Below are 115,343 nucleotides of genomic sequence, written 5' to 3' on the forward strand. Positions count from 1 at the left end.
TACTGCTGGAATTATCATTTTCTTTTCTTATCCGTTTAAAATTGGAGATAAAATTAAAATACACGACAAAGATTTTCCTGTAGAAGGAGAAATTGTTGATATCAAAGCCTTTTATGTAATTTTAAAATCTACAGATGGCGAAATGATAACCTATCCCAACAATTTATTAATGCAGAAAGGAATTTCAGTAGTGTATAGAATCACTGAAGAAAAAGAATTTTTTGATTAAATCAATTAATAAAATAGTGTTAAAAAGGAAGCAATTAAAACTTCCTTTTTTTTATTTCCTTATTTTTGAATCAAAACCATAGCAATGAACAGAAACATTACTTTACTCCTTTTTGTATTTACAAGCCTCACAACATTTGCACAAGCGCCTCAAAAACTGAGTTCGGTGGAAATATACGAACAAGTACAAAAACTAAATTTTTTAGGCAAAGTATTGTATGTAGCAGCTCATCCAGATGATGAGAACACCAAATTGATAACCTATTTTTCGAATTATTATCATGCGCAAACGGCTTATTTATCGTTAACTCGTGGTGATGGCGGACAAAATTTAATTGGAACCGAATTAAGAGAAAAATTAGGCGCTATTAGAACACAAGAATTATTAGCCGCAAGAAGAATTGATGGCGGTGAACAATTTTTTACCCGTGCCAATGATTTTGGCTTTTCAAAAGAACCGAATGAAACCTTTGCCATTTGGAATAAAAATGAAGTATTAGAAGACGTTGTACAAGTCATTGAAACGTTTCAACCCGATATTATTATTAATCGTTTTAATCACAGTACGCCTGGAACAACACACGGACATCATACTGCATCAGCAATGTTAAGTTTGGAAGCGTATGATTTGGTAAAATACAAACCCAAACGAATCTTTTTCAATACTTCATGGTGGTTTTACGGAAGTCAGGAAGCATTTGATGCCGCTGACAAATCAAAATTATTGGCTATAAACTCCAATGTTTATTATCCGTTAAAAGGAAAAAGTAACAATGAAATAGCAGCTTTGAGTCGCAGTCAGCACAAATGCCAAGGTTTTGGAACCATTGGAAGCCGTGGTGATGAAACCGAATATTTAGAACTCTTAAAAGGTGATTTACCCAATAATGCAAACCTATTTGAAGGAATTGACACGTCTTGGAATCGCGTAAAAGGCGGTACAGAAATCGGTGCAATATTAAATGAGATGGAGCAAAATTTCAACTTCGAAAACCCGTCTGTTCATATCCCTAATTTGATAAAAGCATATGATTTGATTCAGAAATTAGAAGATGCGCATTGGAAATCCATCAAATCCAAACAAATCATTAAAATAATGGAAGCTTGTAGTGGCTTATTTATGGAAGCAGTTGCAGATACAGAAACCACAACAAAAGATAGCCCATTCAACATCAATATTGAAGTCATTAATCGAAGTCAATCGAATGCTAAATTAATATCCGTGAAAGCTTTAGAAGTTCCAACTGATACGAAAAATATTGCCTTAAAAAACAATGAAAAGATAAGCTTTCAACTAAAAAATGTACAGGTTGGTGAAGTTATTGATTATTCGAACTTATTTTGGTTAAAAGAACCTAAGACAGAAGGAATGTATCATGTATCAGATAAATCCATTCGTATTCTTCCTGAAGTTACGGTACAATTCCCAGTTGTTTTTACCATCGAAATAGAAGGTAAAACGATAGAATTTGTAAAAAACATTTGTTATAAATTCAACAATCCAGACGATGGAGAAACTTATGTTCCGTTTACTGTTTTGCCTGCTGTTACTACTAAAATTGAACCTGAAGTAATTATTTTCAACGGTACACAATCTAAAGAAATAATTGTAGCGATTAAAGCACATAAACCCAATGTTAAAGGTATAGTAAGTGTTGTAATTCCGGCAGATTGGAAAGTAAGTCCTAAAGAGATTCCGTTTGAAATTACCTCAAAAAATGAAGAAAAGAAATATACATTTACACTATACCCAACAAAACCAGAAATTGCTACCACACTAAAAACAAAGGTTCAAATTGAAAACACCATTTTAGATCAAAAGCTGGTTAGTATTCAATATCCACACATTCCTAAGCAAACCATTTTAGTCCCATCGGAATCAAAATTAGTGAAATTGGACATTGAAACGAAAGGTAAAAACATAGGATATATTATGGGAGCAGGAGACGAAGTACACAAAAACTTAGAAAATCTAGGTTTTAAAGTTACTACCATTCATCCAAGTGAAATTACGGAAACAACTATTCAACAATTTGATGCGGTAATTTTAGGAATTAGAGCTTTTAATGTAGTGGATGAATTAAAATATAAGAATAAAATATTATTTGATTATGTGGCTAACGGAGGTAATCTAATAGTTCAATACAACACAACTAATAATTTAATTACCAAAGAAATAGCGCCCTTTGAATTAAAATTATCCAACGAAAGAGTTACGGATGAAAACGCGAAAGTTACTTTCTTAGCACCAAATCATAAAGTACTGAATCAACCTAATAAAATTACTGAAAAAGACTTTTTAGGTTGGGTACAAGAACAAGGGTTATATTATCCAAACAAATGGAGTACTGAATTTATTCCTATTATTGCATCCAATGACGAAGGTGAAACTCCAAAACAAGGCGGATTACTTATTGCAAAATATGGAAAAGGAAACTACATTTACACAGGTCTTAGTTTTTTTAGAGAATTACCCGAAGGTGTTTGTGGTGCTTACAGATTATTAGCAAATATGATTGCCTTGGATTGATGATGGATAATGAGCTAAACTTTGTTTAGCAGTTACCTAGGGTTAGGAGATTCCTTGCAAGCTCGGAATGACAGAATCAGAAAACTTGAAACTTGAAACAAAAAAACTTTATGGAACCAAAATACAAATGGAAAAAAAGCTATAGTGTCGTGCTGATACTAAATGCGCTTTATATTTTGATTTTCTATTTACTAATGGAAATATACAACTAATATGGAAATCTTAGATTGGATTGTATTATCCACAACCCTATTCTTTATTGTAGTTTATGGCGCTTTAAAAACCAAAGGAAGCGCAACCGTGAAAGATTATTTGTTAGACAACAACGAAACACCTTGGTTTACGGTTGGTATTTCGGTCATGGCAACACAAGCCAGTGCTATTACTTTTTTATCCACACCCGGACAAGCCTATCATGACGGGATGGGATTTGTGCAGTTCTATTTTGGATTGCCTTTAGCCATGATTGTGATTGCTTATACCTTCATTCCTATTTATCATAAATTAAAAGTATTCACTGCCTACGAATATTTAGAACAACGTTTTAATGTAGAAACCAGAACCTTAGCATCTGTGTTATTTTTAATTCAAAGAGGTTTAGGAACCGGAATCACTATCTATGCCCCTTCTATTATTTTATCGGCGCTTTTGGGTTGGAATTTGACAATGTTGAATATCATAATTGGAGTTTTAGTCATCATCTACACCGTTTCTGGAGGTACAAAAGCTGTTAATGTCACGCAAAAACAACAGATGTTTGTGATTATGTCGGGCATGTTTATTACTTTTTTTGTAATTCTAGCACATTTACCACAAGATGTAGACTTTTCAAATGTTTTGCATATTGCGGGTGCTAATGGCAAAATGGATATTTTGGATTTTTCATATAATCCAGAAACACGCTACACCTTTTGGAGTGGTATAACTGGTGGATTCTTCTTAATGCTGTCTTATTTCGGTACTGATCAATCGCAAGTAGGTCGTTATCTTTCAGGAAAATCAATCAAAGAAAGCCAAATGGGATTAATTATGAATGGTATTTTAAAAGTACCTATGCAGTTTTTCATACTATTAACTGGTGTATTGGTTTTTGTGTTTTTTCAGTTCAACGACGCGCCTTTGCACTTTAATCCTATCAATGTAGAAAAAGTATCCAGTTCCTCACAAAAAGAAGCCTATCACGATTTAGAAAAACAACTGAATCAAGTCAATATTGATAAAAAAGTAGTTAATCAAATTTATATTGAACAATTAAAACACAACGAATACGACAACCCTACGTTGCGCAAAAAAATGATTGCTTTGTCTTTGGAAGAAAAAGAACTAAGAGACGATGCCAAAACCTTAATTTCAAAAGCAGATAAAAGTGCAGAAACCAATGATAAAGATTATGTGTTCTTATACTTTATCATGAATTATTTACCCAAAGGACTGCTAGGATTGTTGTTAGCTGTGATTATCAGTGCAGCGATGTCGTCAAGTGCTTCTGGATTAAATTCGCTAGCTGCAACCACCGCGATTGACTTATACAAACGAAATGTTCCTCATAAATCAGATAAACATTATGTTTATACCACACAATATTTTACTTTGTTTTGGGGAATTGTAGCGATAGGCTTTGCTTGTGTAAGTTCGTTATTTGAAAATCTAATTCAATTGGTAAATATTATCGGTTCTATATTTTATGGTACTGTTTTAGGGATTTTCTTAATCGGTTTTTATATTAAATACATCAAAGGGAAAGCTGTTTTTTATGGAGGAATCATCAGTCAAACTATTGTAATTTTAATTTTTCTACAGTATATTTTCTTTGAATCAAATGAGAGTGAAAAATTAGGCTATCTATGGTTAAATTTAATCGGTGTAGTGCTCACCTTAGGAATTTCATTTGTATTGCAACAATTTTTCAATAAAAAAGAAGCATAAAAAAAGTCCAGTTATAAACTGGACTTTTACATTTTGAATTAACACTTAACTATTATTTTGACCATTCAGCAATACTGTCTTTATTCATTTTTTCATAATCAGCATTTCCTTCTTTGATTGCACCTTCAAGTGATAATTTAGCCGTTTGTATAGCTCCTTTTTTATCACCTAATTTAGCCTGAATCAATGATTTTAATCGCAAATACCAATATGGAACATCTTTATCTTTTGGAGACAAACTAACCGCAGAGTTTACCCATGAAAGAGCTTTATTCAAATCACCGTTAGTTTGATAAAAATATTGAGCCGCAGCAAAATAATCTCCAGCAGATGGACCTGCTAATGTTTTTTCAATACTCTTCATAGCTGCTTCTTGCGTAGGAACTGTAAAAGGCACAGAAACAATTGTTCTCTCCCAAGACAATTCTAATACCCCAGAATCGTTTGATAAATTATTTAAAAAAATAGAAAACGATTCAACCGATTTCGATAAAGTTTCTGGCTTAACAGTAACTCTTAAAGCAACTTTAACTTCATCCCATACTTCTGGTAATCCCCAATTATTAGTATCTGTATAAAAAATAATATCCCAACTATCAGCTTTTGGTGTAGTATATAATGCATATTTTCCTTTTGCAAGATCTTTACCACATACTTTTACATTTTCACTAAAAGAAATAGTCGTATTGGCATTGGCACCTGTTCTCCAGTTTTTTCCAAATGGAACTAAATCACCATAAACAGTTCTCCCTTTTGCACTAGGTCTTGAATAATCAATTTGAATATTAGTTAAACCTACCACCTGCTCTACCTTAGCGGCTGGACTAGCTTGAGGTGTTTTTACCTGTGCTTCAACAAAAAAATTGGCAAGCATTACCGCCAATATCACAATAACTTTTCTCATAGATTTGATTTTTAGTTTTCCAAAATTACAAATTGTTAGCGATTCAAATGTTAAGAATAACTTAAATGAAATATTATTGTTTAATCATTTTCAATATATGTTAAACAAATTTGTAACTTTACAAAAAAAATAAGATGAAAATATATCGCTTACATACCAAACAAAATTTACCAATCAGCATTGACAAAGCATGGGAATTACTATCTGACCCTAAAAACCTACAACTTATTACACCTGATTACATGGGATTTAAAATCCTTTCAGGAGCAGACCGACCAATGTTTCCTGGACAAATTATACAATATATAGTAACCCCAGTTTTAGGCATTCCTGCAAAATGGGTTACAGAAATCACACACGTTGTTGATAAAAAGTATTTTGTTGACGAGCAACGTTTTGGCCCATACGCACTGTGGCATCACAAACATTTCATCAAAGAAATTCCTGGTGGTGTTGAAATGGAAGATATTGTAGATTATAAAGTGCCGTTTGGTATTATAGGTCAACTAGTTCATCCCATATTGGTTAAACCGAAATTGGATGAAATATTTGACTACAGAAGAAAAAAACTAATCGAATTATTTGGCGAATTTAAAGGATAACATCATGAAAAACATACTGTTAATTGGCGGTTCGTATGGAATTGGATTAGCCATAGCAAAAGAACTACAATTTGAAAATAACGTTTATATCGCTTCAAGAAGCAATGAAAACATAGCCGATGTTAAAGCAATTCATATTCCATTCGATGCAACCACAGATACTCTTGATACTGCTCAACTACCTGCTGTGATTGATGGATTAGTATATTGTCCAGGAAGCATTAATTTAAGACCATTTAAAGGATTAAAACCAGAAGCTTTTGAAGCCGATTTACAAATTAATTTCATAAGTTTGGTAAAAGTAATTCAATCCGTTTTGCCTAATTTATTAGCATCGGAACAAGCTAGTATTGTTACTTTTAGTAGTGTTGCAGCTACTATGGGAATGCCATTTCACACGAGTGTTGCGGCTTCTAAAGGTGCTATCGAAGGGTTTGCAAAAGCATTAGCCGCAGAATATGCTCCAAAAATTAGAGTTAACGTAATTGCGCCATCATTAACAGACACACCTTTAGCCGATAAATTCTTGAATAACGAAAGTAAACAAGAAAAATCTGCCGAACGTCATCCTTTAAAACGATTTGGAAAACCAGAAGACAGTGCACAAATGGCAACCTTTTTATTAAGTGATAAAAGCAGTTGGATTTCGGGACAAATTTTCCACGTAGATGGCGGAATGTCAACTTTATTAGTAAATGGATAACGAAATTTTCGCTTCGCTAAAATGTAAGCCTATTTCATAGGAGATTCCTACTTTCGGCGGAATGACAATAAAACTTGAAACCTGAAACTTGAAACTTGAAACAAAAACAACAAATAAACATGAACATCTTTTGGTTTAGACGCGATTTAAGAGTAGACGACAACGTTGGATTTTTTCATGCTTTAAATAGCGATGAAGAAGTGTTACCTATTTTTATTTTTGATGAAAACATTCTGTCGCAATTACCAAAAAATGATGCTCGCGTTACTTTTATTCATGAACAATTAGAGAAAATTCAATCGGAATTGAAGAAACACGGAAAATCATTGGCTGTTTTTCATGGAAACCCAATTGAAGTTTTTGAAAAACTAATTGCTGAAAACAGCGTTTCATCGGTTTACACTAATCACGATTACGAACCTTATGCTCGCAAACGTGATAAGGAAATGAATCAGTTGTTCGTAAGTAAAGGAATTTCGTTTTTAACCTCAAAAGACCAGGTTATTTTCGAAAAAAGTGAAGTGGTAAAAGACGATGGAAGTCCGTATGTGGTGTATACGCCATACTCAAAAAAATGGAAGGAAAATTTCAAGAAAATTAAATTAGTTCATTATCCATCGGAAGAGAAATTGGCTAAAATTGCAAAGCACTTCTACCCTTTTTTATCGTTGGCCGATATTGGTTTTGAAAAATCTAAAATTCAAGTAACTCCTTATGATGTTTCGAAAAATTTAATTCAGAATTACGAAGCTACGCGAAATTTTCCTGCTTTAAATAAAACTTCTTATTTGGGAATTTATCTGCGATTTGGAACGATTTCTATTCGAAAAATGATTGGAAAAGCTATCACTGAAAAGAACGAAACCTTTTGGAACGAATTGATTTGGCGAGAATTCTTCATGCAAATCTTATGGCATTTCCCACATACAAAAAATGCAAGTTTCCGACCAAAATATGATGCTATTATTTGGGAAAACAATGAAGATTTATTTCAAAAATGGTGTCAAGGAAAAACAGGTTATCCATTTGTTGATGCGGGAATGCGCGAATTGAATAAAACTGGTCACATGCACAATCGTGTGCGTATGATTGTGGCTAGTTTTTTGTGCAAACATCTCCTAATTGATTGGCGTTGGGGCGAAGCTTATTTCGCTCAAAACCTTTTAGATTACGAAATGGCGAGTAACGTTGGAAATTGGCAATGGGCTGCAGGTTCTGGAGTTGATGCCGCACCTTATTTCCGAATTTTCAACCCAACAGAACAAATCAAGAAGTTTGATAAAAACTTAAAATACATCAAAAAATGGGTTCCTGAATTGGAAACCCAATATTACCCAAAACCTATTGTAGACCACAAAGAAGCTCGAGAAAAATGCCTTAAAGTTTACAAAGAAGCGGTTGGATAAAATAGCGTTGCTCTAAACACTATAAAACGTAAAAAATGAAAATTGTTTGGTTCAAGAGAGATTTGCGTTTGCACGATCATGAAGCCTTACATGAAGCTTTATCGACTTCTGGGAAAACTTTATTGCTTTACATTTTCGAACCTTCGTTGATGAACGATTATCACTATAGTCGACGTCATTTTGATTTTATAAAACAATCATTAGAAGCACTACAAAAAGAGCTTTTAAAATATCATACCCAAATTTTAATTGTTCAAGGCGAAGCCGTTGCTGTTTTTGAAAAACTATCGAAACTCATTTCAATTCGAGAAATATATTCTCATCAAGAAACAGGAATAAAATTAACTTACGAAAGAGATTTAGCAGTAGCTGATTTACTGGAAGAGAAAGGAATCATTTGGAAAGAACACATCACAAATGGCGTTATTCGCGGCATCAAAAACCGAAATACATGGAAAGAAGATTGGTATGATTACATGGATAAAGACTGCTTACCTTTCAATCCAACGTCAAGAAGTTTTGTAAAATATATCGAAATTGAAGAGTTGGAAAATACTTTTGATATTCCTTCCATAAAAACCACTCACAATGCTAATTTTCAAAAAGGTGGTGTTCCAACAGCCATTCGCTATATGAATTCATTTTTTGAAGAACGCGTTCAAAATTATAGCAATCACATTTCAAAACCTGAATTGGCTAGAAAAGGTTGTAGCCGATTATCGCCTTATATTGCATGGGGAAATTTATCAATTCGACAAGTGTACACCAAAGCTTGGGAAATTCATCGGCAAGGAAAATTCAAACGTCAGATTTCTAATTTTGCTTCACGTTTACGTTGGCAAGCACATTTCATTCAGAAATTTGAGATGGAATGTTCAATGGAATTCATTGCCGTTAATAAAGGCTATCGCAATTTGAATCAAAGAGTTAATGAAAAATATCACAAGGCTTGGATTACTGGAAAAACAGGTGTTCCGTTGGTTGATGCTTGTATGCGTTGTTTGAATACGACTGGTTATTTGAATTTTAGAATGCGTGCTTTGGTAGTGTCGTTTTATACACATCATTTATTCCAACCTTGGCAAAATTGTAGTCCACATTTGGCTCAACAATTTTTAGATTTTGAACCTGGAATACACTATCCGCAAATTCAAATGCAAGCTGGCGTTACAGGAATTAATACGTTACGCGTTTATAATCCTGTGAAAAATTCGTACGAACATGATGAAGATGGAAATTTTATTAAGAAATGGGTTCCTGAATTAGCAAATATACCGGCTGAATTTATTCACGAACCATGGAAATTAACTCCAATTGAACAAATGTTGTATGGCTTTCAAATTGGAAAAGATTATCCATTTCCGATTGTGAATTTGGAAGAAGCTAGAAAGTTTTCCAGTGATTTCTTTTGGTCGATGCGAAAAGACGAGTCCGTTAAAAAAGATAGCAAACGAATAGTTGAAAAACACACGTTTCAAGATAGAGAAATGAGTTAGTTTAAATCACGAACTTTCTCAAAATTCAGTTCATTAAAGTGCTGAATGACTACGTTTGCTTTTGATAAATCTTGATTTTTGGAATGAAAACTATTGTAACCCACGCAAAAAATTCCTGCTGAAACTGCTGCTTGAATTCCGTTGGTACTATCTTCAATTACGATGCAATTTTCTTTTGGAGCAACCGATAAACTCGCAGCATGTTCAAATATTGCAGGATGCGGTTTCGACTTTGGAAAATCTTCACCTGAAACGATATGTGTAAAATATTGATGCAAGTTAAAACGAGTAAACACTCTATTAATCGTCACCTTTGAAGCTGAAGAAGCTACAATTAGTTGTATTCCGTTTGCATGTAAATCTTTGATTAAATCTTCCACACCCTCAATCAAATATAAATCTTCTTTGGAATCAAAAGCATCGTTGAAGAGATTTCGTTTGGTTAAAATCAACTCTTCGACCTCTTCCACTAAACTGAATCGCTCTTTTAGTTTTTGAAAAATATTTCGAGTCGAATTTCCAGTAAATGAAGCATATAACTCATCTGAAACTTCTATATTTAATTGTTTAAAGTGTTTGTGATACGCATAATGATGTACCGGTTCGGTATCAACAATTACACCATCCATATCAAAAATTACTGTTTGTATCATTTCATTTCTTTAAGAAATACAAAAGTGCAAATGTTTTTTGCGTAAAAAAAACAATTTGTATTAAACCTTTTTGAATATCTTTAGTCTTATGAAAATAATTGATTGACTTTGCAAGACGAGAAAGCATTTGTATTAGAATTACTAAACCCTAAAACGCAAAATGAAGCGTTTAGAAAACTCTTGCAATTATATCAAAAACCTTTATACAATCATGTCAGAGGAATGGTTTTGAATCATGATGATGCTGATGATGTATTACAAAATACGTTTATTAAAGTATTTGCCAATTTAAAGAGTTTTAAAGGCGATAGTAAACTTTTCTCATGGATGTACCGAATAGCAACCAATGAAGCAATTACTTTTATGCAGCAAAGAGCCAAAAAACAAGGTATCAGCAGCGAAGAAGCCCAACAAAAAGCATTGAATAAGTTAGAAAGTGATGTGTTTTTTGATGGAAATGAAATTCAATTAAAACTTCAAAAAGCGATTGCTACTTTACCCGAAAAACAACAACTTGTCTTTAAAATGAAATATTTTGAAGAATTAAAATATGAAGAAATGTCTGAAATTTTAACTACTTCGGTAGGCGCTTTAAAAGCGAGTTATCATATAGCTGTAAAGAAAATTGAAGAATTTTTACATACCAATTAAACCTTTTAGTACTATTTTTGTCTAATAAATATGAAACGATTTGATTTAGAAAATAACGATAAAATTAACTCTGGATTTAAAACTCCAGAGCGCTACTTTGAGCAATTTGAAGCCAAAATAATGCAACAAATTACTACTGAAAAACCAGTCAAAGAAGTGAAAGTAGTATCCTTATTTTACCGTAAGCAAGTATGGATTAGTAGTATTGCTGCATTATTTTTATTGGCAATCGCTATTCCAGTATATTTTAATATGGCGAGTGAAAGTAATTTAGAATCTACTACTATTGAAAGTTATTTAGCACAACAGCAAAGTGTAAACACCAACGAATTGATTCAGCATTTATCAGACGAAGATATTACCGAGTTAGAATCTACACTTGGCGTTTCTACCACAGAAAGTGATGAAATTGAAGCCTATTTATCGGAAACTGAAAACCTAGACTATATTTTAAACGAATAAAAATATGAAAACGAAAATTATATTGCCTTTTATATTGTTGTTAGTAACTTCAATTTCCTTTGCACAAGGATTTAAGGATAAAAAAGAAAAAGTAAAAGCTTTAAAAGTAGCATACATTACAGAACAACTGGATTTAACTACTGAAGAAGCACAAAAATTTTGGCCTATCTATAATGCGTTTGATGACAAACAAGCCGAGTTGCGTCATGAAAAAATGAAAGCTATTTTAGATCGATTTGAGCCTGGAAGTGTTGAAAAATTATCAGAAAAAGAAGCTTCTGCTCTACTGACTCAAATGGAAACTATTGAAGAAAGTTTGTTTACGCTTCGTAAAAAATTCATTAAAGACTTGCAAGGCGTTATCAGTGCTAAAAAAATCATTAAGCTTAAAAAAGCTGAAGAAGATTTCAATCGTCATTTATTAAAACAAATTCGAGAAAAAAGAAAAGGATAAAAAAAAACGCTCAATTAATAGTTGAGCGTTTTTTTTACTTTATTTCAAACCGAACTAATTTATTTCTACCTGTGGCATAAAACACTTTTTCTGATTCAAATCTAAAGGTGTAATAATCTTTATCCTCAGAAAATTGCGTCCAACTCTTACCAAAATCAGAAGAATAAAACATTCCTGTTCCACCAACAGAAATTAGCTTTTTCCCATTACTATTCGGCACAAATTGAACACAAGAAGCATAACCAAAAGCTTTATTTTCAGAAATTAGTTGCCATGTTTTTCCACTATTAGTTGTAATAGCTTTGTTTGACCAATTTTGAGTTTGTTTTAGGTAATTTCCACCTGCAATAATTCCAATTTTATCATTGTAAAAATCGGCTGTAAAAATTCCGGTCATTTCTTCACCTTGTACAATAGGTGTTTCATACACTTGCCAAGAAGTTCCAAAATCGTGCGAAACAAAAACACGCGATTTCTTGCCGCCAGAAACCATAAAAATCGATTTCCCTTTTACGATTAAATTGGTGTTACTTGTTGCAAAAGCAGCTTCACCTTCGCTAACTTTTGGAAAATTTGCACAAGAAACTTTTTCCCAAGAATTACCACCATCAGTTGTTTTAATAAACGACAAACAATCTTCTATTGGGTCACCCATTGCAAAACCGTTTAAATCATCAACAAATTGCATGCTATCATAAAATACTTTCTCGTTTTCTTCTTGGTAAACTATGGTTTCTTGCAACGATTTTTTATCAATTTTAATCAATTTGGCAGGATTTCCAACAGCTAAAATAAAAACAGACTCTCTTGTAGTCGCAATACTTCTAAATTCTGTAGTATTGGAAACACTTTGAATTGTTTTTATTACTAACGTATCTTTTTTCTTATCATAAAAACCATATCTGCCTTTATCCATTCCTAACCACACTTTATCAGCATCAACAAAAATGGCTCTACAACTCAGTTTTTCGGTAGAAACAATTTTAGATTCAAATGTAGGAGCAACAATTTCTTTTTTTGAAGCACAGCCTAAGCAAATTAAAAGGATAAATAAATAGTTTTTCATGTGGTAGAATTATATTCTCAAATATAAGTGAATAAAATTTAATCATTGAAAATATTTTATAAACTATTAAAAATCAATACATTAAATAATTAAATATTTTTTGGCACAGAAATTGGTTAATATAAAACATGAAATTAGTGTTTAACCAAAATACAGAAATTATGAAAACGAAATTACTTTCTATAAGTGCATTAGCAATGTTGTCTTTGACATCATTATTTGCTCAGGAAAAAACTACCGTTACAGCTTCAAGTGCTGATATTAGTGATAACTTAGATTTAAGAGCCATTGCTTCTGTATTTGGTGACGCATCTAATTTAGAAGACTTTGAAAATAGAATTAACGATCCAAAAGCACAACTTTCAAATTTAGATTTAAATAACGATAATTATGTAGATTATCTTCGTGTGATTGAATCGGTAGAAGGCAATGTACACTTGGTTATTGTGCAAGCTGTTTTAGACAAAGACGTTTATCAAGATGTAGCAACAATTGAAATTGAACGCGATAGAAACAATAGAGTTCAGGTTCAAGTTGTGGGCGACGTTTATATGTATGGTGAAAACTATATCTACGAACCCGTTTATGTACATACACCGGTAATTTATACCACTTTTTGGGTAACTAATTATCGTCCATATTGTTCTTCTTGGTACTGGAACTACTATCCGAGCTATTATTACTATTGGAATCCGTTTCCAGTATTTAGATATAGAAATCATATTCATGTACATATTAACTTTGGTCATTCTTATCATTATGTAAGCCACAGAAGATGCCATGCTGCTTATTCATCTTATTATGGAAGAAGAGGAAATGGCTATGAATCAAGACACACAAATCGTTCTTTTGCACATAGAAATGCAGGATACACTAATCGACATGAATTAGACAACAATAGAACTATAAAATCTCCTAGAACAAGAGGTGAAATGACATCAGAACCAAGAGCTAATAGTGGAACTAGAGCAACAACAGCAACTCCTAGAACAAGAGATAATGAAGTTGGAACTCCAAGAAATAGTTCTTCTCCAAGAGCAACCACTCCAAGAGGAAACGAAGTAAATGATGAACCTAGAACAAGTTCTCCAAGAAATAACGGTCCAAAAACTGAAAATCCGAGAACATATTCAGAACCAAAAAATAATGCTCCAAAAGCAAGTACGCCAAGAGCCGAAAACCCAAGAACATATTCAGAACCAAGAACAAGTTCACCAAAAACAGAAAGTCCTAGAGGATACTCTGAGCCAAGAACACAATCTTCACCTAAAATGAGTGCGCCGAGAGGCGATTCAGGACAACGCAATAGTGCTCCAAGAGGCAATTCAGGCTCAAGAAGTTCGGGTTCAAGAAACACTGGAAGAGGATAAAAGATAAAGCTGCCAATTTAGGCAGCTTTTTTTATTTTTATTCCTATCTTTGCAGGCTGATTTAAAATAAAAATGAGATTACATAGAAATTTAGTATTTACCACTATTGATTCGCTAATGGCGATTTTTAACGAAGGTGAATACGCTGATAAAGTTGTTGCGAGAGCGCTAAAAAAAGACAAACGTTGGGGAAGTCACGATAGAAAGTTCGTGGCAGAAACCATATATGAAATCGTAAGATGGAAACGTTTATATACTGAAATTGCAGAAGTAAAAGAACCTTTTGATAGAGATAAAATTTGGAGAATATTTGCCGTTTGGGCAGTATTAAGAGGTTATACCCTACCCGATTGGAAATATTTTGAAGAAACCCCTGTAAGACGAATTAAAGGGAAATTTGATGAATTAAGTAAAACTAGAAAATTCAAAGAGTCAATTCCTGATTGGATGGATGAATTAGGTGTTAAAGAATTAGGTGAAGAAAAATGGACTAAAGAAATTGCGGCTCAAAACGAACAAGCAAAAGTAATTTTAAGAGTAAACAAACTTAAAACTACAAAAGAAAAGTTAAGAGCTATTTTAATGGATTTGGATATTGCAACCGAATTTCATACTGATTATCCAGATGCTTTAATATTAACCGAAAGAGCAAATGTGTTTTTAACAGATGCTTTTAAAGATGGATTGTTTGAAGTACAAGATGCTTCTTCACAATTGGTAGCTTACTTTTTAGATGTTCAGCCAGGAATGCGTGTTGTGGATACTTGTGCAGGTGCTGGTGGAAAAACCTTGCATTTGGCTTCATTAATGGAAAATAAAGGACAATTAATTGCAATGGATTTATACGAAAGTAAGTTAAAGCAATTAAAAATTAGAGCCAAAAGAAACGGTGCTTTCAACATCGAACCAAGAGTTATTGAGAGTACAAAAACAATAAAAAAATTACACGAAAAAGCAGACAGAGTTTTAATTGATGCACCTTGTAGTGGATTAGGCGTCTTAAAAAGAAACCCAGATAGTAAATGGAAACTACAACCTGAATTTATTGACAACATTCGTAAAGTTCAAGCTGAAGTTTTAGAAAATTATTCAAAAATTGTAAAACCAGGCGGAAAATTAGTGTATGCAACTTGTTCAGTTTTACCATCTGAAAATCAAGAACAAATTAAGCATTTCTTAAGTACTGAAATTGGAAAAGAATTTACCTTTGTTGAAGATAAAAAAGTACTGGCTCATGAAAGTGGTTTTGACGGATTTTACATGGCCTTATTAGAAAGAAAAAATAAATAGATATGAAAAAAAACATTACCCTAATAACGTTTTTATTGTGTTCATTAATTAGTTGGGCACAAATTCCTGCTGGATATTATACTACAGCAACGGGTACAGGTTTAACCTTGAAAACAAACCTTAAAAAAATAATTGATAATGTAAGTGATGGGATTCCTTCTGAACATTTACATGCTGACCAAGGATATGCAGCACTTTGGACACTTTATACACACACTGCATTTAGAGATAACTACTATGAAAATGATGGAAGTCTTTTAGATTTATATTCTGAAAACCCATCTGGATCAGATCCATACACTTATTCAACAACAACGCAACAATGTGGCTCTTATAGTAGTGAAGGCGATTGTTATAACAGAGAACATTTAATTCCTCAATCTTATTTTGATGGATATGCTACTAACCCGATGAAAAATGACCCATTTTTTGTAGTTCCATCAGATGGAAAAGTAAATGGTGATAGAAACAATTTGCCTTTTGGAAAAGTGGGTACAGCAACCTATACTTCTCAGAATGGTTCTAAAAGAGGAAATGGCATAAATTCAGGATATGCATTAGGATATTCTGATGTAGTATTTGAGCCTATTGATGACTTTAAAGGTGATGTTGCCAGAGCATTTTTCTATTTTGCTACCCGCTATGAAGATAATATGGATGAGTTTTATAGTTCAGCAAATGCTGCAACATGTGAAGCTAAAAATATGTTTGACGGATCAATCGGTAGGGTTTTTACAAATCCTTTTTTAGATATTTTATATGAATGGCATACTGATGACCCTGTAAGTGCAAAAGAAATTGCGATTAATAATGACGTTTACTATAATCACCAAAGTAATAGAAATCCATATATAGACCATCCAGAATATGTTGGTATTATTTGGAATAGCTATTTAGCAAGTGATTCATTTGCATTTGAAAACTCAATTTCTGTTTATCCAAATCCTGCTATTAATAATGAGGTTTATGTTTCAACAGCAAACGATTTAAAATCAATTGTTTTATTCAACATCAACGGACAAATTATTCAAGAAATTAAAAATCCATCTAAAGTCGAGAATGATACTTACAAGTTATCTAACTTACCAAAAGGATTTTATTTATTACAATTGTCATCTGAAAATGCAACAACAACTAAAAAAGTTCTTGTAAACTAAGACCATTAAAATATAAAAGAAAAGCCTCTTCAAATGAAGAGGCTTTTCTTTTATATAAATTAATTTTAATTACTAATGACAATTGGCTTCAGACTGCACAAATAAACTCATATTACTTGGTGATAAATATGGAATATCTAAACCTAATCCTCTAATAATAAATAACATTCCTATTACTACAGCTACCACAGGTATCATTTTTTGCAACGTTCCTCTAAAAGAAAATGACAAAAGATTTGAAACATAAATCACGGCGGTTAACATTGGAATTGTTCCAATACCAAAAAGAATCATATACAAAACCCCTAATGAAACACTTTGCATAGCAATAGCTCCAAAAATAGCTACATATACCATTCCACAAGGTAAAAACCCATTCAATAAACCAATTGTAAATAAGGATTTATAACTTTTGTTTTTAAATTGTTGACCTAAGCTCGATTTAACTTTTGTGATGACCTTATAAATAGGTTTAGAAAAGTTGTATTTAGCAAATATTTTTTCAGGAACTAATGCAACAACAATCATCAAAACACCTACTATTATTGACAATTGCTGTTGCATACCTGCCAAATAAAAACTTCTGCCTAATAACCCAAAAACTAGACCTAAAATTCCATAAGCAGTCAATTTCCCAATATGATACGTAATAATTTGTGTTATTTTTTTGGCTTCATTATTTCTATCAACAGGTAACATCATAGCAATCGGTCCGCACATTCCTACGCAGTGAAAACTACTAATTAAACCAAATATCAAAGCCGAATAAAGCATTTATAACTTTTTAATAATATATTGTTTCCTTATTCAAATAATCTTTTCCTTCATAACTCCAATCAATAGTAATGTCCCAAAGACCGCCAGTCAAATTACTTTTAGGTATGAGCAAATGTGGACTAGAAAGTGAAAGTTTAATTTCAAAATCAAGTTTCTGACTGGACGGTCTATAAAAGGACACTTTTCCATTTATTTTTGAATAATCAAAATCTGAAGGAAAATCAATTGAAATTCCCTCATCGACTTCTTTAATTACAACTAAATTTTTTAAAGCATTTGCATTTTGCTTTTTTTCAATATCTGCTTGAACTGTTGCTTCTTTTTTATAATATTCATCAGTAACTAATTCATTGTCATATTTTTGATTTGATTGTACTTTATACACAAATGACAATATAAAAATCATAAACAAAGCAAAAGCAATTACTATTCCTGTTCCCCAATTAATTTTCATAGCTATTTTTTTAATTTATTTAGAAAGTTCTTGGCCCCATAAAATTAGCGGTAGCCGTTTCTATTAGTTTATCACCACTGTAAACTTCTATTTCAATTTCCATTTTATCTCCTTCTAACAAAGCTTGGTTAATCTCAACAAACATTGTTCCTTGTGCTAAACCTTGTTGTTTTACGTCAAAATTTTCTTTACCTACAACTTTAATCGTTCCTTTTGTATCTTTCAATTTAAAGTGAATATCTTTTAAATCTTCAACTGTTTTATTCACAATTTTATAAGTAAATACATTACTGATGTTTTCGCCTTTATGTTCAAACATTTGACCATTCATTCTTAATACTGTCGCTTCAACTTCATTTCTTAAAAATAACATAGAAATTAAAACACCTATTAAAATGGCCAAAACAACAATATAACCTTTCATTCGAGTTGTTAATTTGAATTTTTCTTTTTTAACAATCTCATCTTCACTTGCATAACGGATCAATCCTTTTGGTAAACCAACTTTTTCCATAATGGTATCACACTCGTCTATACAAGCTGTGCAGTTTACACATTCTAACTGAGTTCCATTACGAATATCTATTCCGGTAGGGCAAACTACAACACATTGGTTACAATCGATACAATCTCCATAACCAGCTGTAGTTCTATCTTCACCATTTCTCCATTTTTTTCTTCCATTTTCACCTTCACCTCTTACATGGTCATAGGCAACATTAATAGATTTGTTATCTAGTAACACACCTTGCATTCTACCGTATGGACAAGCAATTATACAAACTTGTTCTCTAAACCAAGCAAAAACAAAATAAAAAACACCTGTAAAAATTAAGAGTGGTATAAGTGTACTTAAATTGCTCTGAGGACCGTGAGTTACTAATTGAATCAATTTATCACTTCCAATTAAATAAGCTAAAAAAACATTTGCGATAAAAAATGAAAAAATAAAAAAGATAGTTAGTTTTAAAACTCTTTTTCTTATTTTATCAGCATTCCACTCTTGTTTTGCTAGACGAATTTGTGCTCCTCTATCTCCATCAATCCAATATTCAATTCTTCTAAATACCATTTCCATAAAAATGGTTTGCGGACAAAACCATCCACAAAAAATTCTTCCAAACGCCACTGTAAATAAGGTTAATCCCACGACACCAACAATCATAGACATTACAAATAAATGAAAATCCTGTGGCCAAAATGGAAAACCGAAGATATTAAACCTACGTTCTAAAACGTTAAACATTAAAAACTGGTTTCCATTAATTTTAATAAATGGCCCTGAAATTAAAAACGCTAAAAGGAAATAACTTAAAAGTTTTCTTTTTTCATAAAATGGCCCAGAAGGTTTTTTTGGATGAATATAATTTCTTTTTCCTTCTTCATTAATAGTAGCTATAGTGTCTCTAAAACTTTCTTCAGGCAAATTTGGTTGACTAGACATAATAATTTTATTTAATCAATAGTGAAACTCACTTAAGTTTAAAAAAGGTTTTGAGCGAACCCAAAACCTTTTTACTTTTTTTATTTTGTTGCAGGTGCAACTATTTCTGTTTTTGTTGAATCCACTGGTGTTGTAGTAGCTGGTTTAGCAGCTCCTTCTTCAACCCATGGTTTAGCTTCAGGCTCAGTTGCTTTAGGTTCCTTTGGATTTGACCCTTGCAAAGAAAGAACATAACTTGCAACTTTTTGAATCTCAGTAGGTTTTATAGATTCTTTCCATGCTACCATTCCTTTTCCTGGTCTACCACCTTCCATTACTGTATTAAATACATTTTTAATACCTCCTCCTAAAATCCAATTTTCATCAGTTAAATTTGGTCCAATTGCTCCCCCTGCATCAGCTCTATGACAAGCAACACAATTAGATTCAAATATTTTTTTACCTTCTGCCAAAGCTGCTGCATCAGTTAATAAAGTTACTTTGTCTTTATTCATTTGATCTGGAGCAGTTTTTTTCCATTCTTCAACTTCTTTATCTTTTTCTGCCATTTCAGTTAAAAATTCTTCAGCTTGTGTGTAATCTCCAACTACATGGAAACGTACTAAATAAATAATTGCGAAAACAACACATGCCCAAAACAAACCAACCCACCATGGAGGTAATACGTTGTCTAACTCTTTAATACCATCGTAATCATGATCAAGCATTACATCTTTTTCTTGTTCAATATCTTTTGAACGAGTAAGTTTTTGCATAATACCTTGATAGAATTTACTTTCAGTAAAAGGTAAAGATTGTGCTTCTGCTAATTGTTTTTTTTGCTCATCAGTTAATAAATGATAAGTAACTTTATCAACCGCACTAATAACAATTTCGATGGCAATTAATAAAAATAGAAATACTCCTAAAAATAAAGAAACCATTGGAAACTTTATAAATGCAGGTTTATCTCCGGAGTCAATAAAATATTCCAATGCTGCAAATACAATTGCAAACAGTAAAGGAACTCTTACATATGCTGGAATTAATTTTTTCATTTGATTAATATTTTAAATTGGTAATGATAACCTTTTATAAACTTCCTCTCGCATGGTAAAAGAGAGGAAGTTATTTATTTAATTTTCTTCTTTGAATGGTAATTCACTCAACTCTTTGATTTTATCTTTACTGTAAGTCATTGCCCATATAAAGAAAGACACAAATACAACAAAGAAAATACTTAATGAAATAATAGGATAGATATCTACTCCATCAATAGTTTCTAAATTATGTTTAATAAATTTTAACATTATTCAGCTTTTTTAACTTTGATATCTGTACCCATACGTTGTAAGTAAGCTATAAGCGCTACGATTTCTCTATCTTTCATTGATACGAAAGTTTCGCCTTTTGCTGCAGCTTTTTTCTTACTGTCTTCATAAGATTTTACAAAATCTGGATCATTATGCAAGCTTTTTTCAATTTTTGCAGATTGCTCTTCAATACTTTTTTTAGCATTTGCAATATCAGCTTCAGTATAAGGAACACCTAAAGTTACCATTACGCTCATTTTTTTCTCAATATAAGAATGATCCATTGCTTTGTTATCAAATAACCATTTATAAGCAGGCATTACCGATTTTTCATCCATACGTTGCGGGCTCCACATGTGGTTAAAATGCCAATTATCATTATATTTTCCACCTATTCTCATTAAATCTGGACCTGTTCTTTTAGAACCCCATAAGAATGGATGATCATATACATATTCTCCAGATTTTGAATATTCTCCATAACGTTTAACTTCAGAACGGAATGGGCGAATCATTTGAGAGTGACAGTTATTACATCCTTCTCTAATATAAATATCTCTACCTTCTAACTCTAGAGGAGTGTATGGTTTCACACTTGAAATTGTAGGAATATTAGATTTTACAACAATCATTGGAACGATTTGAACAATTCCTCCAATAGCAACAGCAATAGTAGTTAATATTGTAAATTGAACTGGTTTTCTTTCTAACCATGAATGCCATTTCTCACCTTTCAATTGACCAGAACTTATTTTTGCTAATGCTGGTGCTTCAGCTAATTCATTTTCAACAGCAGAACCTTGTTTTACAGTTTTAACAATGTTGTAAACTAAAGTTAAAATACCTACAAAGAATAATGTTCCTCCAACTGCTCTCATCATGTACATTGGCATAATTTGAGTTACAGTTTCTAAGAAGTTTCCATACATTAACGTTCCATCAGGATTAAATTGTTTCCACATAGATGCTTGTGTAAATCCTGCAACATACATTGGTAACACATATAAAATGATACCTAAAGTTCCAATCCAGAAATGGAAATTAGCTAATTTTTGAGAATATAACGTAGTTTTAGTAATTCTTGGTATAATCCAATAAATCATACCAAAAGTTAAGAAACCATTCCAAGCTAAAGCTCCAACGTGAACGTGCGCTACAATCCAATCAGTGAAGTGAGCAATCGCATTAACATTTTTTAATGATAACATTGGTCCTTCAAAAGTTGACATACCATATCCTGTAATAGCAACTACAAAGAATTTAAGAACTGGTTCTTCTCTTACTCTATCCCAAACACCTCTTAAAGTTAATAAACCATTAATCATACCTCCCCAAGATGGTGCAATCAACATTACAGAAAATACTACTCCTAAGTTTTGTGCCCAATCTGGTAAAGCAGAATATAATAAGTGGTGAGGACCAGCCCAAATGTAAATGAAGATTAACGACCAAAAGTGAATAATTGACAACCTATAAGAATATACAGGACGATTAGCCGCTTTAGGCACAAAATAATACATCAATCCTAAAAACGGCGTTGTCAAAAAGAATGCTACTGCATTATGACCATACCACCATTGTACTAATGCATCTTGAACTCCAGCATATACAGAATAAGATTTTAATGCTGATACTGGTAATTCTAAACTATTAAAAATGTGAAGCAAAGCAACCGCAATAAATGTGGCAATGTAAAACCAAATAGCTACATATATATGACGTTCTCTTCTTTTGATAATAGTTCCAATCATATTTACTCCAAAAGCAACCCATACTAAAGCAATAGCAATATCAAATGGCCATTCTAATTCTGCGTATTCTTTTGATGTTGTAAATCCTAAAGGTAAAGTAATTGCAGCTCCTAAAATAATTAACTGCCATCCCCAAAAATTTACTTTACTTAAAAAATCACTAAACATTCTTGTTTTTAACAAGCGTTGTAATGAATAATAAGCCCCCGCAAATACTGCATTTCCAACGAAAGCGAAAATTACCGCATTAGTATGCAAAGGTCTTAATCTTCCATAACTTAACCACGGAATTCCGTCAGTCAAATTTGGAAACAAATATAAGAAGGCTACTAAAAGCCCTACAAGCATTCCTATAACTCCAAAAGCTATGGAAGCGTATAGAAAGTTTCTTACAATTTTGTTGTCGTAATAAAATTGTTGCTTCTCCATAATTAGATTGATTTTTGTTTTTCTGTTTGTGTTTGTATTAATTTGTTTGGATTCTCTTTTACAATTTCATCGTCAAATAACATTCTGACTGATGGTGTATAATCATCATCATACTGACCACTTTTGACTGCTTTAATGAAAGCGCCTAAAAATAGTATTGCTACGAAGATGCTTACTGTGATTAATATATAAATGACACTCATACCTTAAATTTGTGTTAACAAAGTTACTTCTGCTCCTATTTATAAAATATGATATTTATCATATCTTTATTTTTTGTTAAAATTACTTGCTTCTAGCAAATACATTTGTCATAATTGTTACAAAACTTACTATTGTAATTGTGCTCAATGGCATAATTATAGCTGCAACAATTGGATCTAGCTTACCTATAACCGCAAAACTCAGTCCTACAACATTATACAACAAAGACAATCCAAAACTCATGTAAATCGTTTTCATAGCATTTTTAGAATATTTCATAAAAAAAGCTATTTTATCAAACTGACTTGCATCTAAAATTCCATCACATGCTGGCGAAAAAACATTAACATTTTCAGAAATAGAAATTCCGATGTTACTTTGAGCTAAAGCTCCAGCATCATTCAATCCATCTCCAATCATCATTACATTTTTTCCGCTGCTTTGTAATTGTTCAATATAATTTAATTTTTGTTCTGGTTTTTGATTGAAAACTAACAAAGTACTTTTAGGAAGCATTTTCTCTAAAATTTTGCGTTCTCCATCATTATCTCCCGATAATACAATTAATTGATATTTGGGGGTTAATTGCTCAAATAATTGTTCTAAACCTTTTCGATATTGGTTGTTAAATACATAACTACCTTTGTATACGCCATTAATTTCGACATGCACTTTTGTCTTCTTGTGCGTATTTTCACTCATATGCTCTAAAAATTGAGAGGAACCCAATTTTATACTACCTTCTTCAAATTTAGCAAAAATTCCTTTACCAATTACTTCTTCAAAACTAATTGTTTCAATTTTTTGTTGATTTGGTATAAAATCATACAATCTTCTACTCAAAGGATGGTTTGATCCCCTTAGTGCATTTTTTAACAATTTTAACTCAAAATCGTTTAAAATTTGACCTTCATAAGTAATTGAAGTTTTTTTATTGGTAGTAATTGTTCCTGTTTTATCAAACACTATGGTGTCAACTTTTGCCAGTTGTTCTACAACTAAAGCATTTTTTAAATAGAATTTACGATTACCCAAAATTCGCAAAACATTACCCAATGTAAATGGCGCAGTTAATGCCAAGGCACAAGGACAAGCAACAATTAAAATCGCAGTGAAAACATTAAAAGCAGTTTGCACATCAATAAATATCCAATAAATAAAGGAAACTACTGCCAACGCTAATAAAGCTGGTGTAAAATAGCGACTGATTCTATCTGTTATAGTTTTATGTTGCTGTTCTACACGCTTTTGAAAAACATCGTTGCTCCATAATTGCGTTAAATAACTCTGAGAAACCGAAAAAAGCACTTCCATTTCAATTACTTTTCCTAATTGCTTTCCACCAGCAAAAATTTTATCTCCTGATTTTTTTTCAATTTGAACGGCTTCACCAGTAACAAAACTGTAATCTATTGCAGCTTTCTCTGAAATTAAAATACCATCAACAGGAATCAATTCTTGATTTCGAATCAATAATCTATCTCCTTTTTCAATGTCATATACTTGAACCGATTCTTCTGTTCCATTTGGTAATACTTTTGTAATTGCTATTGGAAAATAAGATTTATAATCCCGCTCAAACGAAAGAAAATCATACGTTTTTTGTTGAAATAATTTTCCAAGTAACATAAAGAAGACCAAACCACACATACTGTCAAAAAAACCTTGACCATAATCAAAAACGATATCGACAGTACTTCTAACAAACATTACTATAATTCCTAAAGCTATAGGGATATCAATGTTTAACATCCTAGACTTAATACTTTTCCATGCAGAAACATAATAACCCGAAGCGGAATAAATAAAAGAAGGTAATGATAAACCAAAAATTAACCATCTAAAAAAACCTCTGTATTGGTTAATCCAATATTCTTCAACTTCAAAATATTCCGGAAATGATAATAGCATGATGTTTCCAAAACAGAAAAAAGCCACACCTATTTTATAGATTAAACTTCTATCTACTTTCTTTTTACCTTCGTCAAAGTTTTCTAAACTTATATAAGGTTCATATCCGATAGAACTTAATAGATAAACAATATCTTTTAAAGAAGTCTTTTCAGGGTTGTATGTAACACGTACTTTCTTTTCCCCAAAATTAACCTGAGAGGTACTTATTCCTGGTTGAAGTTTTTGTAAATTTTCCAAAATCCAAATACACGAACTACAGTGTATATGAGGAATGTAGAGTGAAACAATATGTGTTGTATTCTCTTGGAATTCGAGAAGTTTTGTAACAATTTCTTCATTGTCTAAAAAGTCGTACTTACCTTGTATATCCTGTGGAGTAGCGCCAGGGGCAGCCTGAAAATCATAATAACACGACAAATCATTTTGACTAAAAATTTCGTAAACAGCCTTACAACCATTGCAACAAAATTTCTTATCATCAAATAAAATCTCGTCTTTTTTTATTATTTCATTACCACAATGGAAACAATTTTCTGTGTCCATAAATTTGCTCATTTTACCTTTGACAAAGTTCTTTTATAAATATAGTACAAAATATGATATTTGTCATACATTTTTGTAATTTTGTAATCGCAATAAATAAAATTTATTTATGGAAAAATGTGAACAGTGTATCGTAAGGCAGTTTAGTTCTTTAAAAGCTTTGAACAAAGAAGAACTTTTAAAAATGGCTGAATGTAAAACTTCTTATACCATCAAAAAGGGTGAACCTATTTTTGAAGAAGGTGAAGTGACTAATGGTATTTATTGTGTTAAAGACGGTGTTTGTAAATTGTCAAAACTAAGTGATAATGGTAAAGACCAAATTGTAAAATTGGTAAAACCTGGCGAATTATTAGGACAACGTTCTATGATAAGTGATGAACCAGCAAATTTAAGTGCTGTCGCATTAGAAGACATGGAAGTTTGTTTTATTCCAAAGAGTGAAGTAATGCAATTTTTTACGGATAATAATCAATTTTCAATGAATGTTATGCGTACGATATGTGATGATTTGAAAGATGCCGACGATCATATGGTAAACATGGCTCAAAAAACTGTTCGCCAAAGACTTGTAGAAACACTTATTTATTTAGAAGAAACTTTTGGAAAAAATGATGATGATTCATTACGTATTCAACTTTCAAGAGAAGAGTTAGCAGGAATGATTGGTACAGCCACTGAAAGCTGTATTAGATTATTATCAGAACTTAATAAAAGTGGTTTTGTTGAACTTACTGGAAAGAAGATTACAATTCTCGATAAAAACAAATTGAAAAGATTTGCTTAATAAAAAATCCGCTTAGTAGCGGATTTTTTATTTATTACTTCGTTGGTCCTTCCCAATTCGAAAAACCACCTAATAAATTATAAGTGTTTTCAAAACCAAGTTGTTGCATAACACCACACGCTTGGCTACTTCTTGCTCCTGCCGCACAGTACACATAATAATTTTTTGATTTGTCTAACTCCTCTATTTTATATATAAAGCCTTGTCCTTTATAAATATCAATATTAATAGCATTTGGTATTGAACCATCGTTGTATTCATCTTCTGTGCGCACATCTAATAGTACTCCATTTTCATCAGCTAAAAACTGACTCCACCATTCTTTTTGTCCTAAATTCATTGTCTAAATATTTTAGTCAAAAATACTATCTAAAATTTAATTTCAAAACTTTAATAAAAAATTAACAAACATTTGTACATACAAATAATTTTTTTACTACATTTGTACATACAAATTTTACAAACTCAAATGAGAATAGAAGAAATCATAAAACCGACCTATCCAATGGCAATAGAAAAGAAAACATTACTCAATGTAATGTATACTCAAAATGTCATTTCTGAAAAGTTTAATGAAATATTAAAACCATTTGACTTATCACCCGAACAATTTAATGTGTTACGCATTTTAAGAGGGCAAAAAGGAAACCCTGTAAATATGTGCACTATACAGGAAAGAATGATTGCCAAAACTAGTAATACAACAAGACTTGTAGATAAATTGCTTCTAAAAGACTTGGTAATCCGAGAAATCTGCCCAGAAAACAGAAGAAAAATGGAAATTACTATTACCGAAAAAGGATTACAACTCTTGTCTCAATTAGATCCAATCGTAAATGAGCACGAAGAAACTTTTGCAAAAAATTTATCTATATCGGAACTTGAATTGCTAAACGAACTATTGGAAAAATTTAGAAATTAATATAAAAAACGCTATGAGTAATAATTTTATTGAAAATCAAAACTGGCGCTATGCCACTAAAAAATTTGATGCTTCTAAAAAAGTCTCTGAACAAGATTTAGAAACATTGAAAGAAGCTATCAGATTAAGCGCTTCATCTTATGGATTACAATTATACAAAGTATTGATTGTAGAAAATCCTGAAGTTAGAGCAAAATTACAACCTGCATCTTGGGGGCAATCACAAATTGTTGATGCTTCTCACCTATTTGTTTTTGCTAATATAACGGATGTGCAAGAATCTCATATCGACGATTATTTAGAAAATATAGCAAACACAAGAGGTTTGAGCGTTGATGATTTAAAAGGATATGGTGATTTTATGAAAGGTAACTTAGTAAGTTTACCTGCCGACAAAAAAGCCGTATGGACATCAAAACAAACATATTTAGCTTTAGGAAATTTACTTAATGCTGCCGCAGAATTAAAAATTGACGTTACACCAATGGAAGGTTTTGAACCAGAAAAATATAATGAAATCTTAGGATTAAACCAATTGGGATTAAATGCTTCTCTAGTTGCAACCGTTGGATACCGTCATGAAGAAGACGCAACACAGCATTATGCAAAAGTGAGAAAATCTAAACAAGAATTATTTCAAACTATTTAATAAATAACCCTTTAACATTAAAAATTTAAAACAATGAAAAATTTAAAATCAATCGCATTAGCTTTAGTAGCTTTCGTAACATTATCAACTACTGCTCAAGTAAGCAAAAAAGTAGACGTATCTAAAAGTACAATTAACTGGGTTGGAAAAAAAGTAACTGGCGCCCATGAAGGAACAATTAATTTAAAAGAAGGAAAATTAATTTTCAACGGTAAAAAATTAGTTGGAGGAAACTTTACTGTAGATATGACAAGTGTATCAACTACAGACTTATCAGGTGGAATGAAAGAAAAATTAGATGGTCACTTAAAATCTGATGATTTCTTTGGAACTGAAAAATTCCCAACTGCTACTTTAGTTTTCAAATCTATTGGAGAAAAAGGAAATGGAGTTTATACTGTTACAGCTGATTTAACAATCAAAGGAAAAACAAATTCTATTGCTTTTGAAATTACCGTAAATGGAAATACAGCTACTGCTGCTTTAAAAGTTGACAGAACAAAATATGACATCAAATATGGTTCAGGAAGTTTCTTTGACGGATTAGGAGATAAAGCTATCTATGATGAATTTGATTTAACTGTAAAGTTAGCGTTCTAATATCGACTGGGAAAAATTGCTATGAAAAACTAAAAAAGCCTTGAAAATTCAAGGCTTTTTTTATGGGTTTATTTTTAAATTTAAGTGATTTAATAACACTTGATATTTACTCAACTCAATCATTGTATCATCATCCTCGGTCGTATCTAATAAATCGTCTAGATACTCACTAACTTCAAGTAGTTTTGAATTGGCTTCAGCTACTTTATTAGCCGCAATAAAATCAATTATTTCCTGAATATCATTAATTATTTTTTCGCTATTATTCATTTTAAGACAATATGTTTCGTTTAATTTCTGCCAAAGATAAGTTAGTTTTTAATAATGATTCTATTATTTTTTTCCTTGTCAACTGAATATTCTCAATTTCATAATAGCTTGCCCAAGTGGTAGTTTCTAATATTTCTTTAATTTGTCGAATTACTTTAGCAGTTTCCGAAGCATTTCGAACAATTGATTTTCCATCAAAATTCGGATTATTTTTATGTTGAAAAATTATATCATTTGACTCAAAATCAACTTCAATATAAAAAAGTTTCTCAGTGTCATTATTCGGATAAAAATCAACCCATTTAGCAAAACCAATTTTATTATTCGAATTATTAATTTTTGAACTTGCTCTTGAAATCAATCGCCATCTACAATTTGCCGCTCTTCCCCAGTGATTTGAAATCCGATAAACTCCTTCATCATTAAAACTATAGCTACTTCCCGATTTACTTTTATGATGAATTATTACATCAGAAATTTCATCAAAAGTAACTTCTCTAAACTCACAAAAAGTATGCTTATGAAAATTGGTTTTATTGTACTTTTTCTGGATCATTTTTGTTTGAATCAATTACTTTGTAACAAATGTAACATTTGATTTTTAAAGATTAATAGTATCTTTACAAAAAAAGGAATTCAAATGAAAGATATTTTAAATCAAGCCTACGGGTATATTTTTGAAGAAGCTCTTATCGATGAAATTTTAAAAGTTGCCACTTACAAAGAATTTAAAGCGGATGACTATTTAATTGAAATTGGCGACTACATCAAAACAATGCCACTATTATTAAACGGCGCAATTAAAATATTAAGAGAAGATGAAAATGGGGATGAATTGCTTTTATATTTTCTTGAGCGAGGTGACACTTGTGCCATGACTTTGACTTGTTGCATGGGACAATCTAAAAGTAGAATTAGAGCCATTGCAGAAACTAATGGAGCACTATTAATGATTCCTGTTGAAAAAATGGAAGATTGGTTAACCAAATATAAAACCTGGAGAAATTTTGTGTTTGATAGCTACAATGTAAGATTAATGGAAATGCTAGAAGCTATTGACACGTTAGCTTTCATGAATTTAGACGAACGTTTGTACAAATATTTAACTGATAAAGCAAAAGTTATTGGTGATACTGAAATTCATAATACGCATCAAGAAATTGCTTATGAAATGCATACTTCAAGAGTTGTAATTTCAAGATTGCTAAAAGCATTAGAAATTCAAGGTAAAATTAAACTGCATAGAAATAAAATAGAAATTTTAGAATTTTAATGGAGTTACTTGGCTATTTTGGTGCACTTTGTATTGGTTTAGTTTTAGGACTAACTGGTGGAGGTGGCTCTATTTTAACTGTACCTATTTTAGTGTATATATTATCTATTAATCCAGTAGTAGCAACAGCTTATTCCCTTTTTATAGTGGGAACTACTTCTGCCTTTGGAGCCATTCAAAATTATAGAAAAAATTTAGTAGACATAAAAAACGGATTCATTTTTGCAATTCCATCATTTATTGCTGTTTATTTAACTAGAAAATTCATTGTACCTCAAATTCCAGAGATTATTTTAAAAGCACCTTTTGTCATTACGAAAAATATGTTTTTAATGGTATTTTTTGCAGTAATCATGATATTTGGAGCCCTTTCTGTTTTAAAAAAGAAAAATGCAGAAACATTGCCAACACAAAATAGAAACATACTATTCATAGGGATTCAAACTTTTTGTATTGGAATTATTATTGGTCTTGTAGGCGCAGGTGGCGGATTTTTAATTATTCCATCATTAATATTATTTGTAAAATTACCTATGCGAAAGGCTATTGGAACTTCATTATTTATCATTGCAATGAATTCAATAATAGGTTTCATGGGTGACGTTCAAAATATTACTATTGACTGGCTATTCTTATTAACATTTAGTTCCATTTCTGTCGTTGGTATTTTCATAGGAATGTATTGGAGTAAATTTACTAATGAAAACCAACTTAAAAAGATATTTGCCTATTTTGTATTAATTATGGCAGGTATAATCCTGTTAAAAGAATTTTAAATGTAACAAACAGTACCAAACTATTAAAAAACATAAAGTATTTTTGTAAAAAATTTAAGCTATGAAAATCGAACAAATATATACCGGATGTATTGCTCATGCAGCATATTACATCGAAAGCAATGGAGAAGCTGCCATTTTTGATCCATTAAGAGAAGTGCAGCCTTATATTGATAAAGCAACTAAAGATGGTTCAAAAATAAACTATATTTTTGAAACACACTTTCATGCAGATTTTGTTTCAGGACATATTGATTTGGCTCAAAAAACAGGTGCTAAAATTGTATATGGCCCTACAGCCAAACCAAACTTTGATGCTATTATTGCAACAGATGGACAAGAGTTTAAGGTTGGTGGCGTTACAATTAAAGCAATTCACACTCCTGGTCACACATTAGAAAGTACTTGTTATTTAGTAACGGATGAAAGTGGTAAGCAACATGGAATAATCACTGGCGACACCTTATTTATTGGCGACGTTGGCCGACCAGATTTAGCACAAGAATTAGTTGAAGACTTAACACAAGAAGTTTTAGCTAATCATTTATATGACTCACTTCGCAACAAAATTATGCCGTTAAGCGATGACTTAATTGTCTATCCAAATCACGGTGCTGGGAGTGCTTGTGGAAAAAACATGAGTAAAGAGACCACCGATACACTGGGAAATCAAAAGAAAGTAAATTATGCTTTAAGAGCCGATATGACGCGTGAAGAATTTATCGCTGAACTTTTAGACGGATTAACACCTCCTCCAGCCTATTTTCCACAAAACGTAATGATGAATATTCAAGGATATGAAAGCCTTGAAAATATAATGAATAAAGCAAATAAAGCACTTTCGGCTGAAGAATTTGAAACAATAGCGAATCAATCTGAAGCATTGATATTAGATGTTCGTCACGAAAATGATTTTGTAAAAGAACATATTCCTGGCTCTATTTTTATTGGTTTACATGGACAATTTGCGCCTTGGGTTGGAGCATTAATTAGAGACACCAAACAACCCATTTTATTAATTACTCCAGATGGAATGGAAAAAGAAACCATCACAAGATTGTCTCGAGTAGGCTTTGACAATACTTTAGGGTATTTAAAAGGCGGATTAAATACATGGAAAATTGCTGGTTTTGAAACCGATACTATAGATTCAATATCTCCAGAAGAGTTTGTTTCTAAATATGAAAAATCTATTGTTGTTGATGCTAGAAAGCCTAGTGAATACAACGCCGAACATGTTGAAAAAGCCATCAATATTCCTCTAGACTATGTAAATGAACAATTAGCTGAAGTTCCAAAAGAAGAACCTTTCTTTTTGCATTGTGCTGGAGGTTATCGCTCGGTAATTATGTCTTCTATTTTAAAATCGAGAGGTTATCACAATATGATTAATGTAGAAAAAGGAATGGCTGGAATTAGAAATACAAATGTACCTCTGACAGCCTTTGTTTGTCCAAGTACACTAAAATAATTTTCTTTAAGTTATTATTCAAGTCAGGTCTTGTGCCTGACTTTTTTTATGAAACTATTACAAATTAATAATTTTTATACTCACTAATTTTAAATACATTTGCCAAAATTTAATATAAAAATGAAAAAAATAATTTTAATTATTACAGCTGCAGTAATTCTTTTATCTTGTAATAAAGATGGCTACGAAGTATCTGGAACAGCAAAAGGAATCGAAAATGGAAAAAAAGTATTCATTGAAGTTCCTAACGAAACAGGAATGCCAGTTGCAATTGATACTGCCGTTGTAGAAGATGGAAAATTTAAATTTGATGGAAAACTAAAAGAAGGAATTGAATTTGCTTATGTTAAATTTGAAGACAATGCTTCGCTTCCAATCATTTTAGAAAATGGTAACATTGAAATTGAATTTGTTAAAGATTCTGTTCAAAACTCAAAAATTGGAGGAACCAAAAACAATGATTATTTTCAAACATTCAATGATGATAGTAAATCTATCATGAAAAAAGCGATTAAATTCCAAAATGAAAACCAAAAAGTTTACATGGAAGCTATGCAAAAGCAAGATTTAGTTGCATTGCAAGATTTGCAGAATAAAATGAAAGTTTTTCAAGATGAAATGAATAAAAAATCATTAGATTTTGTTAAAAAAAATAACGACTCTTATTTAGCCTTATTATTAATTGAAAACTTTGTAAATTCAAAATTTATCTCTCTTGAAGAAGGGAAAACTTATTTTGATAAATTAAGCAAAGAGGTTCAAGATACTAAAGCTGGAAAAAAAATGAAAAAAGCTTTTTCTGAAAAACCAGCTGAAAAAGTTGCAACAATTACTATTGGTCAACCAGCACCAGACTTTGCTGCAAATACTCCTGATGGAAAAAAATTATCATTAAAAGAATCATTAGGAAAAGTTACAATCATTGATTTTTGGGCGTCTTGGTGTGGACCTTGTCGTAAAGAAAATCCTAATGTAGTTGCATTATACAATGAATACCACAGCAAAGGATTAAACATTATTGGTGTTTCTTTAGATAAAGATGCAGCAAAATGGAAAGAAGCTATTGCAAAAGATGGATTGACTTGGAATCATATTTCTAACTTAAAAGAATGGTCTGAGCCAATTGCAAAACAATATGGTGTAGAATCAATTCCTGCTACTTTTATTTTAGATGCTAAAGGAAATATTGTTGCAAAAGATTTAAGAGGAGATGCTTTAAAAGCTAAAGTTAAAGAACTTTTAGGTGAAAAATAATATTTTTTATCTCACAAAATATAAAATCTCCTTCGGGAGATTTTTTTATGCTTTTCATTTACAGAAAGTTAGAAAAAACGTAATAAAATAGTAGTAAATATCTTTGTTTGTAAGAAAAACAATTCTATATTTGCAACCGCTTAGTCAAATAAGCAAGATGGCTTGGGGAGATACTCAAGCGGCCAACGAGGGCGGACTGTAAATCCGCTGATTACATCTTCGCAGGTTCGAATCCTGCTCTCCCCACAAAAAAGTAAGCACTTCAAAATTGAAGTGCTTTTTTTATTTATTTTTACAACGATTAATAGATTTACAAACTAAAAGTAATCTGATGAATATTCGACTTATATCTATTGGTAAAACTGATAATAAAGACTTGCAATCATTGATTAATGACTACACAAAACGATTGTCTTTTTATGTGAAATTTGATTTAGAAATTATTCCAGATATCAAAAACGTAAAGAATTTATCAGAAACCCAACAAAAAGAAAAAGAAGGCGAACTCATTTTGTCAAAAATCAGTGTAACAGACCAACTTATCTTGTTGGACGAGAATGGAAAAACATTCAGCAGTGTAGGCTTTTCAGACTATTTGCAAAAGAAAATGAACACTGGAATCAAAACATTAGTTTTTGTTATTGGCGGTCCATATGGCTTTAGCGAAACCGTTTATCAAAAAGCACAAGGAAAAGTATCTTTATCAGAAATGACATTCTCTCACCAAATGGTACGCTTGTTTGTAATTGAGCAAATTTATAGAGGATTTACTATTTTACGAAACGAACCGTATCATCATCAGTAGTAATTATTTTCCGTGTATAATTTTAATTATCTCATTATTTCTCGAATCAAAAATGAATAGGAATGTTCCTCCTAATATCCCTTCCGGTAATGTTCCTGAAATAACCCAATAATTTTCAATTAAATAACACTCGTAAGGTCTCTGTAATGAGATATTTTCCTCTCCATAAATTTCAAAAAGTATTGGCTCAGCAATTTTTATAGCAGTTATACTATCTTTTATTAATATAGTATCTTCATGTAACTTTACTTCATTATTTTGATTTAATGCTGCTTTTAATTCTTTTTCAGCAAATTCTTTTCCATGAAAACTTCTTCTTTCTGCTGTCTGTGCGCAACCAAAAAAAATGATAAAAAAGAAAAATATTATATAAAAACTATTTCTCATAAAACTTAATTTATTTTACTTTAATAAACATAAAACTCCATAATTTTCATTTCAATTTCTAATGATTGAATAAAAACCATATTTTTAATAAAACTTCCATAATCAGCTGTTTTATCAAAACAAAAATTATAATGCAATGGCTTATCTGTTGGTAAATGTTCTAAATAGTTTACCAAATCTTCTTTTTTAACTTCTGTCGAATTTACAAAAACCCTATTGCTTTTAGCAAAATAAATATTTACTCCTAATTTTGGTTGTTCTAACTTAAATTTCACTCTTGTAAAAGGAATAAAAGCTAATTGTTTATGAATGCTGTCTGAATATGAAAAATAATTTTCAGAAGCTTCATTTTTATGTGCGCTTCCCTCCTTTTTGGCTTGCAATTTCATTATTTCTGGAATCACCAATCGCAATGGTAATCGCTTATCGATATTAAAAATCCAATTGGTAGAACTAATCGAATTTTTTCTATTCACTTCCATTAAAGTGTCCTTGGCTTCACTTTTAAAAAACATATAAATTGGCGAATGATCTTCAATTTTATCTACAATTGTTTTTTCAACTTGTGGTAGCAAAACTTCCTTTTCTGCACAAGAAAACAAACTTATTAAAACAACTATAACAACTATTTTTTTCATATTACATTTAATTTACTGACTAATTTTATACACTCAACCGCTTCTTTTACATCATGAACACGCAAAATTTTAGCTCCTTTTTGCAACGCAATAGTATTTAAAACTGTTGTTCCATTTAATGCTTCTTGTGGCGTAGTTTCTAATACTTTATATATCATTGATTTTCTTGAAACACCAGCTAATAATGTCAATTCTAACATTGAGAAGACTTCCATTTTGTTTAATACTTCATAATTTTGTTCTACTGTTTTAGCAAAACCAAATCCAGGATCAATAATAATATCTGAAATTCCAAAACTTCTTGCTTTTTGAATTCTTTCTGAAAAATAGAACGTAATTTCCTTAACAATATCATCATATTTTGTCATACTTTGCATGGTTTGAGGATTTCCACGCATATGCATCATAATGTACGGAACCTTCAATTCTGCAACTGTAGGTAGCATTTTTTCATCCAACAACCCAGCCGAAATATCATTTACAATTGCAACTCCATGTTCTACAGCCACTTTTGCCACAGCTGCTCTAAAAGTATCTACAGATAAAACAATATTGGGAAACGTATTTATGAGTTCTTTCACAACCACTTTCAATCGTTCAATTTCTTCTAGTTCCGAGACAAATTCTGCGCTAGGTTTACTTGAATAAGCACCAATATCAATAAAATCAGCTCCTTCTGAAAGCATTTTATCTACTTGATGAATAATTGAGTTAATTTCTCTATGCTTACCTCCATCATAAAACGAGTTGGGTGTCACATTTAAAATACCCATTACTTTTGGCACAGATAAATCGATAAGTGTTCCGCTACAATTGATTGTCATTTTAAAGTAAGTTATGCTTTACAGCTTACGAAATCGATTTCTCATAAAAACATGAAAATCTTTAATCAATATGCTGTTTTCTTTGTTCTTATTTTTTTACTTTTGGAAAAAATTCATACAAATATACAGCAAATAATGTCGAATACTTCTCAACAATACGATAAAGTTATAGCGGTTTGCCGCGAATTATTCAGTAAAAAAATGAAAGATTACGGAAGTGCGTGGCGCATTTTACGCCTGCCTTCTTTAACCGATCAAATATTCATTAAAGCCCAAAGAATAAGAAGTCTTCAACAAAACGATATTCGAAAAGTTGCCGAAGACGAAACTTCAGAATTTATTGGAATTATCAATTACTGTATTATGGCACTTATTCAGATTGATAAAGGAATTGTAGAACAACCCGATATGGATTTTGCAGAAGCTATTGCACTTTATGACGAAAAAGTGGCATTAACTAAAGCTTTAATGGAAGACAAAAACCACGATTATGGGGAAGCTTGGCGCGAAATGCGTGTGAGTAGTTTAACCGATTTAATTTTACAAAAGTTGCTTCGTGTAAAACAAATTGAAGACAATCAAGGAAAAACACTTGTTTCTGAAGGGATTGATGCCAACTATCAAGATATGATTAACTATTCTGTTTTTGCTTTAATTTTAATGGAAAATAAATAACAAGTCGTTAACAACGTGTTTTTAATAGAAGTTGTAATTTTATAAAAATTAAAATTCTCACATGAAGAAAGAAACTATTTCTTGGATAATTCGCAGTGTTGTAGCAGCGCTTTTTATTGTTTCTGCTATAGCAAAATTATACCCTTCACCCTATTTTGCAATTTCTACTTTTGAAGTCAAACAGCTCTATTCATTAGGCTTTTCAGCAGATTTTGCTCCTTATTTTTCAAGAACATTGATTGGTGTTGAATTTGCTTTAGGTATTTTACTTTTAATCAATCATCATTTAAAAAAAATTACGATTCCAGCTACTATCACATTGTTAGTTGTTTTTATTATTCACTTGAGTTATGAAACATTTATTAGTGGTAATTCTGGCAATTGTGGCTGTTTTGGCGAATTAATTCCGATGACTCCTGTAGAAGCCATTATTAAAAACATCATCGCTGTAGGGTTGTTATTTTGGTTATTAAAATTGCTTCCATCTGATGGCAAATCAAATTTTTGGATACTTTCAACAGTAATTCTTTCAGGAATTTTAAGCATATTTATGTTGGCACCAATGAAATCGATATCAAGCGCGTTATCAAATACTAGTTCAACATTAAATGACAGCATAACCACATTAAAACCAGCAACAGATTTCATTTATACAACAGAAACCATTGCTACTGGAGGTGATTCTATTAAATTAAAAGACGGAAAAGAAATTATAGCAGAAAAGAAAATTGACGAACCCGTTGCCAAAAAATCTGGTTTTGCAAACTTTTTTCCCAACATTGATAAAGACAAAAAAATTCTATGCTTTTTTGCTCCAGGATGTGATCACTGCCAAGAAACTGCAAAACAATTGACCGAAATGAAACGCAAAGACAAGTCATTTCCAGATATATCAATTATTTTCATGGATGAAGAAGTGGAAAAAATTCCAGATTTTTTTACGATTGCTGGTGCCAAATATCCTTATCAAGTAGTTGATGTAATTAGTTTTTGGAATGTATTAGGCAATAGCCGAGACACGCCAGGTGTAAAATATTTATGGAATGGAAATGAAATAAAATTTTATGACGGAATTAATGCTAATAAATTCAACGCTTCAGAATTAAAGAAAACCATAAAAAAGAATTATTCGGAATTAAAAAAATAAATTATGATGAAAAAAATATTCGTTTTAGCAACATTGCTAATTAGCACATTAGGTTGCGCACAAAAAGAAGAAACAAGCTTCAAAAAGGAAGCCTTAAATAATGTAATGGTAACTGTAGAAAACAAGTCAATTACTTTTGCCGAAATTCTAAAAAAATATGAAGGAAAAACCGTTGTAATAGACATTTGGGCTTCATGGTGTTCAGATTGCATTAAAAGTATGCCAAAAGTAAAAGACCTTCAAAAAAAATACCCTGATGCTACTTACCTATTTATTTCAATGGATAAAACCTATGACGCATGGATAAAAGGTATTGAAAAACATGAAATAAATGGCGAGCATTATTTAACTTCAGACGGCATGAAAGGTATTTTTGGTAAATCTGTAAACTTAGATTGGATTCCTCGTTATATGGTTGTTGACAAAAGTGGAAAAATTGTACTTTACAAAGTAATCGAAGCAGATGACGAAAAATTAATTCAAACATTAGATTCATTAAAATAAAATCATGAGAAAAAACATTGTAGCAGGTAACTGGAAAATGCACAAAAATCAGCAAGAAACGATTGCATTACTAGAAGAAATTATTGCTAAAAAACCGAACACAACAACAGAGATTATTGTAGCACCAACGTTTGTAAACTTAGCCAAAGCAGTTGAAAAAACAAATGGTCACAACATAACAGTAGCTGCTCAAAATATGCACCAAGCTGAAGGTGGTGCTTTTACAGGTGAAATTTCAGCACATATGTTAACTGATATTGGAGTAAATACTGTAATATTAGGACATAGTGAAAGACGTGCCTATTTTCATGAAACAGATGCTTTATTAGCTAATAAAGTAGATACCGCTTTAAAACATGAAATGCGTATCATTTTTTGTTTTGGAGAAGAATTAAAAGACCGTCAAGACAATAACCATTTTAACGTAGTTGAATATCAATTACGTGATGGATTATTTCATTTAGATAAAAAAGATTGGGCTAATATTGTTTTAGCATATGAGCCGGTTTGGGCAATTGGAACCGGTGAAACAGCTTCTCCAGATCAAGCACAAGAAATGCACAAATTTATTAGAACTTTAGTTGAAAAAGTATATGGTTTTGATATTGCCGATGATTTAACTATTTTATATGGTGGTAGTGTTAAACCTGATAATGCCAAAGAAATCTTTTCAAAACCTGATGTAGATGGTGGTTTAATAGGTGGTGCGGCCTTAAAAGCAGATGATTTTTTAGCAATTGTAAATGGATTTTAATTTGCTATTTGCTTATAAAAAAAACTCCGATACTACTCGGAGTTTTTTTATTATTTTTGATTCAAATACATAGCTATGAATTTAGATGTGCAAACTTACAATAGTTCTCAATCAACTGAAGACCAGTTAATTTGTGATTTATTAACAAATGAAATAAACTTGCATTTACCTGAAGCCGAAAATAAAATTTGGCATGCACATCCTGTTTGGTTTTTAGACGGCAATCCAATTGTTGGATACAGTAAACAAAAGAAAGGCATTCGGTTAATGTTTTGGAGTGGAAAATCATTTGAAGAAGATAAACTCAATATTCTAGGAGCAAAATTTCAAGATGCTTCCATTTATTATAATTCTGTAAACGAAATAAATCGCAAAGATTTAGAAAGTTGGCTCAAAAAATCAAAAGAGATTCAATGGGATTATAAAAACATTGTAAAACGAAAAGGAGTTTTAGAACGTATTAAATAAAAAACTCTCTATTTCTAGAGAGTTTATGTTATTGTTCTTTTGTTTGTCTTTCATATAAAACTGTTTCAACTGTTTCAAAATCTGTTGGTTTATCTGGACTCACAAAGTATTTCACTAAAATCTGACCCCACAAATCTCCATTTGAAAATTCAGCTATCAACCATCTATGATTTAAAATTTTAGAATTGTTTACTAGAAAAACTTTACCATCTATTGGTTCATAAGGAATTAGTTTATTACCCTTTTTATTTTCGTTTAAAACTAACAAATCTTCTTTCACTTTTTCAGCTACTTTTTGATAATCCAATTCATGAGAATAAAAATATTCTTGCGCATCTTCATCACTTTCTAAAGAAAAATAATTAGCACTTGTCAAACTCATGACTGAATCGCGTGAAATTTTTAAATTAGCTTTTACATTTTCAACCTCTTTTTCTTTTGCATCTAATATTTTAGTTGAATTAACATATTGAAAAACATTGAATAACAACGAAAAAACTAAACCATATAAAAAAACATTCTTCATAATATATTAAATTAAAATTTCTAAATTATCGTAAGCAATATAAACTCCTTTTGGAAGCTTTTGTTGAATTTCTTCATGAAAACCAAATAGATGACTGATATGTGTCAAATAGGCTTTATCAGGCTGCACCAAAGATATAAAATGTAAAACTTCTTCTAAATTAAAATGTGTCGCATGCGGTTCTTCTCGCAAACAATTTATTACCAACACTTTACAGTTCTTAATTTTCTCAATTTCAGTTGCATCAATTGTTTTTACATCTGTTAAATAAACAAAGTCTTGTATTTTATAACCAAATATTTGCAAATTCCCATGTAAAGCATTGATAGGCTCAACTGTAATATCATTAACCAAAAAAGAAACATTTTCTACAACTTCATTTGGAGTAACAGATGGCGCTCCAGGATATTTGTTTTCAGTTTCAAAAATATAATCAAATCTTTTTTCCAAATTAACCAAAACTCGTCTGTGAGCAAAAATTTTGATATCACCTTGTTTAAAATAGAATGGACGAATATCATCTAATCCAGCAGTATGATCTGAATGCTCATGAGTAAACAATAATCCGTCAATATGCTGGCATTTTGAAGTAAGCATTTGCTGTCTAAAATCAGGTCCACAATCAATAACTATTGAAGTTTCGTCAACTTCTATCCACACGGAAACTCGTAATCGTTTATCACGTGAATCAGAACTTAAACAAACTGAATGTTGGCTTCCAATTACTGGAATTCCTTGTGAAGTACCTGTTCCTAAAAAATATACTTTCAATTCTTTTTTTACAAAAATAAGAATATTTACCTTATTTTTTCATAAAATGACTAACTTTGCAAATATTATGTTTTAACGCTAAATGTTAAGAAAAAGCCCAAATTAAACACATATGGTTACTGATATTAAAGTTCGTGGTGACAAAGAAATTGAACAGATTCCTTCCACAAAAGATAAAGCCCTAAGAATAAATCTTAATGAAAATATCTATGGTACTTTTGCGGAAATTGGAGCTGGACAAGAAACAGTGCGTAATTTTTTTAGAGCTGGAGCTTCTTCTGGAACTATTGCAAAAGCAATGTCTGCTTATGATAAAGACTTTAGTGATGCAATTTATGGTGAAGAAGTTGATGGAAGATACGTTACTGAAAGTCGTTTAAGAAAAATGTTAACCCACGAAATTAATTTGGTGGAACAACGTTTAAGCCGTGACAAACATCCTAATAAATTGTTTTTTAGTTACGCAAACACCGTTGCAACTATTGATTTTGCAAAACAATTTAAAGGTCATGGTTGGGTAGGAATTGTATATCAAGTTGAACCAGACGAAGATTACAACGAAATTATTTTACATATACGTTTTAAAGAAAATGATGCCAAATTGCAGCAAGAAACTCTTGGTATTCTTGGAGTAAATTTGATTTATGGCGCATTTTACAAATACAACGATCCAAAAAAATTATTACGTTATTTATACGATCATTTAGATAAAGACCAATTAGAAATTGATACAATTAACTTTTCAGGACCACGTTTTGCAAATGTTGATAATCGATTAATGAGTTTACAATTGGTTAAAAACGGCATGACAGATGCGGTAATGTTTGGACCTGATGGGAAAAATATACTTCCTGCTGCGGTTTTATACAAGAAAAATATCCTTGCATTAAGAGGAAGTTTTAGACCTGTAACTAAAGTAAACATGGACATGTATGAAGAATCATACAATATGTTTATTCAAGAAAATAAAGTAGATAAAGAAAATACATTTGTAGTTTTTGAGATTACACTTTCGAACCTAAAAGCAGAAGGTGAAATTGATGAACGTGACTTCCTTGATAGAGCAGAATTGCTTTGTAAACTAGGACAAACCGTAATGATTTCGAACTTCCAAGAATATTTCAAAGTAGTTGAATATTTTTCAAACTATTCAAAAGCTAGAATGGGATTAGCAATGGGAGTTAGTAACTTGGTCGAAATTTTTGACGAAAAATATTACCGCCATTTATCTGGAGGAATTTTAGAAGCTTTCGGAAAATTATTCTACAGAGATTTAAAAGTATATTTATATCCAATGAAAGATGAAGATGGAAACATCATCACGTCTGAAAACTTAAAAGTACACCCAAGAATGAAAGAATTATATAAATTCTTTAAATTCAATGGAAAAGTAATCGATATTAAAGATTATGATGAAAGTAATTTAGATATTTTCTCTAGAAAAATATTAAAAATGATTTGCAAAGGAGAAACAGGTTGGGAAAACTTACTACCTGATGGAACTGCTGATATTATTAAAAAAGAAAAATTATTCTCTTTTGCTTGTGAATTAGATTTAAAAGAACCAGAAGAAATAAAATAACAAAAAAGGCTACAAATTGTAGCCTTTTTTTATTTCAAAATTTGAGCAGCGTGAGCTTTAGTTTTTACATCTGTAATGATATCTTCAATAATTCCGTTTTCATCAATTACAAAAGTAGTTCTGTGGATACCATCGTACTCTCTACCCATAAATTTCTTCGGTCCCCAAACACCAAACGCTTGAATCACCGATTTATCTTCATCTGCTAATAATGGGAAAGGTAAATCATATTTCTCTACAAATTTTGTCTGCGCTTTGGCACTGTCAGCACTTACACCTAACAACGCATAATTATTAGTTTGAAAACGATCAAAATTATCTCTCAAATCACACGCTTCTGTTGTACAACCAGGAGTACTTGCCTTAGGATAAAAGAAAACTACTAATTTCTTTTCTTTATAATCGGCTAATTTATGAGCTATTCCATTTTGGTCTAAACCTGAAAAACTAGGTGCTTTATCCCCTATTTTTAATGTTGTCATTTTATTTTTAGTTTAAAAGTTTAAAGTTTAAATTTGTTTAAAGTTATGCAATAAAATTATAAAAATGACCAAAAGCGAGAAAGTAACATTTGTTATAAATACGTTAAATGAATTGTATCCTGAAATTCCGATACCATTAGACCATAAAGATTCATATACTTTATTGGTTGCGGTGTTGCTTTCGGCACAATGTACGGATGTTCGTGTGAATCAAATTACACCAATTTTGTTCGCAAAAGCTGATAATCCGTATGATATGGTAAAAATGAGTGTGGAAGAAATTAAGGAAATTATTCGTCCGTGTGGTTTATCGCCAATGAAATCAAAAGGAATTCATGGCTTATCAGAAATTTTAATTGACAAATACAATGGTGAAGTACCTCAAAGTTTTGAAGCTCTAGAATCGTTACCAGCAGTGGGACACAAAACAGCGAGTGTGGTTATGAGTCAAGCGTTTGGAGTTCCTGCTTTTCCTGTGGACACACATATTCATCGATTAATGTATCGTTGGGGATTAACCAATGGTAAAAATGTTCAACAAACCGAAAAAGACGCAAAACGTATTTTCCCAGAGGAATGTTGGAACGATTTGCACTTGCAAATTATTTGGTACGGTCGCGAATATTCTCCAGCTAGAGGTTGGAATTTAGAAAAAGATATTATTACGAGAACGATTGGTAGAAAAAGTGTAATTAATGAAATTAAAAAATAAATGGCGTCTAGAAAAATAAATCATCTAATTTTTGCGAGTATTTACCCTCATTACATAAATAAAGCAGAGAAAAAAAATCGAACAAAAGTAGAAGTCGATGAAATTATTTGTTGGTTAACAGGTTATACGCTTGAAAACCTTCAAAAACAAATTGATACTAAAGTTGACTTTGAAACCTTTTTTGAACAAGCGCCTCAATTAAACGAGAACGCCTCTAAAATTACAGGTGTGATTTGTGGCTATCGTATTGAAGAAATAGAAGATCCGTTGATGAAAAAAGTGCGCTATTTGGATAAATTAATAGACGAATTAGCCAAAGGGAAAGCGATGGAAAAAATCTTAAGACAATAAAATAAAAAATGCCTCAAATTTTCTTTGAGGCATTTTCTTTAATTAGCTATAATTTCAATCGAAACATTACCCACTTTATAGGCACTCAATGCTTTAGAATAATTGAGTAAAAACGAAATTGTTTCTTTTTTAGGTAACATGTTTTGAGGAGCTAATTTTTTCTTAGAGTAAAGTTTTGCCATTAAATATGATTTTTGTTATAATCTGATAACGGCAAAATTTTACTTTTAGTATTAATTCGTCAAAATAATTTGATTTTTTTCAATAATTTTTCTCAAATTCAACAAAGCATAACGCATTCTACCTAATGCAGTATTGATGCTAACGCCTGTTAAATCAGCTATTTCTTTAAAACTCAAGTCTTGATACATTCTCATTATCAAAACTTCTTTTTGGTCATCAGGCAACTCATTTAACAAACGTGTTAAGTCATACTCAACTTGTTCAGTAATCATTTTGCTTTCAACAGTTGGTGCATTATCAGACATATAATTAAAAATAGAATATTCTTCTGTCTCTCGTTGGAAAGGCATTTTTTTAGATTTTCTAAAATGATCAACCACCAAATTGTGTGCGATACGCATTACCCAAGGCAAAAATTTACCTTCTTCGTTATACGATTTTGTTTTAAGTGTTTTAATAACTTTAATAAAGGTATCCTGAAAAATATCATCCGATAAATCTCTATCGTTTACTTTTGAATAAATAAATCCGTAGATTTTAGATTGATGTCTTTCAATTAATGAAGCTAAAGCTGACTCATCGCCGCTTATATAATTCTTCACCAATACCGCATCCGGAAGTACAAGATTAGCCATAACAATACCTTTTAGTTAATTTAAAGATTAGGGTTCTAAAAAGTATTTTTATTGAATAGGCAATTCTGTTTATAAGATTAATAAGCCAAATTTAACATAAAATTTAATTATAAAACAAACATTCAATGAAATTTTAACATTTAAAATGAAAAAATTAAACAAAAAATGCGTTTAGTTTGTGTCTAAACGCATATTCTTGAAGTAAAAATTGAATTATTGATATACTTTAATGTAGTCTATTATAAATTCTTGAGGAAGAATTGCATCATTAATTTCTGGTCCTCCAAAATTGCCTCCAATGGCTAAATTAATGATAAAATAAAACGGTTGATTGTAAGGCCACGTATTTTCATTTTGAATTTTAGGTTGAAATGTATATACCAAAACCTCATCGACAAAAAAAGCTATTTTATTTGTATCCCATTCAATGGTATAGACATGAAAACCTTCTTCTATATTTTCAATTTTTGTTTTCTTAGTATTGATTGTATTTCCATGACTATCTTGTGTATGCAATGATGTAAAAACCATATCGGGTTCTTTCCCAACATATTCTAGTATATCTATTTCACCGCATTTAGGCCAACCAACATCGGAAATATTGTCGCCTAACATCCAAAAAGCAGGCCAAAGACCAGTTCCTACAGGTAACTTAGCCCGAGTTTCTATTCTTCCATATTGAAACTCTTTTTTATCTTTAGTCGTAATTCGGGTAGACGAATATATATTTTCTTCCTTTTTAGCTTGAATGGTTAAAAATCCATCTTTTACTGAATGATTCGTTTTAGTATAAACTTGGGCTTCATTATTTCCCCATCCACAAAGATTTGGACATCCATTCCCTAACTCATAATTCCAAACTGTTTCATCTAATTTTGTTCCATCAAAATTTTCTTCCCAAATTAGTTTTTTTTCTAAGTTTTGACTAAAACAGAAAGTGCTAAACAAAAATAAAACAAAAACATCTTTCATAATCAACTATTTATTATATTGAAAATCTGCTTCCAAAGTATTATCAGAACTTCCACCAATAAAGACCTTAAAATCACCGGCTTCAGCTTCCCATTTGTGATTTGCTGTATAAAATTCAATCATTTTTTCATCTATTACAAAAGTTATAATCTTACTTTCATATGGTTGTAATTCTACCATTTCAAAACCTTTTAATTCTTTTACAGGACGTGTAAAACTGCCTATTAAATCTCTAATATATAATTGTACAACTTCTCTACCTGCAATAGCACTATTATTTTTTAAAACTACACTTACTTGTATAGTACCATTTATTGAGAAACTATTTGATGATAATTTTAAATTAGAATACTCAAATTTTGAATAACTTAACCCGTGACCAAAAGCATACAAAGGTGTGTTTTTTTCATCAATATAATGTGACCAAAAAACACTTTCGGGTTCATTCATTGTTGGTCTTCCTGTATTCTTATAATTATAGTAAATAGGTACTTGACCAATATCCCTTGGAAACGTCATGGGTAATTTACCACTCGGATTATAATCGCCATACAAAACTTGAGCAATTGCATTACCGCTTTGTGTTCCTAGTTGCCAAGCTTCAACAATTGCAGGTATATGATCTGCTGCCCATGGAAAAGCTAATGGTCTTCCATTATTTAAAACCAAAACAATTTTAGGATTTACCTTGTAAACTTCCTCTAACAATTCTTGCTGCACGCCAGGCAATCCAATATCTGAACGGCTTCTACCCTCTCCTGATTGTAAACCATGTTCACCTAAAACTATTACTACAACATCTGCTTTTTTTGCTATTTCGATAGCTTCTGCAAAACCAGATTTATCTTCAGTATTAATCTTAGTTTCCCACATAAATTGAGTTCTTCCTAATGCAACATCAGCACCTTTAGCAAATAACAATTGGTTATTTGGATATTTTTGCATGCCTTCTAAAACTGATATAGCTGTATTGTCATCTGCACCAATTCTCCAACTTCCTAACGGACTTGTTTTATCATTTGCTAAAGCTCCTATAAGTGCAATCTTTTGACCTGATTTATTTAGTGGTAAAAGATTCGATTCGTTTTTTAACAAAACAATTGATTTTCTTGCTATATCTAATACACCTTCATGAAATTCTTTTTTTCCTAAAGTAGCTTTTTCATATGCTTCATCACAATATTTATATGGATTATCAAATAATCCTAACTCAAATTTAACTTTAATAATCCTACGAACTGCATCATCAATTATAGATTCTTTTACCTTTCCTTCTTTTACTAAAGTTTTTAAATGTTCCACATATGCATACGATTCCATATCCATATCAGAACCTGCGTTAATTGCAATTTCTGCAGCTTGTTTACTATCCTTAGCATAGCCATGTGGGATCATTTCATTAATTGACCCCCAATCTGATACAATTAAACCTTCAAAGTTCCAATCACCTTTTAGAATATCACGTTGTAAATATTTATTACCAGTTGCAGGAATACCATTTAACTCATTAAAAGAATTCATAAATGTTTTAACTCCAACATCTACAGTAGCTTTAAAAGGTGGCAAAACCACATTATGAAGAATTTCATCACTGATAATGACCGAATTATAATCTCTTCCAGCCTCTGCAAAACCATACCCTGCAAAATGCTTTGCACAAGCTAAAATATTTTTTTTAGTTGATAGATCACCTTGAAAACCATTAACTCTTGCTATTGCAATTTTACTACCTAAGAAAGGATCTTCTCCTGCTCCCTCCATTGATCTTCCCCAGCGAGCATCACGAGAAATATCTACCATGGGTGCAAATGTCCAATTGATTCCTACCGCTCCTGCTTCTTCGGCTGCAATCTCAGCTGACTTTTTAATAGCTTTTAGATCCCAACTAGCAGCTTCTGCTAATGGAATTGGGCTAATTGTTTTATAGCCATGTACTACATCAAATCCAAAAAGCAAAGGAATACCAAGACGGGTTTGCTCTACAGCTATTTTTTGCAAAGCATATACATCCTTAACACCTTTTACATTAAGCATCGAACCAACTAATCCTTTTTTTAAATCTTCATATTTTTTAGCGGCTTGTCCTTCTTTTGGAATAGGGCCTGTAACATCCCAAAAACCATTATATTGATTTAGTTGACCAATTTTTTCATCCAAGGTCATTAAACTTATAACAGAATCAACCTTTTTATCAATCAATTGCAATTGACTAATGTTAATCATTTTTTTTGGCGAATTACAAGCTAATGCAAGTACTACAAGAAGTGTTAAACTATATTTTATCTTTTTATATTTCATTTTTAAAATTTCAGAGTTATAAAATTCAAATAACAAGAAGGTAGTTTATTACCTCCTTGTTAATGAACAAACTAAATGAATGAAAAAAAATTATTGATAAACTCTTACATAATCAACTTCCATTGAAGATTGAGTAAATGCTGGGTCTATAGTTCCTCCAAAAGTACCTCCCATTGCAACATTAAAAATCAAGAAAAAATCGCTATTGAATGGTAATGAATTGTTATTTGCTATTGAATGAAATAGTACATCATCTATATAAAATTTAATTGAAGTGGCTGTCCATACTGCTTTATACACATGAAACTGTGTAGATGCACCTGAAATTGTTGTACTATTTGTTGGTCCATTTCCACCAGAGTGACCAGGATAATGAACAGTACCATGAATTACATTCGGCTCATTTCCTTTGTGTTCCATTATATCTATCTCGCCACAAGCTGGCCATGTATTAGTTGCATAATTTTGCCCCAACATCCAAAGAGCAGGCCAAGTACCTCCACCAGAAGGAAGTTTAGCTCTGATTTCTATTTTTCCGTAAGTAAATTCAAATTTATTTTCAGATTTTAAACGAGCAGAAGTATAATTAGAGCCGCTGAAGCTTTCTGCTTTAGCAGTAATTTTCAAACTACCTCCTTGCACAATTGAATTGCTAGCGCTATTAGTATAATATTGAGATTCTCCATTACCCCAGCCTCCTGCGCCAATATCATATCCCCATTTTGAACTATCAGGTGCACCATCAGTATTAAATTCATCAGACCATACCAAATTTGTAAAATCTGTTACTGGATCTTGTACAGGTTGTATAGTAGTAAATGTATGATACCAAGCTAATGCCGAATTTCCTCCCATTACTGCTCTAACAACCATTCTATTTTCTGTAATTGAAATAATTTCGTAAGAACTTTGTCCTATATAATATCCCATAAATCCATTATCTGAAAAATTCATCATTGTCCCTCTTGTTTGGTTTGGTACACCATTGGCAACAACAACAGATTCAGATGGACTTAAAGAAACTATTTTAACTCCAGATGTATCATAATTATAACAATAATCATATCCTGCGCTTCCTCCAGCAACACTTTGAAATGCAGTATTGAAAAATGTTTGACCTCCATTATCTAATTCATATTTTAAAACATTTCCATCTAATGAAAATTTTAAAACATTATTATACAAACAGCTACTTTCTGAACTTGCTGCTTTTTCCCAAGCTGCTGCCTGATAATAAGCTCCATAATAATTTTGAGTAGCATCAGAATTATTTGGTCCTACTCCAAGATGACCTGGCTCAGAAGCTGACCAATACCAATTTTTCTGTGAACCACCAGTTAAAAACTGAACAGCTTCATCATCGGTAAAATCACTTCTTACTTCAATACTAATAGTAGTATTAGTTGTCACACCACCTCTACCTGATGCAATAACCGTAACTGTATACTCATTTACCCCAGTTTGCGTAAATCTCTTTTCAAAAATACCACTTGGTGCATTTTGAGATGTACCATCACTAAAAACATATCTGTATGAAATAGCGTTATCTGCTGTAGCAGTAAATGTCACTATTCCAGATCCGTCTCCATAGGGATTTGCTGTGTCAACGCCTTGAATTGCAACATCAACATTCAAATTAGTTGGTGCACTTAAATCACCAAATGCTTTATCATCTTCTTGACAACTAAAAGCTAAGAAGATTGATAAAAATGCGATTGAACTTTTTATAAATTTATTCATTTTCAGTATTTTTTTAGTTAGATAATTGAACATCATCAAAATAATAAGTAGCGCCAGTTCCTGCATTTCCAAAATCAAAAAACACAACTAATCTTTGATAATTATTTGCATTAACAATTCCAGTGAAATCATACGTTAATTCTTCCCATCCATTTGCGACTGTTGTAGTAACATCTAATTCGGTGTTTATTGAAGAATTTGCGAAATTTTCTAATTTCATTTTAACAACAATTCCTGCCTGTGGCGACCAAACTTTCATTTTTATTTTTTGCATTGTAGCAAAGTTGATTGGACTTGCTAATTCAATATATGAACCAGCCCAAACTTGAGCCCCATTTGTTTTAACTAATTGGCCAACTTTTGAACTTGTGTTAATACCTGAAGCATCGGGATTATTCACAACAGATGCTACAGCTCCGCCAAAATCAGTAAATGTATAAGTAAGAGTTGATGATTGAAATGTTAATGGTAAAACAACAGTTTCTGCACCAGTTGTTAGTTCAATATCATCAAAATAATAATTTAATCCAGTTCCATTATTACCAAAATTGAAAAATAATACAATTCTTTGGTAATTATTTGCATTATTTACACCTGTAAAATCAAATACTAATTCTTCCCAACCATTGGCTATTGAATTTGTAACGTCAACTTCAGTATTAATATTTGGGTCTGCTAAATTTTCCAATTTCATTTTAACAACAATTCCTGACTGTGGAGACCATGCTTTAATTTTTATTTTTTGCATAGTTGAAAAATCAATTGGTGCGCCTAATTCAAAAAATGAACCTGCCCAAACCTCAGCACCATTATTTTTAGTCAATCTAGCAACATTAGCACTCCCATTTCCTGCGCTTATGTCTGGATTTGAAGCAACAACTGTATTCGCACCTCCAAAATTTGTGAAAGCATAATTCAATGTACTTGATTCAAAAGTTACTGGCAACAATACTGGATTTGATATAGTTATATTTTCCTGATATTGTGTGGTAGCGACTCCACCACTTAATGCAACAACAGTTACGGTATAAGTTCCTACATTTGTATAGGTATGAGAAATAGTTTCTCCTTGCATAAAATCAACAGGAACTTGATTAGGATCTTCACCAAAATAAGCTTGAAAATATGTTTCTAAATCAGCAGTTGCTTGAACAGAAATAGACATATTATCACCTGGTACATGAGCTATTGTAACATTTAAATTTGTTGGTGGTAAAAACGAAACCGTTAATTCTTGTGTCACTTCGGTTTTTTCTCCGTTAATAGCCATTCCTACAATTTTAACTTGATACACACCTTCTGCATAAGTATGAATTACTGAACCTCCAGGATTAATGATTGCTGGATCAACAGTTCCATCTCCAAAATAAACTTCATATTGTGTAACTCCTTCTCCTCTTGGCAAAATAGTTACTTTACCAGAGTTATCTTGCTTGATTGTCATTAATGCCGATATATTTGTTGGGGCATTTACTCCATCAAGATTTACATTCTCATCTTCGTTTGAACACCCTACAAAGAATGTTAGTACGAAAAGACTAATTATTAATTTAAAATTCTTCATATAGCTTTTTTTTAATAGTTAGGATTTTGTTGCCAATTTCCATTTGAAAATTGGATTTCTTCAATTGGAATAGGAAATATTTCATTTTTATTTGGAGTAAATCCAGTAATTGTGGTTGCCGCTCTATTAGTACGAACTAAATCAAAGAATCGATGACCTTCTCCAACTAATTCTAATCTTCTTTCAGCTAAAATGAAATCAGTTAAAGCCGCTCCCGAGGCAGAAATATCATGATTTGTATCTCCGAATGCTCTACGTCTAACTTGATTTAAATAAGTTCTAGCTTTTACATCATCAATACCTCCTCTATTATATGCTTCAGCTGCCATCAATAATACATCTGCATAACGAATTGCTCTATAATTATTTGGATTGGTTAAGTTTTGGTCACCAATATTTGCGTCTCCTTGTCTTGGCAAATATTTTCTATTAAAAAACCCTGTGTGTTTATATCCTGTTCCATAAGAGGCTCCTGTTGATGAAGCCCATGTTACAATATTCAAAATAGCTACATCACGTCTGTTATCTCCCACTTCAAAGGCATCATAAGCATCTTGTGTTGGTACATTGAAGCTATAACCAGAATCGAATAATGGCCCTGAATAGTTTCTAATTCCATTAAAACCTACAGCAACGTTCCCTTCACTACATTGTAAACAGCCAAAACCAGCACCTTCAGTATCTGTATACTGTACTTCAAAAACTGATTCTGAACCATTTTCTCCAGAATTTTCAAAAATTGAGTTGTAATTTGTTACTAATGAATAATTTGCATCAGTTATTAAATCCTCTAAAACATTTGAAGCATCAACAAATTTATCTTGATATAAATATGCTTTTCCTAATAGTGCTTGAGCAGCACCTTTGGTAGCTCTTCCTGTTTCAGGAGCAACTTCATTTAAATTCGCTATAGCATAAATTAAATCAGCCTCTATTGATGCATAAACATCTTCAACAGAAGAACGTGGGATAATTTTCTCGTCTCCTAATTTGAAACGAGCATCACCTTTCATAGGAATTGGACCAAACCATTTAACTAATTCAAAATGATAATATGCTCTTAAAAATCTAGCTTCCGCAATAATTTGTTCTTTTCCTTCAAAATCAGTTTTATCTTTAAACTCTAAAATATAATTTGCTCTGTTTACACCTGCAAACATCCAATTCCAAATATCTTTCAAATTACTGTTAACCGATGTATGTGTCATATCATCAATTTGTTGAAATCCAATTACATCATTAGCACTTTCTCCTCCAGATAGAGTATTATCTGATGCTATCTCACCCAATAAAACATTGACATAACTTGACTGAAGCATATCATAAGCTGCAATTAGCGCTTTGTAATAATCATCTTCTGAATTGAAATAATTTTCAGAATCAATTGAATAGACTGGTTCTCTATCAACAAAACTATCTGTACAAGCTACAAAAAGTGTTGTGAAAAGTAGCAATCCTAAACTTGTTTTTACTATATATTTTTTCATAATTTCTTTATTTAGAAGTTAGCATTAATACCTAAAATAAATGTTCTAGGTGTTGGATAAAATCCATAATCAATTCCTCCTCCAATAGGAGAACCATTAGTTGCCGCTGGATCAAAACCTCTATATTTTGTAAATGTATATACATTATTAACGCTAGTATATAAACGTAATTTAGTTAATCCAACTTTATTGATTAAGTTATCTGAAAAACTGTAACCTAATTGAATATTTTGAATTCTTAAAAACGATGCGTCTTCAACAAAATAATCTGATAAAACATTATTGTTAGTAGCTGCTGTGGTAACTCTTGGAACCGAATTACTTGTTCCTTCTCCAGTCCATCTATCTAAAACATAGTTTAACCTATTTACATCAGAAAGCGTTCTTTCATAATTACGAATCATATCATTTCCTAATGATGCATAAGAATATGATGTTAAATCTAGATTTTTATAATTGAATGTAAAGTTAAAACCCATTGTAACATTAGCAATTGGATCGCCAATATTAGTTCTATCATTTTGATTGATTACACCATCATTATTTAAATCTTTATAACGAATATCTCCAGGTGAAGTTGCCGCTCCTAAAGCTGCTTGTGATGGATGTGCATCTATTTCAGCTTGATTTTGAAAAATACCATCCGTTTGATATCCATAAAAATACCCCATTGGTTGACCTGCTTCCATTCTTACAGGATATAATTGGCCAACACCAAATGAACCTCCTTCTAAATAACCTGTACTATTATTTACTTCTAATACTTCATTATCAATAGTTGTTACGTTATAACCAACTTTAAATTTCATACTTTCAGAAATCTTGTCTTCGTAATTAATTGCAAATTCTAATCCTCTGTTTCTAACGGCTCCAGCATTAATTGTTGGAGAACCTGAACCTGGAGCATAAACACCAGTAATGCCTGAAACAGGAATATTTCCAATTAATAAATTATCTCTGGTTTCAGAAAAATAATCTGATGTGATTGACACTTTTTCATCAAACATTTTCAAATCAACACCAATATCAAATTTTTTAGCTTCCTCCCATTGTAATTTTGGATTAGGTAAAACTCCAACCGCTGTACCATTAACAACACTTCCATTGATAACATATGTAGCTTCACCACTTAGAGAACCTACATATCCATTATTTCTAATTTGATCATTACCTAAAACTCCATAACTAGCTCTTAATTTCAAAAAGTTCAATGCTTTTGTTTGTTTAAAGAAATTTTCATCTGAAACTACCCAACCAGCAGTAAATGATGGAAAAATTGCGACTCTATTTTCTGGACCAAATTTGGTTGATAAATCTCTTCTCAGCGCTCCTGTTAATAAGTATTTTCCATTAAAAGCATATTCAAAAAAACCAAAAAAGGATAATCTTCTTTCATCATAAGCATACGAATAAGTATCTCTTACTCCATCACCACCAGTACCAGTTGCTAAACTTAAATCTGCGTATTCCCATGAATTATTTGGAACATCATAACCTGTTCCAAATAAACCTGAACCATATTCTTTATAAACTGTAGTTCCTACTGTAGCTTTAATTTTGTGATTTTCACCAAATGTGTTATTATATTCTGCAAAAAAATCAAAAGTGTAACTATTATCATTAATCTTATTTTGAGAAACGCTACTTCTAGTTACGTCAAATACTTTTCCTCCATAAGAAACTTCTTTTGCGAAAGATTTACCATCACTATTACTAGTATTAAAACCCATCCTACCTGTCAATTTTAAATGATTAATTAAATCATAATCAAATCGTACACTTCCATTTAATTTTTTTAATTTATAATCATTAAATGTATTATCTAATTGTGCTAATGGATTAATAATTTCTATGCCGTAACCTGGTGTACTTGGAACTAAAGTATAATTACCATTTGTATCATATACAGAAAGTGTTGATGGTGTATTAATTGCATTGAATAATACAGAACCCAACCCACTATCATTAAATGAATCTCTGTCTAAGTATGTATAAATTAAATTAGTTTGAAATTTAATTTTTTCAGACAAATCTGCATTTAAAGACAAACGAGCTGTATTTCGTTTAAAATCTGATTTACCTTTACCAATAATACCTTGTTGATATAAATCTGAAGCACTAAAAGAATAAGCCATTTTATCAGAACCACCTGAAAAACTAAATTCATTACTTATCATTGGTGCTTTATTAAAAATTTGATTTTGCCAATCGGTACCAGTTCCTAAACCACTAACATTTGGGTAAGGCAAAGATTGTCCTCCATTTGCATAACTTTCATTAAGTAATAGTGCATATTCTGTTGCATTCAATAGGTTTAATTTTTTTGATGTTTCTTGAAAACCCGTATAACCAGAATACGAAACCTTAGTTTTAGTATTTCTTTTTCCTGATTTTGTAGTTACTACAACAACACCATTTGCTCCTAAAGTTCCATAAATTGCAGCTTGAGCGTCTTTTAAAACAGTTATTGATTCAATATCATCTGGATTTAAAATACTTAAATCTCCTTGATAACCGTCAATAATAACATAAGGACCTGTTGAACCATTTGTTGCAACTCCTCTAATCTTAATGTCCAATCCTGCTCCTGGAGCTCCTGATTGTTGTGTCACAACTACTCCTGACACAGTACCTTGAAGAGCTTGTTCTACTTTAATTGGCTTTAAATCATCAATTGTCTTACCTGTAATAACAGTTACTGCACCCGTAACATCTCTCTTTTTTTGGCTTGAATAACCCAAAACAACAATTTCATTTAATGCTTGAGCAGTTTCAACTAATTTAACCGTAATTGATTCTGATTTTGACACCTTATACTCAAAATCTTTATACCCTAAGTAAGTAAACACTATGGTTGAACCAACTGGTACACCAGTAATTTTAAAATTCCCATCGATATCCGTAGAAATACCCGTTTGAGAATTTTTAATAAAAATGTTTGTTCCTACGAGTACTTCACCCGTACTGGAATCTAATACAGTTCCTGTTACATCAACAGTTTGCGATAAACCAATTGACGTAAACAGCAAGAATGCAAATAATAAAAATTTAGATCTCATAATTTGTTAGGTTTTTGATACGTATAAAATTATATACAACATTTAATAATTTTTCAAAATCAACCTCTACAAAAAACATACATCATAAAAAAAACACTAATAATTTTATAATTCAATAAAACTAATTAGTGTTTATGAGGTGATTTTAAAGATGTCAAAAAAATATTTTTTTATACAAAATTAATTTCGAAAACGTTGTTGTTGAGGTTTTGTATAGGTAATTTTATGTTTTTATTGTGATTAAAATGCTAAAATATACTCAACTAAACCCTGTTCATGTGATAAATCCATTTTTTTACGCAAACGATACCTTTTTATTTCAACACTTCTCACAGAAATATTTAGCAAAGGGGCAATTTCTTTAGAAGATAAATTTAATCGCAAATAAGCACACAATCTTAAATCATTAGGTGTTAATGATGAGTGGGCTTGCTTAACTTTCTTTAAAAAATCGTTATCTGCATTATCAAATGCCTCTTTAAATACATTCCAAGTATCTTCTTCTGAAATATTTTTATTAATAGTAGTTATTACAGATTTGATACTTTTATTGGTATCTTCTGATGTTTTCTTCAAGTCTTCTTTAATTAGTGATAGCAACTCATTCTTTTTAATCAAACTCATAGTTGAAACAGCTAATTCTTTATTTTTATTATCAACATCATTAGATAATTGCTCATTTTTAAGTTTCATCAATTGTTGTTCACTCTCTAAAGCAGCAATTTCTAATAATAAGTTATTCTCTTCTATTAACTTTTGTTCTTTATTTTTATAATATCTTTTATAGGTTTTGTGTATATATATCGCTAATAAAACTCCTAAAACACAATATAAAATCAGAGCCAAGTTTGTAGCATACCATGGTTTTAAAATTTCAAAACTATAAATTGCAATGTTTTCAGGTTTAGAATTTGCGATTTTTGCTCTCACCTTAAAAACATATTTTCCAGGTGGTAAATTTTTAAAATTCGCAGACGTTTTTGCCGACCACTCAGTCCATTCCTCTTGTAATCCTTCTAATATGTATTGGTATTCAGCATTTATATATTTATTGTATTCTGGAACAGTATAATTAATTATAATATTATTTTCATCATATTTAAATTCTCCAGATTCTTTAACCGAACAATTAATTAACTTTTCATCTAATTTATTTATAGTAATGTTAGCAATTGAAACACTATAATTTTTAAAACTTAAATCGTTGATATTAATTGTATAATATCCATCTGTAGTTCCTATTAAATAAATCGAATTAGTTAATTGAGTAATATTTTCATATCCCAACATAGAATTAGTTAGTGAAGCTGGAATTGGTATTGTATTTTGTTTAAGCTGATTACTCAATTTACTCAAAGTAAAATAATGAATGTAATTTTTTGAAAACAACCACAACTTATTAGATTTATCTACAATCATCTTACCCGATGTAAATTCATCATTTTGAAAAACTGTGCTTAAAATAGTGTCTTTGCTAAATTTTTTAGAACTATTATCTAACTTGAAAATTCCGTCTTTATTAGCATAAAAAATAGAATTATTATACTTCTTTAGACAAGCATTCTTTCCTTTCTTTGGATTGTTATAAGCAAAAAAATCTGATGCTTTAGTAAAGTCGTTATTAAGCTTAAATCGAAAAACACCTTTATATTCATGACTTACATAAACCTCATTAGAATTTGTAATTTCAAAATACTTTGACGAATAATCAAATCCTGAAATTTTATTTCTAAAACGCCACTGATTATTAACTTTCTGTAAAACAGAAATCCCATAATAATTTCCTTGTAATAACAAATCTTTTCTTCCCAATATCTTTTCAAATTTCCACGTACCAGAAGCGGAAAAAATTGGTTGTGCATTATCTGAATCAATAATAAAAGTGCCTGAATCATGCCCACAAAACAAAGTGCCATCATTCTCAAATATTGACCAAACTTGTCCTTTTGTTCCTTTAACAAATTGAAAAGATTCTTCTGAATTAAAACTTTTAAAAAATAACCCTTGATTAGTACCTATATATAATTTGTTTTTATACAAAAGTGAAGTATATACTGTACCTAATATTCCTGTATCATCAGAATAACTTCTGACTGGTGATTGTAAATTGATACAATTAATTCCATTATCTAATCCTATCCACAAATTTTTATCAATATCTTCAAATAATGACAACGCTGTATTATTACTTAAACCTTTATTCTGTGTAATATGATACTTTAATTTACCATCTGCAGAAAGAATAAAAATACCATTAGAAACTGTTCCAATAGCAAAACCCTTATCTGATAATTGTTGACAACTATACACACTACTAGATGCAATTTGTGCGTCAACTTCAGTTATAAATGAAGAAAAAACACCATTGATGTACTTAAAAAAACCATTGGATTGTGTTTGCAATAACAAACCATCTTCATTTGAAAATAATTCTACTATTTTGTTACTTAAAACAACTGAACTATTTGAAATCAATTTACTTTTGCCGTTTTCAACCTCATACAAACCTTCGTTTGCTACTTGGAAGTATATAGAATTATTAGTCTGAAAGGCTTTTAAAATATTATTTTTCGGAGTAATTATAGTAAAATTACTTGTTTTGGAATCATATATATAAATTTGATTTAATGATTGAAAAATTACCCATTGCTCATAATTTAATATATTCCAGAATTGTTCATCATCAATAATTTTGTTTTTTATTTTATTACTTAATGAATAATATTTTAAGCGATTATTTGCTTCACGGGTCCAATATCCAAATTCCATATAACAACCCGTAAAAATTTTATCACCAACAACTTTTACTGAACGTATAATCGTTTCGTTAGGTGAAGGATATAAATTCCAATTAGAACCATTAAATTCTAATAGTCCTTCATTATTAGCAAACAATAAAAATTGATTATTATCTTGAGAAATCATCCAATTCTGATTTCCGGCACCATAAACACTTGAAGGATATTTTACAATAGGCGGCAACTCTTGAGCAATAATAAAAGAGCTAAGAAAAACAAACAATATGGAAAGTAGATTTTTAACCGAAAAATTCATAAGATTTTGAATGTTTAGAATGTAAAAATATCGTTTCAATTTCAATTCTTCAAATTAATCCTCATAAAATGTATTTTCAAATTGAGTTTATTGTATTTTGATAAATGACTATATTTGCATTTCTATTAAAAACAACAATGACACAACCTGATTTTTCAACTTTAGAACCCAAAAAAAACATCTTAATTAAAGGTGCTCAATTGCATAACCTTAAAAATTTAGATGTTGCTATTCCTAGAAATAAATTGGTAGTAATCACAGGGCTTTCTGGTTCTGGAAAATCGAGTTTGGCTTTTGATACTTTATATGCAGAAGGACAACGCAGATATGTTGAAAGTTTGTCTTCCTATGCTCGTCAATTTCTTGGAAGATTAGACAAACCAAAAGTAGAATACATCAAAGGAATTGCACCAGCAATTGCCATTGAACAAAAAGTAAATACAAGCAATGCACGATCGACTGTAGGAACTTCAACAGAAATTTATGACTATCTAAAACTTCTTTTTGCCCGAATTGGTAAAACCTACTCGCCTATTTCTGGTAAAGAAGTAAAAAAAGATACGGTTTCTGATGTGATTAATGATATCAAAGAATTTGCTTTAGATAGTAAATGGTTACTACTTGCTCCCATTCATTTAGAAGAAGGTCGAGCTTTAGAAGACAAACTAAAAGTTTTATTACAGCAAGGTTTTGCTCGTATTTTAGTTGATAACGAAATGGTGCGTCTAGATACAATTGACCAGCATGAATTAGATAATAAAGATGTTTTACTAATCGTAGACCGAATCGTTGTAAAAGAAGAGGAAGAGTTTTTTAACCGTTTAGCAGATGCTATACAAACCGCTTTTTATGAAGGAAAAGGTGTTTGCTATTTACAAGAAGTTGACACTAAAAAACGTTTAGAATTCAGTTCTAATTTTGAATTGGATGGTATAACTTTTTTGGAACCTAATATTCATTTGTTCAGTTTTAATAATCCTTATGGAGCTTGTCCAACCTGTGAAGGCTATGGAAGTGTTATTGGAATTGATGAAGATTTAGTAATTCCAAATACCGCCTTATCTGTATATGAAAATGCTGTGTTTCCTTGGCGTGGTGAAAGTATGGGTTGGTATCGCGATCAATTAGTAAACAATGCTTATAAATTTGACTTCCCTATTCATAAACCGTTTTTTGAACTTTCAAGCGAACAAAAACAATTGATCTGGAATGGAAATAAATATTTTACTGGATTAAACGATTTCTTTTCAGAATTAGAAGAGAAAAATTATAAAATACAAAACCGCGTTTTACTTTCAAGATACCGTGGAAAAACAAAATGTCATACATGTAAAGGTAAAAGATTGCGTCCAGAAGCCAATTATATTAAAATTGCAGATAAGACACTTTCTGATTTAGTCGATTTACCAATTGTAAACTTAATCGAATTCTTCAAAAAATTAAAGCTAAACGAATACGATGCTAAAGTAGCGAAGCGTTTATTAATCGAAATCAACAATCGTTTAGACTTCTTATTCAATGTGGGATTGAGTTATTTGACTTTAAATAGGAATTCAAACTCACTTTCTGGAGGTGAATCGCAACGAATTAACTTGGCGACTTCATTAGGAAGTAGTTTGGTGGGTTCGATGTATATTTTAGACGAACCAAGTATCGGTTTACACCCAAAAGATACCGAAAGATTAATCGAAGTTTTGAAAGATTTACGTGATTTAGGTAACACCGTAATTGTTGTTGAACACGACGAAGACATTATGAAAGCTGCCGATATGATTATCGATATTGGTCCAGAAGCGGGAACGCATGGCGGTGAATTAGTCGCACAAGGAACTTATGATGAAATTCTTAAAGCTGATTCACTTACTGCGAAATATTTGAATGGAAAAGAAGAAATTTCGGTGCCAAAAACAAGACGAAAATTCAAAAATCATATCGAAGTTATTGGCGCTAGAGAAAATAACTTAAAAAATGAAAACTTCACTTTCCCTCTAGAGTGTTTGACAGTGATTACAGGTGTTTCGGGAAGTGGGAAAAGTACCTTGGTGAAGAAAATTTTGTTTCCAGCCATTCAAAAGAAATTAGAAGGTGTAGGCGAAAAAGCAGGTCAATTTACTGAATTAGCTGGAAGTTTTTCACACATCAAACATATCGAATATGTCGACCAAAATCCGATTGGAAGAAGTTCGCGTTCGAATCCAGTTACCTACATTAAAGCCTACGATGATATTCGTGATTTATTTGCAAAACAAAACGTTTCGAAATTGAGAAATTATCAAGCCAAACATTTCTCTTTCAACGTAGATGGCGGAAGATGCGAAGTGTGTAAAGGAGATGGTGAAGTAACGATTGAAATGCAATTTATGGCGGATGTTCATTTAGAATGTGAAGCTTGCAACGGAAAACGTTTTAAAAAAGAAGTATTAGAAGTTACTTTTGAAAACAAAAACATCGATGACATTCTAAAAATGACTATTGATGAAGCTTTGAATTTCTTTACTGAACAAAAACAAACAAAAATCACGCAAAAATTACAACCTTTACAAGATGTTGGTTTGGGTTATGTGCAATTAGGGCAATCCTCTTCTACCCTTTCTGGTGGCGAGGCGCAACGCATTAAATTGGCTTCGTTCTTGGTAAAAGGAACTATAAAAGATAAAGCTTTATTTGTTTTTGACGAACCTACTACGGGTTTGCATTTTCACGATATTAAAAAATTATTAGCTTCTTTTGATGCCTTACTTGAAAAAGGACACTCAATTATTGTGATTGAACATAATTTAGATTTAATCAAATGTGCTGATTATATTTTAGATATTGGTCCAGAAGGTGGCGAAAACGGAGGTAAACTAATGGCTTTTGGCACACCCGAAGAAGTAGTTAAAAACAAGAATTCGGTTACTGGAAAATATTTAAAAGAAAAATTATAAATGATTAACCCTTCTACAAACGGATGGATTGACAAATTTTTTGCTGAAAACAATGATAATTTCATTGATTTTCAAGGCGATTATTTGTCTTTTTATGAAAGTTGTAGAAAAACTGGTTTTATTTATGGCTATGTAGTTAATTTTCAATTGAAAGAAAATCTAAACACTACAAAATGGTCGTATGATGAAATTACAAAAGTTGGCTTTTTAAACACTTTATTTTCAGTTTATTCTCTTGAAAAAGATAAAGTTAACTCAAAAGATTTTATTGAATCGGTGTATGAATTTTATAAAATTATTCAGCCCGAAAATTTGAATTTCATCAAAAAAATGTTGCCTGAAGGCTCTCATAGTTCACGTTTGGAAAAAGTAATTGACGACAGAATTCAAACCAATCAAAATAGTATTAGCAAAAACTTTTCACATATTATAACCAATGCTTTATTATTTATTGATGTATTGGCATTTCATTATTATTTAAAAACCAACGAGTTAGCTTCAGATTATTTAAAAAATATTGAATCTGATTGTATAAAAATTGTTTCATTAGCACTTAAAATCAAACAGAATAAGTCTAAATACGATGAATTATTGGTAAAATTATTTGAAAATTCAATTCGTTATACTAAATTTTCAACAATTGATTCTATTGAATTTTATGATATTAAATTACTGAAATACAATGAGATATTAGAAAAATTATACCTGTTAGATATTGCACAAATGGCATTGTGGAGTGATGAAAAATTAGAAAAAGAAGAAACTGATTTTTTGAGAAAAATCAATACAAATTTAGGTTTAGATGCAATAATTCTTGAAAAAAGCATCAGTGAAATCAACTTTTTTATCAATCAATATAAAGCAGAAATTCCGTTTTTTAATTATTCAAATCCTATCAAGCATTTTTATGATCAAGCTAATAAAAATGTAACGAAACTAATCATTCGAAACAAAGACAGATTAACCAAAGAAATCAAAGAAAGCGGCGAATTAATGCAACTTTTAGCCAAATCAACCCGAAAAGATTTGAGTAAAGAAGAAAAAAAGAAAGTAAAAAAACAATTACTCGATATCTGTAAAACAGTTCCATCGTTAACTATCTTTTTACTTCCTGGTGGTGGCTTGTTGTTGCCTATTTTGATAAAATTTATTCCACAATTATTACCTTCTGCTTTTAATGAGAATTTGGAGGATTAAAACTTCAATTGAAACACATCATCTAAGTCTTTGTCGCAACTAAAATTTACTCCTAAATCGGTTACATAACCATCATTCAATCCATAAACCCAGCCATGTAAAGATAATTCTTGTCCTTTTTTCCATGCATTTTGAACAATTGAGGTTTTTGCTAAGTCCATTACTTGTTCTTTTACATTCACTTCTACAAATTTATTGAAACGTTCTTTTTCATCAGAAATAGCGTCTAATTCATCTTGATGAAAACGATAGACATCTTTAATATGACGAATCCAGTTGTCAATAATTCCGATAGAACTATTTCCCATAGCTGCTTTTACTCCACCACAACCATAGTGACCACATACAATAACGTGTTTCACTTTTAAAGCATTTACAGCATAATCTAAAACGCTTAACATGTTCATATCGGAATGCACTACCATGTTTGCAATATTACGATGTACAAAAACTTCTCCAGGTTCGGCACCAATAATTTCATTCGCTGGAACTCGACTATCTGAACAACCAATCCAAAGTAATGGTGGGTTTTGTCCATCGGCTAAGTTTTTAAAATAATCTGGGCTTATGGCTAACTTGTTTTGGACCCATTTTTTATTATTATCTAATATTTTCTTGTAAAAATCACTCATTATCATAGTTTATGTGGTATCAAATATAAAATAAAAAAGCTATCAATTCAGTAATAATTGTATTTGAAATGATAGCTATTTTATAATTTTTAGTTAAAAATATTTTTTAATGTCTTAAATCCGCAATTGTAAATTCAGGATTTATATCATCCTTAATGTACATTACATCATCATAAAAAGTTACTTTTCCTGTTTCAATATCGTGCATTGCACCTACAATACCTATTTGGCCTTCTTCTAGCATTTGTTCTAATACAAAACTTCTTTCTATGATGTTCTTTACATTGCGCTTCACATTAATTTCAGCAACATTTTCAACAAATTCGTTGTTTTTTGAACATCTGTTTTCTGTAGTTACTTTTTCTTGATAAACTGCTGGTTGAATTTTAGATAAAAGCTCAGTTAAATTTCCCATTTCGACATGATCACAAGCACCTTTAACTGCGCCACATTTACTATGACCTAAAACTACAATTAATTTAGAACCAGCAACTTTACATGCAAATTCCATACTTCCAAGAATATCTGTATTCACAATATTACCTGCAATTCTTACCGAAAAAATATCTCCTAAACCTTGATCAAAAATTAATTCGGCTGATGTTCTACTGTCAATACAACTTAAAATAGTTGCAAATGGCCATTGACCATCGCGAGTTTCATTTACTTGCTCTAATAAGTTTCTATTTGCTTTTAAATTACTCAAAAAACGATTATTTCCCTCTTGTAAAAAATGTAATGCTTTACGAGGTGTCATTTGCGCTTGTGTTTCTTTGTTATGTGCTTTCATAATTATATTTTTATTTCTTCTTCTTTAGAATCTTTAATTTTTACGTGTTTAAATTCCGTATTTTCTAAATTATAAACTTCTTTAAATCCTTTAAGTGTTAAATCGATTTCTTTATCAACAGCTTTAACGTTTCTAAAATCTTTAATCATTTCAACCACATCAAAATCAATATATTTAGTATTTGATGCGTCAATAATGAGTTTAGACTTTTCTGGAATATTTCCTAAAGTACTTTTTATAGCTGCTTTGTTTAAAAATGAAACTTCTTGAGCCAGCTTTATAGTAATCACATCACCATCATGAAAAGATTCTTTCTTAAATGAATATGCAATTTTTAAGTTTTGGTATAAAATAAACATAATGCTTACTCCTAGACCAATAGCAACTCCTTTAAGTAAATCAATTCCAACAACTGCAACAACTGTAACTACAAATGGAATAAATTGAGAAAATCCATTTTTCCATAAATGAATAAATACACTCGGTTTTGCTAATTTATATCCCACCATTAACAAAACAGCAGCCAAAGCAGCCAAAGGAATTTTGTTTAATATAAAAGGAATAGATAAAGCAAATACTATTAGTAGAAATCCATGGAAAATAGTAGCTAATTTAGTACGTCCTCCCGAATTAATATTAGCAGAAGAACGAACAACAACAGATGTCATTGGTAAACCTCCTAAAAGACCACTAACAATGTTCCCTATCCCTTGCGCTTTTAATTCTCTATTGGTGTCTGTATATCTTTTATATGGGTCTAATTTATCTGTTGCTTCAATACACAACAAAGTTTCAATAGAAGCTACAACAGCGATTGTTGCAGCTACAGACCAAACTTTTGAATTTGTCAAAGCACCAAAATTTGGTAAAGCAAAACCTTCTTTAATTTCTGTAAATGATGGTAAATTAACCAGATGATTTTCTGTAATAATGGCCAAAACTGAATTTGTTTGAATAAAAAATTCATTTAACAAAATACTTACAATTACTACAACCAAAGCACCTGGAATCACTTTCAGCTTTTTCAATGCAGGAACTTTATCCCACGTAATTAATATAGCTAGAGATAGTAATGCAATGATTAATGAGCCCAGATGAATATGATTAATGGATTCAATTAAGGTATCAAAAGTAGTATGTCCAGATTTTTCAATAAAAAAGAAATCTCCTTCATTGTCAACATCATGTCCAAAAGCATGTGGAATTTGCTTTAAAATAATGATAATTCCAATTGCGGCTAACATTCCTTCAATTACGCTTGTAGGAAAATAATTTGAGAAACTACCTGCTCTTAAAAACCCTAAACCTATTTGTAGTAAACCAGCCAAAATTACTGCTACTAAAAATATATCAAATCCTCCTAAATCGGTGATAGCGGTTAAAACAATAGCGGTTAAACCAGCAGCTGGTCCAGTAACACTTAGTGCTGAATTACTAAAAAATCCAACCAAAATTCCGCCAATTACTCCCGATACAATTCCTGAAAATAAAGGCGCTCCCGAAGCAAGGGCAATACCTAAACAAAGTGGCAATGCAATTAAAAACACTACCAATCCAGATGCAAGATCTCCTCTTACATTTGAAAAAATATGATGATTACTCATAAAAAATATATAATACATTAATAATTCACTCAAAGATTGAGCGCTTAAAATAAGACGTATTATATAAGTTCGGGTGGTGGTGAGAATATTTGATGAGCTAAATTATCAAAACTCAAATCATGCTCAATCGATACATTTAAAGTAAATAAATTATCACTTGAAAAATTAGTAAATGAAAAATCAGCAGAAGGCAATGATTTTATTTCATTAAAAGGAACATGGTTTTCTTCTTCTTCGCACATATTATAAAAGTACGAAGTATCCACATCTTTATCAATCATACTAATGATAGTAGGCGTTGATAAAAAAGTAATAAACAAGAAAGCAACTATGTTTACTAAAATTTTCATAGGGCAAAAATAGTGGTTTGATTTTATATCTTTCTTAATTTTTTTATAAAAAAACTACCTTTAAGATGATTTTTCGTATTAAATTTCTTCTTCCATCCATGCTTTGAGCATCCAATTCGTTTTTTCTTGTTCAGCAATAAAATCGCTCATCATAGAATTTGTTCCTTCATCATTGATATCACTAGCTTTTGCTAAAATAATTCTTTCTAATTGTAGCAAAATTTGCAATGATTCTAAAATTAACTCAATAGCTTCAACATCTTTAGAAATATTTTTTCCAACTTTTAATTTACTATTTGAAATATAATCAGAAAAAGTATGTAATGGTGTCCCTCCTAATGTTAAAACACGTTCGGCAATTAAATCGATTTTAAGTTGACTATCGTTGTATAATTCTTCAAATTTTAAATGCAAATCAAAAAAACGTTTTCCTCGAATATTCCAATGTAATCCTCTTAAATTTTGATAATAAACCTGAAAATTAGACAACAATATATTTAATTCATTTACTAATTCTTCAGATTCTTTTATTGGTAAGCCTATACTATTTGTTTTCATCTTGTTTATTTTTTCTATTTTAAATTTACAAAATATAAAACCCAAAACATATAAATTTAATTGATAGTTTTTATATTTGCATCAAAATAATCAATACTATGACAATTACCCAATTATATTATGTTTTAGCAGTAGCGGAATATAAAAATTTTACGTTAGCAGCAGAAAAGTGCTTTGTAACACAACCTACTTTGAGTATGCAAATTCAAAAATTAGAAGATGAATTAGATATATTAATTTTTGACCGAAGTAAGAAACCAATTTTACTAACTGAAGTAGGTGAAAAAATAGTAAATCAAGCAAAAAACATAGTTAATGAAGCTGGTAGAATCAAAGATATTGTTGATCAACAAAAAGGATATATTGGCGGTGAATTTAAAGTTGGAATTATTCCAACAGTGATGCCTACATTATTACCTATGTTTTTAAATAATTTTATTAAAAAATATCCGAAAGTTAATTTAATAATTGAAGAACAAACCACCGAAGAAATTATAAAAAAACTAAAAAATGGTCATTTAGATTGCGCCATTGCTGCAACACCTTTGGAAGAAGAAAATCTAAAAGAAATTGTATTGTATTATGAACCATTTGTAGCATATATCCCAGAAAATCACAGCAGCTTTGATAAAAAAGAAATAACTATTGAGGACATTGATTTAGATACTATTCTATTGCTACAAGATGGGCATTGTTTTAGAAATGGAATTTTGAATTTATGCAAAAACAATAAATATATTGCAGACAACCATTTTCAATTAGAAAGTGGTAGTTTTGAAACTCTAATAAAATTGGCCGACGAAGGTTTAGGAACCACTTTATTACCTTATTTACACACATTAGATTTGAATGAAAAAAATAAATTAAAACTTAGGCCTTTTAAAGACCCAAAACCTGCTAGAGAAGTAAGTCTAATCTATCCAAAAAATGAATTAAAAATTCATATTATTAATGCTTTGCGCGATGTAATATCTGGAGTTGTTAGAGGTGCAATTGCTTTTAGTGATGTTGAAATCATTAGTCCTAAACAAAAAAAATAAAAAAAAGTCCCGCATTTAACGGGACTTTTATTTTAGTTGATATAGATTAAACATTGTCTTAATTCTGGCTTTTCTTCTGTAAACTGTAAAAGCCACTCTCTTAGCTGCTCAATTTCATATGGAAGCAGATTTCTAACTGCTTTTTCTAATTCCTTACAAAATAATTTTGCATCAAAACTTACTCTTTCCAAAATAGATTTGGTATAAGAAAACATTGCTCGGGGCATATTAATTCTAGTTTATTGGTTAGACTAGTGATAAGAACTTGATGTAAAGATAAATAAAAATCATTTACGAAAACGATATAGTTTGTAAAAAAAATGCTAATTTTTTGCTAATTTTTTAATTAACAAGAAAAATTACAGCCTTTTTGTCGCTCGTAACATTTCACGTTTTCCTGGAGCTCCAGGTAGTTTTTCTATTGAAAATCCAGCTGCTAACATTGCGTTTTTAATTGGTGTTCTACAGGCATAAGTTACTAAAACACCATTTGGTAAAAGTGCATCATACATCTTTTTAAAAATAACTTCACTCCATAATTCAGGTTGTAATGGAAATCCGAAAGCATCAAAATAAATTAAATCATAGTTGTTTTTGTCTTCAATATCTTGAAAGAACTGCTTTCTTTTTGTCAAATAAAAGTTGGTTTTCAGTTGATTTACAATTTCCCAACTGCAATTGTGCATTGTTTCAAAAATTGGTTTAAAATCTGTTGCTTGCAATTCAGAAACATAATTCATTTGAAGCACTTCGTCCGCTGAAATTGGATAGGCTTCTACTCCAACGTAATTTACTTTTTCTTTATTTAAAGTTTCTAAAAAAGTAATAAAAGCATTTAAACCCGTTCCAAAACCAATCTCTAAAATTGAAATCGAATCCTGATTATGAAATAAATCCAATCCGTTTTTGATAAAAACATGTTTCGTCTCTTGAATTGCCCCGTGTGTAGAATGGTAATTTTCATCCCATTCAGGAATTCGAATAGTGGTAGAACCGTCATCAGTAATTATAATTTCTCTTTTCATTAGATTTGGTAACATAAAAAAAGGCTTAAGAAAACTCAAACCTTAATTAATGTCAATAATATGTTATTTTATATACAATTTTTTAATCTTCGGAATTGGACCACCACATTTTACTTCGTGGCATTGGATACAAGCATCGATTCCATTATTAAAATGTTCTTTAGCATTTTTTGGATCTTCATAAATTAATTCTTGTGCTTTGATAAATTTGGCTGCTTGTTCGTTAAAAAAAGCATCTTTATCAGTTTCATCAGTCATTACAGCTTTATGAATTTTAATAAAATGCTGCGGAAACTTTCCTATCGTATCACCTTTAACAATTCGTTCTTTTAAACGTTGATTATCAACATACATTTGTTCCATAAGAGCAGCCATTTCAGACATCTCATACATTTCAAAACCATCTTTATTTGTTTTTGAATTAGTAGTACATGCTTCTTTGTCGGCATTCTTTACAGATTGATCACTATCTTTCTTCTCGCAAGAAAAAAACAATAATCCGAAAACTATAATCAGTATTTTTTTCATTATTTAGCGATTAAAACACCATCAGCCATAAATGAATACGTTACTTTTGGTTCAGTAATACTATCAATAGCCGCTTGAGATTTTCCTGCATCTTTAGCATAATGTTTCAAAACATCAACACTTTCAATACTTACAAAAGCTTTACCGTTTACAACAACTTCTTTTTCTTGTGCATTTTTAGGAACAAAAAAACCATAATCTTTGAATTTTACAAAAGCTTCTTTATCATCTGCTAAATCTAAAGTCATCCAACAACCTTTTTTCTGGCAAACTTCATTAATCTCAGATTTGAATTTTACTTCAAGTGTATCGCCTTCTTTCAAAGTCGCAAATTTTTTCATCATTTCATCATTCGATAAAGCTCCATCTGCCGAAATTGAATCTCCAAATTTTGCATATTCAACTTTTGCAACTTCAGGGGCAACTTCTTTTTTTTGTTCACAACTAGCAAATAATGCTGCTATTGTAAATAGAGTAAGTATTTTTTTCATTTTTATAAGGATTTATTCCACAAAATTAACTATATTTTTTTACTTTTACACCGCATAAATTAAAAGAATTATTGGTTCTTTATAAAATTATTACCTGTTTTTTAACAACATATCATTTCTCTTGTTGTTGATAATTTTTTTAATTATATAAAAATAAAACTTCTTTTTTTTAATAGATTTGCAAAGAATATAAAAAAATCAGTCTTTTTTTTGCTGATAATCTAAATTCATAACTTGTAACAGTTTAACCACAATGGAATTAAAAACTTTAAGCGAAATTGATATTATTTCGGCTTCAACTTCAAAAATTAATCAAGTAGATTTTGAAAATCTAACATTTGGAAACGTTTTTACCGACCACATGTTAGTTTGTGATTTTGAAAATGGAGCGTGGCAAAAACCTGTTATTAAGCCCTATGAACCCTTCATGATTGACCCTTCTGCAAAAGTTTTCCATTATGGACAAGCTATTTTTGAAGGAATGAAAGCGTATAAAGATACTCATGATGACGTTTGGTTGTTTAGACCTGATGAAAATTTTCACCGTTTTAATAAAAGTGCCTCAAGAATGGCAATGCCAGAAGTTCCAGAAGATGTTTTTATGGGCGGTTTACACAAGCTTTTAGAAATTGAAAAGAATTGGGTAAAAAAAGGAAAAGGAAACACTTTATATATTAGACCTTTTATGATTGCAACCGGACACGGTGTTATTGCTGCACCTTCGTCTGAATATAGATTTATGATTATTTTATCGCCAGCTCGTGCTTATTATTCAGGTGAAGTTAAAGTAATTATTGCTGAACATTTCAGTAGAGCTGCAAATGGAGGAATTGGCGCTGCAAAAGCTGCTGGAAATTATTCAGCACAATTTTATCCAACAAAATTAGCAAACGAAAAAGGATTCCAGCAAATTATTTGGACTGACGATGCAACACATACGAAGTTAGAAGAAGCGGGAACAATGAATGTTTTCTTTAGAATTAATGACACTTTATTTACTGCACCAACAAGTGAGCGTATTTTAGATGGAGTAACACGTAAAAGTGTAATAGAATTAGCCAAAAGAGAAAATATCAATGTTGAAGTGCGTTCAGTTTTAGTAGACGAATTAATTGCTGCTGCAAAAGACGGTTCATTAAAAGAAATTTTTGGTGCTGGAACTGCTGCAGTTATCAATCCAATTGTAGGTTTTTCATATAAAGATACTTATTATGAATTACCAAAAATTGAAAACTCAATGGCATTAGAAATCAAAGAAAAACTTACTAATATTCAATACAAATTAGCCGAAGATACTTTTGGCTGGACAGTTAAAATATAGTATTCAGTGTTCAGTGTTCAGTGTTCAGTGTTCAAAATTAAAATAAAAAAAGGCGATTTTCGAGTGGAAATCGCCTTTTTTCTTATTTTAAAATTTCTTCAAAGTCGGGTTTAAAATAATTTGGCCCCTTCATTACTTTTCCGTCTTCGCGATAAATAGGCTTTCCATCCTCACCTAGTTTACTCATATTGGAACGCTGAATTTCATCAAAAACTTCCTCAATTTTATGTTGCAGACCATGTTCTAAAATAGTTCCGCATAAAATATATAACATATCACCTAAGGCATCAGCTATTTCTACAATATCATTATTTTCTACAGCTTCAAGATATTCTTCATTTTCTTCTTTCATTAAATTAAAACGAAGCTCATTTTTAAGTTTACCTAAATCGGCTTTCATTTCAGTACTTACACCTAATCCATAGGTTTCGTGAAATAATTTTACAGCGTTTAATTGTTTTTGCATAATTGTCAAATTAATTTTACGAAAAATAAAAAAATTAAAACTAATTAATCATTATTTTTGTGAAAATTTTTAATATGTTTTCAACAGGCCAAATCTATTTTGCTATATTTTTTGTGATCGCTTTTATTACTACTATGATTATTGTTTATCGTAAAGATTTAAGAGCATTAAAACCTTTTTATAAAGGAACCTATTGGATATTTATTGGTTTTTTAATTTTTATAGGTATACTCTTCTTAATCAAATTTTTAATGAAAGATTAATTTTCTTACATTTGAATTTCAAACCCTTGCCTTAATGAGAATTCTTAAATACATTTTTCTTTTATTATTGCTTTTCGGAGTGGCTTTTGTTGTTTTTGTTGCTACACAACCTAGCGATTATAAAATAACTCGCTCAAAAGAAATCAAAGTTTCTGAAGACATTGTATTAAATTTTGTTGCAGATAGTACTGCTTTAGCAGATTGGAGTCCATGGGAAAAATCAGAAGCCATTTTTAAAAATCATAAAGCAACATCGAACGATTCATTATCACAAAATATTACAATAAATAAAGAAGAAAATAAATCATTATTTAAATTTCAAAAAACAAAAAAAGGAACATTAGTAACTTGGCATCTGAGTGGAAAATTAGATTTTAAATTAAAAATGCTTAGTGTACTTGAAGGTGGAATTGATAACGTAATAGGTGATGATTTAGAAACTGGATTAAATAATATTGATAATTATCTAGTAAAAGAATTAACAACTTATAACATTAAAGTCCAAGGTTTAGTTACTAAACATGCTACAAATTATATCCAACAAATTGATAGTTGTAAAATTGGTAGTTTTCAAAAAGTTTCTAAGAAAATGCTTCAAAATATGATGAATTTTGTTGAAACAAATGACATTAAAATTACTGGACTACCTTTTATTATTTACAATAATCCGAACACAACAAGTAATCAACTAATTTTTTCAATGTGTGTTCCTGTTGAAGAGGAAATTTTAACCACTGAAGGCAGTGAAATCTCAGGAGGACATTTTGATGAATTTTTAGCTGTTAAAACAACATTAGTTGGTGATTATTCGCATAGTAAAGAAGCTTGGGACAAAACACTAAAATATATCAAAAACAAAAAATTAATTGAGGATTTATCTGGAAAATATATTAGAATATATAAAACAAGCTTACCCAAAGAGCGTAAACCTTCTAAATGGATAACCGAAATTTATATTCCTGTAAAGAAAAAAGTGTATCGACCAAAAGTTGCAAAACCAGAATCAACTGAAGAAGTTGCTCCACAAAGCGAAAGCACAACTACAAATCCTGTTCAATAATTACTATTTCTTTTCTTTTCCGATTAAATGTTTTACAACCGTTTCAGCTGCATGCAAACCAAAAAGCGCTGGCATCCAACTATTTGTACCATAAAATGACTTCTTAAAATTGGTTCCATCAGTTGTTTTAACACTTGAATAATCTGGACGTTCGTATGAATATACAACTTTAACACCCTTAGAAATTCCTTCCATTTTTAAACGTTTGCGTACATTTTTTGCTAACGGACAGTATTCTGTTTTGCTAATATCTCGAACTTGAACTTTTTCGGCTTCAAACTTGCCCCCTGCTCCCATGTTGCTAATGACTTTTACTTTTTTACGTTTACAAGCCACAATTAAATTGATTTTTGGAGTCACACTATCAATACAATCTAAAACATAATCAAACTCAGGAGAAACCAGTTCAAAAGCGCGTTCTGGTGATAAAAACTCTTCTATACGTGTTAATTTTAATTCTGGATTAATATCCATCAATCTATCACCAACAATTTTTACTTTTGGCTCACCAACAGTACTATGCAACGCAGGCAATTGACGATTAATATTAGTAATATCAACAACATCACCATCAACAATAGTCATCTTTCCAACACCAGCACGAGCTAAAAATTCGGCAGCGAAACTTCCTACACCACCTAATCCAACAACTAAAACATTAGCATTTTCAAGTTTTTGAATTCCTTCTTCTTTAAATAATAATACTGCTCTTTCTTTCCACTTTGCCATAAATAGTGTTGAATCGTTAAATTGATTAATTGTTTAACTGAAAATCCTTGAGAAATTAGTAAAAACGATAGCTTTCATTTTATCTACTGAAATTCCTTTTATCGCAGCTGCTTTTTCATACACTTGATAAATGGATTCTTCAATCGTATCCGTTTCTAATAAAATTTGATTTTCTGGTGCAAATTTAAACACTTTTTCTAAATCAGGATTACGAAGCAAGTATTTTCCAAACGAAAGATAAAAATCATTTTTCAAAAGTGATTTTGCCACTTGTTCGTTTTTTGAAAAACCATGAATAATCATTGGGTTTGTAATTTTTAACTCTTTCTTAATAGCAATCACTTCATCATAAGCTGCAACACAATGCAAAACAATAGGTTTATTCATTTGCTTTACAATTTCTAATTGTTTCTTAAAAACCAAAATTTGTAATTCTAATGGAATTTCAATTCGTTTATCTAAACCGCATTCGCCAAGTGCTAAACATTCTGGCAATTGTAATTTTTCTGTTATGCTCTCCAAATCTTTTTCTAACCGATTTTCATCAATATACCAAGGATGAATTCCTATAGAATAGTTTGGAATAGACGCATCAAATTCCCACGGATATTGATTTACGACTTCAATTACATCCGAAAAATTCAAAAATTGGTGTGTATGTAAATTAATGAATTTAGTCATGGAATTTTTTTACACCAGCATTAATTTCAATATCCAAATCGTTTTCCAAAGGCACAATCGGACACGAATATTCATAATTATAAGCACAATATGGATTATAGGCCTGATTAAAATCAATAGTTACTTTGCCTGATTTTGGGATTCGCATATCAATATATCTTCCTCCAATGTAGCTTTCATTTCCACAAGTTAAATCAGAAAATGGTAGAAACAAATAATCTTCATAACCAGGCTTTTTCTTCAAATCTAGATTTTGATACACATTCAATTTCAATTCTTTGCCATCAATTGAAAAATGTAACTCCCCATACTTTTTATACATTGGAGTTCTACTGGTTGTAGTTTTCATTTTGAACGATTTTTCTCTTTTTGTTCGTATAAAAACAGCTTCAACAATGTACTTTTGATTTATTGGATAAAAATCTAAACCTTTGAATTGCTTTAAATCTTCTTTTGTTAAAGGACTTTTTAATGAATCAGCATAACTTTTATTTAATTCTGATTGAAATTTTTCAGCTAAAGCTAAATCTTTTTGAGCAAAAGCAAAAGCAGAACAAAAAAGCAAAAGAATGATTTTTTTCATCGGAAGTATTTTTTACAAAAATATATAATTTCTATAACATTTTAATCGTGCTGGGTTTCGTAAATTTGCAATTCAACTTTAGATATGTTAGAACGCGCTTTTCAAAAATATATTAATAATTTCAGAGGGTTTTCTCGCGAAATTTGGATACTTACACTTATAACTTTCATCAATCGTGCCGGTACTATGGTACTTCCTTTCTTGTCGAAATACTTGAAAGAAGATTTGCATTTTTCGTATAGTCAAGTGGGTTGGATAATGGTAAGTTTTGGTTTAGGTTCAATGTTAGGTTCGTGGTTGGGAGGCAAACTTTCTGACAAAATTGGTTTTTATAAAATAATGATTTTTAGCTTATTAACCAGTGGAATTGGATTCTTTATATTACAAAAAATCACTAGCTATCATGGTTTATTAATCGCTATTTTTATCATTATGGTCATTGCAGATATGTTCAGACCAGCTATGTTTGTATCTTTAGGTGCATATGCCAAACCCGAAAATAGAACTCGAGCCTTAACATTAGTCCGGTTGGCTATTAATCTAGGTTTCGCTGCTGGACCAGCACTTGGTGGTTTATTAATTATGAGCGTAGGTTACAAAGGATTGTTTTGGGTAGATGGAGCAACGTGTATTTTAGCAATTCTCATTTTTTGGTTAAAAGTTAAAGAGAAGAAAAAATCAGCATACACTGATAAAGAGCACCCAGGAGAAGTATTAACATATTCTGTATTTAAAGATGCTCCTTTTTGGATTTTCCTATTAATCTGTTTGATTTCTGGTATTATGTTCTTTCAATTATTTACAACTATTCCTTTGTATCATAAAGAACAATTTAATTTAACTGAATTTCAAACAGGATTACTATTGACTTTTAATGGCATACTTGTTTTCTTTATAGAAATGCCATTGGTGAGTTATATTGAAAGAAATAAAATTAATAAACTAAAAGCTATAAATTTTGGAGGATTATTGATGACAATAAGTATTTTCTTATTACTAATTAATAATTGGGTTGGCATTTTAATTATAATGATGCTTTTTATGACATTTGCTGAAATGTTTGCCTTTCCATTCTCAAATTCATTTGCTATGAGTAGAGCCAGAAAAGGACATGAAGGTAGATATATGGCAATTTTTACAATGACATATAGTTTAGCACACATATTAAGTGCTAAAACTGGAATGGAGATTATTGATAAATATGGATATCAAGCAAATTGGGTGTTTATGGGAACACTTGGAATTGTAAGTGTTTTGTTAGGCATTTGGGTAATTAATTTAGTTCAAAAAGAGCCACCTAGAAATCTTTAAAACTAAAAATTTAGTTAAATAACTATAAAAATAGTTGTTTAACTAAAAAAATAGTTTAAATTTGATTTATCAAAACGATAAGTCATGCAAAAACTAACCAACAAAGAAGAAGAAATCATGCATATTTTATGGAAGCTAAAAAAAGCTTTTGTAAAAGACATCATGGAAGAAATCACTGAAGATAAACCGCATTACAACACACTTTCAACTATTGTTCGTAACCTAGAAGAGAAAGGTTATGTTGGTTATAATGCCTACGGAAAAACACATCAGTATTTCCCTATTGTTAAGATAGAAGATTACCGAAAAACATTTATGAATACAGCTATTGATAACTATTTCAATAGTTCGTACAAAAATTTAGTATCCTATTTTGCTGAAGAAGAAAAGATTTCGGCAGATGAACTTCGTGAGATTTTAGCCTTAATAGAAAAAAAGAAATAGTATGGAAAATCTGCTGATTTATTTCTTAAAAGCAAACGGACTCATCATTTTATTTTATTTGATGTACGTTGCATTCCTTCGTAAAGAAACCTTTTTTACTTCCAATCGTTGGTATTTAATTAGTGGTTTGATTTTGTCTTTGACTTTACCTTTGATTACTTTTACGAAAATCATTTGGGTAGAACCAACACCTATTCCTGAATCCTATGAAGAAGCGATTCCAATTACATACAGCTCAATTGAAATTCCTGCACAAGAAAATCCAGTAGATTGGTCTTTAATATTGACTTCGATATATGCTGTAATTTCGATTTTAATATTAGTAAAAATCGGAATTGAATTAGTTTCCTTTTTTAGCAAAGTCAACAAAGTCAACAAACAAAAAGAATCAGAATATACTCTAGTTCAAACCAATACATTCGAAAATCCATTTTCGTTCTTTCATTACATTGTGATTAATCCAAATCGATTTTCTGAAGAAGAATTCCAACATATTTTAACGCACGAAAGCATTCATGTAAAGCAAAAACATTCCATTGATGTATTACTTTCAAAACTATTTTGTGCCTTCTTTTGGGTAAACCCAATTATTTGGTTGTACCGAAAAACTATGATACAAAACCTTGAATTTATTGCCGATAGTAAAACTTTTCAACAAATCGAAAATAAATACGAATATCAAAAGACCTTATTAAAAGTAGTGACTCATCAACACGACTTAAGTATCACTAATCAATTTTATCAATCATTAATCAAAAAACGAATCGTTATGTTACACACAAATCAATCCCACAAAAGAAATGTTTGGAAGTATGCTACCATTCTTCCGCTATTAGTTGGTTTCATGTTATTATTCCAAATTGAAACCATTGCACAAGTGAAGGAAGTAGTAATTTCAAAATCAGAAGCAAATCAAATTATTGAATTTGTTATTGATAAAAATACAACCGATGCCCAAATAAAAGAAGAAACAGAATTATTGAAAAAAGAATTTGGTATCGACCTTAAAATTTCTAAAATCAAACGAAATTCTAAAAACGAAATCATTGCTTTAGAAGCTAAATTTGAAGATAGAGATAAAACATCAGGAAGAATTTCGATTAAGGGTGATGAAGCGATTGAACCAATTCGCTTTTTCAAAGAAATAAATGAAAACGGAAAAGGGAATATGGGTTTCGATAGAAATAACATATCAACAGTTTTTGCCAAAATGAAAGCAAATGATGAAACTCAAACTATCGAAATTAAAAAATCAGACAATGGTGAATCTATTTATATCATCAATGGAAAAGAATATTCGAAAGAAGAAATGAAAGATAAAATCGTGGAATTAGACGGTGCCATAGAGATGGATGAAAATGATAAAACCGGAAAAAAAATAATGGTTTTCAAAGGAAATTCAACTATTTCAGATGAAATTAAAACTATTATTTATCTTGATGACAAAATAATTTCTAAAGAAGAAATGGACAAAATAGATGCTGAAATTATCAAATCAGTAGATGTTAAAAAAGGTGACATCAAAAAAGAAATAAGAATTGTTACTAAAAATTCAAATGGAATTTCAGAAGATACCGAAATCTATATTAATGGTAAAAAAGCGACAAAAGAAGAATTAGACAAAGTTGAAAGAGAAGAAATTGAATCGGTAAACGTTAACAACAATAACGGCAAAAAATCAATTGAAATTCAAAAACGAAATATCAAAACAATTCAAGGAGGCTCATGGAAAGAAGTTGAAAAGGAAATGGAAATGAGTAAAGCGGAAATGGAAAAAGCTAAAGCTGAGATGGAAAAAGCGAAGGCGGAAATGCAAAAGGCTAAAGCAGAAATGGATCGAAATAAAAGCACTAAAATAATTGAAACTGAAAATGGTAATCAATCTGTAATTTATGGAGGAAACAGACTTAAAATTCCAGGCGAACCAAGTGTTAAAATTGAAAATGGAAAATTAGACATTTTTGTTAATGGGAAAAAACTTAACAATGCAGAAGATTTCTTAACAATGAATCATGATAAAATTTATTACTTAAAAGTAACTGAAAAAGAAACAAATGAAAATAATATCATTGTCATAAAAAAGATTGAAGTCAAAACCAAATAACCAAAAAAATCCCGATTGAATCGGGATTTTTTATTTTCTTATATTTGCCAAAAATTTAACCATGTATAAATTACTTGCCAAACTTAACAAAGCTCTTTTACCCAGTTTTACCAAACAAGGTTTAGATCCTATCAAAGCAAAAAAATGGCAAAAAGCTATAATTGCGTATCGATATTGGGTAACTGTAAAATCGTTAGACTAATATTTTATTGCTGCAAAAATTTCCTTATTTCCTAATTTTTCTCTTCCGTTTAAAAACGATAATTCCATTAAGAAATTCATTTGCACGATTTCTCCTCCTAATTGCTCAACCAAGTCACATACTGCTTTTGCAGTTCCTCCTGTGGCTAAAACATCATCGTGAACTAAAACTCTATCTCCTTTTTGAATGGCATCAATATGCATTTCTAGTGTATCGGTTCCATATTCTAAAGCATAAGATGCACTTATCGTCTCAAAAGGCAATTTTTTTGGTTTTCTTACGGGAATAAAACCCGCATTTAATTTTTGTGCCAATAAGATTCCAAAAAAGAAACCTCTACTCTCTACTCCTACAACTTTTGTAATTTTTTTATCTTGTAATGTACTGATTAACAATTCCAAACACTCATTTGTTGCTTCTGGATTAATCAATAATGGCGTTATATCTTTGAAACCAATTCCTGGCTTTGGAAAATCCTGAATATCACGGATATAGTTTTCAATGTTCATTTTTTATATATTTTTTCTTATTTAGACTTGCAATTTACACAATTATAACTATATTTGCACTCACAAAAAAACGGCCTCGTGGCGCAACTGAATAGCGCATCTGATTACGGCTCAGAAGGTTACTGGTTTGAATCCAGTCGAGGTCACTAAAATTAAGTAAGCGCTCAAATTTATGAGCGCTTTTTTTATATTTTAATTCTTGTAAATTTACAAAAAAACATGGATAATTCTATAGAAAATCGTGTAAGATTAGTAGAAACATTGTTTCATAATCTTGACATTGAAATTGCTGAATTTCAAGAAAAAACACATTTAAGTTGCATTGCAGGTTGTGGTAAATGTTGCTCTACTCCTGAAATTGATGCTTCTCCTGTTGAATTTTTACCATGGGCTTTTCATGTTTTTCTAAACGGTAAAGCCGAAGAAACGCTTTCAGAATTAGAACAAAACACAACTGCTACTTGTTTTTTATATCGTCCAAAATCATTAGCTGAATTCACTATGGGAAATTGCAGCAATTATCAATATAGAGGACTAATTTGTAGACTTTTTGGTTTTGGAGCCACGACTGACAAGTATGGCAAATTACGAATTGCAACTTGTAATATCATCAAAGAAAAACAAACAAGTAATTTTGAAAGCGCTACTATTGCTATAAATGCTAATTTATCTGTTCCTATTTTTACTGAATATTATATGCAACTTTCTCAAATCGATTTCAAACTAGGAAATGTTTTTTTACCTGTAAACAAAGCCATGAAAGCTGCTTTGGAAGAAGTTTTGCAATATTATGCCTATCGCCCACTTCCAGATGGACATATAGATGTTGTCTAAAAGTTACATTTTGTTACTTTTGTAAGATGAAGCAATTAGTCATTATAGGAACTGTATGGCCTGAACCAAACTCAACGGCTGCTGGAAGTAGAATGTTGCAACTCATTTCGTTATTCCAAAAGCAAGAGTACAATATCACTTTTTTGTGTTCAGCTTCGCTCTCAGATTTTTCTTATGACTTATCACAATTATCAATTGCAACGCAAACTATTCAATTAAACGATAGTAGTTTCAATACAATTATTAGCGACTTAAATCCAAATGTGGTACTTTTTGATCGCTTTATGATAGAAGAACAATATGGCTGGCGTGTAATGGAACATTGCCCTAATGCTTTACGAATATTAGATACCGAAGACTTACACTTTTTAAGAAAAGCAAGAGAAGTTGCATTCAAACAAAATCGGGAATTAATATTTGAAGATTATTTATCGGATGTTTTTAAACGCGAATTAGCTTCAATTTATAGATGCGATTTGACTCTATTGATTTCGGAATATGAAATGGAATTGGCAATTCAAACATTTAAAATTGATACTTCATTATTGTATTATTTGCCTTTTCTATCGGAACAAACTAATGAGAAGGTTCCAAATTTCAATGAAAGAAAACACTTTATCAGTATTGGCAACTTTTTACATGAACCCAATTGGCAAACCGTTTTACAATTAAAACAATTTTGGAAATCTATAAAAAAAGAACTTCCTGAAGCTGAATTACATGTTTATGGCGCTTATGTGACCGAAAAAGCTAAACAATTACATAATGAAAAAGAAGGTTTTTTAATTAAAGGACGAGCTGAAAGTGTTGCAGAAGTGTATGCAAAATCAAGAGTTCTCATAGCACCAATTCCGTATGGTGCTGGATTAAAAGGAAAATTATTTGAAGCCATGCAACTCGGATTACCTTCAATAACTACATCTGTTGGTGCAGAAGGTATGAATGGAAATTTAGATTGGAACGGATTTATCTCCATAAATGAAAATGATTTTATAAATAAAGCTATCCTACTATATACGGATGAAGAGAAATGGAAAAACGCACAACTAAATGGCTATCAAATTATTGAAAAACGTTTCAAAAAGACATTATTTGAAAGTGATTTTATAGCTAAGATTAATGAATTGCAACACAACTTGAAATCACATCGTAATAAAAACTTTTTAGGCCAAATTTTACAACATCAAAGCCTACAAAGTACAAAATACATGAGTAAATGGATAGAAGCAAAAAATAATAAAGCATGATTTTTGTAACTATTTTACAGTTTTTTCGTATCATTACAAAATGTAACTCATGGCACAAACTCCATCCAATATGCTTCCGTTAGGAACAAAAGCACCCAGTTTTTATTTAAAAGATACTATCTCGAATTCATTTCTCGATTATAATGATTGTAAAGGAAAGAAAGGTACTTTGGTGTTTTTTATTTGTAATCATTGTCCGTTTGTACACCATGTTATGGATGAAATAATTCGAATTGCAAATGATTATAGAGTGCAAGGAATTGGTTTTGTAGCAATTTCAAGTAATGATGTAGAAAAATATCCAATGGATAGTCCAGCGTTAATGTATGATTTTGCTTTTAAAAATCATTTTGAGTTTCCTTATTTGTATGATGAATCACAAGACGTTGCAAAAGCATATGATGCTGCTTGTACACCAGATTTTTATCTTTTTGACAACCAAGACAAACTAGTTTACAGAGGTCAATTAGACGATAGCCGACCAGCCAATGGTATTCCTTTAAGCGGTTCTGATTTACGAAGTGCAATTGATGGCGTGGTTTCTAATAGAACAATTAATCCTGAACAAAAGCCGAGTATTGGTTGTAATATTAAGTGGAAGTAAATTTTAGTTATTTTTCTCCATCACCACTTCAATCGGATTGTTACTTCTTGGTCCGAAAGTTCTAGCTTGACGTTCGTTTTCGCTAGAACACAAAATATACATATTAAAAGCTTGTAATTGTAGTATTTGTGTTTTATAAATTGCTTTATTATCTTCAATTTTAATATAAAAATCTTCCGCAGGAAAAGTATTTGTAACAGATAATAAATAAGTATCGCCAGCATAAGGAAAAAACCATTTTACTGCTTCGTTTTGCTTGCTAATGATATAATTTTTAGAAAAAATTAAAGCTTGATTTCCAAATTTCCAACTATACTTGTTGTTTTCATTAATAACTACCTCGCCTTTTTCATTTACTAAAGTAATTTTTAAATCTGGAATATTCTCCGTTTTTCCTTCTTCGTGAGCTTTTACAACTAAGTAAGAAGTAAAATCAAAACCACAATGTGGTACTTGACCAAATGTGAACAAAGAGAAAAGAAGAAAGAAAAAAGATATTTGAGCTTTCATATAATTGAATTGATTGTAAAATTACAAAAATGGTACCAAAAAAAATCCGTCAATTGACGGATTCATTTTTTATTTTGTTAAATAAGCATAAATTTTTGCTCTGTCTTCATCAGATATTTTTGCTTTTTTCTGCATACTTGCTAAAATTGGCGTCCAGTTTTCTGCTGTAAAATCTTTAGCATCATATAATTTATGACATTTTCCACAATTGTTTTCATACAACATTTTACCTGCAGCTAATTCTGGTGATAAAGGCGCTTCAGGGGTCTTAGGAGCTTCTGGCTGACTTACTTTTGGCGAACAAGCAAAAATAAATATACCAATAGTAGCCATTGCAAATAGTTTAGTTTTCATATTTAGTTAGTTTTTGTTTCGTAAATATAAAAAAAAATCCCAAAAACAATATTTTGAGATTTTTAATTAATATATAAAGTAAATTATTTTACATCCATTAACTCTACATCAAAAACCAAAGTTGCATCTGGTGGAATAACACCTCCAGCACCTCTAGAACCATATCCTAAATAAGATGGAATTACAAATCGTGCTTTGTCTCCTACTTGTAATAAAGCAATTCCTTCGTCCCATCCTTCAATCACCTGACCAATTCCTAAAGTAAAATCAATAGGTTGCTTTCTTTTGTATGAAGAATCAAAAACTTGTCCGTTTTCCAATGCTCCTTGATAATGAACAGATACTTTTTTACCTTTTTCAGCTTGTTTACCGTTTCCTTTTTGAATAATTTGGTAACGTAAACCACTTTCAGTCTTTTGAAAACCAGCGGCCAATTTTTCTAAAGCTTCCTCTGCCATTTTTTTTTGTTCAGCAATTCTTTGTGCTCTAGAACCTTCAAATGTTCTAAAAGCTTCAATTGCATTCCAATTTTTAGCTTCGTCACCTATTCTAATGATTTCTATACTTTCAAGAGCGTCATCTCCTTCAACAGCATCCACAACCTCTTGTCCTTCAACAACATGTCCAAAAACCGTATGCTTTCCATCTAACCAATTTGTAGGAACATGAGTTATAAAAAACTGAGAGCCATTAGTTCCTGGTCCAGCATTTGCCATTGATAAAACACCTGGTTTGTCATGTTTTAAACTTGGATGAAATTCATCGTCGAAGTTATAACCTGGACCACCAGTTCCCTGCCCTTGAGGACAACCACCTTGTATCATAAAATCAGGAATTACACGATGAAATTTTAATCCATCATAATAAGGTTTTCCCATTGGTCTCGCTGAATTTTCTAATTGTCCTTCTGCCAATCCTACAAAGTTACCAACTGTTCCTGGAGTTAAATCATGTGTTAATTTTACTAAAATAGCACCTTTTGCTGTGTTAAATTTAGCGTATATTCCGTTTTCCATTATTTTGAATTTTAATTTGAAAGTGCAAAATTAATACAATAATTGGAGAATAATTGTATTTTTGAAAGTAATTAAAAACTAAACTATGAATTCTATTTACGATAAAGCATCAAATGAAGCTATAATTGCACGAATCAATCAACTAACCTCTGAAACAGAAGGTTTATGGGGAAAAATGAATGTTGACCAAATGTTTAAGCATTGTTCCGCCGCAATCGATGTTGCTTTTGGTGAAAAAGAAGTAAAAGTTAGCCTAATGATGAAAATTTTGGGAAGAGTGGCTAAAAATAAAGTTTTAAATAATGAGTTTTTACACAATAGTCCAACAGCAAAAGAATTTATATTTATTGAAACATACGATTTTGAAGCCTCAAAAAAGGAATTTATTGAAAGATTTAGTCGTTTTTCAAATGAAGGTAAAAGTGCAATAAAAACAATGAATCATCCATTTTGGGGCAAGATGACATACGAAGATTGGGATAAATTAATGTGGAGACATGTTGATCATCATTTAAGACAATTTGGAGTTTAAAAATAAAAAAATGCAAGAAAATAACGATTATATCAATATTAATAAGCAAACCTGGAACAATAAAGTTGATGTTCATATTGCTTCAGATTTTTATGATATGGATGGTTTTCTGAAAGGGAAATCAACATTAAATGCTATTGAATTAGAATTGCTTGGCGATGTGAAAGAAAAAAAGATATTACACTTGCAATGTCATTTTGGTCAAGACACTATGACTTTTTCAAGAATGGGAGCTAAAGCTACAGGCGTTGATTTGTCAGACAAAGCCATTGATCGAGCAAAGGAAATCAATAAAAAATTAAATCTAGATGCAACTTTCGTTTGTTGTGATATTTATGATGCACCCAATCATTTAAACGAAAAATTTGATATCGTTTTTACCAGTTATGGCACTATTGGTTGGTTTCCAAATTTAGACAAATGGGCTAAGGTAGTTTCACATTTTTTAAAACCCGGCGGAAAATTCGTTATGGCTGATTTTCATCCCGTAGTTTGGATGTTTGATAATGATTTTAAAGAAATTTTTTATAATTATTTTAATACCGAAGAAATTATTGAAGATGAATCTGGTACTTATGCTGATAGATATGCAGAAATTTCAGCAAAAACGATTACATGGAATCATCCTACATCTGAACTTTTAAATGCATTGATTACAAATAATTTAGAACTAGATTCTTTCAACGAATTTGATTACTCTCCATACAATTGTTTCAATCAAACCGAAGAATTTGAACCTAATAAATTTCGTGTCAAACATTTAAAAAATAAGATTCCGATGGTCTATTCGTTGTTAGCAACTAAAAAATAATCGATTATCTTTGCATCATGCGAATAGATATTATTACCGTTTTACCAGAATTAATGCGAAGTCCATTTGAGGCTTCGATTATGAAACGTGCCATAGAAAAAGAATTGGTTGAAGTGCATTTTCACAATTTAAGAGATTATACAACTAACAAGCAAAAAAGTGTTGATGATTACCAATTTGGTGGTGGAGCTGGCATGGTAATGATGGTACAACCCATAGATGCTTGTATATCAAAGTTGAAAAGCGAAAGAACCTATGACGAAATTATTTATATGACGCCAGATGGTGAAACTTTGAATCAAAAAATGGCCAACTCGATTTCGATGTATGAAAATATATTGATTTTATGTGGACATTATAAAGGTGTGGACCAAAGAGTTCGGGATATGCACATTACTCGAGAAATTTCAATTGGCGATTATGTTTTGAGTGGTGGCGAAATTGGTGCTATTGTGTTTTGCGACGCAATCATCCGCTTGATTCCTGGTGTATTAAGTGATGAAACTTCTGCTTTAACAGATAGTTTTCAAGATAATTTATTATCACCACCTATTTATACCCGTCCAGCCGATTATAATGGTTGGAAAGTCCCAGAAATATTATTGAGCGGAAATTTTCCAAAAATAGAAAAATGGCGAGAAGATATGGCGTATGAACATACAAAAAACAGAAGACCAGACTTACTAGAAGAGTAAAATTATATTTTTGATGAAATTAATTAGCTATAAATTGTTAATTATTAATTTATTTTTATAATTTTGCACCCACTTTGAATCAACCTCTGGCGATAGACGTATATGTTGCTTTGAATCAAACTTTTATATTTTAAACTATGTCAAATTTAGTTGATTTCGTTAATAACGAATTTGTTGCAAAAAAAGATTTCCCAGAATTTGGTGCTGGTGATACTATCACTGTGTACTATGAAATTAAAGAGGGTGAAAAAACTAGAACTCAGTTCTTCAAAGGAGTTGTAATCCAAAGAAGAGGTGCTGGAGCGACTGAAACTTTTACAATTCGTAAAATGTCTGGTTCTGTTGGTGTTGAGCGTATCTTCCCAGTAAACTTACCAGCTTTACAAAAAATTGAAGTTAACCAAAGAGGTAAAGTTCGTAGAGCTCGTATCTATTACTTTAGAGACCTTACTGGTAAAAAAGCTAAAATTAAAGAAAGAAGATACAAAAACTAATCTTACCTTTCTCAAGTATAAAAAATCCCGCAATTGCGGGATTTTTTGTTTTATGAAATAAAAAAAGCGGAAATTACTTCCGCTTTTTTTATTATATATTTAATTTAAAAAACAAACATTGCTCTTTCGCTCATTAAATCATTAACTTCTTCCGCAACTTGTTCTAAAACAGCTTCATCAGTATGATTCATTAAAACTTTATCAATTAAAGCTACAACAGTCTCCATATCTTCTTCCACTAAACCACGTGTTGTGATAGCTGGAGTTCCCACACGAATACCCGAAGTAACAAATGGTGATTTATCATCAAACGGCACCATGTTTTTATTTACAGTAATTTCAGCTTTTACCAATGCATTTTCTGCATCTTTACCTGAAATTCCTTTATTTCTTAAATCGATTAACATCATGTGATTATCAGTACCACCAGAAATTAATTTGTATCCTCTTCTGTTAAATGCTTCTGCCATTGCCTGTGCATTTTTCTTCACCTGCATCGCATAACGGAAAAACTCATCCGTCAAACATTCTCCAAACGCCACCGCTTTAGCAGCAATAATATGCATCAAAGGTCCACCTTGATTTCCTGGAAAAACCGACATATCTAAAACATGCGACATCATTCTGATTTCTCCTTTCGGAGTAGTTAATCCCCATGGGTTTTCAAAATCTTTCCCCATCATAATCATTCCTCCTCTTGGACCTCTTAAAGTCTTGTGAGTTGTAGTAGTTACAATATGACAATGTGGAATTGGATCATTCAATAAACCTTTAGCAATTAATCCTGCTGGGTGCGAAATATCCGCTAATAACAAAGCTCCAACGCTATCTGCAATTTCTCTGAAACGTTTAAAATCCATATCACGAGAATAAGCTGAAGCTCCTGCGATAATCATTTTTGGTTTGCTAGCTGTAGCAATTTCTTGGATTTTATCGTAATTTAAAACACCTGTCTCCTCTTCTACTCCATAAAAAACAGGATTATATAATTTTCCAGAAAAGTTAACTGGAGAACCATGCGTTAAGTGACCTCCGTGAGATAAATCAAATCCTAAAATAGTATCACCTGGTTTTAAACAAGCTGCAAAAACTGCTGTATTCGCCTGAGAACCTGAGTGAGGTTGTACGTTAACATATTCAGCACCAAACAAAGCTTTTGCTCTGTCAATTGCAATTTGTTCTACAATATCTACTACTTCACATCCTCCGTAATATCTTTTACCAGGATATCCTTCAGCGTATTTGTTGGTTAAACATGAACCTGCCGCTTCCATTACTTGGTCGCTAACAAAGTTTTCAGAAGCAATTAATTCAATTCCGTGAATTTGTCTATCTTGTTCGTCAAGAATTAGGTCAAAAATTTGTTCGTCGCGTTGCATTGCAATAAATATTCGTTAAAATTAGGTCAAAATTACGAAAAAGGTTTGTTACATTGCTAGATAATTTTATATTTGATTCATAATTTTTCAACAACAAACTAACAATATAAATATGCCAAATATAGCAAACGATCCAAATAGAAAATCGTGGATTCCAGTTCCTGAAAATAGCGACTTCCCGATTCAAAACATTCCTTTTGGTGTTTTCATTACAAAAGAAGATGTAATCACTATTGGAACAAGAATTGGAAACTGCGCCATCGATATGGGTGCTTTACAACAATTAGGTTATTTTGAGGGTATCGATTTAACAGACGACATGTTCATGCAAGACACATTGAATGATTTTATTTCTGACGGAAAAAAAACATGGCGTTTAGTACGAAATCGCTTAGCTGAACTTTTTGATGAAACCAATCCCAAATTAAGAGATAACAAATCTCATAGAGAAGTTATTATTTTTAAAGTAGAAGACATTGAGATGCTTTTACCTGTTCAGATTGGAGATTATACTGATTTTTACAGTTCAAAAGAACATGCTACCAACGTAGGAAAAATGTTCCGTGACCCAGAAAATGCATTATTACCAAACTGGTTACATATTCCTGTAGGTTATCATGGAAGAAGTTCTACTATTGTTCCTTCAGGAATTCCGGTACACAGACCTTATGGACAAACCTTACCAAATGGAGAAACAACACCAGTTTTTGGTCCATCAAGATTAGTGGATTTTGAATTAGAAACTGCTTTTATCACTACTGATGCAAATTTAATGGGAGAACCAATTCCTGTGGAGGAAGCAGAAGAACATATTTTTGGAATGGTTTTATTTAACGATTGGAGTGCGCGTGATATTCAAAAATGGGAATATGTGCCACTTGGACCATTCTTAGCAAAAAACTTTGCCTCATCAATTTCACCTTGGATTGTAACAATGGATGCTTTAGAGCCTTTTAGAACAAAAGGCCCTGAACAATCACCAGAACCTTTACCTTATTTAAAGCAAAAAGGTGAAAAAGCATTTGATATTAATTTAGAAGTAGCCATTCAGCCTGAAAATGCGGAAGAAACTGTGGTTTCTCGTTCCAACTTTAAATACATGTATTGGTCAATGGCACAACAATTGGCACATCATACTATTAATGGTTGTAGAGTAAACTCAGGCGACATGATGGGAAGTGGAACCATTTCTGGTTCAACAGAAGATTCATTCGGTTCAATGTTAGAACTAACTTGGGGCGGACAAAAACCGTTGAAAATGAATGATGGTTCTGAACGCAAATTTATCAATGACAATGACACTGTAATTATTAGAGGATTTTGTCAAAAAGACAATATTAGAGTTGGATTTGGCGAAGTCTCTAGTAAGTTATTACCTGCTATAAATTTGAAGTTCTAACATTTTAGAATACTAAAAATTACGTTTTTAGCATTTTATTGGTTTAAAAATATGAAATTAATAATTCAATCGATTTCGTTTGCAATTACTTAACATTTAATGTGAATTTCTTATCTTTGTGACCGCATTTTTTTAACAAACAAAACAACAAACCTAGCAATATGGCAAAAATTAAAGTAGCTAATCCTGTAGTAGAATTGGATGGCGATGAAATGACACGAATTATATGGAGCTTTATTAAAGAGCAATTAATTCTTCCTTATTTAGATTTAGACATTAAATATTATGATTTAGGAATTGAAAGTAGAGAAGCTACTAAAGACCAAATCACAATTGATTCAGCTGAAGCAATCAAAAAATACAATGTAGGTATCAAATGTGCTACCATTACTCCAGATGAAGAAAGAGTAAAAGAATTTAACCTTTCTGAAATGTGGAAATCACCAAACGGAACTATCCGTAATATAGTTGGTGGAACTGTTTTCCGTGAGCCAATTATCATGAGTAACGTACCTCGTTATGTACAAGGATGGACTAAACCAATCGTTATTGGTCGTCATGCTTTTGGTGATCAATACAAAGCTACTGATAAAGTAATTAAAGGAAAAGGAACCTTGACAATGTCATTTACAAACGAAGCTGGTGAAACTACTTCTTGGAACGTTTATGATTTTAAAGGTGATGGTGTAGCAATGTCTATGTACAACACTGATGAAAGTATTTACGGATTTGCACATTCTTCTTTTCAAATGGCATTAACTAAAAAATGGCCATTATATCTTTCTACAAAAAATACAATTTTAAAAGCTTACGACGGAAGATTCAAAGATATTTTTGAAGAAGTATATCAACAACATTATAAAGCTGACTTTGAGGCTAATGGAATGACTTACGAACACAGGCTTATTGATGACATGGTTGCTTCGGCAATGAAATGGAATGGAGGATTTGTTTGGGCTTGTAAAAACTATGATGGAGACGTTCAATCTGACACAGTAGCACAAGGTTTTGGTTCATTAGGATTAATGACTTCTGTATTAGTAACTCCAGATGGAAAAACGGTTGAGGCAGAAGCTGCACACGGAACAGTTACACGTCACTACCGTCAACACCAACAAGGAAAGAAAACATCAACAAATCCAATTGCATCTATTTTTGCTTGGACTAGAGGTTTAGAACACAGAGGAAAACTAGACGGAAATCAAGAATTAATTGATTTTTGTAATAAATTAGAACAAGTTTGTATCGAAACTGTTGAAAGTGGTAAAATGACTAAAGATTTAGCAATGTTAGTAAAACCAGAAGGTTTAACAGATGCTGATTATTTAACTACTGAAGATTTCCTTCAAACATTAAAAGTAAATTTAGATAAGAAATTAGCTTAATTTATACAACATAAAAAAGCGTTCCAAATTGGAACGCTTTTTTATTTATTCTCCATTTTTGTCTTCTTCTCGAACTACAACAATAGTTGCTTTTATTCCTGTAGTTAAATTCCACTCATTAGAAGTAATTAGATTTCCAGCATCATCATACACACTAAACGCGGCTGTATTAGGACCAGAAGTTCCTTGGTTTAAAGCTTCAAAATCTAATTTATTAAAGCCATTTGTAATATCTACATAATATTCTTTTACACTTGCTTCTAATAAAATTTCTGGAATAATAGTTTTATCATTCAACATTAATTTTACTCGATCACCATCAGGATATTCATGGTCCCTACAAACTATTTTTACATATTTTGATTTACTCTTAAATTCTCCTAAAAACTGATTACTTCTATATTCAGGTTTAATGGCTTTGTCTTGATTATTTAACTTGTTTTTTAATTCTTCACCTGGATTTTTAAAATCCGTTTTTTCAGCCAAAACACTTTCCTGACCTTTTTCTTTTTTAAGGATCGAATATCTTTTTAAATAAGAATCATCTTTATCCAAAATACTTTTATATGGTAAAGTAATTGTATTGGATTTGGTTTCTGTTTTTACTGGTTCATCCCAATTTAATTTTAACTTAGGTGATTTAAAAGGCGTATCATTCTGTGCAGAGACAAACAACGAAGAAAATAGCGTTACCGTTAAAAATATTTTGAAATACATATTCAATAATTACTTTAAAATGTAAAATTATAATATAAATTGAGTTTTAAATATAAATTAACATAAGTTTTAAAACATTTGCCAACAATAATCGTCAAATTTGTAATTCAATTTTCATGCCTAAATTATGCGCAAATACTTACAATTCCTTCTTATAATAGCAATAACAACAATCAGTTATTCTCAAGAAAAAGTAACTCTAAGTGGTAATGTTTCTGATGCTAAAAATAACGAAACACTAATTGGAGTTTCTGTAGTGATTCCAATGTTAAAAATAGGCACATTCACTAACGAATATGGGTTTTATTCGCTAACAATTCCAAAAGGAACATATGAAATTGAAATTAGCTCAATTGGTTATGAAACACAAACCATTATAATAAACTTAAACGAAAACACCAAGCAAAACATATCGCTCTCAGAATCTACACAACAATTAGATGAAATTGTTATTACGGACAACCCCTATAAAACAAACATCCGAAAGCCTGAAATGAGTGTAAACAAAATAGCTATCAGTACAATTAAACAAATGCCTGTAGTCTTAGGAGAAGTTGATATTTTAAAATCAATTACAACACTTCCAGGAGTTACAAATGCAGGTGAAGGACAATCTGGTTTTAATGTTAGAGGTGGTGCAGCTGACCAAAATTTAATTCTTTTAGACGAGGCTACTGTTTATAATTCATCACACTTATTTGGTTTTTTCTCCGTGTTTAATGCAGATGCCATTAAAGATTTAAAATTATACAAAGGCGGTATTCCAGCACGATTTGGTGGTCGTGCAGCTTCTGTATTAGACATTTATCAAAAAGAAGGAAATAGCAATAATTTTAATTTATCGGGTGGGATTGGATTAATTTCTAGTAGAATCATGGCTGAAGGTCCTATAGTGAAAGAAAAAGGTTCATTTTTAGTAGCTGGAAGAAGCTCATATGCACATTTGTTTTTGAAATTATCAAACAATGATAATTCGGCATATTTTTATGATTTGAATACCAAATTAAGTTACAAATTGAGTGAAAACAACAATTTATATCTTTCAGGCTATTTTGGAAGAGATGTTTTTAGTTTGAATAATAGTTTTGTAAACACTTATGGCAATACAGTTGTTAATTTGCGTTGGAACCATTTATTTAATGATAAGTTATTTTCAAATTTATCAATGATTTATAGCGATTATTATTATGGATTAACATTAGATTTTGTTGGATTTAATTGGGATAGTGGCATAAAAAATTATAATCTGAAATATGATTTTAAACATTATGTAAACAACAAAACAAAATTGTTTTATGGTGTTAATGCTATTTACTATGATTTTAATCCTGGTAAAATCGAACCTACTAATAGTTCTTCAGGAATTAATCCTGACCAATTGGATAAAAAATATGCTTTTGAACCAGCTGTCTATTTAGACTTTGAACAACAACTTTCGGATAAATTATCGATTAATTATGGTGTGCGCTACAGCTTATTTTATCGTTTAGGAAATCAAGAAATTAACACGTATGCAAATAATCAAGCAGTTGTTTTCAATACAGAGCAACAAATCTATGAAAAAGCCACTCCAATAGGAACAATAAATTATGGCAAAAATGAAACTATTGCTGACTTTAATAATCTAGAACCTAGATTCTCCGTAGCTTATCTTTTAGATGATAATCAATCCATTAAAATGAGTTACAATAGAATGACGCAATATTTACATTTAATTTCAAATACACAATCTCCTACCCCATTAGATGTTTGGGCTCCAAGTGATAACTATTTGAAACCTCAAATATTAGATCAATTAGCGATTGGATACTTTAAAGAATTGAACAATGGAAAATATACTTTAGAAGTTGAATCTTTTTATAAAAAAATTAAAAACAGATTAGATTATATTGACGGAGCCGATCTAATTGCAAATAATGCTATTGAACAAGTAGTTTTAAATGGAAAAGCAAGAGCTTATGGTTTAGAAATATTATTTCGCAAAAATGAAGGCAAATTAAACGGTTGGATCTCCTATACTCTATCGCGTTCAGAACAACAAACACCTGGCAGGAATAGCTCAGAATCTGGAATAAACAATGGTGAATGGTACAAAACCGGATGGGATAAACTTCACAATTTATCAATTACAGGAATGTATAAATTAAATGAAAAATGGAGTTTTAGTAGTATTTTTTCTTTGCAATCAGGGCAACCTGTAACCTATCCAAACGGACAATATGAATACCAAGGCATCACAATTCCTAGTTATGGTTTACGAAACGAAAATAGACTTCCAACATATCATCGTTTAGATGTTTCTGCAACGCTAAATCCAACTAAAAACAAAAACAGAAATTGGCAAGGCGAATGGGTATTTGGTATTTATAATTTGTATAGCCGAAAAAACGCTGCTTCAATAAGTTTTAGACAAAATCAAGATTCTGGAAATAACGAAGCAATTCGTTTATCAATCTTCGGAATTGTACCAAGTGTGACGTATAACTTTAAATTTTAAAAACATGAAAACCATATATAAAATACTTGTTTTACTATTTACGCTATCCTTTTTTTCTTGTGAAGATGTGGTAGATATTAATTTAGACACTGCGCCACCAAAATTAGTAATTGACGCTTCAATCAAATGGGAAAAGGGAACTGCTGGAAACGAACAAACTATTAAACTTACCACAACAACAGATTACTATTCAAATACTATCCCTGTCGTATCGGGAGCAACTGTTTTTGTTACAGATGGAAATGCAATCCAGTATGATTTTACAGAAACACTAGGAACTGGTAATTATGTATGTACTAATTTTAACCCAGAAATCAATCAAACTTATGTCTTAACAGTTATCTATAATGGACAAATTTATACTGCAACTGAGCAATTAATTGGAGTTCCTACTATTGATTCTGTATCACAAAATAATAATGGCGGTTTTACTGGTGACGAAATTGAAGTGAAATTTTATTTTCAAGATAATGGATTAGCAAATAATTTTTATTTAATTCAATTCAATTCTTCTTTTACAACATTACCTGAATACGATGTGATTGATGATGAGTTTTTTCAGGGCAATCAAATGTTTGGTTTGTACACAAATGAAGACATGAAAGCTGCTGATGAATTACAATTTACCTTACATGGTGTGTCTGAACGTTATTATAATTACATGAATATATTACTAGGAATTGCAGGTGGCAATGGTGGTAGTCCTTTTCAAACACCTCCAGCAACTGTAAGAGGAAACATCATAAATCAAACTAATTTTGATAACTTTGCTTTAGGCTATTTCAGATTATCGGAGACTGATAGCGAAACATATACTGTTCAATAATAAACTAACTTTTAACCTATTCTAGTTATATGTCATCACATCACATTGTACGAGACGATCAAGAACCCGCTTTAATTATTGCTAATGGAGCTTCGTGCAGTGAAGAATTAATGGGACAATTATTAGAATGGTCACCATTAGTAATTGTATTAGATTCTGCCATTGAACGAGTTTTTGAATTAGGTATTAAGGTTGATGTTTTGTTAGGAGATTTCGACAGAGGTTTTAATCCAGAATATTATTTAGAACAACAATATCCTTTAACAATTGTTAGAACACCAAATCAAGATAAAACCGATTTAGAAAAAGCCTTTGATTACCTAATCGAAAAAGGACATAAAGCAGTAAATGTCATTTGGGCAACCGGAAAAAGAGCTGATCATACCATAACTAATATTACCAATATCGTTAGCTATCGTAACCAATTAAAAATTGTTATTTTAGACGATCATTCGAAGGTATTTTTATTACCAAATAAATACGACAAATGGTACACAGCAAACACTACTTTGTCATTAATTCCAATTGGAAAAGTTAGTGGAATAACAACAAAAAATCTTTTCTATTCCTTAAATAACGAAGAATTAACCATTGGATATCGAACAGGAAGTAGTAATCACGTTATAGAAGATGGAGTCGTAAGTATTTCACACCAAGAAGGGGATTTATTATTAATGGAATGCTGGGACTAATCGTGAAATAGTTTGCTGAAATAAAGTAAATTCCTTACATTTGATATAGAGCAAAGAACAAATGAAGAGCAAACCTATTGTAACTGAAAAAACAAATTTACATCCAAGAAATCCGCATCGATTTAGATATAATTTTGAAAAGCTTATTAATGTATTACCAGAATTAAAATTTTTCATTATTTCCAATGAAAATAATTCAGAGCCAACAATTGATTTTAGTAATTCAGAAGCTGTAAAAGCCTTAAATAAAGCACTATTAATTTCGGAATATAACATTCAAGATTGGGATATTCCTAAAAACTATTTGTGTCCTCCAATTCCAGGCAGAGCTGATTATATACACTATCTAGCAGATTTATTAGCAGATTCTAATAACGGAATTATTCCAAAAGGAGAACATATCTTAGGTTTAGACATCGGTATTGGAGCAAATTGCATCTATCCTATTCTTGGGAATTCAAGTTACAATTGGAGTTTTGTAGGAGCAGATATTGACGAAAATGCAATTCAGAATTGTAAAAAAATCATCGGTCAAAATCCGAAATTAATTGAAACAATTAGCCTACAATTGCAAACTGAACCACGTTATATTTTTAAAAACATCATTCTTCCAGAAGACAAATTCACTTTCACGATTTGTAATCCTCCTTTTCATTCTTCGGAAGAAGCCGCTTCAAAAGCTAATACAAGGAAAGTAAACAATCTTGTAACAAATGAAAAAAAGTTAAACTTTGGCGGTCAAAATGCTGAATTATGGTGCACTGGAGGAGAAATTGGATTCATTACACAAATGATTTATGAAAGTGTCAAATACCCTCTGCAATGTTTTTGGTTTACCACATTGGTTTCAAAAAAAGACAATCTGAAAACAATTTATAAAACATTAAATAAAGTAGGTGCTGTTACCATTAAAACCGTCGAAATGGCACAAGGTCAAAAACGAAGTAGATTTGTTGCTTGGACTTTTTTAAGCCAAAAACAGCAAAACGAATGGAACTTAAACAACGATTAAATAAAAAGCCAGAAATTAATTTCTGGCTTTTCTATTTTATTGAATAACAATTTTCTTTCGAATTGTTTTCGTTTTTGTTTCTAAATTTGCTAGATATATACCTTTAGGCAAATTATTAACACCTACTTTTTCAATTTGACTAGTTGATGAAACACTTTTTTCTAAAACAACTTTTCCATTAATATCAATTAAATAAAATCTACAACTTTCGTCTGTTAATGTACCCATATTGACATTAAAAAAATCATTTGTAGGATTTGGAAAAAAACTAACTTGAAAATCTTCATTATAACTATTTTCACTTAATGTTGTTGAAGCTACAGCAAAATGCAACATGGCACCGGTAGCAGCTTTAGCCACATTAAACACATAAACTGGATCCATATTAATTAACAAATCTGTTGCAGAATGACCATGTGTTGTTTCATTAGTTTCATAAAACCCTGTAATTACTTCATTATTATCTTCAAATGGCATATAATCAGAAGCATATGCATAAGATAAAAGTGTATTTAAAGGAGAATATAATCCAACACAAGTAATCAATTCATTTGTTTTTGTGGTTGATGCTGCATTATTTGTACTCGGATTTCCTGTATCTCTCTCACAAGTAATCGTATTATTTGTCATTCCTGCTACACCTCCAACTTGATCAATATTAAAAACTAATTTAATATTCAATTTTGGAGTTGTCGAATTTACTACAGAACTTACATAATGTTGACTTCCTATTAAACCATCTTCTTCACCACTAAAATTAATAAACTTTACTGAATACTCAGTTGGTACACTTTGTAATAATCTAGCCACTTCTAAAATAGTTGACACACCACTTCCATTATCATTAGTTCCACTACCATTCAACGAATCATAGTGACCACAAATAATTACATAAGTATTTGGATAAACTGTTCCTACTTTAGTAACTATCAAATTTTTACACGTGTAAGCTCCATTTGTGAATGGATCTTCAACTATTTGACTTGCTGTATAACCATAACTTAAATATTTGCTTTTTAACCAATTTAAGGTATTGTCAAGTGCTACTGTACCTCTACGTTTAACACCTAAAGCTTCAAACTCTGTTAAATTAGTAGTTATATTTGTTTGTGATGTTTGTGCAACAATATTTGCATACGATTGAATAAAAGTTTGTGAAAAAGAATAATTCACAAACACAAGAAATGCTATAACAAAGCCTTTTGCTAATTTCATATGTTAAATTTTAATAGTTTTGGGACAACTAGATAGACAAATATATAAATTCTTCTTTTAAAAAGGAACTTCTTATTAACTTTGTAACTTTACATTTTTCAACTTTGCTCGCTAAATAAATGAAATTCCAAGTCGTATCCGATTATAAACCAACAGGTGACCAACCACAAGCTATTGAAAAACTTTCAAAAGGCATTTTGAATGGTGAAAAATATCAAACTTTATTAGGTGTTACGGGTTCTGGAAAAACATTTACAGTAGCAAATGTGGTACAAGAAGTGCAAAAACCTACTTTAGTTTTAGCACATAACAAAACACTTGCAGCACAGTTATATTCTGAATTCAAGCAGTTTTTTCCAAATAATTCGGTGCAATATTTCGTTTCTTACTACGATTATTATCAGCCAGAAGCTTTTATTCCAGTTACTGGAACTTATATTGAAAAGGATTTATCGATTAATGATGAATTAGAAAAACTACGTTTAAGCACTACTTCCGCCCTACTTTCAGGTCGAAGAGATATTATTGTGATTTCTTCTGTTTCTTGTTTATACGGAATTGGAAATCCAGTTGAGTTTCAGAAAAACGTAATCAATTTAGAAACTAATCAGCAAATTTCTCGAACCAAATTACTGCATCAATTAGTTCAAAGTTTATATTCAAGAACTGAAGCCGAATTTGCACCTGGAAACTTCAGAATTAAAGGCGACATTGTGGAAATTTTTCCAAGCTATGGAGATGAACCTTTCCGAATTCACTTTTTTGGAGATGAAATTGAAGAAATTGAAGCTTTTGATGTACGAACAGCTCAGGTTTTAGAGCGTTATGAAAAACTAACTGTTTATCCTGCAAATATGTTTGTGACTTCGCCTGATGTGTTGCAAAACGCCATTTGGGCTATCCAACAAGATTTGGTTAAACAAGTAGATTATTTCAAAGAAATAGGAAAACATTTAGAAGCCAAACGATTAGAAGAACGAACCAATTTCGATTTAGAAATGATTCGCGAATTGGGTTATTGTTCTGGAATTGAAAACTATTCTCGCTATTTAGATGGAAGAGAACCCGGCACTCGCCCATTTTGTTTATTAGATTATTTTCCAGATGACTTTTTAATGGTAGTTGATGAAAGTCACGTTACCATTTCGCAAGTACATGCTATGTATGGTGGCGATAGAAGTCGTAAAGAAAACTTGGTAGAATATGGTTTTAGATTACCAGCGGCAATGGATAATCGTCCGTTAAAGTTTGAAGAATTTGAAGCACTACAAAACCAAGTAGTTTATGTTTCGGCAACTCCTGCTGATTACGAATTGCAAAAATCGGAAGGAGTTTATGTAGAACAAGTTATTCGCCCAACAGGTTTACTTGACCCTATTATTGAAGTGCGACCAAGTGCCAACCAAATTGATGATTTAATTGAAGAAATTCAGTTGCGATGTGAAGCTGACGAACGTGTTTTAGTTACTACTTTAACCAAAAGAATGGCAGAAGAATTAGCTAAATATTTAACCAAAGTAGCGATTCGCTGTCGTTATATTCATTCCGATGTAGATACTTTGGAACGAGTTGAAATCATGCAAGATTTACGAAAAGGAATTTTTGATGTGCTTATTGGTGTCAATTTACTTCGTGAAGGTTTGGATTTACCCGAAGTTTCGTTAGTTGCTATTTTAGATGCAGATAAAGAAGGTTTTTTACGAAGCCATCGATCATTAACACAAACTGTTGGTCGTGCTGCTCGTAATGTAAACGGAAAAGCAATCATGTATGCAGATAAAATTACCGCTTCAATGCAAAAAACCATTGATGAAACCACTTATCGAAGAGAAAAACAAACTCGTTACAATACTGAAAATAACTTACAACCTAAAGCCTTAAATAAAAGTTTAGGAAGCGCATTAAGTGGAAATTCTGTTTCAACTGGTTATTTTGAAAAAGAAGCTTTAAAAGCAGCTGAACCAGAAAGTTTATATTTAAGTAAGCCTGAAATCGAGAAAAAAATCAGAGATTTACGCAAAATGATGGAAAAAGCGGCTAAAGAATTGGACTTCATGCAAGCTGCAAAATTGCGTGATGAAATTAAAATATTACAAGATAAATTATAAAAAAATGAAAAACTACAAAAAATTATTTTCAATCTTTCTTACTACCTTATTTATAGTTTCTTGTTCAAAAGATGACTCTATACCAACAGTTGAAGAACCTACTGGATATACACAATATGGTACACCTTTTTCGCAAGTTCCAGCCACAGAAGATATGATTGTTTACGAGGTAAATATTCGGTCATTTAGTGCAAACGGAGATCTCCAAAGTGTTATTAATCGATTAGACAATATTAAATCATTAGGAGTAAATACAATATGGTTAATGCCAATTTATCCCGTAGGAGCTGTCAATTCAGTTAATTCGCCTTATTGCGTAAAAAATTATAAAGAAGTAGCTACAGAATATGGAAATTTAACAACGCTGAGAAACTTAACAACTCAAGCGCATCAAAAAGGAATGACTGTAATTTTGGATTGGGTCGCAAATCATACTTCTTGGGATAATCCATGGATAACTACCCATTCAGATTGGTATACTAAAAATTCATCAGGACAAATTATTCATCCAGCAGGAACCAATTGGACAGATGTTGCGGATTTAAATTTCGGGAATCAAGAGATGCGATTAGCCATGATTGATGCAATGAAATACTGGGTTTTAGAAGCCAACATTGATGGATTTCGCTGTGATTATGCTGATGGTGTTCCTTTTGATTTTTGGCAACAAGCAATTACGAATTTAAACACTATTCCTAATAGAGATTTAATCTTCTTAGCAGAAGGAAATAGAAATGATCATTTTACGGCTGGATTTGATATGAATTACGCATGGGATTTTTATGCAAAATCTAAAGCTATTTGGAACGGAGAAAGTGCAGCTAATTTATATACTACAAATACAACAGAATATACTAATGTCCCTTCTGGAAAGCACAAAATAAGATTTACTACTAATCACGATGAATCAGCATGGGACGCAACTCCAATGACTTTATTTAATGGAAAAAATGGTGCTTTAGCAGCTTCTGTAGCAACAATCTTTATGAATGGAGTTCCATTGTTTTATACGGGTCAGGAAGTTGGAAGATTAAATACTGTTTCCTTCTTTAACAGCACACCTATTGATTGGAATACAAACCCAGATATGCTGTTGGCTTATCAAAACATGATGACTTTCTATAAAAATTCAAATGCTTCAAAAAAAGGAATGATAACTACATACCCTTCAAATGATATTCTTTGTTTTCAAAAAGTATATAACAGTGAAAATGTTTTAATATTTGTAAATACTAGAAACACTCCAATAACGTTTTTGTTGCCAACTGGATTACAAAATACAAATTGGAATGAAGCTATGACTAATGGAACCTATTCGTTAAGTACGTCAATAAATTTGAGTGCTTACCAATATTTAATTTTAAAAAACTAATATATTAAAATAATGAAAAATATTAACAACATACTAAAGCTAGAAGACGAAGTAGCAATCATAGAAGCAATTGGCGAAATCATTTGGCAGAAAAAAGAAGAAACAGAAGAATTTTCAGATTTAACAGATGCCGAAAAAGTATTCGTTTTTATCGATATTTTTGAAGGCGCAATGGGTGAAGGAGGATTTCAATTTTTTTTCAATTCTGAATCTGGAAATTTTGTAGAAGAAATTATTACTTCATATCAAGAAATTAATGCTCCAAAAACTGCAGAATTAATTGCAAATGCAGTGAAAATTTTTCCAAATAAATACAGTATTGATATGGAAGAAAGACAACACTTGATTGCTAAAGCCGATGAAGAAACACTCTCTGGTTGGGAAGATTTAGATGAAATTTTCTTTACTAACGAAACCGAAGAAGATGTTGTAACCTTAATTGTAGAATATATTAAAACGAATGAATCTCAATTTGGAAACTAATATTAATCAAAAATCAAAATATAAATCATGGCAACAGTAAACGTTTATCTTACCTTTAATGGTAACACAGAAGAAGCTTTTAACTTTTATAAATCAGTATTTGGTGGCGAGTTTAGTTATATCGGAAGATTCAAAGATATGCCAGCTGACGAAAACTGTCCACCTCCTAGTGAAGCTGAAGCAAATCGTATTATGCACGTAAGTTTACCTATAAGTAAAGAAACTATTTTAATGGCTAGTGATAGTACTTCATTTAGTGGTGATGTTACTTTTGGAAACAACTTTTCAGTATCGATAAATACGGATAGTAAAGAAGAAGCAGATAAATTATTCAACGGTCTTTCGGCTGGTGGTAATATAATCATGCCTATGGAAAAAACATTTTGGGGTGCTTATTTTGGAATGTTTACCGATAAATTTGGTGTGAATTGGATGGTAAATTTTGATGAAATGCCAAAATAATAAAAAAGCCTAACAAATGTTAGGCTTTTTTATATTTATATTCCAGCAATTTCTTTTAATTCCTTAACAAATCGTTCTGCTAAAACATCAGCTTCAATTTGTGTTGGTGCTTCTGTGTAAATTCTAATAATTGGTTCTGTATTGGATTTTCTTAAATGCACCCATTCTGTAGGAAAATCAATTTTCACACCGTCAATAGTCGTAATATTTTCTGATTTGTATTTTTCGGTTAACGTAGCCAAAACATTATCTACATCAATTTGAGGTGTTAACTCAATTTTGTTTTTACTCATGTAATATTGCGGATACGACGCTCTAATTTCGGCAACGGTTTTATCTTGATTCGCTAAATAAGTTAAAAACAAAGCTACACCTACCATACTATCTCTTCCATAATGTGATGATGGATAAATGATTCCTCCATTTCCTTCACCACCAATTATAGCATTGGTTTTCTTCATTAATTCCACCACGTTTACTTCGCCAACAGCACTTGCTTGATAAGTTCCACCATGTTTTTCTGTTATATCGCGTAAAGCACGGGAAGACGACATATTGGAAACTGTATTTCCTGGAGTTTTCGATAAAACATAATCAGCAACAGCTACTAAAGTGTATTCTTCACCAAACATTTCACCATCATTTGAAATGAATGCTAATCTATCAACATCTGGGTCAACTACAATTCCAAAATCGGCTTTTTCTTCTACAACTAATTTGCAAATATCACCTAAGTGTTCTTTTAAAGGTTCTGGATTGTGTGGAAAATGACCATTTGGCTCGCAATACAATTTTACCACTTCAACTCCCATTTGTTCCAATAAGTTTGGAATAATAATTCCACCAGATGAATTCACACCATCAACTACTACTTTGAATTTCTTAGTTTTTACCAAGTCAGCATCAACCAAAGGCAATTCTAACACTTCATCAATGTGAATATCCATGTAAGCATTGTTTTCAATGACTTCGCCTAAACTATCAACATCCGAAAAATCAAAAGCTTCATTCTCGGCAATTTCTAAAATTAATTCACCTTCTTTTCCACTTAAAAATTCACCTTTTTCGTTCAATAATTTTAGTGCATTCCATTGTTTTGGATTGTGAGAAGCTGTTAAAATAATTCCTCCATCGGCTTTTTCAAGCGGAACAGCAATTTCAACTGTTGGCGTTGTTGATAATCCCAAATCAATTACGTCAATTCCTAAGCCTATCAAGGTATTCATCACTAAATTGTGAATCATTGGTCCCGAAATTCGTGCATCTCTTCCAATAACAACTTTCAATCGTACATTACCTTTTGAGGCGTGTCTTATCTTTAAAAACGAACCATAAGCCGATGCAAATTTTACAGCATCAACTGGCGTTAAATTGTCTCCTACTGCCCCACCAATTGTGCCACGAATTCCTGATATAGATTTTATTAATGTCATTTAATTTTAATTTAAAAGTTATAGGCTTAAAAAAGTCAATGATAAACCAAATTGTTCTACAAATATAAAAAGTTAGAAATTGGAATTAGATAAAACTTGCAAAGATTTTTTATATATTTACGAGAGAAATTTCTGAAATAAAAGCCATTTAAACATCTAAAACATTAAAACCTCTAACCTTTTCGATATGAACTATCTGGCACATATTTATTTATCTGGAACTAACGATTTACTAAAAATCGGGAATTTCATGGCAGATAGTATCAAAGGACACGATTACGAAAAGTTTGATGCTGCAATCAAAAAAGGCATTTTATTGCACCGTCACATTGATAGTTTTACGGATATGCATCCGGTTTATAGGCAAAGTAAGCATCGTTTACATGAAAAATATGGTCATTATTCAGGTGTGATTATGGATATTTTATATGATCATTTTTTAGCAAAAAACTGGAGCAAGTTTTCTGATGAAAAATTAGAAGATTATGCCAACAATTTCTACCAATTATTGCAAGACAATTACGAAATTTTAACAGAAAGAATAAAAGGAATGATGCCCTATATGATTGCTAGGAATTGGTTTGTAAGTTATGCAACTATTGCTGGCTTGGAAATGATACTTTTTCAAATGGATTACAAAACCAAACATAGAGCCAATATGCAAGAAGCCGTTGTGGAATTACAAGAATTTTATACCGAATTTGAATCGGAATTTTTTATTTTTTTCCAAGAATTAATGGTTTCATGCCAACAAAAAATCACTGAATTAAATGAAATTTTGTAATGAATTAGAAACACGTTTTAGAAAAGAATCTAATCGTGAATTAGCTGTTCCGATGGAGAATTATATGAAAAATAATTTTTCTTTTTTAGGTCTAAAAACAGAAAAAAGACGTGAGATTTTTAAATTAATTTACGAGCAAAATAAAGCCGAAATCAAATCAAATTACAGAACAATTGCTTGGGAATTATTTCAAATGAAAGAACGCGAGTTTCATCAAGTTGCGATTGATTTATTGGTAAAAGAATTTAAGAAAAATTACGTTTTAGAAGATATTCAATTGATTGAAAAACTGATAATTACAAATTCTTGGTGGGATTCGGTTGATACGATTGCTAAATATATTTTAGGTGGTTATTTATTACAATTTCCATCCGAAACTTTAAAAGTAATAGAGCGTTTTTCTAATTCAAAAAACATGTGGTTAAATCGAAGTGCAATTTTATTTCAGTTGAGTTATAAAGAAAAAACCAATTTTGAAATTTTAAAATCGGAATGCGAAAAACACAAACATTCTAACGAATTTTTCATTCAAAAAGCAATCGGTTGGGCTTTACGCGATTATAGTAGATTCAATCCAAATGGGGTTGCAGATTATGTAAATACAACAAGTTTAAAACCATTAAGTCGAAGAGAAGCCTTACGTTTACTATAATTTTGTTTCATTTTTCAGATTAAAGATTTACCTTCGTAAAATACTTAAAAAATAATGCCCAGAAAAAAAACGTTTTCTTTTAAAAACTTAATCCATAAGAATTTTAGACGTTTAGAACAGTTTATTTTTCTTTTGAAATCATTGCTTACACCACGACAATTTATTTATTTATCGTGTGTTTTAGTAGGTATTTCTTCGGCATTAGCGGTAATTATTCTTAAAACTTTTGCGCATTGGGTATATAAATCATCTCAAAAATTAGACGATATTTTCCACCTTCCTTTTAGTAATAGTACCTTACCTATTATAGGAATTATTATTACAGTAATTATTATCAAAAAAGTACTGGACGGCTCTATAGAAAAAGGTACGGCACAAATTATGTATGCTGTTGCCAAAAAGCGCGGTATTATGCCAAGAAAACAAATGTTTGCCCAAATCATTACAAGTTCCTTCACAGTAGGTATGGGTGGAAGTGCCGGATTAGAGTCGCCAATTACCATTACTGGAGCTGCTTTTGGTAGTAATTATGCACAAAATTATCGACTAAGTTATAAAGATAGAACACTATTATTAGCTTGTGGTGTAGCTGCTGGAATTGGAGCTGCTTTCAACGCCCCAATTGCTGGAGTTTTATTTGCCATAGAGGTTGTTTTAGCCGAAATTAGCATTACAGCATTTATTCCGATTATGATTAGTGCGGCAACGGGTGCTTTGGTATCAACAGTTATGTTGAATGAAGACATCTTGTTTTCCTTTAAAAAAGTGCAATTTTTCGATTTTCATAATTTACCTTATTATATTTTATTAGGAGTTTTGAGTGGATTTGTTTCAATAAATTATGCCAGAACATTTCGAAAAATAGAGCATTATTTTGCTAAATTAAAATTCAATTACATCAACAAAGCTCTATTTGGCGCAGGAATTTTAGGTATTTTAATTTTTTTGTTTCCATCTTTATTTGGTGAAGGTTATGAAAGCATTAAAATTTTAGCAGACAGTAATCCCGAACGTTTGGTACAAAACACTGTTTTCGAACGTTTTCAGGAATCAAAATGGATTTTATTATTATTCGTTGGATCAACGATGTTAATCAAAGTCTATGCAACAAGTTTCACATTAGGAGCTGGTGGAAATGGCGGAAATTTTGCGCCTTCATTATTTGTAGGCTCTTATTTAGGGTTTTGTGTTGCCTATTTTTTCAATATTATGGGTTTTGCTAAGCTACCTATTGGAAATTTCACTTTAGTTGGAATGGCTGGAATTTTGAGTGGGTTATTTCACGCGCCACTAACCGCAATTTTCCTTATTGCTGAAATTACAGGAGGTTATAATTTGATGGTTCCTTTGATGATAGTTTCTTCGGTAAGTTTTGCCATTTCTAAACGTTTTGAACCATATTCATTTGATATTAAAAATTTAGCCGATAAAGGCGAAGTTTTTACTGATAATCGCGATACCAATATTTTAAATTCTATTGATGTATCAAAACTTATTCAAACCGATTTTAAACCAATTTCTTTGAGTAATAGTTTAGAGGAATTGGTTCAGAAAATTCAAGAGTCTGATGAACATATTTTCCCTGTTTTAGACGAAAAAAACAATTTATTAGGACTTGTTCATTTGGATGAAATTCGACCAATTGTTTTCTCTCAATTCAAAGTAAAATATACTGCTGTTGAAGAAATAATGCAACAACCTAAAGAAATCATTTTCTATGATGAAACACTTGAAACCATCATGGATAAATTTGATGCTTCTGAATGCAAAATTTTACCCGTTCTGAAAAACGGAATTTTCTTAGGTTTTATGCACAAACAATTAATTTTAGAAAAATATAGACATCGCTTGAAATCTATGATTATTGAGTAAATGGTCTTTATTTAACAAATTCTTATTCTTACTTCAATCTAATTTTTTGCTCTAAAATCAGTATCTTTGCGTTTTGCCAAAAATTATGCAACACACAACTGAAGAAACTATCGAAATTATTGGCGCTAGAGCCCATAATCTTAAAAATATTGACGTATCTATTCCGCGTGAAAAACTTGTGGTAATTACAGGTTTATCGGGTTCTGGAAAATCCTCATTGGCTTTTGATACCATTTATGCGGAAGGCCAACGAAGATATATTGAAACTTTTTCAGCTTATGCGCGTCAATTTTTAGGAGGATTAGAACGTCCTGATGTGGATAAAATCGACGGACTTTCGCCTGTGATTGCTATTGAGCAAAAAACTACGAGCAAATCTCCTCGTTCAACTGTTGGAACAATTACTGAAATATACGATTTCTTACGTTTGTTATATGCTCGTGGAGCCGATGCTTACAGTTACAACACGGGCGAAAAAATGGTTTCGTATTCCGATGAGCAAATCAAGCAATTGATTTTAGAGGATTTCAATGGAAAACGCATCAATATTTTAGCACCGGTTGTTCGTTCTCGTAAAGGACATTATCGCGAATTATTTGAGCAAATTGCCAAACAAGGTTTCTTAAAAGTTCGAGTAAATGGTGAAATTCGCGATTTAGAATACGGCATGAAAGTAGATCGTTACAAAACACATGACATCGAAATTGTTATTGATAGAATGGCAATTGATAACGAAGAAGATACTGATAAACGTTTATCAGAAAGCATCAAAACCGCTATGTATCATGGTGAAGATGTCATGATGGTTATCGAACAAGAAAGTCAAGAAATACGTTTTTACAGTCGTAATTTAATGTGTCCGTCTTCAGGAATTTCGTATCCAAATCCGGAACCCAATAACTTTTCATTCAACTCTCCAAAAGGGGCATGTCCGTGTTGTAACGGATTAGGAACTGTGAATGAAATCAACTTACAGAAAATTATTCCAAATCCGAAGTCATCGATTAAAAATGGTGGTTTTGCACCTTTGGGCGAATATAAAAGTTCTTGGATTTTCAAGCAATTGGAAATTATCGCACAAAAATATGATTTCAAAATAACCGATGCCATAGAAACCATTCCGCAAGAAGCAATGGACATGATTTTGTATGGTGGAAACGAAAAATTCTCAGTCATTTCAAAGGTTATGGGAATTACAAAAGATTATAAAATCGATTTTGAAGGAATTTCTAATTTCATTAAAAGTCAATACGATAATTCCGATTCGGCAAGTATTAAGCGTTGGGCAAAAGAATTCATGGACGAAAATGATTGTCCAGAATGTGAAGGAACGCGTTTGAGAAAAGAGTCGTTATATTTCAAATTAAACGGAAAAAATATTGGTGAGTTAGTCCAAATGGACGTTGCCGAATTATCCGAATGGTTTGCTGATTTAGATAATCATTTATCTGAAAAACAAAAAGTTATCGCCGTTGAAGTTGTAAAAGAAATTACAGCTCGATTACAGTTTTTGTTAGATGTTGGTTTGAATTATTTATCACTAAACCGAAGCTCAAAATCACTTTCAGGCGGTGAAGCGCAACGTATTCGATTGGCCACGCAAATTGGTTCGCAATTGGTTGGTGTTTTATATATTTTAGATGAACCAAGTATCGGTTTGCACCAAAGAGATAACGAACGTTTAATTAAATCGTTAGAAAGTTTACGAGATATCGGTAACTCGGTAATCGTAGTAGAACACGACAAAGACATGATTGAACGTGCCGATTATGTGATTGATATTGGTCCGAAAGCAGGTCGTTTTGGAGGTCAAATCATAAGTAAAGGAACTCCAAAAGAATTGTTGAAAGAAAATACCATTACGGCTCAGTACATGAATGGTAAAATGCAAATTGAAGTACCAAAAACACGTCGTGAAGGCAACGGAAAATCCATCAAATTATCAGGTGCAACGGGAAATAACTTGAAAAATGTTTCGATTGAAATTCCACTTGGAAAATTGGTTTGTGTTACCGGAGTCTCAGGAAGTGGAAAATCGACGTTGATTAATGAAACGTTGTATCCAATATTAAACGCGCATTTTTTCAATGCGGTGAAGAAACCACAGCCTTACAAGAAAATCGAAGGTTTAGAACATATCGACAAAGTGATCGACATCGACCAAAGTCCGATTGGAAGAACACCACGCTCGAATCCAGCGACTTATACGGATGTTTTTTCAGAAATTAGAAGTCTTTATACACAAACTCCTGAAGCAATGATTCGTGGTTATAAGCCAGGAAGATTCAGCTTTAATGTAAAAGGTGGTCGTTGTGAAACCTGTGAAGGTTCAGGCGTTCGCACGATTGAAATGAGCTTTTTACCAGATGTTTATGTGGAATGCGAAACCTGTATGGGAAAACGTTTCAACAGAGAAACATTGGAAATTCGATACAAAGGGAAATCAATCTCTGATGTACTGAACATGACGGTAGATGAAGCGGTTGATTTCTTTGAAAATATTCCAAAAATCTACAGAAAAATCAAGACTATTCAAGATGTTGGACTAGGTTATATCACATTGGGACAACAAAGTACTACACTTTCAGGTGGTGAAGCCCAACGCATTAAATTAGCAACGGAACTTTCTAAAAAAGATACAGGTAATACGTTTTACATCTTAGACGAACCAACTACTGGCTTACATTTTGAAGACATTCGAGTGCTAATGGATGTAATTAATGCTTTAGTTGATAAAGGAAATACAGTATTAATTATCGAACATAATTTAGATGTTGTAAAACTTGCAGATTATGTAATTGATATTGGCTACGAAGGTGGAAAAGGTGGCGGAGAAGTCGTTGCGAAAGGAACTCCAGAAGAAATTGTGAAAAATAAAAAAAGCTACACGGCGCAATTTTTGAAAAAAGAACTATCTTAGCAGGCTTTTTTAAAAATTAAAAACGAAACGAATATGGCAGCAGATCAGTACGAAAACGAAGACCAAAGAATTCAAGAAAAATTCAAGCAAAAAACTTGGAACGAAATAAGAACAAATGACTCTTGGGCAATTTTTAAAATCATGTCCGAGTTTGTAAATGGTTATGAATCAATGGGAAGAATAGGGCCATGCGTTTCTATTTTTGGTTCAGCAAGAACAAAACCTGAAGATAAAAACTATTTATTAGCCGAAAAAATTGCTTTTAAAATCAGTAAAGCAGGCTACGGTGTAATCACTGGTGGTGGTCCGGGTATCATGGAAGCAGGTAATAAAGGAGCGCATTATGGAGGCGGAACTTCGGTAGGTTTAAATATCGAATTGCCTTTTGAGCAACACTTTAATCCATATATCGATAAAGATAAAAATTTAAACTTTGATTACTTTTTCGTTAGAAAAGTAATGTTCGTTAAATATTCACAAGGTTTCGTGGTCATGCCAGGAGGTTTTGGAACCTTAGACGAATTATTCGAAGCGGTAACTTTAATTCAAACTAAGAAAATTGGTAAATTCCCAATTATTTTGGTAGGAACTGAATTTTGGTCAGGTTTATTAGATTGGATCAAAAATGTGATGATTGACAAAATGAAAAATGCCAATCCAGACGACATGAATCTTATTAAAGTAGTAGATACAGAAGATGAAGTATTAGAAGCATTAGATAACTTCTACAAAAAGTACAACTTATCACCTAACTTCTAAAAAACTAAAAAGTCCTTCAATTGAAGGATTTTTTTTTATCTCTTTTCTTATTTTACAATAATCTTCTTTGTAGTAGATTGAAATCCATTACTTACTTTAACCAGATACATTCCCGTATTCAAATCTAAATTTATTCGAACTTCATCATCAAAATCATGGCTTTGAACTAATTGCCCCGTTAAGGTATAAATTTCTACTTTAGAACTTCCTTCTAAGCCTGAAACTATCAAGTATTCCGAAGCTGGATTTGGATATACCACTACCCTACCTTCAATAGGATTTTGTGAAGATAAAGTTGATGACCATGGCTGTCCAAAATTAGCTCCAAATATATAATCTGCTAAAAGTGGGTAATCTATAAACGGATTGCGATTCATTTGCCACGTATACACATAATTATTACGATTCATTTCAAAATCATCTCTTGGATCGGTATGATTCCATGACAATAATGTTGCTAAATCGCCAATATTTCCAGAAGCAATTGTTGTACTTGGCAAATATTCACTTGGATCACCATTAACAACATTTAGTCCATTAAAACGGACTGCCATGTAAAATAATGACCTAGCAACATCTCCATGCCAAGAACCTTGAGTTCCCACTGGTCCAGCATAAACCGTTGATGAATTTACTGTTCCATAATTTTTATTATTCCTTGAAGAATTTTCCTGACCATTCTCTACTCGAATATGATGAGCATCAGACACACCATCCACAACAGTTGCCGCACTAGTTGAATTCCAAATACTTATTCCATCTGCCGAATCACCATTTGCCACTTCAAAACCACCTCTTGATTGACAAAAAATATGCTCTCTATTCCATTTTCCAACAATGCTACTAGTGTTTTGCTGATCCATTTTTGCCATTGGAGCTTCAATATACATACACCAAACTTGATTTGAATTTTCTGGATTTTGATCGGCAGTTCTTATAATATCCCAAATGTCTGCATAACTATGTAATCTAACACTCGGTGCAGCAATAATATCTTGCACCGCTTGCTTTAATGCGTTACCAGACAATCCTTCTAACGAATCATAATATCCTGTTGGAATTGTAGGAGTTACAATACCATAAGTAGGATTTATAGGTGTTCCAAAGGATTGAACTACATAATCATTATCATAAACCCTTAGTATTAAGTTATCATTATTTATTACATAACCAGTTGGAACTGATTGAATATCAATTAACAATTCTTCATCACCTTCATCTGTTATATCATCAAAAAGAGTACATGTATTTGATGCTGTGGTTTGTCCTACAGGAATTAAAACCGTTAAGTTAGTATTCGTGTAATCATTAACCATGAAATTTCCATTTACTAATGTAAAATTAAAAAGCAAATCTGAACCAGTTACTGGCTGACTAGTAGTAAAGACAAAATCAAAAACATCTCCTTCATTATAATTTGTTTGTGAAGTAGATACAGTTATATAATTTAATACAACTCCGCTACCATCATTTGGCATTCCAGGAGTTGGTGTTTTAACTTCATAACTGCCATCATTTTTTCGTTGGATAGATTGCGTAGTTCCAAGACTATTCATGTTTTCATTAGTAGAAACTGTAAGTCCTAATGTAGTCATTAAATTTGTAGCTGTTGGAGCTGCTGTAGAATATGCTAATGCATTCACTAAATTTGTTGATGTTGCCAAAGTTCCATCAGGAAAATCTGAAGCATTTGCTTGGTATAGCGCAATTACATCTGGACCATTTTGAATTTTTCCATTAGGGAAAACAAGTGCAGGAGCTGGCGAAACTGCTGTATTTCCAGATAAAAAAATACCATTAATATCTGTAGTATAGCCATCTAAATCAATAGCATAATAACTCAATGAGTTTGTTTCATTATATAAAACAAGTACATAACCATCTAATGAAAAATTTGGTAAACTAGATTTTAGCTCAATAAATTCATTTACATCAGAACCCGTCATATCTGTATCTAACTCATTAATAACTAATTGAGCATTTGAAACAAATCCTGAAAGTAAAAAAATAGTATATAGTATTCTTTGGAGCATAATATTTATTTTTTATCAAATATACCCATTTTATGAAGATTCTAAACTAATTTAAGCTATTATTGTGGAAATATTAACCGAATATTAAGCGATTATTACGCCGTTTTGTATATTTTTATAAAAAATTAGAATTTTCTTACGCAACCAATCTATAACTAAAATAATCTTACAATAAAATCATCCATTGAAGCTAAAACATTTATATAAGTTATTTTTTTTAATTGCTTTTACAGCATCAGGACAACATTCTTCACAAATGAATGTAAAAGTTGATATTGAAAAAAAAATACTTTATGTAAAACATACATTAACTTTCAATAATACATCAAACGACACGATTAGTCAATTGATTTTAAATGATTGGAACAATGCTTTTTCTTCCAAAAATTCAGCATTAGCGAATCGTTTTTCTGATGAATTTTCTCGAGCATTTCACCTTGCCAATGAAGAAGATAGAGGATATACAGCCATTAAATCAATAGTCGATACCCACTCAAAAAACATCCATTGGGAAAGACCTAACAATAAAGTAGACTTAGTTAAAATTCAGCTCAACGCTCCTATTCTACCTTGTTCAAAACAATCGATTACATTACAATATATTGTCAAAATTCCAAATGCAAAATTTACAAAATATGGATTTGATTCTGATGGAAATATATCTTTAAAACATTGTTTTTTAAATCCATCACGCTATGAAAATAAGCAGTTTATTCAACAAAGCAATGAAAATTTAGATGACATCCCTAATGCTTTTTCTGATTTTGAAATTGAAATTGAAATTGCTGCAAACTATTTCATTTCGAGTAATTTAACTGAAACCAAGTCAGAAATAATCAATTCAAAAAAGCATTACTTTTTAAAAGACTCAAACAAAAACGAAGTCACTTTATACTTGCAACCTAAAAATAGTTTTGTTTCATATAAAAATGAAATTATTGAAGTAAGTTGTGGGCTTAATGACCATAAAGTTAATGATATTGAAAAGGCTGTTATTATTGATAAAATAACTCGATTTACCGCACAAAAATTAGGTAATCCATTAAATTCAAAAATTTTAGTTTCTCAAGAAGATTACCAGCGTCAACCCTTTTATGGTTTGAATCAATTGCCAGGCTTTCTAAGTCCTTTTCCTGATAACTTTATGTTTGAATTAAAGTTTCTTAAAACTTATTTAAACAATTATTTAAAAGAAAATTTACAGCTAAATCCTAGAAAAGAGTATTGGATTTATGATGGAATTCAAGTTTTTTTAATGATGCAATACATAGAGGAAAACTACCCAGATATTAAAATGACTGGGAATTTAGCCAATATGAAAATCTTAAAATCATATCATTTTATTAATCTTCCGTTCAACCAACAATACAATTATTTGTACATGTTAATGGCACGAAAAAATTTAGATCAGCCTTTAAATGAACCAAAAAATAGATTAATCAAATTCAATGAGCAAATTGCAAGTAAATATAGAGCAGGATTGAGTTTAAATTATTTAGACAAATACCTTGGCAACAATATCGTATTATCAAGTATTCAAGAATTTATTCAAGAAAATCAGTACATTACATCAAATACACGTCAATTTGAAACCATCTTGGAAAAAAATGCACCAGAAAAAATAGATTGGTTTTTTAGAACGATGATTGAAACACGAGATTTAGTAGATTATAAATTTGGAAAAGTAACCAAAACAAAAGATGAAATTTCTGTAACAGTTATTAATAAAACCAATACAAACGCTCCTATTTCTTTATACCAATTAAAAAATAATGAAATAATTAATAAAATCTGGTTAAGTAACATTACAACTGATTCTACATTTGTAATTCCAAGATTAGGCGCTGATAAAATTGTACTAAATTATAACAATGAAGTTCCTGAATATAATTTGAGAAACAATTGGAAATCATTAAAAGGATTTTTCTTCAACAACAGACCTCTAAAGTTTAATTTTTTTAAAGATTTAGAAGAACCATATTACAACCAAATTTTTTATGTGCCTGAAGTAGAATTCAATGCTTATGATGGAATTGCACTTGGTTTGCGAATAAATAATAGATCCATTTTAAATAAGCCTTTTACATTTAGTGCTACACCAATGT

The 115,343-nt window shown here is 31.2% G+C and carries 113 protein-coding genes and 2 tRNA genes (2 of these 115 running past the window's edge); 64 read left to right on the forward strand and 51 right to left on the reverse strand.

Annotated elements, in window-relative coordinates; genetic code table 11:
* The 3 genes from G4L40_RS05320 to G4L40_RS05330 form a co-directional block, all read left to right on the forward strand.
* Positions 1-229 carry the final stretch of a mechanosensitive ion channel domain-containing protein gene (locus G4L40_RS05320; protein WP_166236118.1) on the forward strand. The gene continues 308 nt to the left of window position 1, outside the view, so 229 of the gene's 537 nt are visible here — the last part of the coding sequence; the start codon falls outside the window, past its left edge; its stop codon occupies positions 227-229.
* An 84-nt stretch (positions 230-313) separates the two neighbouring features.
* Positions 314-2,758 (forward strand): PIG-L family deacetylase, encoded by a 2,445-nt coding sequence (locus G4L40_RS05325; RefSeq protein WP_166236119.1) that lies wholly within the window; start codon positions 314-316, stop codon positions 2,756-2,758.
* Between the two features lie 213 nt (positions 2,759-2,971).
* The gene (locus G4L40_RS05330; RefSeq protein WP_166236120.1) at positions 2,972-4,684 is read left to right on the forward strand and encodes a sodium:solute symporter; all 1,713 of its coding nucleotides are present in this window, start codon (positions 2,972-2,974) and stop codon (positions 4,682-4,684) included.
* A gap of 52 nt (positions 4,685-4,736) precedes the next feature.
* Here G4L40_RS05330 and G4L40_RS05335 read toward each other — a convergent pair whose 3' ends face one another.
* Entirely contained in the window at positions 4,737-5,588 is an 852-nt protein-coding gene (locus tag G4L40_RS05335) for a DUF2911 domain-containing protein (RefSeq protein ID WP_166236121.1), read from the reverse strand.
* Between the two features lie 134 nt (positions 5,589-5,722).
* Between G4L40_RS05335 and G4L40_RS05340 the strand changes: the two genes are divergently transcribed.
* The 4 genes from G4L40_RS05340 (at position 5,723) to G4L40_RS05355 (ending at position 9,795) form a co-directional block, all read left to right on the forward strand.
* Entirely contained in the window at positions 5,723-6,190 is a 468-nt protein-coding gene (locus G4L40_RS05340) for an SRPBCC family protein (RefSeq protein WP_166236122.1), read from the forward strand.
* A gap of 4 nt (positions 6,191-6,194) precedes the next feature.
* A complete protein-coding gene (locus G4L40_RS05345) occupies positions 6,195-6,893 on the forward strand; it encodes an SDR family NAD(P)-dependent oxidoreductase (RefSeq protein ID WP_207785333.1) in 699 nt (232 codons plus the stop codon).
* A 119-nt stretch (positions 6,894-7,012) separates the two neighbouring features.
* Positions 7,013-8,299, forward strand: coding sequence for a cryptochrome/photolyase family protein (locus G4L40_RS05350; protein WP_166236123.1), 1,287 nt, complete (start codon positions 7,013-7,015; stop codon positions 8,297-8,299).
* Between the two features lie 35 nt (positions 8,300-8,334).
* A complete protein-coding gene (locus tag G4L40_RS05355; protein WP_166236124.1) occupies positions 8,335-9,795 on the forward strand; it encodes a cryptochrome/deoxyribodipyrimidine photo-lyase family protein in 1,461 nt (486 codons plus the stop codon).
* Here the strand turns inward: G4L40_RS05355 and G4L40_RS05360 are convergent.
* On the reverse strand, positions 9,792-10,448 hold the full coding sequence (locus G4L40_RS05360; protein WP_166236125.1) for an HAD family hydrolase: 657 nt from the start codon (positions 10,446-10,448) through the stop codon (positions 9,792-9,794). The two genes, G4L40_RS05355 and G4L40_RS05360, sit on opposite strands and share 4 nt — an antisense overlap.
* Positions 10,449-10,556: 108 nt before the next feature.
* Here G4L40_RS05360 and G4L40_RS05365 point away from each other — a divergent pair, with 108 nt between their 5' ends.
* Genes G4L40_RS05365 through G4L40_RS05375 form a run of 3 tightly spaced genes read left to right on the forward strand, consistent with a single transcriptional unit; the run spans position 10,557 to position 12,015 of the window.
* Complete coding sequence (locus G4L40_RS05365) at positions 10,557-11,099, forward strand: RNA polymerase sigma factor (protein ID WP_166236126.1); 543 nt, start codon at positions 10,557-10,559, stop codon at positions 11,097-11,099.
* Between the two features lie 30 nt (positions 11,100-11,129).
* Positions 11,130-11,561, forward strand: coding sequence for a hypothetical protein (locus G4L40_RS05370; protein ID WP_166236127.1), 432 nt, complete (start codon positions 11,130-11,132; stop codon positions 11,559-11,561).
* A gap of 4 nt (positions 11,562-11,565) precedes the next feature.
* Positions 11,566-12,015 carry a sensor of ECF-type sigma factor gene (locus tag G4L40_RS05375; RefSeq protein ID WP_166236128.1) on the forward strand — a complete coding sequence of 150 codons (450 nt, stop codon included), beginning with the start codon at positions 11,566-11,568 and terminating at the stop codon, positions 12,013-12,015.
* A 34-nt stretch (positions 12,016-12,049) separates the two neighbouring features.
* Here G4L40_RS05375 and G4L40_RS05380 read toward each other — a convergent pair whose 3' ends face one another.
* Positions 12,050-13,081, reverse strand: a complete 1,032-nt coding sequence (locus G4L40_RS05380; RefSeq protein WP_235922599.1) for a WD40/YVTN/BNR-like repeat-containing protein — start codon at positions 13,079-13,081, stop codon at positions 12,050-12,052.
* 161 nt (positions 13,082-13,242) lie between these two features.
* Between G4L40_RS05380 and G4L40_RS05385 the strand changes: the two genes are divergently transcribed.
* The 3 genes from G4L40_RS05385 (at position 13,243) to G4L40_RS05395 (ending at position 16,898) form a co-directional block, all read left to right on the forward strand.
* On the forward strand, positions 13,243-14,451 hold the full coding sequence (locus G4L40_RS05385; protein ID WP_166236129.1) for a hypothetical protein: 1,209 nt from the start codon (positions 13,243-13,245) through the stop codon (positions 14,449-14,451).
* 72 nt (positions 14,452-14,523) lie between these two features.
* Positions 14,524-15,741, forward strand: a complete 1,218-nt coding sequence (locus tag G4L40_RS05390; RefSeq protein ID WP_166236130.1) for an RsmB/NOP family class I SAM-dependent RNA methyltransferase — start codon at positions 14,524-14,526, stop codon at positions 15,739-15,741.
* A gap of 2 nt (positions 15,742-15,743) precedes the next feature.
* On the forward strand, positions 15,744-16,898 hold the full coding sequence (locus G4L40_RS05395; protein WP_166236131.1) for an endonuclease: 1,155 nt from the start codon (positions 15,744-15,746) through the stop codon (positions 16,896-16,898).
* Positions 16,899-16,970: 72 nt separating this feature from the next.
* Here the strand turns inward: G4L40_RS05395 and G4L40_RS05400 are convergent, their stop codons facing one another.
* The 8 genes from G4L40_RS05400 to G4L40_RS05435 all read right to left on the reverse strand — a co-directional run bounded on the left by G4L40_RS05400 (position 16,971) and on the right by G4L40_RS05435 (position 25,706).
* Complete coding sequence (locus tag G4L40_RS05400; protein ID WP_166236132.1) at positions 16,971-17,672, reverse strand: sulfite exporter TauE/SafE family protein; 702 nt, start codon at positions 17,670-17,672, stop codon at positions 16,971-16,973.
* A gap of 10 nt (positions 17,673-17,682) precedes the next feature.
* The gene (locus G4L40_RS05405) at positions 17,683-18,129 is read right to left on the reverse strand and encodes a FixH family protein (RefSeq protein ID WP_166236133.1); all 447 of its coding nucleotides are present in this window, start codon (positions 18,127-18,129) and stop codon (positions 17,683-17,685) included.
* A gap of 19 nt (positions 18,130-18,148) precedes the next feature.
* Complete coding sequence (ccoG, locus tag G4L40_RS05410) at positions 18,149-19,573, reverse strand: cytochrome c oxidase accessory protein CcoG (protein ID WP_166236134.1); 1,425 nt, start codon at positions 19,571-19,573, stop codon at positions 18,149-18,151.
* An 80-nt stretch (positions 19,574-19,653) separates the two neighbouring features.
* The gene (locus G4L40_RS05415) at positions 19,654-20,610 is read right to left on the reverse strand and encodes a cbb3-type cytochrome c oxidase N-terminal domain-containing protein (protein WP_166236135.1); all 957 of its coding nucleotides are present in this window, start codon (positions 20,608-20,610) and stop codon (positions 19,654-19,656) included.
* A gap of 78 nt (positions 20,611-20,688) precedes the next feature.
* Positions 20,689-20,862, reverse strand: a complete 174-nt coding sequence (locus G4L40_RS05420; RefSeq protein WP_166236136.1) for a CcoQ/FixQ family Cbb3-type cytochrome c oxidase assembly chaperone — start codon at positions 20,860-20,862, stop codon at positions 20,689-20,691.
* Positions 20,862-23,045 carry a cytochrome-c oxidase, cbb3-type subunit I gene (ccoN, locus tag G4L40_RS05425; RefSeq protein ID WP_166236137.1) on the reverse strand — a complete coding sequence of 728 codons (2,184 nt, stop codon included), beginning with the start codon at positions 23,043-23,045 and terminating at the stop codon, positions 20,862-20,864. The genes G4L40_RS05420 and ccoN overlap by 1 nt, the downstream gene beginning before the upstream one ends.
* Before the next feature lie 2 nt (positions 23,046-23,047).
* Complete coding sequence (gene ccoS / locus G4L40_RS05430; RefSeq protein WP_166236138.1) at positions 23,048-23,248, reverse strand: cbb3-type cytochrome oxidase assembly protein CcoS; 201 nt, start codon at positions 23,246-23,248, stop codon at positions 23,048-23,050.
* An 82-nt stretch (positions 23,249-23,330) separates the two neighbouring features.
* Entirely contained in the window at positions 23,331-25,706 is a 2,376-nt protein-coding gene (locus tag G4L40_RS05435; protein WP_166236139.1) for a heavy metal translocating P-type ATPase, read from the reverse strand.
* Positions 25,707-25,815: 109 nt separating this feature from the next.
* Here G4L40_RS05435 and G4L40_RS05440 point away from each other — a divergent pair, with 109 nt between their 5' ends.
* Positions 25,816-26,493, forward strand: a complete 678-nt coding sequence (locus G4L40_RS05440; protein ID WP_166236140.1) for a Crp/Fnr family transcriptional regulator — start codon at positions 25,816-25,818, stop codon at positions 26,491-26,493.
* A gap of 34 nt (positions 26,494-26,527) precedes the next feature.
* Here G4L40_RS05440 and G4L40_RS05445 read toward each other — a convergent pair whose 3' ends face one another.
* Complete coding sequence (locus tag G4L40_RS05445; RefSeq protein WP_166236141.1) at positions 26,528-26,833, reverse strand: rhodanese-like domain-containing protein; 306 nt, start codon at positions 26,831-26,833, stop codon at positions 26,528-26,530.
* 129 nt (positions 26,834-26,962) lie between these two features.
* On the opposite strand from G4L40_RS05445, the gene G4L40_RS05450 reads away from it, so the two are divergent.
* Genes G4L40_RS05450 through G4L40_RS05460 form a run of 3 tightly spaced genes read left to right on the forward strand, consistent with a single transcriptional unit; the run spans position 26,963 to position 28,664 of the window.
* Positions 26,963-27,415 (forward strand): MarR family winged helix-turn-helix transcriptional regulator, encoded by a 453-nt coding sequence (locus tag G4L40_RS05450; protein WP_166236142.1) that lies wholly within the window; start codon positions 26,963-26,965, stop codon positions 27,413-27,415.
* 13 nt (positions 27,416-27,428) lie between these two features.
* The gene (locus G4L40_RS05455) at positions 27,429-28,064 is read left to right on the forward strand and encodes an NAD(P)H-dependent oxidoreductase (protein WP_166236143.1); all 636 of its coding nucleotides are present in this window, start codon (positions 27,429-27,431) and stop codon (positions 28,062-28,064) included.
* A 33-nt stretch (positions 28,065-28,097) separates the two neighbouring features.
* Entirely contained in the window at positions 28,098-28,664 is a 567-nt protein-coding gene (locus G4L40_RS05460; protein WP_166236144.1) for a YceI family protein, read from the forward strand.
* A 60-nt stretch (positions 28,665-28,724) separates the two neighbouring features.
* On the opposite strand, the gene G4L40_RS05465 is transcribed toward G4L40_RS05460, so the two are convergent.
* Positions 28,725-28,934, reverse strand: coding sequence for a hypothetical protein (locus G4L40_RS05465; RefSeq protein ID WP_166236145.1), 210 nt, complete (start codon positions 28,932-28,934; stop codon positions 28,725-28,727).
* Between the two features lies 1 nt (position 28,935).
* On the reverse strand, positions 28,936-29,490 hold the full coding sequence (locus G4L40_RS05470; protein ID WP_166236146.1) for a hypothetical protein: 555 nt from the start codon (positions 29,488-29,490) through the stop codon (positions 28,936-28,938).
* Between the two features lie 84 nt (positions 29,491-29,574).
* Between G4L40_RS05470 and G4L40_RS05475 the strand changes: the two genes are divergently transcribed.
* From G4L40_RS05475 to rlmH, 6 genes are all read left to right on the forward strand, one after another.
* Positions 29,575-30,207: a Crp/Fnr family transcriptional regulator gene (locus tag G4L40_RS05475; RefSeq protein ID WP_166236147.1), complete on the forward strand. Its 633-nt coding sequence runs from the start codon at positions 29,575-29,577 to the stop codon at positions 30,205-30,207.
* Entirely contained in the window at positions 30,207-30,983 is a 777-nt protein-coding gene (locus tag G4L40_RS05480) for a sulfite exporter TauE/SafE family protein (RefSeq protein WP_166236148.1), read from the forward strand. The genes G4L40_RS05475 and G4L40_RS05480 overlap by 1 nt, the downstream gene beginning before the upstream one ends.
* Before the next feature lie 61 nt (positions 30,984-31,044).
* Complete coding sequence (locus G4L40_RS05485; RefSeq protein ID WP_166236149.1) at positions 31,045-32,454, forward strand: MBL fold metallo-hydrolase; 1,410 nt, start codon at positions 31,045-31,047, stop codon at positions 32,452-32,454.
* 120 nt (positions 32,455-32,574) lie between these two features.
* The gene (locus tag G4L40_RS05490; protein WP_166236150.1) at positions 32,575-33,708 is read left to right on the forward strand and encodes a TlpA disulfide reductase family protein; all 1,134 of its coding nucleotides are present in this window, start codon (positions 32,575-32,577) and stop codon (positions 33,706-33,708) included.
* Between the two features lie 164 nt (positions 33,709-33,872).
* Positions 33,873-33,954, forward strand: a tRNA-Tyr gene (locus G4L40_RS05495).
* A gap of 85 nt (positions 33,955-34,039) precedes the next feature.
* The gene (gene rlmH, locus G4L40_RS05500; RefSeq protein WP_166236151.1) at positions 34,040-34,513 is read left to right on the forward strand and encodes a 23S rRNA (pseudouridine(1915)-N(3))-methyltransferase RlmH; all 474 of its coding nucleotides are present in this window, start codon (positions 34,040-34,042) and stop codon (positions 34,511-34,513) included.
* 3 nt (positions 34,514-34,516) lie between these two features.
* Here the strand turns inward: rlmH and G4L40_RS05505 are convergent, their stop codons facing one another.
* From G4L40_RS05505 to folP, 3 genes are read right to left on the reverse strand one after another with little or no spacing between them, the layout of a single operon-like run.
* A complete protein-coding gene (locus tag G4L40_RS05505) occupies positions 34,517-34,900 on the reverse strand; it encodes an NTF2 fold immunity protein (RefSeq protein ID WP_166236152.1) in 384 nt (127 codons plus the stop codon).
* Between the two features lie 20 nt (positions 34,901-34,920).
* A complete protein-coding gene (locus G4L40_RS05510) occupies positions 34,921-35,538 on the reverse strand; it encodes a hypothetical protein (protein WP_166236153.1) in 618 nt (205 codons plus the stop codon).
* On the reverse strand, positions 35,535-36,362 hold the full coding sequence (gene folP, locus G4L40_RS05515; protein WP_166236154.1) for a dihydropteroate synthase: 828 nt from the start codon (positions 36,360-36,362) through the stop codon (positions 35,535-35,537). The genes G4L40_RS05510 and folP overlap by 4 nt, the downstream gene beginning before the upstream one ends.
* A 135-nt stretch (positions 36,363-36,497) precedes the next feature.
* Between folP and G4L40_RS05520 the strand changes: the two genes are divergently transcribed.
* The 5 genes from G4L40_RS05520 (at position 36,498) to G4L40_RS05540 (ending at position 39,910) form a co-directional block, all read left to right on the forward strand.
* Positions 36,498-37,037, forward strand: coding sequence for a DUF1599 domain-containing protein (locus G4L40_RS05520; RefSeq protein ID WP_166236155.1), 540 nt, complete (start codon positions 36,498-36,500; stop codon positions 37,035-37,037).
* A gap of 61 nt (positions 37,038-37,098) precedes the next feature.
* Positions 37,099-38,184: a MauE/DoxX family redox-associated membrane protein gene (locus G4L40_RS05525; RefSeq protein ID WP_166236156.1), complete on the forward strand. Its 1,086-nt coding sequence runs from the start codon at positions 37,099-37,101 to the stop codon at positions 38,182-38,184.
* 3 nt (positions 38,185-38,187) lie between these two features.
* Positions 38,188-38,688, forward strand: coding sequence for a TlpA family protein disulfide reductase (locus G4L40_RS05530; RefSeq protein ID WP_317163937.1), 501 nt, complete (start codon positions 38,188-38,190; stop codon positions 38,686-38,688).
* A gap of 4 nt (positions 38,689-38,692) precedes the next feature.
* A complete protein-coding gene (tpiA, locus tag G4L40_RS05535; RefSeq protein WP_166236157.1) occupies positions 38,693-39,442 on the forward strand; it encodes a triose-phosphate isomerase in 750 nt (249 codons plus the stop codon).
* A 75-nt stretch (positions 39,443-39,517) separates the two neighbouring features.
* Positions 39,518-39,910 (forward strand): DUF1801 domain-containing protein, encoded by a 393-nt coding sequence (locus G4L40_RS05540; RefSeq protein WP_166236158.1) that lies wholly within the window; start codon positions 39,518-39,520, stop codon positions 39,908-39,910.
* A 28-nt stretch (positions 39,911-39,938) separates the two neighbouring features.
* Here G4L40_RS05540 and G4L40_RS05545 read toward each other — a convergent pair whose 3' ends face one another.
* Both G4L40_RS05545 and G4L40_RS05550 read right to left on the reverse strand, forming a co-directional pair.
* Complete coding sequence (locus tag G4L40_RS05545) at positions 39,939-40,436, reverse strand: hydrolase (protein ID WP_166236159.1); 498 nt, start codon at positions 40,434-40,436, stop codon at positions 39,939-39,941.
* 6 nt (positions 40,437-40,442) lie between these two features.
* Entirely contained in the window at positions 40,443-41,207 is a 765-nt protein-coding gene (locus G4L40_RS05550) for an MBL fold metallo-hydrolase (RefSeq protein ID WP_166236160.1), read from the reverse strand.
* Between the two features lie 112 nt (positions 41,208-41,319).
* Here G4L40_RS05550 and G4L40_RS05555 point away from each other — a divergent pair, with 112 nt between their 5' ends.
* Entirely contained in the window at positions 41,320-42,789 is a 1,470-nt protein-coding gene (locus G4L40_RS05555) for a TonB-dependent receptor (RefSeq protein WP_166236161.1), read from the forward strand.
* A 29-nt stretch (positions 42,790-42,818) separates the two neighbouring features.
* Here the strand turns inward: G4L40_RS05555 and bcp are convergent, their stop codons facing one another.
* Positions 42,819-43,271 (reverse strand): thioredoxin-dependent thiol peroxidase, encoded by a 453-nt coding sequence (gene bcp / locus G4L40_RS05560; protein WP_166236163.1) that lies wholly within the window; start codon positions 43,269-43,271, stop codon positions 42,819-42,821.
* Between the two features lie 64 nt (positions 43,272-43,335).
* Between bcp and G4L40_RS05565 the strand changes: the two genes are divergently transcribed.
* Together G4L40_RS05565 and G4L40_RS05570 are read left to right on the forward strand one after the other, a co-directional pair.
* Complete coding sequence (locus G4L40_RS05565; RefSeq protein ID WP_166236164.1) at positions 43,336-43,983, forward strand: endonuclease III domain-containing protein; 648 nt, start codon at positions 43,336-43,338, stop codon at positions 43,981-43,983.
* Entirely contained in the window at positions 43,984-44,334 is a 351-nt protein-coding gene (locus G4L40_RS05570) for a DUF2200 domain-containing protein (RefSeq protein ID WP_166236166.1), read from the forward strand.
* 38 nt (positions 44,335-44,372) lie between these two features.
* On the opposite strand, the gene G4L40_RS05575 is transcribed toward G4L40_RS05570, so the two are convergent.
* From G4L40_RS05575 to G4L40_RS05615, 9 genes are all read right to left on the reverse strand, one after another.
* Positions 44,373-44,516, reverse strand: coding sequence for a hypothetical protein (locus G4L40_RS05575; RefSeq protein WP_166236168.1), 144 nt, complete (start codon positions 44,514-44,516; stop codon positions 44,373-44,375).
* A 51-nt stretch (positions 44,517-44,567) separates the two neighbouring features.
* Positions 44,568-45,152 carry an RNA polymerase sigma factor gene (locus tag G4L40_RS05580; RefSeq protein WP_166236170.1) on the reverse strand — a complete coding sequence of 195 codons (585 nt, stop codon included), beginning with the start codon at positions 45,150-45,152 and terminating at the stop codon, positions 44,568-44,570.
* 213 nt (positions 45,153-45,365) lie between these two features.
* On the reverse strand, positions 45,366-46,124 hold the full coding sequence (locus G4L40_RS05585) for a glycoside hydrolase family 16 protein (RefSeq protein ID WP_166236171.1): 759 nt from the start codon (positions 46,122-46,124) through the stop codon (positions 45,366-45,368).
* Between the two features lie 6 nt (positions 46,125-46,130).
* Complete coding sequence (bglX, locus tag G4L40_RS05590) at positions 46,131-48,422, reverse strand: beta-glucosidase BglX (RefSeq protein WP_166236173.1); 2,292 nt, start codon at positions 48,420-48,422, stop codon at positions 46,131-46,133.
* A 90-nt stretch (positions 48,423-48,512) separates the two neighbouring features.
* Positions 48,513-50,162 (reverse strand): glycoside hydrolase family 16 protein, encoded by a 1,650-nt coding sequence (locus tag G4L40_RS05595; protein WP_166236174.1) that lies wholly within the window; start codon positions 50,160-50,162, stop codon positions 48,513-48,515.
* Between the two features lie 13 nt (positions 50,163-50,175).
* Positions 50,176-51,726: a hypothetical protein gene (locus tag G4L40_RS05600; RefSeq protein WP_166236175.1), complete on the reverse strand. Its 1,551-nt coding sequence runs from the start codon at positions 51,724-51,726 to the stop codon at positions 50,176-50,178.
* Positions 51,727-51,737: 11 nt separating this feature from the next.
* Complete coding sequence (locus tag G4L40_RS05605; RefSeq protein ID WP_166236177.1) at positions 51,738-53,213, reverse strand: RagB/SusD family nutrient uptake outer membrane protein; 1,476 nt, start codon at positions 53,211-53,213, stop codon at positions 51,738-51,740.
* An 11-nt stretch (positions 53,214-53,224) separates the two neighbouring features.
* A complete protein-coding gene (locus G4L40_RS05610) occupies positions 53,225-56,272 on the reverse strand; it encodes a SusC/RagA family TonB-linked outer membrane protein (RefSeq protein WP_166236179.1) in 3,048 nt (1,015 codons plus the stop codon).
* Positions 56,273-56,512: 240 nt separating this feature from the next.
* The gene (locus G4L40_RS05615; protein ID WP_166236180.1) at positions 56,513-59,326 is read right to left on the reverse strand and encodes a helix-turn-helix and ligand-binding sensor domain-containing protein; all 2,814 of its coding nucleotides are present in this window, start codon (positions 59,324-59,326) and stop codon (positions 56,513-56,515) included.
* Positions 59,327-59,463: 137 nt separating this feature from the next.
* Between G4L40_RS05615 and uvrA (G4L40_RS05620) the strand changes: the two genes are divergently transcribed.
* Both uvrA (G4L40_RS05620) and G4L40_RS05625 read left to right on the forward strand, forming a co-directional pair.
* Positions 59,464-62,253 (forward strand): excinuclease ABC subunit UvrA, encoded by a 2,790-nt coding sequence (gene uvrA / locus G4L40_RS05620; RefSeq protein ID WP_166236378.1) that lies wholly within the window; start codon positions 59,464-59,466, stop codon positions 62,251-62,253.
* On the forward strand, positions 62,254-63,450 hold the full coding sequence (locus G4L40_RS05625) for an LETM1-related biofilm-associated protein (protein WP_166236182.1): 1,197 nt from the start codon (positions 62,254-62,256) through the stop codon (positions 63,448-63,450). It abuts the gene before it with no gap.
* On the opposite strand, the gene can is transcribed toward G4L40_RS05625, so the two are convergent.
* The 5 genes from can to G4L40_RS05650 all read right to left on the reverse strand — a co-directional run bounded on the left by can (position 63,447) and on the right by G4L40_RS05650 (position 67,384).
* A complete protein-coding gene (gene can / locus G4L40_RS05630; RefSeq protein WP_166236184.1) occupies positions 63,447-64,082 on the reverse strand; it encodes a carbonate dehydratase in 636 nt (211 codons plus the stop codon). The two genes, G4L40_RS05625 and can, sit on opposite strands and share 4 nt — an antisense overlap.
* Before the next feature lie 106 nt (positions 64,083-64,188).
* A complete protein-coding gene (locus G4L40_RS05635; protein ID WP_166236186.1) occupies positions 64,189-64,872 on the reverse strand; it encodes a carbonic anhydrase family protein in 684 nt (227 codons plus the stop codon).
* Positions 64,873-64,874: 2 nt separating this feature from the next.
* Positions 64,875-66,476 (reverse strand): SulP family inorganic anion transporter, encoded by a 1,602-nt coding sequence (locus tag G4L40_RS05640; protein WP_166236187.1) that lies wholly within the window; start codon positions 66,474-66,476, stop codon positions 64,875-64,877.
* Between the two features lie 59 nt (positions 66,477-66,535).
* Positions 66,536-66,826, reverse strand: coding sequence for a hypothetical protein (locus tag G4L40_RS05645; protein ID WP_166236188.1), 291 nt, complete (start codon positions 66,824-66,826; stop codon positions 66,536-66,538).
* A 78-nt stretch (positions 66,827-66,904) separates the two neighbouring features.
* On the reverse strand, positions 66,905-67,384 hold the full coding sequence (locus G4L40_RS05650) for a Dps family protein (protein ID WP_166236189.1): 480 nt from the start codon (positions 67,382-67,384) through the stop codon (positions 66,905-66,907).
* Between the two features lie 98 nt (positions 67,385-67,482).
* Between G4L40_RS05650 and G4L40_RS05655 the strand changes: the two genes are divergently transcribed.
* Positions 67,483-68,424 (forward strand): LysR substrate-binding domain-containing protein, encoded by a 942-nt coding sequence (locus G4L40_RS05655; protein ID WP_166236190.1) that lies wholly within the window; start codon positions 67,483-67,485, stop codon positions 68,422-68,424.
* A gap of 32 nt (positions 68,425-68,456) precedes the next feature.
* Here G4L40_RS05655 and G4L40_RS05660 read toward each other — a convergent pair whose 3' ends face one another.
* The 4 genes from G4L40_RS05660 to G4L40_RS05675 form a co-directional block, all read right to left on the reverse strand.
* Entirely contained in the window at positions 68,457-68,651 is a 195-nt protein-coding gene (locus tag G4L40_RS05660) for a hypothetical protein (RefSeq protein ID WP_166236192.1), read from the reverse strand.
* A gap of 132 nt (positions 68,652-68,783) precedes the next feature.
* Positions 68,784-69,449, reverse strand: a complete 666-nt coding sequence (gene mnmD, locus G4L40_RS05665; protein WP_166236193.1) for a tRNA (5-methylaminomethyl-2-thiouridine)(34)-methyltransferase MnmD — start codon at positions 69,447-69,449, stop codon at positions 68,784-68,786.
* A 63-nt stretch (positions 69,450-69,512) separates the two neighbouring features.
* The gene (locus G4L40_RS05670) at positions 69,513-69,977 is read right to left on the reverse strand and encodes a hypothetical protein (protein WP_166236195.1); all 465 of its coding nucleotides are present in this window, start codon (positions 69,975-69,977) and stop codon (positions 69,513-69,515) included.
* Complete coding sequence (locus G4L40_RS05675; protein ID WP_166236197.1) at positions 69,977-70,468, reverse strand: DUF4920 domain-containing protein; 492 nt, start codon at positions 70,466-70,468, stop codon at positions 69,977-69,979. The genes G4L40_RS05670 and G4L40_RS05675 overlap by 1 nt, the downstream gene beginning before the upstream one ends.
* Before the next feature lie 253 nt (positions 70,469-70,721).
* Here G4L40_RS05675 and G4L40_RS05680 point away from each other — a divergent pair, with 253 nt between their 5' ends.
* Positions 70,722-71,789 carry a branched-chain amino acid aminotransferase gene (locus G4L40_RS05680; protein WP_166236199.1) on the forward strand — a complete coding sequence of 356 codons (1,068 nt, stop codon included), beginning with the start codon at positions 70,722-70,724 and terminating at the stop codon, positions 71,787-71,789.
* Between the two features lie 82 nt (positions 71,790-71,871).
* On the opposite strand, the gene G4L40_RS05685 is transcribed toward G4L40_RS05680, so the two are convergent.
* Complete coding sequence (locus G4L40_RS05685) at positions 71,872-72,255, reverse strand: pyrophosphohydrolase domain-containing protein (protein WP_166236200.1); 384 nt, start codon at positions 72,253-72,255, stop codon at positions 71,872-71,874.
* A gap of 297 nt (positions 72,256-72,552) precedes the next feature.
* Here G4L40_RS05685 and G4L40_RS05695 point away from each other — a divergent pair, with 297 nt between their 5' ends.
* Complete coding sequence (locus tag G4L40_RS05695; RefSeq protein WP_166236202.1) at positions 72,553-73,578, forward strand: GyrI-like domain-containing protein; 1,026 nt, start codon at positions 72,553-72,555, stop codon at positions 73,576-73,578.
* A 3-nt stretch (positions 73,579-73,581) separates the two neighbouring features.
* Here G4L40_RS05695 and G4L40_RS05700 read toward each other — a convergent pair whose 3' ends face one another.
* Genes G4L40_RS05700 through G4L40_RS05710 form a run of 3 tightly spaced genes read right to left on the reverse strand, consistent with a single transcriptional unit; the run spans position 73,582 to position 75,571 of the window.
* On the reverse strand, positions 73,582-74,307 hold the full coding sequence (locus tag G4L40_RS05700; RefSeq protein ID WP_166236203.1) for a tRNA threonylcarbamoyladenosine dehydratase: 726 nt from the start codon (positions 74,305-74,307) through the stop codon (positions 73,582-73,584).
* Between the two features lie 33 nt (positions 74,308-74,340).
* Entirely contained in the window at positions 74,341-74,988 is a 648-nt protein-coding gene (locus G4L40_RS05705) for a TatD family hydrolase (RefSeq protein WP_166236204.1), read from the reverse strand.
* Positions 74,981-75,571 carry a DUF1684 domain-containing protein gene (locus tag G4L40_RS05710; protein WP_166236206.1) on the reverse strand — a complete coding sequence of 197 codons (591 nt, stop codon included), beginning with the start codon at positions 75,569-75,571 and terminating at the stop codon, positions 74,981-74,983. The genes G4L40_RS05705 and G4L40_RS05710 overlap by 8 nt, the downstream gene beginning before the upstream one ends.
* 84 nt (positions 75,572-75,655) lie before the next feature.
* Here G4L40_RS05710 and G4L40_RS05715 point away from each other — a divergent pair, with 84 nt between their 5' ends.
* The 4 genes from G4L40_RS05715 to G4L40_RS05730 all read left to right on the forward strand — a co-directional run bounded on the left by G4L40_RS05715 (position 75,656) and on the right by G4L40_RS05730 (position 79,632).
* Entirely contained in the window at positions 75,656-76,882 is a 1,227-nt protein-coding gene (locus tag G4L40_RS05715; RefSeq protein WP_166236208.1) for an MDR family MFS transporter, read from the forward strand.
* Positions 76,883-76,966: 84 nt separating this feature from the next.
* Positions 76,967-77,326 carry a BlaI/MecI/CopY family transcriptional regulator gene (locus tag G4L40_RS05720; RefSeq protein WP_166236209.1) on the forward strand — a complete coding sequence of 120 codons (360 nt, stop codon included), beginning with the start codon at positions 76,967-76,969 and terminating at the stop codon, positions 77,324-77,326.
* A 1-nt stretch (position 77,327) separates the two neighbouring features.
* The gene (locus G4L40_RS05725; protein ID WP_166236211.1) at positions 77,328-79,430 is read left to right on the forward strand and encodes a M56 family metallopeptidase; all 2,103 of its coding nucleotides are present in this window, start codon (positions 77,328-77,330) and stop codon (positions 79,428-79,430) included.
* 61 nt (positions 79,431-79,491) lie between these two features.
* Positions 79,492-79,632 (forward strand): SsrA-binding protein, encoded by a 141-nt coding sequence (locus G4L40_RS05730; protein WP_166236213.1) that lies wholly within the window; start codon positions 79,492-79,494, stop codon positions 79,630-79,632.
* Here G4L40_RS05730 and G4L40_RS05735 read toward each other — a convergent pair.
* Positions 79,629-80,141 carry an adenine phosphoribosyltransferase gene (locus G4L40_RS05735; protein ID WP_166236214.1) on the reverse strand — a complete coding sequence of 171 codons (513 nt, stop codon included), beginning with the start codon at positions 80,139-80,141 and terminating at the stop codon, positions 79,629-79,631. The two genes, G4L40_RS05730 and G4L40_RS05735, sit on opposite strands and share 4 nt — an antisense overlap.
* Positions 80,142-80,213: 72 nt before the next feature.
* On the opposite strand from G4L40_RS05735, the gene G4L40_RS05740 reads away from it, so the two are divergent.
* From G4L40_RS05740 to G4L40_RS05755, 4 genes are all read left to right on the forward strand, one after another.
* A tRNA-Arg gene (locus G4L40_RS05740) sits at positions 80,214-80,287 on the forward strand.
* Between the two features lie 73 nt (positions 80,288-80,360).
* On the forward strand, positions 80,361-80,975 hold the full coding sequence (locus tag G4L40_RS05745) for a YkgJ family cysteine cluster protein (RefSeq protein WP_166236216.1): 615 nt from the start codon (positions 80,361-80,363) through the stop codon (positions 80,973-80,975).
* Between the two features lie 26 nt (positions 80,976-81,001).
* The gene (locus G4L40_RS05750; protein WP_166236218.1) at positions 81,002-82,222 is read left to right on the forward strand and encodes a glycosyltransferase family 4 protein; all 1,221 of its coding nucleotides are present in this window, start codon (positions 81,002-81,004) and stop codon (positions 82,220-82,222) included.
* 49 nt (positions 82,223-82,271) lie between these two features.
* A complete protein-coding gene (locus G4L40_RS05755; protein ID WP_166236219.1) occupies positions 82,272-82,826 on the forward strand; it encodes a thioredoxin family protein in 555 nt (184 codons plus the stop codon).
* 3 nt (positions 82,827-82,829) lie between these two features.
* Here the strand turns inward: G4L40_RS05755 and G4L40_RS05760 are convergent, their stop codons facing one another.
* From G4L40_RS05760 to G4L40_RS05770, 3 genes are all read right to left on the reverse strand, one after another.
* Positions 82,830-83,336: a hypothetical protein gene (locus tag G4L40_RS05760; protein WP_166236221.1), complete on the reverse strand. Its 507-nt coding sequence runs from the start codon at positions 83,334-83,336 to the stop codon at positions 82,830-82,832.
* Between the two features lie 69 nt (positions 83,337-83,405).
* A complete protein-coding gene (locus G4L40_RS05765; RefSeq protein ID WP_166236222.1) occupies positions 83,406-83,690 on the reverse strand; it encodes a c-type cytochrome in 285 nt (94 codons plus the stop codon).
* A gap of 83 nt (positions 83,691-83,773) precedes the next feature.
* Positions 83,774-84,706: a peptidylprolyl isomerase gene (locus G4L40_RS05770; protein WP_166236224.1), complete on the reverse strand. Its 933-nt coding sequence runs from the start codon at positions 84,704-84,706 to the stop codon at positions 83,774-83,776.
* Between the two features lie 85 nt (positions 84,707-84,791).
* On the opposite strand from G4L40_RS05770, the gene G4L40_RS05775 reads away from it, so the two are divergent.
* The 4 genes from G4L40_RS05775 to rplS all read left to right on the forward strand — a co-directional run bounded on the left by G4L40_RS05775 (position 84,792) and on the right by rplS (position 87,238).
* The gene (locus G4L40_RS05775) at positions 84,792-85,238 is read left to right on the forward strand and encodes a DUF1569 domain-containing protein (protein ID WP_166236226.1); all 447 of its coding nucleotides are present in this window, start codon (positions 84,792-84,794) and stop codon (positions 85,236-85,238) included.
* 10 nt (positions 85,239-85,248) lie between these two features.
* On the forward strand, positions 85,249-86,049 hold the full coding sequence (locus G4L40_RS05780; RefSeq protein WP_166236227.1) for a class I SAM-dependent methyltransferase: 801 nt from the start codon (positions 85,249-85,251) through the stop codon (positions 86,047-86,049).
* Positions 86,050-86,066: 17 nt separating this feature from the next.
* Positions 86,067-86,744 carry a tRNA (guanosine(37)-N1)-methyltransferase TrmD gene (trmD, locus tag G4L40_RS05785; RefSeq protein ID WP_166236229.1) on the forward strand — a complete coding sequence of 226 codons (678 nt, stop codon included), beginning with the start codon at positions 86,067-86,069 and terminating at the stop codon, positions 86,742-86,744.
* 137 nt (positions 86,745-86,881) lie between these two features.
* Positions 86,882-87,238, forward strand: coding sequence for a 50S ribosomal protein L19 (gene rplS, locus G4L40_RS05790; RefSeq protein ID WP_166236230.1), 357 nt, complete (start codon positions 86,882-86,884; stop codon positions 87,236-87,238).
* 104 nt (positions 87,239-87,342) lie between these two features.
* On the opposite strand, the gene glyA is transcribed toward rplS, so the two are convergent.
* Positions 87,343-88,617, reverse strand: a complete 1,275-nt coding sequence (glyA, locus tag G4L40_RS05795; protein WP_166236232.1) for a serine hydroxymethyltransferase — start codon at positions 88,615-88,617, stop codon at positions 87,343-87,345.
* A gap of 112 nt (positions 88,618-88,729) precedes the next feature.
* Here glyA and fahA point away from each other — a divergent pair, with 112 nt between their 5' ends.
* Together fahA and G4L40_RS05805 are read left to right on the forward strand one after the other, a co-directional pair.
* Positions 88,730-90,016 carry a fumarylacetoacetase gene (gene fahA / locus G4L40_RS05800; RefSeq protein WP_166236233.1) on the forward strand — a complete coding sequence of 429 codons (1,287 nt, stop codon included), beginning with the start codon at positions 88,730-88,732 and terminating at the stop codon, positions 90,014-90,016.
* Between the two features lie 161 nt (positions 90,017-90,177).
* Positions 90,178-91,401, forward strand: coding sequence for an NADP-dependent isocitrate dehydrogenase (locus G4L40_RS05805; protein WP_166236235.1), 1,224 nt, complete (start codon positions 90,178-90,180; stop codon positions 91,399-91,401).
* A gap of 45 nt (positions 91,402-91,446) precedes the next feature.
* Here the strand turns inward: G4L40_RS05805 and G4L40_RS05810 are convergent, their stop codons facing one another.
* Positions 91,447-92,118 (reverse strand): hypothetical protein, encoded by a 672-nt coding sequence (locus tag G4L40_RS05810; protein ID WP_166236237.1) that lies wholly within the window; start codon positions 92,116-92,118, stop codon positions 91,447-91,449.
* 127 nt (positions 92,119-92,245) lie between these two features.
* On the opposite strand from G4L40_RS05810, the gene G4L40_RS05815 reads away from it, so the two are divergent.
* From G4L40_RS05815 to rlmF, 4 genes are all read left to right on the forward strand, one after another.
* The gene (locus tag G4L40_RS05815) at positions 92,246-94,615 is read left to right on the forward strand and encodes a TonB-dependent receptor (protein ID WP_166236238.1); all 2,370 of its coding nucleotides are present in this window, start codon (positions 92,246-92,248) and stop codon (positions 94,613-94,615) included.
* A 4-nt stretch (positions 94,616-94,619) separates the two neighbouring features.
* Positions 94,620-95,441: a DUF4249 domain-containing protein gene (locus tag G4L40_RS05820; RefSeq protein WP_166236240.1), complete on the forward strand. Its 822-nt coding sequence runs from the start codon at positions 94,620-94,622 to the stop codon at positions 95,439-95,441.
* Positions 95,442-95,470: 29 nt separating this feature from the next.
* Positions 95,471-96,133 (forward strand): thiamine diphosphokinase, encoded by a 663-nt coding sequence (locus G4L40_RS05825; protein WP_166236242.1) that lies wholly within the window; start codon positions 95,471-95,473, stop codon positions 96,131-96,133.
* Positions 96,134-96,194: 61 nt separating this feature from the next.
* On the forward strand, positions 96,195-97,145 hold the full coding sequence (rlmF, locus tag G4L40_RS05830; RefSeq protein ID WP_166236243.1) for a 23S rRNA (adenine(1618)-N(6))-methyltransferase RlmF: 951 nt from the start codon (positions 96,195-96,197) through the stop codon (positions 97,143-97,145).
* Between the two features lie 36 nt (positions 97,146-97,181).
* Here the strand turns inward: rlmF and G4L40_RS05835 are convergent, their stop codons facing one another.
* The gene (locus G4L40_RS05835) at positions 97,182-98,360 is read right to left on the reverse strand and encodes a M28 family peptidase (RefSeq protein WP_166236245.1); all 1,179 of its coding nucleotides are present in this window, start codon (positions 98,358-98,360) and stop codon (positions 97,182-97,184) included.
* Between the two features lie 119 nt (positions 98,361-98,479).
* Between G4L40_RS05835 and uvrB the strand changes: the two genes are divergently transcribed.
* The 4 genes from uvrB to G4L40_RS05855 are packed head-to-tail and all read left to right on the forward strand — an operon-like array spanning position 98,480 to position 102,785.
* Entirely contained in the window at positions 98,480-100,468 is a 1,989-nt protein-coding gene (uvrB, locus tag G4L40_RS05840; protein WP_166236247.1) for an excinuclease ABC subunit UvrB, read from the forward strand.
* Positions 100,469-100,472: 4 nt separating this feature from the next.
* Entirely contained in the window at positions 100,473-101,840 is a 1,368-nt protein-coding gene (locus G4L40_RS05845) for an alpha-amylase family glycosyl hydrolase (RefSeq protein ID WP_166236249.1), read from the forward strand.
* A 12-nt stretch (positions 101,841-101,852) separates the two neighbouring features.
* Positions 101,853-102,323, forward strand: a complete 471-nt coding sequence (locus G4L40_RS05850) for a DMP19 family protein (RefSeq protein ID WP_166236250.1) — start codon at positions 101,853-101,855, stop codon at positions 102,321-102,323.
* A gap of 27 nt (positions 102,324-102,350) precedes the next feature.
* Positions 102,351-102,785 carry a VOC family protein gene (locus G4L40_RS05855; protein ID WP_166236252.1) on the forward strand — a complete coding sequence of 145 codons (435 nt, stop codon included), beginning with the start codon at positions 102,351-102,353 and terminating at the stop codon, positions 102,783-102,785.
* 35 nt (positions 102,786-102,820) lie between these two features.
* Here G4L40_RS05855 and glmM read toward each other — a convergent pair whose 3' ends face one another.
* On the reverse strand, positions 102,821-104,218 hold the full coding sequence (gene glmM / locus G4L40_RS05860; protein WP_166236254.1) for a phosphoglucosamine mutase: 1,398 nt from the start codon (positions 104,216-104,218) through the stop codon (positions 102,821-102,823).
* 187 nt (positions 104,219-104,405) lie between these two features.
* On the opposite strand from glmM, the gene G4L40_RS05865 reads away from it, so the two are divergent.
* The 5 genes from G4L40_RS05865 to G4L40_RS05885 all read left to right on the forward strand — a co-directional run bounded on the left by G4L40_RS05865 (position 104,406) and on the right by G4L40_RS05885 (position 111,205).
* Positions 104,406-105,002: an acyl carrier protein phosphodiesterase gene (locus G4L40_RS05865; protein ID WP_166236256.1), complete on the forward strand. Its 597-nt coding sequence runs from the start codon at positions 104,406-104,408 to the stop codon at positions 105,000-105,002.
* Entirely contained in the window at positions 104,989-105,654 is a 666-nt protein-coding gene (locus G4L40_RS05870; protein WP_166236258.1) for a DNA alkylation repair protein, read from the forward strand. The genes G4L40_RS05865 and G4L40_RS05870 overlap by 14 nt, the downstream gene beginning before the upstream one ends.
* A gap of 54 nt (positions 105,655-105,708) precedes the next feature.
* Complete coding sequence (locus G4L40_RS05875) at positions 105,709-107,526, forward strand: chloride channel protein (protein WP_166236260.1); 1,818 nt, start codon at positions 105,709-105,711, stop codon at positions 107,524-107,526.
* A gap of 85 nt (positions 107,527-107,611) precedes the next feature.
* Positions 107,612-110,446: an excinuclease ABC subunit UvrA gene (gene uvrA, locus G4L40_RS05880; protein WP_166236262.1), complete on the forward strand. Its 2,835-nt coding sequence runs from the start codon at positions 107,612-107,614 to the stop codon at positions 110,444-110,446.
* Positions 110,447-110,479: 33 nt separating this feature from the next.
* Positions 110,480-111,205, forward strand: a complete 726-nt coding sequence (locus G4L40_RS05885; RefSeq protein ID WP_166236264.1) for an LOG family protein — start codon at positions 110,480-110,482, stop codon at positions 111,203-111,205.
* 47 nt (positions 111,206-111,252) lie between these two features.
* On the opposite strand, the gene G4L40_RS05890 is transcribed toward G4L40_RS05885, so the two are convergent.
* The gene (locus tag G4L40_RS05890) at positions 111,253-113,238 is read right to left on the reverse strand and encodes an endonuclease (RefSeq protein ID WP_166236266.1); all 1,986 of its coding nucleotides are present in this window, start codon (positions 113,236-113,238) and stop codon (positions 111,253-111,255) included.
* Between the two features lie 256 nt (positions 113,239-113,494).
* Here G4L40_RS05890 and G4L40_RS05895 point away from each other — a divergent pair, with 256 nt between their 5' ends.
* Positions 113,495-115,343, forward strand: partial view of a M1 family metallopeptidase gene (locus G4L40_RS05895; protein ID WP_166236268.1) — the 5' portion only. 902 nt of this gene lie beyond the right edge of the window; 1,849 of the gene's 2,751 nt are visible here — the first part of the coding sequence; it begins with the start codon at positions 113,495-113,497; its stop codon lies beyond the right edge, outside the window.

Source organism: Flavobacterium celericrescens (assembly GCF_011392075.1).
GTDB lineage: Bacteria > Bacteroidota > Bacteroidia > Flavobacteriales > Flavobacteriaceae > Flavobacterium > Flavobacterium celericrescens.

Excerpts from the sequence above, each read along its gene's own strand:
- G4L40_RS05615 (WP_166236180.1), bottom strand. The coding sequence starts at position 59,326 with ATGAATTTTTCGGTTAAAAATCTACTTTCCATATTGTTTGTTTTTCTT.
- G4L40_RS05375 (WP_166236128.1), top strand. The coding sequence starts at position 11,566 with ATGAAAACGAAAATTATATTGCCTTTTATATTGTTGTTAGTAACTTCA.
- G4L40_RS05710 (WP_166236206.1), bottom strand. The coding sequence starts at position 75,571 with ATGAAAAAAATCATTCTTTTGCTTTTTTGTTCTGCTTTTGCTTTTGCT.
- G4L40_RS05815 (WP_166236238.1), top strand. The coding sequence starts at position 92,246 with ATGCGCAAATACTTACAATTCCTTCTTATAATAGCAATAACAACAATC.
- G4L40_RS05575 (WP_166236168.1), bottom strand. The coding sequence starts at position 44,516 with ATGGCAAAACTTTACTCTAAGAAAAAATTAGCTCCTCAAAACATGTTA.
- G4L40_RS05480 (WP_166236148.1), top strand. The coding sequence starts at position 30,207 with ATGGAGTTACTTGGCTATTTTGGTGCACTTTGTATTGGTTTAGTTTTA.
- G4L40_RS05655 (WP_166236190.1), top strand. The coding sequence starts at position 67,483 with ATGACAATTACCCAATTATATTATGTTTTAGCAGTAGCGGAATATAAA.
- ccoG (WP_166236134.1), bottom strand. The coding sequence starts at position 19,573 with ATGTCTAGTCAACCAAATTTGCCTGAAGAAAGTTTTAGAGACACTATA.
- G4L40_RS05470 (WP_166236146.1), bottom strand. The coding sequence starts at position 29,490 with ATGATCCAGAAAAAGTACAATAAAACCAATTTTCATAAGCATACTTTT.
- glmM (WP_166236254.1), bottom strand. The coding sequence starts at position 104,218 with ATGACATTAATAAAATCTATATCAGGAATTCGTGGCACAATTGGTGGG.
- G4L40_RS05595 (WP_166236174.1), bottom strand. The coding sequence starts at position 50,162 with ATGAATAAATTTATAAAAAGTTCAATCGCATTTTTATCAATCTTCTTA.
- G4L40_RS05625 (WP_166236182.1), top strand. The coding sequence starts at position 62,254 with ATGATTAACCCTTCTACAAACGGATGGATTGACAAATTTTTTGCTGAA.
- G4L40_RS05440 (WP_166236140.1), top strand. The coding sequence starts at position 25,816 with ATGGAAAAATGTGAACAGTGTATCGTAAGGCAGTTTAGTTCTTTAAAA.
- G4L40_RS05760 (WP_166236221.1), bottom strand. The coding sequence starts at position 83,336 with ATGAAAGCTCAAATATCTTTTTTCTTTCTTCTTTTCTCTTTGTTCACA.
- G4L40_RS05565 (WP_166236164.1), top strand. The coding sequence starts at position 43,336 with ATGACCAAAAGCGAGAAAGTAACATTTGTTATAAATACGTTAAATGAA.
- G4L40_RS05870 (WP_166236258.1), top strand. The coding sequence starts at position 104,989 with ATGAAATTTTGTAATGAATTAGAAACACGTTTTAGAAAAGAATCTAAT.
- uvrA (WP_166236262.1), top strand. The coding sequence starts at position 107,612 with ATGCAACACACAACTGAAGAAACTATCGAAATTATTGGCGCTAGAGCC.
- G4L40_RS05850 (WP_166236250.1), top strand. The coding sequence starts at position 101,853 with ATGAAAAATATTAACAACATACTAAAGCTAGAAGACGAAGTAGCAATC.
- G4L40_RS05520 (WP_166236155.1), top strand. The coding sequence starts at position 36,498 with ATGTCGAATACTTCTCAACAATACGATAAAGTTATAGCGGTTTGCCGC.
- G4L40_RS05490 (WP_166236150.1), top strand. The coding sequence starts at position 32,575 with ATGAAAAAAATAATTTTAATTATTACAGCTGCAGTAATTCTTTTATCT.
- G4L40_RS05400 (WP_166236132.1), bottom strand. The coding sequence starts at position 17,672 with ATGCTTTATTCGGCTTTGATATTTGGTTTAATTAGTAGTTTTCACTGC.
- G4L40_RS05360 (WP_166236125.1), bottom strand. The coding sequence starts at position 10,448 with ATGATACAAACAGTAATTTTTGATATGGATGGTGTAATTGTTGATACC.
- can (WP_166236184.1), bottom strand. The coding sequence starts at position 64,082 with ATGAGTGATTTTTACAAGAAAATATTAGATAATAATAAAAAATGGGTC.
- folP (WP_166236154.1), bottom strand. The coding sequence starts at position 36,362 with ATGACAATCAATTGTAGCGGAACACTTATCGATTTATCTGTGCCAAAA.
- G4L40_RS05345 (WP_207785333.1), top strand. The coding sequence starts at position 6,195 with ATGAAAAACATACTGTTAATTGGCGGTTCGTATGGAATTGGATTAGCC.
- G4L40_RS05685 (WP_166236200.1), bottom strand. The coding sequence starts at position 72,255 with ATGCAAAAACAATTAAACGCTGTAAAATTATTTCACGAAACCTATGGA.
- G4L40_RS05530 (WP_317163937.1), top strand. The coding sequence starts at position 38,188 with ATGATGAAAAAAATATTCGTTTTAGCAACATTGCTAATTAGCACATTA.
- G4L40_RS05540 (WP_166236158.1), top strand. The coding sequence starts at position 39,518 with ATGAATTTAGATGTGCAAACTTACAATAGTTCTCAATCAACTGAAGAC.
- G4L40_RS05770 (WP_166236224.1), bottom strand. The coding sequence starts at position 84,706 with ATGGAAAACGGAATATACGCTAAATTTAACACAGCAAAAGGTGCTATT.
- G4L40_RS05835 (WP_166236245.1), bottom strand. The coding sequence starts at position 98,360 with ATGAAATTAGCAAAAGGCTTTGTTATAGCATTTCTTGTGTTTGTGAAT.
- G4L40_RS05680 (WP_166236199.1), top strand. The coding sequence starts at position 70,722 with ATGGAATTAAAAACTTTAAGCGAAATTGATATTATTTCGGCTTCAACT.
- G4L40_RS05395 (WP_166236131.1), top strand. The coding sequence starts at position 15,744 with ATGAAAAAAAACATTACCCTAATAACGTTTTTATTGTGTTCATTAATT.
- G4L40_RS05335 (WP_166236121.1), bottom strand. The coding sequence starts at position 5,588 with ATGAGAAAAGTTATTGTGATATTGGCGGTAATGCTTGCCAATTTTTTT.
- G4L40_RS05885 (WP_166236264.1), top strand. The coding sequence starts at position 110,480 with ATGGCAGCAGATCAGTACGAAAACGAAGACCAAAGAATTCAAGAAAAA.
- uvrB (WP_166236247.1), top strand. The coding sequence starts at position 98,480 with ATGAAATTCCAAGTCGTATCCGATTATAAACCAACAGGTGACCAACCA.
- G4L40_RS05570 (WP_166236166.1), top strand. The coding sequence starts at position 43,984 with ATGGCGTCTAGAAAAATAAATCATCTAATTTTTGCGAGTATTTACCCT.
- mnmD (WP_166236193.1), bottom strand. The coding sequence starts at position 69,449 with ATGAAAAGAGAAATTATAATTACTGATGACGGTTCTACCACTATTCGA.
- G4L40_RS05820 (WP_166236240.1), top strand. The coding sequence starts at position 94,620 with ATGAAAACCATATATAAAATACTTGTTTTACTATTTACGCTATCCTTT.
- G4L40_RS05765 (WP_166236222.1), bottom strand. The coding sequence starts at position 83,690 with ATGAAAACTAAACTATTTGCAATGGCTACTATTGGTATATTTATTTTT.
- G4L40_RS05510 (WP_166236153.1), bottom strand. The coding sequence starts at position 35,538 with ATGAAAAAAATAGTTGTTATAGTTGTTTTAATAAGTTTGTTTTCTTGT.
- G4L40_RS05435 (WP_166236139.1), bottom strand. The coding sequence starts at position 25,706 with ATGGACACAGAAAATTGTTTCCATTGTGGTAATGAAATAATAAAAAAA.
- G4L40_RS05455 (WP_166236143.1), top strand. The coding sequence starts at position 27,429 with ATGAGTAATAATTTTATTGAAAATCAAAACTGGCGCTATGCCACTAAA.
- trmD (WP_166236229.1), top strand. The coding sequence starts at position 86,067 with ATGCGAATAGATATTATTACCGTTTTACCAGAATTAATGCGAAGTCCA.
- fahA (WP_166236233.1), top strand. The coding sequence starts at position 88,730 with ATGCCAAATATAGCAAACGATCCAAATAGAAAATCGTGGATTCCAGTT.
- G4L40_RS05865 (WP_166236256.1), top strand. The coding sequence starts at position 104,406 with ATGAACTATCTGGCACATATTTATTTATCTGGAACTAACGATTTACTA.
- G4L40_RS05700 (WP_166236203.1), bottom strand. The coding sequence starts at position 74,307 with ATGGCAAAGTGGAAAGAAAGAGCAGTATTATTATTTAAAGAAGAAGGA.
- G4L40_RS05715 (WP_166236208.1), top strand. The coding sequence starts at position 75,656 with ATGTTAGAACGCGCTTTTCAAAAATATATTAATAATTTCAGAGGGTTT.
- G4L40_RS05635 (WP_166236186.1), bottom strand. The coding sequence starts at position 64,872 with ATGAAAGCACATAACAAAGAAACACAAGCGCAAATGACACCTCGTAAA.
- G4L40_RS05380 (WP_235922599.1), bottom strand. The coding sequence starts at position 13,081 with ATGAAAAACTATTTATTTATCCTTTTAATTTGCTTAGGCTGTGCTTCA.
- G4L40_RS05825 (WP_166236242.1), top strand. The coding sequence starts at position 95,471 with ATGTCATCACATCACATTGTACGAGACGATCAAGAACCCGCTTTAATT.
- G4L40_RS05805 (WP_166236235.1), top strand. The coding sequence starts at position 90,178 with ATGGCAAAAATTAAAGTAGCTAATCCTGTAGTAGAATTGGATGGCGAT.
- tpiA (WP_166236157.1), top strand. The coding sequence starts at position 38,693 with ATGAGAAAAAACATTGTAGCAGGTAACTGGAAAATGCACAAAAATCAG.
- uvrA (WP_166236378.1), top strand. The coding sequence starts at position 59,464 with ATGACACAACCTGATTTTTCAACTTTAGAACCCAAAAAAAACATCTTA.
- G4L40_RS05460 (WP_166236144.1), top strand. The coding sequence starts at position 28,098 with ATGAAAAATTTAAAATCAATCGCATTAGCTTTAGTAGCTTTCGTAACA.
- G4L40_RS05725 (WP_166236211.1), top strand. The coding sequence starts at position 77,328 with ATGGAAAATCTGCTGATTTATTTCTTAAAAGCAAACGGACTCATCATT.
- G4L40_RS05370 (WP_166236127.1), top strand. The coding sequence starts at position 11,130 with ATGAAACGATTTGATTTAGAAAATAACGATAAAATTAACTCTGGATTT.
- G4L40_RS05485 (WP_166236149.1), top strand. The coding sequence starts at position 31,045 with ATGAAAATCGAACAAATATATACCGGATGTATTGCTCATGCAGCATAT.
- G4L40_RS05780 (WP_166236227.1), top strand. The coding sequence starts at position 85,249 with ATGCAAGAAAATAACGATTATATCAATATTAATAAGCAAACCTGGAAC.
- G4L40_RS05600 (WP_166236175.1), bottom strand. The coding sequence starts at position 51,726 with ATGAAGAATTTTAAATTAATAATTAGTCTTTTCGTACTAACATTCTTT.
- G4L40_RS05390 (WP_166236130.1), top strand. The coding sequence starts at position 14,524 with ATGAGATTACATAGAAATTTAGTATTTACCACTATTGATTCGCTAATG.
- G4L40_RS05475 (WP_166236147.1), top strand. The coding sequence starts at position 29,575 with ATGAAAGATATTTTAAATCAAGCCTACGGGTATATTTTTGAAGAAGCT.
- G4L40_RS05745 (WP_166236216.1), top strand. The coding sequence starts at position 80,361 with ATGGATAATTCTATAGAAAATCGTGTAAGATTAGTAGAAACATTGTTT.
- G4L40_RS05810 (WP_166236237.1), bottom strand. The coding sequence starts at position 92,118 with ATGTATTTCAAAATATTTTTAACGGTAACGCTATTTTCTTCGTTGTTT.
- G4L40_RS05670 (WP_166236195.1), bottom strand. The coding sequence starts at position 69,977 with ATGAAAAAAATACTGATTATAGTTTTCGGATTATTGTTTTTTTCTTGC.
- G4L40_RS05340 (WP_166236122.1), top strand. The coding sequence starts at position 5,723 with ATGAAAATATATCGCTTACATACCAAACAAAATTTACCAATCAGCATT.
- G4L40_RS05505 (WP_166236152.1), bottom strand. The coding sequence starts at position 34,900 with ATGAGAAATAGTTTTTATATAATATTTTTCTTTTTTATCATTTTTTTT.
- G4L40_RS05775 (WP_166236226.1), top strand. The coding sequence starts at position 84,792 with ATGAATTCTATTTACGATAAAGCATCAAATGAAGCTATAATTGCACGA.
- G4L40_RS05645 (WP_166236188.1), bottom strand. The coding sequence starts at position 66,826 with ATGAAAATTTTAGTAAACATAGTTGCTTTCTTGTTTATTACTTTTTTA.
- G4L40_RS05705 (WP_166236204.1), bottom strand. The coding sequence starts at position 74,988 with ATGACTAAATTCATTAATTTACATACACACCAATTTTTGAATTTTTCG.
- ccoS (WP_166236138.1), bottom strand. The coding sequence starts at position 23,248 with ATGAGTGTCATTTATATATTAATCACAGTAAGCATCTTCGTAGCAATA.
- G4L40_RS05450 (WP_166236142.1), top strand. The coding sequence starts at position 26,963 with ATGAGAATAGAAGAAATCATAAAACCGACCTATCCAATGGCAATAGAA.
- G4L40_RS05675 (WP_166236197.1), bottom strand. The coding sequence starts at position 70,468 with ATGAAAAAAATACTTACTCTATTTACAATAGCAGCATTATTTGCTAGT.
- G4L40_RS05735 (WP_166236214.1), bottom strand. The coding sequence starts at position 80,141 with ATGAACATTGAAAACTATATCCGTGATATTCAGGATTTTCCAAAGCCA.
- G4L40_RS05545 (WP_166236159.1), bottom strand. The coding sequence starts at position 40,436 with ATGAAGAATGTTTTTTTATATGGTTTAGTTTTTTCGTTGTTATTCAAT.
- G4L40_RS05330 (WP_166236120.1), top strand. The coding sequence starts at position 2,972 with ATGGAAATCTTAGATTGGATTGTATTATCCACAACCCTATTCTTTATT.
- G4L40_RS05420 (WP_166236136.1), bottom strand. The coding sequence starts at position 20,862 with ATGTTAAAATTTATTAAACATAATTTAGAAACTATTGATGGAGTAGAT.
- G4L40_RS05890 (WP_166236266.1), bottom strand. The coding sequence starts at position 113,238 with ATGCTCCAAAGAATACTATATACTATTTTTTTACTTTCAGGATTTGTT.
- G4L40_RS05385 (WP_166236129.1), top strand. The coding sequence starts at position 13,243 with ATGAAAACGAAATTACTTTCTATAAGTGCATTAGCAATGTTGTCTTTG.
- G4L40_RS05720 (WP_166236209.1), top strand. The coding sequence starts at position 76,967 with ATGCAAAAACTAACCAACAAAGAAGAAGAAATCATGCATATTTTATGG.
- glyA (WP_166236232.1), bottom strand. The coding sequence starts at position 88,617 with ATGCAACGCGACGAACAAATTTTTGACCTAATTCTTGACGAACAAGAT.
- G4L40_RS05660 (WP_166236192.1), bottom strand. The coding sequence starts at position 68,651 with ATGCCCCGAGCAATGTTTTCTTATACCAAATCTATTTTGGAAAGAGTA.
- G4L40_RS05355 (WP_166236124.1), top strand. The coding sequence starts at position 8,335 with ATGAAAATTGTTTGGTTCAAGAGAGATTTGCGTTTGCACGATCATGAA.
- rlmH (WP_166236151.1), top strand. The coding sequence starts at position 34,040 with ATGAATATTCGACTTATATCTATTGGTAAAACTGATAATAAAGACTTG.
- G4L40_RS05730 (WP_166236213.1), top strand. The coding sequence starts at position 79,492 with ATGTATAAATTACTTGCCAAACTTAACAAAGCTCTTTTACCCAGTTTT.
- G4L40_RS05405 (WP_166236133.1), bottom strand. The coding sequence starts at position 18,129 with ATGAAAATTAATTGGGGAACAGGAATAGTAATTGCTTTTGCTTTGTTT.
- G4L40_RS05750 (WP_166236218.1), top strand. The coding sequence starts at position 81,002 with ATGAAGCAATTAGTCATTATAGGAACTGTATGGCCTGAACCAAACTCA.
- G4L40_RS05610 (WP_166236179.1), bottom strand. The coding sequence starts at position 56,272 with ATGAGATCTAAATTTTTATTATTTGCATTCTTGCTGTTTACGTCAATT.
- G4L40_RS05580 (WP_166236170.1), bottom strand. The coding sequence starts at position 45,152 with ATGGCTAATCTTGTACTTCCGGATGCGGTATTGGTGAAGAATTATATA.
- G4L40_RS05695 (WP_166236202.1), top strand. The coding sequence starts at position 72,553 with ATGAGAATTCTTAAATACATTTTTCTTTTATTATTGCTTTTCGGAGTG.
- G4L40_RS05605 (WP_166236177.1), bottom strand. The coding sequence starts at position 53,213 with ATGAAAAAATATATAGTAAAAACAAGTTTAGGATTGCTACTTTTCACA.
- G4L40_RS05585 (WP_166236171.1), bottom strand. The coding sequence starts at position 46,124 with ATGAAAGATGTTTTTGTTTTATTTTTGTTTAGCACTTTCTGTTTTAGT.
- G4L40_RS05755 (WP_166236219.1), top strand. The coding sequence starts at position 82,272 with ATGGCACAAACTCCATCCAATATGCTTCCGTTAGGAACAAAAGCACCC.
- G4L40_RS05845 (WP_166236249.1), top strand. The coding sequence starts at position 100,473 with ATGAAAAACTACAAAAAATTATTTTCAATCTTTCTTACTACCTTATTT.
- G4L40_RS05855 (WP_166236252.1), top strand. The coding sequence starts at position 102,351 with ATGGCAACAGTAAACGTTTATCTTACCTTTAATGGTAACACAGAAGAA.
- G4L40_RS05555 (WP_166236161.1), top strand. The coding sequence starts at position 41,320 with ATGGTTACTGATATTAAAGTTCGTGGTGACAAAGAAATTGAACAGATT.
- G4L40_RS05350 (WP_166236123.1), top strand. The coding sequence starts at position 7,013 with ATGAACATCTTTTGGTTTAGACGCGATTTAAGAGTAGACGACAACGTT.
- G4L40_RS05650 (WP_166236189.1), bottom strand. The coding sequence starts at position 67,384 with ATGAAAACAAATAGTATAGGCTTACCAATAAAAGAATCTGAAGAATTA.
- G4L40_RS05465 (WP_166236145.1), bottom strand. The coding sequence starts at position 28,934 with ATGAATAATAGCGAAAAAATAATTAATGATATTCAGGAAATAATTGAT.
- G4L40_RS05640 (WP_166236187.1), bottom strand. The coding sequence starts at position 66,476 with ATGAGTAATCATCATATTTTTTCAAATGTAAGAGGAGATCTTGCATCT.
- rlmF (WP_166236243.1), top strand. The coding sequence starts at position 96,195 with ATGAAGAGCAAACCTATTGTAACTGAAAAAACAAATTTACATCCAAGA.
- G4L40_RS05445 (WP_166236141.1), bottom strand. The coding sequence starts at position 26,833 with ATGAATTTAGGACAAAAAGAATGGTGGAGTCAGTTTTTAGCTGATGAA.
- G4L40_RS05525 (WP_166236156.1), top strand. The coding sequence starts at position 37,099 with ATGAAGAAAGAAACTATTTCTTGGATAATTCGCAGTGTTGTAGCAGCG.
- G4L40_RS05415 (WP_166236135.1), bottom strand. The coding sequence starts at position 20,610 with ATGAAAAAATTAATTCCAGCATATGTAAGAGTTCCTTTACTGTTTGCA.
- rplS (WP_166236230.1), top strand. The coding sequence starts at position 86,882 with ATGTCAAATTTAGTTGATTTCGTTAATAACGAATTTGTTGCAAAAAAA.
- G4L40_RS05325 (WP_166236119.1), top strand. The coding sequence starts at position 314 with ATGAACAGAAACATTACTTTACTCCTTTTTGTATTTACAAGCCTCACA.
- ccoN (WP_166236137.1), bottom strand. The coding sequence starts at position 23,045 with ATGGAGAAGCAACAATTTTATTACGACAACAAAATTGTAAGAAACTTT.
- bcp (WP_166236163.1), bottom strand. The coding sequence starts at position 43,271 with ATGACAACATTAAAAATAGGGGATAAAGCACCTAGTTTTTCAGGTTTA.
- G4L40_RS05875 (WP_166236260.1), top strand. The coding sequence starts at position 105,709 with ATGCCCAGAAAAAAAACGTTTTCTTTTAAAAACTTAATCCATAAGAAT.
- bglX (WP_166236173.1), bottom strand. The coding sequence starts at position 48,422 with ATGAAATATAAAAAGATAAAATATAGTTTAACACTTCTTGTAGTACTT.